The sequence below is a fragment of the Streptomyces sp. NPDC091377 genome, assembly GCF_044757045.1.
In the GTDB taxonomy this organism is placed as follows: domain Bacteria; phylum Actinomycetota; class Actinomycetes; order Streptomycetales; family Streptomycetaceae; genus Streptomyces.
Map to the genome: position 1 here is coordinate 228927 of NZ_JBIVUE010000007.1, position 113915 is coordinate 342841.

The following is a 113915-nucleotide window of genomic DNA, read 5'->3' on the forward strand; positions in this document are numbered from 1 at the left end:
TTCTCGCGGTGGCGCAGACGCTGAGCTTCACGCAGGCGGCGCGGCGGCTCGGGCTGCGTCAGTCCACGGTCAGCCAGCAGGTGCGGCGGCTGGAGGACGCGGCGGGGCGGACGCTGTTCAGCCGGGACACCCACTCCGTGGAGCTGACCGAGGACGGCGAGGCCATGCTGGGCTTCGCGCGCCGGATCCTGGAGGTGCACGACCAGGCGACGGCGTTCTTCACCGGTACCCGGGTGCGCGGGCGGCTGCGGTTCGGCGCGTCGGAGGACTTCGTGCTGACCCGGCTGCCGGAGATCCTGGAGGGGTTCCGGCACGACCATCCCGAGGTCGATCTGGAGCTGACGGTCGAGCTGTCCGGCACGCTGCACGAGACGCTGGCCGCCGGGAAGCTGGATCTGATCCTCGCCAAGCGGCGCCGCGGTGCCACCCAGGGCGAGCTGGTCTGGCACGACCGTCTGGTGTGGATCGGCGCCGAGCGGCTGCGGCTGGACCCGGAGCGGCCGGTCCCGCTGATCGTGTATCCGCCGCCGGGCATCACCCGCGCGCTGGCCCTGGAGGCGCTGGAGCGGCAGGGCCGGGAGTGGCGGATCGCCTGTACGAGCGGGAGCCTCAACGGTCTGATCGCCGCGGCCCGCGCCGGTCTCGGGGTGATGGCCCATTCGCGCGGCTTCGTTCCGCCGGGTCTGGCGCGGGTCCCGGACCGCGCGGGGCTGCCGGAGCTGGGCCCGGTGGACTTCGTCGTCGTCCACGGCCGGCGGCCCACCCCCGCGCAGGGCGCGGCGGACGCCCTGGCGGCGGCGATCCTCGCGGCGGGCGACCGGTTGCACCGCCGCTGAGCACCATGCCTTTGGCCTGGACTTGTACGGGAAGTGAAACTGAGGCCCCGCCCCGGCCCCTTCACCCAAGGTCCGGTCATCTCGTCGTACAGATTCGGTGGAGATTGCGTCCCCGGAACTTACTCCGCCGTCAGGAAGCCCCGCTCCTCGGGTACTTTTCACCGCCTGTGTGGAGCTGCACGGCGACGGGGAGCGGGTTTGCGCGAGTTCACCAACCCTCCGCTCACGTCGGCGCCGCCGGTGGGCGGTCTGGCCGACGTGGTCTTCCAGCGCGCCGGGAAGAAACCCCGGCAGGTGACCCTCGGCCGCAAGGAGCCCGACGGCACCTGGCGCGCGGTGACCGCCGCCGAGTTCCGCGACGAGGTGCTGGCACTCGCCAAGGGACTGCTCTCCCAGGGCGTACGGTTCGGCGACCGGGTCGCCCTGATGTCCCGCACCCGCTACGAGTGGACCCTCTTCGACTACGCCCTGTGGACCATCGGCGCCCAGGTCGTGCCGGTCTATCCCACCTCCTCCGCCGAGCAGTGCTTCTGGATGCTCCACGACGCCGAGGTGAGCGCCGCGGTCGTGGAGCACGAGGACCACGCCATGACCGTCGCCACCGTCATCGACCGGCTGCCGCGGATGCGCCGGCTCTGGCAGCTCGACGCCGGTGCGGTGTCCGAGCTGTACGACGCGGGCGCCGCCCTCGACGACGAGGTGGTGCACCGCCACCGCCGCGCGATCACCCCGGACTCCGTCGCCACCGTCATCTACACCTCGGGCACCACCGGACGGCCCAAGGGCTGTGTCCTCACCCACGGCAACCTGATGTACGAGGCGGACACCGTCACCGCGCACTGGGAGCCCGTCTTCCACTCCCGCCGGGGCGACGAGGCCGCCACCCTGCTGTTCCTGCCGCTCGCGCATGTCTTCGGGCGGATGGTGCAGATCGCCGCCGTCCGCCACGGGGTGCGCTTCGGACACCAGCCCCGGCTGGACGCCACCGCCCTGCTGCCCGACCTCGCCGCGTTCCGGCCGACGTTCATCCTGGCGGTGCCGTACATCTTCGAGAAGGTGTTCCACACGGCCCGCCGCACGGCGGAGCGGGAGGGCAGGGCCGCGCCCTTCGAGAAGGCCGTCGACGTGGCCGTGCGCTACGCCGAGGCCGTGGAGGCCCGCGCCTGGGGCATCGGCCCCGGCCCCTCCGCCGGACTGCGGATGCAGCACCAGTTCTTCGACCGGCTCGTCTACGCGAAAATCCGCGCGGCGATGGGCGGCCGGATCCGCAACGCCATGTCCGGCGGCTCCGCCATGGACCGCACGCTCGGCCTGTTCTTCGCGGGCGCGGGCGTCCAGATCTACGAGGGCTACGGACTGACCGAGTCGAGCGCCGCCGCCACCGCCAACCCGCCCGGCCGCACCCGCTACGGCTCGGTCGGCCGCCCGATCCCCGGCGTCACCGTGCGCATCGCGGACGACGGCGAGATCCGGCTGCGCGGCGCCAACGTCTTCCAGGGCTACCTCAACGACCCCGAGGCCACCGGCGAGACCCTCCACGACGGCTGGCTCGCCACCGGTGACCTCGGCTGTCTGGACGAGGACGGCTATCTGAGCATCACCGGCCGCAAGAAGGAGATCCTGGTGACCTCCGGCGGCAAGAGCGTCTCCCCGGGGCCGCTGGAGGAGCGGGTGCGGGACCATCCGCTGATCAGCCAGTGCGTGGTGGTCGGCAACGACCGCCCCTTCATCGCCGCGCTGGTCACCCTCGACCCCGAGGCCGTCGAGCACTGGCTGCTGATGCGCGGCAGACGACCCCCGCCCCCGGCCGAGCTGGTGCGCGACCCCGATCTGGAGAACGAGGTGCGGCGCGCGGTGGTCGCCGCCAACACCCGCGTCTCGCAGGCCGAGTCGATCCGCACCTTCCGCATCCTCGCCCGGCCCTTCACCGAGGAGCACGGCCTGCTCACCCCGTCCCTCAAGATCAAACGCAGGGCGATCGAGAAGGCGTACGCCAAGGAGGTCCGGGCCCTGTACGAGCCGTGAGCCCACCCCGGCCGTCCCCAGCCCCGTCCCGTCGACCGGATTCCGCCGTCAGGAATGCGGATCGCGCACCGATCGCCGACGATGGACCACGGATGCCTACGGATGTCTCCGGATGTCTCCGGACGCCCAAGGACACCTCCGGATGCCTACGGAGGTGTCCGGATCCACAGATGAACCCACCTGACCCGCACCCCCGTAAGGATCGAGAGCGCGTGAGCACCAAGGTCCCCCCGATCATTCTCAACAACGGTGTCGAGATGCCCCAGCTGGGCTTCGGCGTGTGGCAGGTACCGGACGCGGAGGCGGAGACGGCCGTGGCCACCGCGCTGGAGGCCGGGTACCGCAGCGTCGACACCGCCGCGGTCTACGGCAACGAGGAGGGCACCGGCCGCGCCCTCGCCGCCTCCGGGATCCCCCGCGAGGACCTGTTCGTCACCACCAAGGTCTGGAACAGCGACCACGGCTACGACGCCACCCTCCGGGCCTTCGACACCTCGCTGGAGCGTCTCGGCCTGGAGTACCTGGACCTCTATCTGATCCACTGGCCCGCGCCCGCCCACGACCGCTACATCGACACGTACAAGGCGTTCGAGACGCTGTACGCCGACGGCCGGGTCCGCGCGATCGGTGTCTCCAACTTCCAGCCCGAGCACCTGGAGCGGCTGATCGGCGAGACCTCGGTCATCCCGGCCGTCGACCAGATCGAGCTGCACCCCCACCTCCAGCAGCACGCGGCCCGCGCCTACCACGCGGAGCAGGGCATCGCCACGGAGGCATGGTCACCGCTCGGCTCGGGCAAGGGCCTCCTCCAGGTCCCGGCCCTCGTCGCCATCGGCCAGAAGCACAACCGCTCCCCCGCCCAGATCGTGCTGCGCTGGCACCTCCAGCTCGGCAACATCGTCATCCCCAAGTCGGTCACCCCGTCCCGGATCCGGGAGAACCTCGACGTCTTCGACTTCGGCCTGGACGAGGAGGACCTCGCGGCGATCAGCGCGCTGAACGAGGACCGCCGTACGGGGCCGGACCCGGCGACGTTCTCGGGCTGAGCCCGGCCGGGGCGTCCCGGCCCCGGGGCGGTGCTCATTGCCCCGGGCAGCCCTCGTACGTCGTGGACGGCAGATACGGAAGCCACTCGCTCTCGCTCGACGCGCCACGGGTCCGCTCACACACCAGCTCGGCCGCCCGTTCGGGGGTCAGCTCCCGCACCCGGTCCGCGAACCTGGACGTCTCGACCCGCAGCCGCCCCGAGGCGTCGAACCGCAGACCGATCACGGGCGAGTCGCCCACCGGGAACACGGCGGCGGGCGTCTGCGGCGACGCGGTCTCCCACACCCGTACCGAGCCGTCGTTGGAACCGGCCGCGAGCAGGGCGCCGTCCGGGGAGAAGGCGAGCGAGCGGCGGTGGCGGTTGTGCAGGTCGGAGGTGCTCAGCACCGCGGTGCGCCGCCCCAGCTCCAGGTCCCACAGGGTGATCCGGCCCTGGATGTCGGCGACGGCCAGCAGGCGGCCGTCAGGGCTGAACGCCCCGGCGAAGATCGCCTCCTCGCTGGAGAGGACGAGCGGGGCTCCGCCCGTGAGGTCCACGATCTCGCCGTCCTCCGTCAGCGCCCTGTCCCTGTCGCGGTCGACCGCGACGTAGCCGTCTCCCACGGTCCTGGGGCCCACCTCCTTCGGGGGCCGGTCCAAACCGGTCAGGCCCTGGAGGGAGGTCGTCCGCACGGCGTTGGAGTTCGCGCCCTCGCGATGGCGCAGCACACCGTCGCGCAGGTCGAGACGGAGGTCACCCACGACGGATCCGGTGACCGGAGAGGTGAGCACGGGCTCGCGCGGCCCGTCGTCGGGCGATGCGGAGCCGTCGGTACGCCACAGGGAGAGCGCGCCCGTCTGCCAGGTCGCCGCATACGGTCCGGCGAACACCACATCCAGGGCGCCGCCCTCCGCCGCGAGCCGCGGCCTCTCGCGTCGCTCGGTGAAATCCCAGGTCACCACGCCGGCGTCGGTCGCGGACGCCACGGCACGGCCGTCCGGGGTGATGAGGAGCGATGGGCCCAGGCACAGCGCCTGTTCGGTGGCACGCGGAATTCCCGGGTCCAGCGTCCGTCCCCGCCGGACATCGAGGATCCGTAGCCGTCCCCCGCTCTCCGCGCACCAGGCGAGATACCGGTCGTGGGCGTCGAGCACCGGGACGGGACCGTGATCGTCGCCTCGGTCGTAGCGCAGGACACGCTGCTGGCGTTCGATGTCCCACACTTCCAGCACCGCCCGGCCGTCCGTGTTCCGCAGTCCCCGGCGCAGGGCGAAGAAACGCCCGCTGTCCCCGAACTCGACATCGACATCGAGCCCGGGACCGGTCGGGAAGCGGCGGGTGTGGCCCGTCACGAGATCCGTGATCCGCAGATCGCGATCGCCCGGGGCGCTGTAGGCGACCAGCCGTCCGTCCCGGCTGACGCGGCGGATGTGTTCCGAGAGGCCGGGCAGGGCCATGCTCCGCATCTGGCGGTGTCGGCGTACGTCCCACTGCACGGCCCGGTCCTCCACCACCGAGGTCAGGATCCGGCCGTCGGCGCTGAGCCATTCGGGCGCGTTGTCGGCGAAGGCACCGGGGTCCGGCTGGACGAACACGTCCCGCTCGCTCTGCGCCGCGGCCGAGCGCAACGACTGCCGGGTCTCCGGCAGGTCGGCGAGGTGCCAGCCGGCGAGGGCCAGCCGCATCGCGGTGCCCGGCTCGGTGGCCCGCAGGCTCTCCGAGAGGGCCGCCGCCCGGCGGGCCTCGGCCTCGGCACGCCGCCGTTCGCCGGCCCCGCTCTCCCGCCAGGCCACGAACCCGGCGACGGTCGCGAGGCAGAGCAGTACCGCGAGCCCGGCGATCATCGCGCGCAGCCGCCGGGTGGCGCAGACCGCCGTACGCCGCTCGCGTTCGTCGGCGGCGACGCTGGCCGCGAGAAAAGCCGACTCCGGTGCGCTGAGTTCACCGGGCACGGTCTCGAAGACCTCCCGTGCCTCGCTCAGCCGCACCCCCCGGTACAGCGCGCCCTCGTCGTGGGCCAGTTCGTCCCAGGCGCGGGCCGCCTGGGTGAGCCTGCGGTGCACGCGCAGCCGCTCCCGGTCCTCCTCCAGCCAGCCGCGCAGCCGGGGCCAGGCGCCGATGAGGGCCTCGTGGGCGAGGTCGACGGTGTCCCCGTCCACCGTCAGCAGCCTGGCCCGGACCAGGCGTTCGAGGACCCGGGCGGTGTCGGGGTCGGCGCCGAGTTCGGCGCGGTCCACCGGGCGGCGGGTGTCGGCGGTGCCCTCGCCCGGGGTGACCAGCCGCAGCAGCACCCGTCGTACGGCGGCCCGCTCGGCGGCGTCACCCTGGGTGTGGAGGGTCTCGGCGGTGTGGGCGACGGCCCCGTGGACGCCGCCGATCGCCTCGTACGCGGCGAGGGTGAGGGTCTTGCCGGTGCGGCGGCGCCAGACCTCGCGCAGGGCGTGTGCCATGAGCGGCAGTCCGCCCGGCTCACCGGCGACATCGGCGACGATCCGGGCGGTGAGCGTCCGTTCCACGATGAGCCGGCGGGCGGCGGCCGGGCGGACCACGGCCTCGCGCAGTTGTGGCGCCGACATCGGCCCGATGAGCAGGGTGGAGTCCCGCAGTGCGGCGGCCAGCGGGCCGTGGGCGGCGCAGCGGCCGTAGAAGTCGGCCCGGACGGCGAGGACGACGCGCAGCCGGCTGTCCGGGGCGAGCGCGGTCAGCAGCAGCCCGATGAAACGTTCGCGTTCGTCCGGGTCGGCGCAGAGGGCGAAGGTCTCCTCGAACTGGTCGACCACGACGACGGTGTCCCCGGGCCCGGGGTGCGGGGTGAAGCGGTCGGCGTGGGTGCGGGCGGGGTGGGTTCCGGGGGTCAGGACGCGGAGGGCGGCGGGGCGGCCGGTGCTCTCCCGGCCGGGGTCGCGCAGGTCGGGGTCGCGCAGGTCGGGGTCGCGCAGGTCGGGGTCGCGCAGGTCGGGGTCGCGCAGGTCGGGGTCGCGCAGGGCGGCGACGAGTCCGGCGCGCAGGAGGGAGGACTTGCCGCTGCCGGAGGCGCCGACCACGGCCGAGACCCGGCGGCGGGCGGTGAGAGCGAGGAGTTCGGCGATCGTCGCGTCCCGGCCGTGGAAGTGGTCGCGGTCCCCGGTGTCGAAGCGGGCGAGTCCCGGGTAGGGGCCGTCCCCCTCCCCGAGGGGGTCGAGCGGCTCGGCGGACTCGGCGACGGCCGCGCGCCAGCGGTCGGTCCACTCCCGGACGTCCCCGTCGCAGGCGGTGACGTAGGCCCTGAGGACGGGCAGGGTCGGCAGCCGGTCGCCGGACGCGGCGGCGGACAGGGTCGGCCCCGAGTAGCCGACGCGCCCGGCCATCGCGCGGTAGGTCGGTGCCCCCGCCTCGTCGCGCAGCTTGCGCAGTTCGAACGCGAAGCGCTGCACCGCGCCCGCCGCAGGATCCAGCGGCTTCTCCTTGCGCCCCATCCCCCGTGGCCCCCTTCCGGCGTCCCTCTGTCTCTCTGACGGCGCCGCGCACTCGGCGGTTGCCACTGGCAAGGCGCCCGCGCGCATTGATTGACGCTCCGGAGAGGGGCTGCCCATCAATCGCCCGGCGGCTGGACTCGGCCATCTGCCCTGTTCACAGCCGTCTCCGGAGTGCATCATCGCCACGCTTCAGTCCCCGACCCCTGTCCGCCGCCCACCCGGGCCGCGGGCCCGTGTCCTCGGCGGTCGCGCCCCGCGCGGGCCCCGTCGTGCCGTGCTGATCCCCTGCGTCCTCTCGCTCGCCCTCGGGCTGTGGGGGGTGCGCCGCGAGGGCACGCTATGGCGCGACGAGGTGGTCACCTACGACATGGCCCGGCGTACCCCGGGCCAGTTGTGGGGGACGCTCGCCGACGCCGACGCCGTGCACGGGCTGCACTACCTGCTGATGCAGGGGCTGTTCCGGCTGTTCGGCGACGACGCCGACCGGCTGCTGGTTTTGCGGCTGCCGTCGGTACTGGCCACGGCGGCGGCCTGCGGACTGCTGGCCCTGCTCGGACAGCATCTGGCCGGTCCGCGCGCCGGGCTGGCGGCGGGGGTGGTACTGGCCGTGCTGCCGCCGGTGCAGCGGTACGCGCAGGAGGGCCGGTCCTACGCGCTCGTCCTCGCCCTGGTGGTGTGGGCCACGTATCTGCTGGTCCGGGCGGTGGGGACGGGGAGAGTCCGGTTCTGGGCGGGGTACGGGGCGGTGGTCCTGGGGGCGTGTCTGCTGCATGAGTTCGCGGTGCTGGTCCTGACGGCCCATGTCCTCGTGGTGCCCGCCCACCGCCGCCGGGCCTTTCTGGGGACGGCCCTGCCGGTCTGTGTGCTGCTGGCCCCTCTCGCGCTGCTGAGCGCCACCCAGTCGGCGCAGGTCGCGTGGATCGGCGGTATCGGGCTCACCGATGTGCTGGGGGTCGCCGGGATGACGGGGCTGGGCGTGGGGTGCGCGCTGTGGCTGCGCCGGGCCGGTGGGCCGCTGCCGGGCCGGACGCTGCCCGGCGGGCTGCCCCGGCTGGGTCTGGCCCTGCTGGTCGTACCGGCCGCGCTGCTGCTGGCGGTCTCGCTGGTCAAGCCGCTGTACGTGGACCGGTATGTGCTGTACAGCAACGCGGGCGCGGCCCTGCTGATCGGCGCGGTGCTGGGCCGGGCGCGGCCCCGGGTGCTGCTGGTCGCGGGGGCCGCGGTGCTGGCGCTGCTGCCGTACTCGGTGCATCTGCGCACACCGGACAGCCGGCTGGAGAATGTGACGGCGATCGGCGACACGGTCCGCGCGGCGGGGCAGGACGCCGACGGGGTGCTCTATCTGCCGGGCCGGCGCCGGGTGTGGTCGCTGGCCGACCCCGCCGCCTTCGGCGGTCTGCGGGACCTCGCCCGGTCCGGCACCCCGGCCTCGTCGCGCACCCTGTACGGCACGGAGGTGGACCCCGGCACCCTGCGGGCCCGGATGCTGGCCACGCCCCGGATCCTGCTGCTGAGCGATCCCGCCGGGCAGCCGATGGACCGCGTCGCCCAGGAGGAGATGAAGCGGCGGATCCTGGACTCGGAGTTCGAGGACTGCCGCAGGTGGCGGCTGCGGGCGGTGACGATCACCCTGTACGCGCGGCCGGGTGAGTGCTGAGCCCGGGACGGGCCGCCCCTGGGGGTTTGCTGTTCCGGCAAGGATGTTTGCTCCTCCGGCCGCCGTGTCGCACGCTGTCGGCAACCCGACGAGAGGTTGCCCCGATGGCCCACGCCGACCACGAGCACCACGCCACCCCTTCCACCTCTTCAGCCTCTTCTGCCTCTTCCGGCTCGACCGGCCCTTCTGGCCCTGCTGGTCACTCTGGTCCTGCTGGTCCTGCTGGTCCTTCTAGTCCCTCTGGCCCCCACCACCAGCACGGCGAGCTGGACTGGGCCGAGCTGGGACCCCTGCTGGAGTCCCAGGCCGAGGTGTTCACCCCGCTCAACGAACGGGCGCTGGCCTGGCTCGGCAAGCGGCAGACCGCGCCCGGCCTGGTCGTGGACGCGGGCAGCGGTCCCGGGGTCGTCGCCTGCCAGTTCGCCGAGACCTTCCCCGCCGCCCGCGTCGTCGCCGTCGACAGCACCGAGCCCTTGCTGGAGCGGGCGACGGCCCGGGCCGAACGGCTGGGCGTGGCCGACCGGTTCGCCACCCTCGCCGGAGAGCTTCCCGGCGTGCTCGACGCCCTCGACTACCCCGCCGACCTGCTGTGGGCCAGCCGCAGCCTGCACCACCTCGGCGACCAGCGGGCGGCGCTCGCCGCGTTCGCCGAGCACCTCGCCCCCGGCGGCACCCTCGCGCTGATGGAGGGCGGGCTCCCGACCCGTTTCCTGCCGCGCGACATCGGGTTCGGCCGCCCCGGACTCCAGACCCGGCTCGACGCCCTCCAGGAAGAGGCGTTCATCGAGATGCGGACCGCGCTGCCGGACACAGTCGCCGTGACCGAGGACTGGCCGGCCCTGCTGACCGGTGCCGGACTGAAGCCCACCGGCACGCGCACCTTCCTCCTCGATCTGCCCGCCCCCGTGCCCGGCCCCGTCCGCGCCTATGTCGCCGCCGTCCTGACCCGGCTGCGGGACAGCTGGGCCGACGGGCTCGACACCGACGACCGCGCCACCCTGGACCGGCTGCTCGACCCCGAGGACCAGGGCAGCGTCCACCGCCGCCCCGACGTCTTCCTCCTCGCCGCCCACACGGTCCACTCCGCGACCCGGCCGCTGTGAGACGAGCGCGGGAGCCGGGACCGGGACTCGGGGTTCAGGTGTCCGGGCTCACCGCTCGGCCTTGCGGAACGCCCGCAGGGTGAACCACGGCTCCGGGCGCGGCCGGTCCTGGTCGGGCAGGGCGGCGAGACGATCGGCGTAGGCGTCGGCGCGCGGGTCGCCCGGCGGCAGGGTCGTGAACCAGCCGCGGCGCAGATCGGTCACGGCCCGCCGGGGACTGCGGCCCTGGCCCCGGCCCGGGAACCGGGTGCCGCCCGCCGGGAGCAGGCCCCGCGCGGCGGCGTACGCGGCCACGTCCGCGGCGGCGTCGGGGGCGGCCCGGCGCGGCCGGGAGGCGAGGACGGCGTCGATGTCGCTGCCGACGTTGTGCGCGGCGGCCTTGTCGACGGTGGTGATGTAGGTCCCGCCGGGCCGCAGCACCCGCGCGCACTCGGCGACGGCGGCGGCGACGTCCTCGGGGCGCCCCAGCAGATGCAGCAGCCACACACTGGCGACGGCGTCGAACGCGCCGTCCCGGAAGGGCAGTCGGCGCCCGTCGGCGAGGACGACGGCGCCGGGCAGCCGGGACACGGCGTGCCGGGCCATCTCCTCGGTGAGGTCGGCGCCCGTGACCCGTAGGCCCTGCCGGCCGGTGGCGAGGCGGCGGGTGACGATGCCGGTGCCGCAGGCGACGTCGAGCAGGTCGCGCGCGCCGGGCGGTACGAGGCTCAGGACGGCCTGCGCCGCCGCCGCCGCGCGTGGCTCGCCGCCGCGCAGGGCGTCGTAGCGGGCGGCTTCCCTGCGGTAGTCGAGCACGGCGGGCTCACTCGGCGTGGTGCGCGGGGGCGAGGGCCGCGATCCGTTCGGCCAGCTCGAAGTCCTTCTCGGTGACCGCGCCGCCCGCGCTGTGGGTGTGCACCGACACGGTCACGGTGTCGTAGCCGAGGGCGAGGTCGGAGTGATGGTTCAGCTCCTCCTGGACCTGGGCGACATGGACGACCAGGGCGGTGGCGGCGAGGTGCGAGGCGAGCCGGTAGCTCCGGGTGAGCCGGTCACCGTCCAGGGACCAGCCGGGCAGCGTGCCGAGCCGGTCCTCGATCTCCTCGCGCGACAGCGGTGCGACGGCCATGACGGGCTCCCTCCATGACGACGGACACCCTTTCAGCTTGCCACAGCGACGCCATTCCCTGCCTGGTCGGCGACCCGATGTCGACTACCGTCAGGGGTATGACCACCACGCGCCCCTCGCCGTCCTGCGCCGAACCGGGTGTCGGCCCGTTGCTGCGGGCCTGGCGGGAGCGGCGCAGGGTCAGTCAGCTCGAACTGGCGCTGCGGGCGGACTCCTCGGCGCGGCACATCAGCTTCATCGAGACCGGCCGCTCCCGGCCCAGCGAGGACATGGTGCTGCGGTTGGCGGAGCATCTGGACGTGCCGGTGCGGGAGCGCAACGCGCTGCTGCTGGCGGCCGGTTACGCCCCTCGCTTCCGGGAGACCCCGCTGGACGACCCGGCGCTCGACACCCTGCGCGAGGGCATCGAGCGGCTGATCCAGGGCTATGAGCCGTATCCGGCGATGGTGGTGGACGCGCTGTACAACGTGGTCGCGGCCAACCGGGGCGTCGCCGTGCTCCTGGACGGGATCGCGGAGCATCTCCTCACGCCGCCGATCAACGCCATGCGGCTGACCCTGCACCCGGAGGGCCTCGCCCCGCGGATCCGCAATCTGCCGCAGTGGCGGGCGCATCTGCTGGAGCAGATGGACCGGCAGATCGCGCTGCACCGCTCGGCGCCGCTGCGCGGGCTGTACGAGGAGGTCGCGGCGTATCCGGTGCCCCAGGAGGCGCCGGGGGCCGAGCCCGCGGAGCCGGTGCCGTACTTCGCGCTGCCGATGCGGCTGGAGCACGAGGGGCGGACGCTGTCGTTCATCTCCTCGATCTCCACGTTCAACACACCGATGGACGTGACGGTGGCCGAGCTGGCCATCGAGACCCTGCTCCCGGCCGACCCGGCCACGGTCAAGCACCTTCAGGCGCTGGTGTCCTGACGGGCCCGCAGCGCCGCCCACTGGACGGCCGCGAAGCCGCCCACGGTCAGCGCCTGGAGCACCGCCCACACCGCTCCGGCGGTGCTCGGCGACAGCCACAGCACCAGGGCGACGAGGCTGAGCGCGGTCCAGGCGAGGTTGATCTCCACGACGGCCCGTACCCCGAGGGTGGCCGGACGGGCCCGGCTCGCGAGCAGTCCGACGCCCGCCCCGTAGGCCGTCAGGATCGCGCCGAGGGTGACCAGCAGCCCGGCGTCCACCCCGAGGAAGCGGCCGAGGGGCCCGGAGGCGGCGAGGTAGGCGATGCCGTTGGCCCCGGTGACCAGAGCGTCGAGGGCGAGGAAGCGGCGCAGCATGGTCTGCGGCTCCGGGGTGCGGGCGAGCGCGGCGAGTGTGGTGGCGGACATGGCGGGTCACCCTTCGTCGGGGTCGGGGCCGCTCCAGGCGGCGGCGCCCGGGGCCCGGGGCGGAGTGCGCCGCCCCGGAACCCGGTACGACCACGATGGCGTGCGGGGGCCGGGGGGTCGATTACGCCGGAGGTAATGCGGAGGGGGCGGGCACGGGCCGGGGACGGGGCGGGCGGCGCGGCTCAACGGGGCACCCGCCCACCGCCCTTGACGCGCACAACGTGGCGAGCATCTCTCGCCGGACCGGTGTCACCGCCTCCGGAACATGACACACTGCACGGGTTCTTTCGGCGCGTAGGGGAGGCGTGGCGTGAGCGAGCGGCGGCCCGCGCCGACCGTCGGACAGGTGGTGCTCGGAAAGCGGCTCCAGGAGCTGCGCGAGGCGGCCGGTCTGCGGCGCGAGGAGGCGGCCCGGGTGCTGCGGGTGGCGCCCGCGACCGTGCGGCGGATGGAGATGGCCGAGGTCTCGCTGAAGATCCCGTATGTCCAGGTGCTGCTGGAGACGTACGGGGTGGCGGCGGACGAGACCGCCGCGTTCGTGGCGCTGGCCGAGGCGGCGAACGAACCGGGCTGGTGGCAGCGGTTCCACGATGTGCTGCCGGACTGGTTCAGTCTCTACGTCAGCCTGGAGGGCGCGGCCCGGATGATCCGCTCCTACGAGCCGCATTTCGTGCCGGGGCTGCTCCAGACCGAGGACTACGCCCGTGCCGTGCTGGACGCGGGCACCATAGGGCAGGACGGGCCCGAGACGGTCGAGCGGCATGTGGTGCTGCGGATGACCCGGCAGAAGCTGCTGGAGGAGCCGAATCCCCCGCTGCTGTGGGTGATCATGGACGAGACGGTGCTGCGGCGGCCGGTGTCCGAGCACCCCGGGGTGATGCGGGGCCAGCTCGACCGGCTGCTCGATCTGGCGGACCGGGAGCGGATCACCCTCCAGGTCGCCGAGTTCGCGGCGGGCCCGCACCCGGCGACGTACGCCCCGTTCTCACTGTTCCGTTTCGCCGAGCCGGAGCTTCCCGACATGGTGTTCACGGAGTATCTGACCGGTGCGCTGTATCTGGACTCGCGTGCGGAGGTCTCGCTGCATCTGGAGGTGCTGGACCATCTGACGGCCCATGCGGCGTCGGCCCAGCGCACCAAGGAGATCCTGCGGGAGTACCGCGACCTGCTCTGACCCGCGCGGACCGCCATGGCGGCAAGCCCCCGCGGACCGCCGCCGGCCACGCGGACGCTCAGGCGCCCCCGCCCCTCCCGTCGCCTCCGCCCTTCTCGTCCCCTCCGCCCTTCTCGTCCCTCTCGTCCTTCTCGTCATCGACGATCTCCGCGTCCACGACACCCTCCTCGTCGTCCTGCGGCGGGGGCGCGGACGCGGTCCCGGACCCGTCCTCCCCCTGCGCGTACATCGCCTGCCCCATCTGCTGGCTGACCGCCGCGAGCCGCTCGACCGCGGTACGGAGTTCACCGGTGTCCGCCTCCCGCTCCAGCAGGCCCTTCACCGCGTCCGCGGCCTCCCGGACCTCCGTCTTGGTCGCGGCGGGGACGCGCTCCTCGTTGTCCCGGAGGAAGTTCTCCGTCTGGTAGACGAGTTGCTCGGCCTGGTTGCGGGTCTCGGCCGCCTCGCGCCGCTTGCGGTCCTCCTCCGCGTACTGCTCGGCGTCGCGCATCATCCGGTCGATGTCGTCCTTGGGCAGCGCGGACCCGCCGGTCACGGTCATCTTCTGCTCGCGTCCGGTCGCGAGGTCCTTCGCGGAGACATGCATGATCCCGTTGGCGTCGATGTCGAAGGCCACCTCGACCTGCGGCACCCCGCGCGGCGCGGGCGGCAGCCCGGTGAGGTCGAAGACCCCGAGCTTCTTGTTGTAGGCGGCGATCTCCCGTTCGCCCTGGTAGACCTGGATGCCGACGGAGGGCTGGTTGTCGGCGGCGGTGGTGAAGATCTCCGAGCGCCGGGTGGGGATCGTGGTGTTGCGTTCGATCAGCTTGGTCATGATGCCGCCCTTGGTCTCGATGCCCAGGGACAGCGGGGTGACGTCGAGCAGCAGCACGTCCTTGACGTCGCCGCGGATGACCCCCGCCTGGAGGGCGGCGCCGACCGCGACGACCTCGTCCGGGTTGACACCCTTGTGGGGGTCCTTGCCCGTCAGTTCCTTGACGAGTTCGGTGACGGCGGGCATCCGGGTCGAGCCGCCGACGAGGATGACGTGGTCGACGGCGGCGAGCTTGATCCCGGCGTCCTTGACCGCCTGGTGGAAGGGCGTCTTGCAGCGGTCGAGGAGGTCGGCGGTCAGCTCCTGGAACTGGGCGCGGGTGAGCTTCTCGTCCAGGTGGAGGGGGCCTTCGGCGGACGCGGTGACGTACGGCAGGTTGATCGTGGTCTCGGTGGAGCTGGACAGCTCGATCTTGGCCTTCTCGGCGCCCTCGCGGAGCCGCTGGAGGGCCATCTTGTCGTTGCCGAGGTCGACGCCGTACTGCCCCTTGAACCGTTTGACCAGGTACTCCACGATCCGCTGGTCCCAGTCGTCGCCGCCGAGGTGGGTGTCGCCGTTGGTCGCCTTGACCTCGATGACACCGTCGCCGATCTCCAGCAGGGAGACGTCGAAGGTGCCGCCGCCGAGGTCGAAGACCAGCACGGTCTGCTCCTCGCCCCGGTCCAGTCCGTAGGCGAGGGCGGCGGCGGTCGGCTCGTTGATGATCCGCAGCACCTTGAGCCCGGCGATCTCCCCGGCCTCCTTGGTGGCCTGGCGCTGGGCGTCGTCGAAGTAGGCGGGGACGGTGATCACGGCGTCCGTGACGTCCTCCCCGAGGTAGGACTCGGCGTCCCGCTTCAGCTTCTGGAGCACCCGGGCGGAGAGTTCCTGCGCCCGGTAGCGGGTGCCGTCGATCGAGCCTTCCGCGGGGAAGTGCCAGGCCGGGTCGCCCATGTACCGCTTGACGGAGCGGGCGGTGCGGTCGACGTTGGTCACCGCCTGGCGTTTGGCGACCTCGCCGACCAGTACCTCGCCGTTCTTGGCGAAGGCCACCACCGACGGGGTGGTTCTGGCTCCCTCCGCGTTCGCGACGACGGTGGGCTCACCGCCTTCCAGGACGGCGACCACCGAGTTCGTGGTCCCGAGGTCGATGCCGACCGCGCGTGTCATGGCTGTCCCCTTCCACCTGGGCCGTCTACCACTCCAGCACAAAACTTGAGTGGGTCGTTGTCAATGCGGCATGCGCCTTAGAGGTACCCCGAAAACGGCTCCGGGAACAGCACCGCCGCACCCCGGCGGGCGGGATGCGGCGGTGGCTGTTCCCCTGGGCGGGGACGCTCTCGGTTCAGGCGAGCTTGGCCGAGAGGGTGATGGTCGTCCCGGCGAGGGCCTGGCTGACCGGGCAGTTGGCCTTGGCGTTCTCGGCGGCGGCGACGAACGTGTCGTTGTCGACGCCGGGGACGGTGCCCTCGACGGTCAGATGGATCCCGGTGATGCCCTCACCCGGCTGGAAGGTGACGTCCGCCGAGGTCAGCAGCTTGGTGGGCGGGGTGCCCGCCCCGGCCAGGCCGTGCGACAGGGCCATGGAGAAGCAGCTGGAGTGGGCGGCGGCGATCAGCTCCTCGGGGCTGGTCTTGCCGTTCGCCGCCTCGGCCCGCGACGGCCAGGACACCGGCTGCTCGCCGATGCCGGAGGAGTCGAAGGTGACGACGCCGCTGCCCTGGAGCAGGTTGCCTTCCCAGACGGTGTGTGCGGAGCGCGTGGTGGCCACGGATATGTCTTCCTTTCACATACGACTGCTCGTACTCACGCCCTATCCGATCACATTCCGGCTCACCGCACGCGGAACACCGGACCACGGGCGGTGAACGGCAGTCTGGCACCCTGCGGAACGAGGTAGGCGTGCTCGCGGCGCACCCGCAGGACGTCGCACCAGCCGTCCGTGATGACCAGCAGCGGCGCGGTCCTCGGGAAGTCGTCCGCGCGGTGCAGCAGATCGATCCCGGGCTGGAGGACCGTACCGCCCCGGCCGTGGACGCGGACCCGGCCGGCGATCTCGGTGACCGGGAGGTAGCCGGCGTCGTGCGGGGCCGCGTCGCAGAAGACGACCCGGGCGGCGGGGACGTCCCGGGCCTCGGCGTAGGAGGCGATGGCGCCGAGGGCCTTGCCGAGCAGGGTGCGGTCCATGGAGCCGGAGGTGTCGAGGACGACGCCGAAGGTGCAGCGGGCGATCTCCTCGGGCGGGAAGTACCGGCCCGCGCGGGGGATGTCCGGAGTGGAGGACTGGCGGCGGGAGGGGCGGGCGTAGGACCGGACCGGTTCCGGGCGGGGCACGAACGCGTCGAACCAGCGGGCGAGGCGGGCGTCCCAGGGCAGCGGGGGGTGGCTGAGGGCGCGGATGTCCTCGATCAGACCGCCGGGCAGGTGGCCGCGTTCCTGGCGTTCGTGGAGCAGCAGGCCGTTTGCGAGGCCGCGGCGGTAGAACGCGTCGAGGTCGCAGTGGTCGCGGGGGCTGCCCAGGGGGCCGCCGAGGATGTCGCCCGCGCCCTTGCCGCGCGGGGTGGACAGCCGACGGGCGCGCCGCGGGTCCCCGGCGATACGGTCGTAGACCTCCTCGGTGGACAGACCGGCCAGCGCCGGGTCGTGGAGGAGGCCCTCGGGCATGGTGCCGACGTCCATCTCGCGCAGCCAGCCGTTGATGACGTGGTCGGCGGCGATGTTGAAGAGGTAGGGGTCGCGGGTGCCGCAGCGGTCGCCGTGGCGCAGGGCGGCGTGCAGCATCTCGTGGGCCAGGATGAACCGCCACTCCTCGTCCTCGAAGCGCTGGAGCGGGTTGACGTAGATCTCGCCCGCCTCGGCGTTGACGGCGGCGACGGAGATGCCGTGGGCGCGGGCGAGTTCGGCGTCGGCGACCAGGGTGATGCCGGCCGCGATGCCGCCGAGCAGCGGGTAGGAGGAGATGAACCAGCTCAGCGCCTTCTCCCAGGGCCTGCGGGGCGCGAGGTCGCCGTCCAGGGTGGTGCGTCGGCCGCCCGCGAGGTCAAGGGCGGCGGACATGCTGCGGGTGAGGGCGGTGGCGAAGGCGAGCCGCCAGTCCGGGGGCTGTCCGCCCCAGCCGCGCCAGGGGGCGAAGTGCTGGTCGGGGGCGCCGTCGGCGGTGCCGCAGCGTTCGTAGGCGGTGGGCAGTCCGTCGCGGCGCCAGCGGGCGGCGAGGTGCTCCTCGTCGCCGTCGGGGTAGCCGGTGGGCAGGTGCTCGGGGGTGCGGCCGATGGTGAAGGTGAGCAGGAAGCGGTTGACGACCACGCAGCGGGCGGCGACGTCGTACCGGTCGGGCTGTCGGCGTTCGCCCTTGGCGGCCGGGAGGTGTCCGAAGCCGAGATGGATGACGGCGTGGGCGATGGCCCAGGCCCAGTCCCGTCCGTCGGCGAGCCGGTCCGGGTGGGAGTGGAGCACGCCGTCGGAGTCGACGCGGATCAGCCCGTCCCGGGGCGCCAGTGCGCACTCCTCGTGGCGGCAGGTGTCGAAGTCGACCGCTTTCAGCGCCGGGTTCGCCATGACCAGGCGCAGGCCCTCGGCGTACCCCTCGGCGGCGAGGTCGCGCTTCTTCTTCGCCTTGCCGCCCCGGTCCCGGCTCACCGGCGGGCCTCCACGAGGCGCGGCATGTCCCGCGCGGCCTCGATCAGGAACCAGGCGGGCAGGACCGGGTTGCCGTCGGTGTCGGAGGCGATGACGCCCTGGGCGATCTCTACGGAGATCTCGGCGAGCTGCACCAGCAGCGACTTGGCGCGGTAGGCGGCCTGGCGGCCGTTGGCCGACAGGTGGTCCTTGTCGGCGGGCAGTTCCTTGACCAGCCGGCCGCGGAACGACTCGGCGAGGTAGTACAGCAGGTCGCGGTCCTCCACGCGGTGCGGCCAGCGGGCGTCACCCTTGAGGATCGCCTCGATGCCGAAGCGGCTGCGCACGATCTTGACGTAGCCGCAGAAGGCGGTGGCGTGGGCGGGGGTGAGCATGCCGTGCGCGAGGACCTTGAGGGTCTCCTCGTCCAGGTCGGCGCCGAAGGAGTGGAGCGCGTCGGAGAGCATGTGCCAGGAGCGGGGGGTGGAGAACGGCTCCTCGGTCTTGGGCGGCTTGGACCACAGGTGGTCGGGCCGGTCGGTGACGTGGTCCAGGACCCAGGGGTGGATGCCGTGCTCCCCGGCCCACACCAGCCAGTCCTTGGGGGACGCCTCCAGGTGGACATGGGCGAGCCGGTTGACCAGGGCGGAGGCGATGGGCCGGGCGAGTGCGTTGTCGGTGGCGCGGTTCCCGGCGCCGATGACGATGGAGCCCTCGGGGAGGTCGTAGTCGCCGATGCGGCGGTCCAGGATCAGCGAGTAGAACGCCTTCTGCACATCGGGCGACGCCGCGTTCAGCTCATCCAGGAAGAGGCAGTACGGCTCGTCGCGGGCGATCGTCTCGGGCGGGCAGAACACCGAGCGCCCGTCGCGGATCTGCGGCACCCCGATGAGGTCCTCCGGCGCGAGCTGGGTGCCGAGCAGGCTCACACACTCCAGGCCCAGGGACTCGGCGAACTTCCGCACCAGGGAGGACTTCCCGATCCCGGGCGCCCCCCACAGGAAGACCGGCCGTACGGTCGCCAGACCGAGGAGCAGTTCGGGTATCCGGGCGGGGGTGACGGTGACGACCGACTGCAAGAAGGGGCTCCTGGGGAGGGCTGGGAGAACGGGCACCCGACGGCACGACGACCGCGGCCCGCCGGACCAGTGTGAGCGCGCGGAGCGACGGACGCAGCCGAATTACCGGGCTACGGGGCGGGGTCGGGGGCGGGGCGGGGGCGCGCGTCCGGGTGACCGGGCGGCCCGGAGCGGGCGGTCGGCGCGGACAGGCGGGCGGCGCGGGCAGCAGGCGCGTCGAGCGGTCAGACGGTTTCGTCGCGGGGGGTGGGGTCCGCGAAGGCGGCGGGGGTGTCGGCGTGCGGGGCGGGGCTGCCGGTGGGCGCGTCCGTGGGGGCGGACCGGGCCGGCGGGTCGGTCGGGGAGAGGTGTGCTCGGGTGCGGTCGGGGTCGGTGAGCGGGACCTGGGGGCCGTCGCACTCGCGGAGCCAGCGCCGCAGCACCCGGTGGATGTGCTCGGCGCCGACCAGGTCCGTGCCGTCGGGGGCCGGAGCGGACAGGGCGAGCGGGGAGAGCAGGAAGGGGCGGCCCTGGCAGCCGCCGAGCCCGCCGTGCGAGCCGATCTGCTCCTCGAAGGCGAGCACCTCGCCGTCGGCCGGGTCGTGGAAGGAGTTGACCATGATGTCGGCGGTGTGCGGGAAGGTGTGGGTACGGCGTACGGCGTCGGCGGCGCCGGGCCCGAAGGGGGCGAGCGGTCCCGGGTCCGTGTCGTCGAGGGCGTCGAGCGGGATCTCCGCGCCGTACGCGCCCAGCACCACTCCCCCGTGCTGCTCGCTGCGCACCAGCAGGAAGCCGACGCCGGGATGGTTGGCGAGGGTCGGCAGCAGCGCGGGGTGGCGGGCGTCGATCTCCTCCTTGGTCATCCGGTGCGGGACGTCGGGGAAGGAGATCAGGCCGAGGTTGCCGGAGGCGAGGACGATCGGTTCGGAGCGGCGCGAGGGCCGGTGCTGCTCGCCGCCCTCCTCGACCGGGCGGCGCAGCGCGGCCCGGACGGCGGCGCGGGCCTCGGCGCCGCTGCGGGTGCTGCGGGCCCGGCGGGGCACGGGCAGTCCGCAGCCGGCCCGGACCAGGTCGCCGAGGGTGAGGCCGTAGCGGGCGCGGAAGGTCTCGCCGGGGCTCTGGCCGTGGTCGGACAGGATCACCAGCCGGTAGGGGCGCGGGGCGTGCTCGGCGCACTTCTCGATCAGCGCGAGGGAGCGGTCGAGCCGGGCGAGCACCTTCTCGGCGTCCCCGCTGTGCGGTCCCGAGTGGTGGGCCACCTCGTCGTAGGCGACGAGGTCGGCGTAGACGGCGGTGCGTCCGGCGAGCAGGTCGCCCATGACGGCGGCGACCACGACGTCCCGCTCGACCACGGTCGCGAAGGCCCGCACCAGCGGGTAGAGGCCGCCGCGGGAGACCCGGGGGCGGTCCTTGCGCAGCCGGGCCCGCAGGGACTGGCCGCTCTCGCGGCACACCTCGGCGAAGAAGGACAGGGCGGTGCGCACGGCGTTGGCGGGGTCGGAGAAGTAGGCGAAGTAGCCCGCGCGGGAGCGGTTCTCGCGGCTGCGCCGCTTGGTGGCGATGGACAGCACGAGGGCCTGTTCGTCGGCGACGCCGCTGAAGAGATTGCCGCGGCTGGCGCCGTCCCGGGTAAGCAGTCCGCCGTCCCCGGTGCGTTCGACGGCCCGGCGCTGGAGGGCGGCGGCGCTGGTGGGGCGGTTGCAGACGACGACCTCGCGCTGGTCCTTCTCGTACCAGCGGAAGGCGGGCACGTCGAAGGTGCTGCCGTGCAGGATGCCGAGCTGGCTGGCGCCGGTCTGGCTGGACCAGTCGGTGCGCCAGGGGGTGAGCCGGTGAGTGGGTTCGCTCTGGTTGTCGACGCCGAGCCAGCGGGTGACGGTGGGCATCAGGCCCTTGCGGACGGCGGCGAGCAGCACGTCGTGGCCGACGCCGTCGAGCTGGAGGAAGACGGTTCCGTGGGTGACCGGGCCGGGCGGCAGGGATCTGCGGCGGCGGTCGGCGAGCCGGTAGAGGCGCCGGCGGTAGGCGTCGTCGTCGCGCACGGCGAGCGCGCCGCCGGTCGCGGAGGCGACGGCGGACATCACGGCGGCCACGACGACGGCGGTCTCGGGTCCGGCGTCGCCGCGTTCGGCGGGGTTGAGGCGGAGCGCGACCAGGAGCAGGGCGCCGTTGAGGAAGAACACCAGGAGTCCGAGGACGAGCGCGGGCACCAGCAGCATGAAGCGGACCATCAGCGGCCATACCAGCGCGGACAGCAGACCGAAGCCGCCGGCGCCGAGGGCGGCGGTGACGGCGATACGGGTGGCGCTGTCGCCGTCGGCGGACTGGAGCTGGAAGTCGGGCAGGATGCCCGCGAGGATCAGCATGGTGAGCGTGGACACGGCCCAGACCGTGACGCTCCGTCCTGTCTGACTGACGGCCTTCCGCCAACGTCCGCCACGCACTCCCCGCACCTCACGTCCCGGCCCGCAACGGACACGGGCTGCTCCCCACCCTGTCATACGACCCGTCCGGGACGGCGGGCTCAGCGGGCCCGCGCCTGTTCCGGGCCGGTCCGAGGCCGCGCCCTGCTTCCGGGCCGATCCGGGCCCGCGCCCTGCTTCCGGGCCGGTCCGGGGCCGCGCCCTGTTGCGGGCCGGTGAGGGGGTCAGCGGCCGTCGTACCCGGCCGTCGGCATCGACAGCCTGCGGTGCACCCGGGCCTTCATCTGCGCGTCGTACGACGGCTCCGCGCGCCCCACGGTCTCCACCCGCACCCCGCGTCGCGCGCACTCCTCGGTGAACTCCTCCACGGAGGCCAGCGCGCTCTCCAGGACCCGGCGGCTCGGGGCCACGAACACGTCCCGGCCGGGCTTGACGTCGTCCCACAGGATGCAGTGGTCGGGGCGGAGCCCGGAGACGAGGAGCTGGCGGGTGACGACATAGCCGTGCTCGGCGGCCCAGCGGGCGCACATCGCGTGCTGGCTGCGCGCGTCCACGAGGAACGGATCGGCGTCCAGCTCCTCCAGCGGCGTCAGACTGGCGATCGCCGTGACCCGTGTGCCGGAGGCATCGCGCTGCTCTCCCATGGCGTCCCCCTCACCTCCGGGTTTCGCCGCCGACCCTACCGCTGCGCGTAGGCTTCGGGGGAGTCGCGCGAAGGGGGCAAAGGGGTGCCGGTGGAGATCACCTGGTGGGGTCATGCCACCTGCACGGTCGTGGATTCGGACGTGCGCGTCCTGACCGACCCCCTGTTCGCGCGCCGGCTCGCGCATCTGCGCCGTCGCCGGGGTGCGGTGCCCCCGGAGTCCGCCCGGCGCGTGGAGGTCGCGCTGGTGTCGCATCTGCACGCCGACCACCTCCATGTGCCCTCGCTGGCGCTGCTCGCGCCGGACACCCGGGTGCTGGTCCCCCGGGGCGCCCCGCGGGCCGTGCCGGGGCTGCGGCGGCTGTCGCACCTGCGGCTGGTCGAGGTGGTGCCCGGTGACGAGACCCGGGTGGGCGACCTCGTCGTACGGGCCGTTCCCGCACGCCACGACGGGCGGCGGCTGCCGGTCGGACCGCATCGGGCCCCCGCGCTCGGCTACGTCGTGGAGGGCGAGGCGCGTACGTACTTCGCCGGTGACACCGGGCTGTTCGACACGATGGCCGAGGACGTCGGTCCGGTGGACGTGGCGCTGCTGCCGGTGGGCGGCTGGGGCCCGTATCTCGGTGAGGGGCATCTGGACGCCGGGCGCGCGGCCGAGGCACTCGCCCGGCTCGCGCCGCGCAGCGCGGTGCCGGTGCACTACGGCACGTACTGGCCGATCGGGATGGACGCCGTGCGCCCCCATGAGTTCCATGCGCCGGGCGACGAGTTCGTCCGGCTGGCGGCGGCGTACGCGCCCGGCGTGACGGTGCACCGGCTGGGTCACGGCGAACGGGTGCGCCCGGAGGTCGCGCGGTGAACTGGCTGGCGGCGGCCTCCACGACGGTGCCGCCGGACAGCACCCAGCAGGCGATCGGCTATCCGACGCTGTTCGTGCTGGTGCTGCTCGGGGCGCTGGTGCCGGTGGTGCCGACGGGCGCGCTGGTGAGTTCGGCCGCGGTGGTGGCCTTCCACCAGACGGCGCCGTTCTCGCTGGCGCTGGTCTTCGTCACCGCCTCGCTGGCCGCGTTCCTGGGGGACATCACGCTGTACTGGCTGGGGCGGCGCGGGATGAAGTCCCGCAACGGCTCCCGCTGGCTGGCGGCGATACGGGCGCGGGCGCCGGAGGAGCGGCTGTCCCAGGCGCAGGAGAAGCTCGCCGAGCACGGGGTGGCGGTGCTGGTGCTGTCGCGGCTGGTGCCGGCGGGGCGGCTGCCGGTGATGCTGGCCTGTCTGATGGCCGAGTGGCCGATGCGGCGGTTCGCCCGGGGCAACTTTCCGGCCTGTCTCGCGTGGGCGGTGACGTACCAGTTGATCGGGATTCTGGGGGGTTCGCTGTTCAGCGAGCCGTGGGAGGGGGTGGTGGCGGCGGTGGTGCTGACCGTGGTCATCAGTACGGCGCCCTCGCTGTGGCGCCGGGCCCGGGGGGCGTGACGTCCCGCCGCCGCGGCGACCGGGTCACTCCAGCACGCGTGATGCCCCGACCGGCAGGTCCCACAGGTGGGGCCGCTCCAGACCGGCCTTCTCCCAGGCGGCCCGGACCCGGGTCAGGGGCTCCAGGACCGGTTCCGCGGAGAGGATGAACGTCCCCCAGTGCATGGGGGCCATCCGGCGGGCGCCCACGTCCTGCGCCGCCCGCACGGCCTCCTCGGGGTCGCAGTGGACGTCGCTGAGCCACCAGCGGGGGTCGTAGGCGCCGATGGGGAGCAGGGCGAGGTCGATACCGGGGTAGCGGCGGCCGATCCGGTTGAACCAGTGGCCGTAGCCGGTGTCGCCCGCGAAGTAGACGCGCCGCCCGTCCGGGCCGGTGAGGACCCAGCCGCCCCACAGGGTGCGGCAGGTGTCGGTGAGGGAGCGCTTGGACCAGTGGTGGGCGGGGACGAAGTCGAAGCGGACCCCGCGCAGTTCGGCCGCCTCCCACCAGTCCAGTTCGGTGACGGTGGTGAAGCGGCGGCGGTGGAACCAGGGGGCGAGTCCGGCCGGGACGAACATCGGGGTGTCGCGCGGGAGGCGGCGCAGGGTGGGGTCGTCCAGGTGGTCGTAGTGGTTGTGGCTGATGACGACCGCGTCCACCCTCGGCAGCGCGTTCCAGGCGACGCCGGCCGGGGTGATGCGCGGCGGGGTGCCGAGGATGCGCCGGGACCAGACGGGGTCGGTGAGCACGGTGAGGCCGCCGACGCGCAGCACCCAGCTGGCGTGGCCGACCCAGGTGACGGCGAGGGTGCGGGTGTCGTCGGCGCGGGGCAGCGGGCCGGGGGCGAACGGCAGGGCGGGGATCTGGGCGAGCCCTTCGCGCCCGGGGCGTACGGCGCCTTCGCGGGCGAAGCGGGCCAGGGCCCGGATGCCGGGCAGCGGGGCGGTCAGCCGGTCGTGGAAGGCGCGCGGCCACACCCGCCGCTCGGCCAGCGGGCGGGGTTCGGCGAGCGGGGGGTACGGGACCGGGGACCGGGCCGAGGCCGGGGCGCGGTCATCGGTCCGCGGCCCGCCCCCGGAGCCCTGGCCGCCGCTCCCGGAACCCTGGCCGCCCCCGGGACCCTGGCCGCCGCTCCCGGGACCCTGGCCGCCGCTCCCGGAACCCTGGCCGCTCCCGGAATCCTGGCCGCCGCCGGTGGCGGGAGCAGGCCCGGACCGGGTCGACTCGGACTGCTGGGTCATCGGGAGGACTCCCCTCGCTGGGCGTCGTCGCGGAGTTCGCCGAAGACCGACCGCAGGGTGGTCAACGACTGTCGTACGTACGGCAGTTCCAACGGCGCGGACGCGGAGAGGCATTCCGCGCGCTCGGCGTCGGTGCCGCCGAGCAGGGACCCGGTGGCCAGCCGTACGCGCAGGGCGCCCAGGTCGTCGCCGAAGCGGTGGCCGCCGGGCGCGGGCAGGGCGAGACGTTCGGTGAGGAAGTCCTCCAGGTCCTGTGCGTCGCCGACGCCGCGCGCGGCGAGGGCGAGGCGCAGCGGCTCCAGGTCGACGTAGAGGTGGCGGCCCGCGCGCGGTGGGTGGGACAGCGCTCCGCCGGCCACCACGGCGTCGTGCGCGGCCCGCGCCAACAGCGTGTGCAGGCGTACGGCGGCGGCGACGCGCTCGGTGACCGGCTCGGGCTCGGTGAGCGCGTAGCCCGCGGCGCTGGCGACGGGGGCGGCCACGGTGGCGCCGAGCGCGGTGAGGACGTCGAGGACGCGCGCGTGGAGGTCGGCGCCGGCGGCTCCGGCCGGGAAGCGGGCGACGGCGGCGGGCCAGGCGGGTGGCAGCAGGGCGCCGGCGAGGTCGGTGACGACGGTGACCCGGTCGGGCAGCATCTCGGCCGGGCTGAGCGGCACGGTGTCGTGCGGTGGCTGCCGGGTGTCGCGCCAGGTCTCGTCGCTGACCAGGTGCAGCCCCTCTTCCGCGGCGGCCTCCACGACCCGGTGCAGCACCTCGGGCGGGGCGACGGTCGCGGTGGGGTCGTCGGCCACCGACAGCACCAGCAGCCGGGGGTCGCCGCCCTCGTCGCGGACCCGGCGCACGGTCTCCAGCAGCGCGTACGGGTCCGGCACGCCCCCGCACTCGGCCGGGGTGGCGACATGGAAGACGGGCCGCCCCAGCAGCCGGGCGTCCGGCGCCCACCAGGCGGCGCAGGGCCGGGGCACCAGGATGTCGCCGCCGAGCGCGGCGGTCAGCGCGAGGAGCAGGCTGCCCGCGCCGGGAGCGGCGGCGACCTGTTCGCGCGCGGTGTGCAGTCCGCGCCGCTCCCAGTAGCCGCGGGCGGCCTCCAGGAGGGCGGGGCCGCCGCCGACCGGCTCGCTCGCGGTCTGGCCCGCGGCTGCCGCGAGGACGGCGGCCAGTTCGGGGAGGAGCGGCAGTCCGTCGTCCGGCAGGTGCGGCCCGTAGCGGACGGGGCCGTGGCTCTCCGGGTCCGTCCGCCGCATACGTGCCTCCGTGCGGTGCCGTGTGTGTCGTGGGCCGGCCGCTGGTGCCGGTGGGGTGGTCCGGGTCTCTGCGCCTGTGCGTACCCAGCCGGTGGGCCGGTCAGCCCTCCAAGCGGGCGGTCCTGCGGCGCAGCCGGTACAGGGCCCCGCCGCAGGCGCCCGCGATCAGCAGCGCGCCGGCGGCGAGGGCGGGCACCGAGTCGGTGAAGGTGCCGCCGCTGCCCGCGTGCACGCCGTGGTCGGGCTTCGGCGGAGTGCAGGGGGTGCTGTCGTGGCCGCTGTGCGAGTCGCGCGGGGTCGGACAGGGCCGCGGCGGGGTGGGCCGGTGGGTGGCGGTGCCGCCGCCCTCCCGCTTGACGGTGAGGGTGGCACTCCACACCTTGCCCTTCCCGCCCCGCGCCCCGGGGCAGGTCCCGTCCACGCTCCAGGCGGAGTCCTTGCCCACCCCCACGGCCACCCCGACCGCCCCACCAACGCCTCCGGCAGACCCTTCAGCCCCACCCGAACCCTGGGCAAGCCCCCCGGCGCCCGTCAGAGACCCGACCGAACCGTCGACAAGCCCCCCGGCGCCGCTCAGCGACCCGGCCGGGTCGCGCCCGAGGCTCCCGGGGCCGTTCCGGGGCGATGTGAAAGCGGCCCGGGCCGGCACGGCGGCGCCCTCTTCGGCCCCTGCCGGGCCTGTCCGAGAGGGGGCGGCGTTCCCTCCCGGCCCTTGCGCACCCGTCCGATACGGCGCGGAGTCATCTCCACGCCCGCCGGAACCCGTCCCGGCCCCCGGCAGCGCACGTCCCGTCGTCCCCACCGGGCCGACCCGGGACCACGCGGACTCCCCCGCAAGCCCGGCCGACCCCGTCCGGGACCACGGAGAACCACCACCGCTCCCCTCCGATCCCGCCCGGGGCCACCCGGAGTCCCCTCCGAGCCCTTCCGTACCTGTCCGGGGCCACCCGGAGCCGCCCCCGGTCCCCTCCGAGCCCGTCCCGGGCCACCCGGAATTTCCTCCGCTCCCCTCCGATCCCGTCCGGGACCACCCGGAGTCTCCCCCGCTCCCCTCCGTATCCGCCCGGGGCCACGTGGAGTCCCCGCTGAGCCCCTCCGAGCCCGTTCGGGGCGGTCCGGGGTCCTCGGCCGGTCCCTCCGGGCGGATGTCCGACCAGGCCGAGCCCGGGTCGATGGGTTGCTTGTCCCGGTCGAGGCCGCCCGTACCGGGCTCCGACCAGCCGGGCTCCGACCAGCCCGGGTCGCGGCCGACGCCGTCCGGGACGCCTTCGAGGTCGGCGGCGGGGGCGATCCGCGCGGTGCCGCGGTAGACGGGCCGGGAGCGCCCGTCGTCGCCGCCGGACACCAGTCGCAGGGCGACCGTGCCCCGGTCGAAGGCGCGGGACGTGGCGTTCGTGGTGCGTGGCGCGGTCGTGCCGACGGCGTCGCACACGACGGAGATCGTGACGGAGCCGCCCGGTTTCACCCGCGCCGGACTGACCTCGGCGGCCGGTTCCGCGAGGGCCCCCGGCGCGGCTGCGAACAGGGCGGCGCCGCTGAGGGCGGACACGGACAGCAGACGGCGGCTGCGGCGCATGGGCGAACTCCTCGGACCGACGACGTCAGCGGCGGGACACGTACTCGCGCCCCCACCCGCCATCAGATCCCGCCCCCGCCGCCACCGCGCGCGGCCCGCACCCATTGGCGCGACACGGGAGCCCACCCGGGTGAATCCGGGTTTGGGATACGGACGAGGCCGCGCGTCGCGCCTCTCAGGGGCGCGGGGAACTGCGCGAGAAGCGACCACGACCCGCGCGGCCCCACCCACCACGAGCGACCCCACCACGAGCGACCCCACCACGAGCGACCCCACCACGAGCCACCACCACCCGCGCGGCCCACCCACCACGAGCCGGCACGACCCGTGCGACCCCACCGCGAGCCAGCACTACGAGACAGCCCGGTCCCGTGCCCCGTCCCGGGTCCGACCCGCCGAGACGGACCGCCGGGGGTTGCGCCGCAGGTACTCCCCCTCCAGCTGGGCCATCCGCTCGTTGTGCGCCCGCAGCGCGTCGTTCGACCCGTACAGCAGGGTGTCGTGACGGGTGCGATGGATGGTCTCCAGCTCCTTCATGAGCTGCTGGTCGTCCAGCCGACCCGGGTCTACTCCGCTCATCGTGGTGCCCCGATCGTCGTGTCCGTCCGTGGTGCCTCCACTGTACGAACATTCCCCCGGGGCCGCCGCCGGGAAGGGCCGTCCTACCTGGCCCGTTGCACCCGCCGCTCGTCCCACACCGGCCCCGCGGTCTCCCGCACCCGGCCGTCGGTGCCGAACACCAGGAACCGGTCGAAGGACCGTGCGAACCAGCGGTCGTGCGTCACGGCGAGCACCGTGCCGTCGAACGCCTCCAGGCCCTCCTGGAGCGCCTCGGCGGACTCCAGGTCGAGGTTGTCGGTCGGCTCGTCCAGCAGCAGCGCGGTGACGCCCTGCAACTCCAGCAGCAGGATCTGGAACCGGGCCTGCTGGCCGCCGGAGAGCCGGTCGAAGCTCTGCTCGGCCTGCTGGGTCAGCTCGTAGCGGCGCAGCCGGGACATGGCGGCGCCCCGGTCCTGCGCGTGCTCCTTCCACAGGATGTCGAGCAGGGTGCGCCCCTCCAGTTCGGGGTGGGCGTGGGTCTGCGCGAAGTGCCCGGGCAGCACGCGCGCGCCGAGTTTCCACCGCCCGGTGTGGGCCACCTCCTCCCCGGCGAGCAGCCGCAGGAAGTGGGACTTGCCGGAGCCGTTGGAGCCGAGGACGGCGACCCGTTCGCCGTAGAAGACCTCCAGGTCGAACGGTTTCATCAGGCCGGTCAGCTCCAGGCCCTCGCAGGTGACCGCGCGGACCCCGGTCCGGCCGCCCTTGAGCCGCATCCGGATGTCCTGCTCGCGCGGCGGCTCCGGCGGCGGCCCGGCCTCCTCGAACTTGCGCAGCCGGGTCTGCGCGGCCCGGTAGCGGGAGGCCATGGCATCGCTGTTGGTGGCGGCCTGGCGCAGGCTCAGGACGAGCTTCTTGAGCTGGGCGTGCTTCTCGTCCCACCGCAGGCGCAGTTCCTCGAAGCGGGCGAAGCGCTCACGGCGGGCCTCGTGGAAGGTGGCGAAGCCGCCGCCGTGCACCCAGGCGTCCGCGCCGGCCGGTCCGGGCTCCACGGAGACGATCTTGTCGGCGGCGCGGGCGAGGAGTTCCCGGTCGTGGGAGACGAACAGGACCGTCTTGGCGGTCTCCTTGAGCCGCTCCTCCAGCCAGCGTTTGCCGGGCACGTCGAGGTAGTTGTCGGGCTCGTCCAGGAGGAGCACCTCGTCGGTGCCGCGCAGCAGCGCCTCCAGCACCAGCCGCTTCTGCTCACCGCCGGAGAGCGTGCGCACCTGCCGCCACTGGGCCTTCTCGTACGGCACTCCGAGCGCGGCCGTGGTGCACATGTCCCACAGGGTCTCCGCCTCGTACCCGCGTGCCTCGGCCCAGTCGGAGAGGGCCTGCGCGTACTTCAGCTGGGCGGCCTCGTCGTCCACGGTCATGAGGGCGTGCTCGGCGGTGTCGACGGCCCGGGCGGCGGCCCGGATCCGCGGCGGCGCCACCGACACCAGCAGGTCGCGTACGGTCGTCTCGTCCCGTACGGAGCCCACGAACTGGCGCATCACGCCGAGCCCGCCGCTCACGGTGACGGTGCCGCCGTGGGGTTTCAGCTCGCCGGAGATCAGCCGCAGCAGGGTGGTCTTGCCGGCGCCGTTGGGGCCGACGAGGGCGACCGCGGCGCCCTCGCCCACTCTGAACGAGACATCGCCCAGCAGCGCCCTCCCGTCGGGGAGGTAGTACTCAAGGTGCGCGGCTTCCAGATGTCCCATGGAAACGCATTCTGAGTCGCCGGAGTGGCCATCGGCAAACCGTTATCCACCCCCGCCACCGCTGGTGTCCACCCCCGCCACCACCGGTGTCCGACCCCGACGCCACCCGTCTCGGCCCTCCGCCGGGCCCCTACCGCTCCCCGACCGCCCGGCCCGTGGGTCCGCCCTCCCCGGACGGGCCCGGCGCGGCACCCTCCCAGGCCAGTGCCTTGAAGCCGTCGGCCGGGGTGCCCTCCAGGATCACGACGCCGGTGTTCTGGAGTCCGTGGGTGAGGGCGAAGGCCGGGTCCAGGTTGTGGGCGCGGACGACCGTCCACAGCCGGATCGCGGCGCCGTGGCTGACCATCGCGACGGCCCCGGCGCCCGCGGCGGCGGCCTCGGCGACCACGGCGTCGTAGCGGGCGAGGGCCTCGTCGCCGGTCTCCCCGCCGGGCATCCGCAGCCCCGTGTCACCGTTCATCCACGCGAACACGGTCCGCATGTAGCGCTCGCCGTCCGGGGAGTCACCGGGCAGCAGTTCCAGGTCGCCCGCGGCCAGCTCCCGGATCCCGTCCCGGACCTGGACGTCCAGACCGCGCGCGGCGGCCAGCGGGGCGGCGGTGTGCTGGGTGCGGGTGAGGGTGGAGGCGTACAGGGCCTCGACGGGTTCCGCCGCGAGCGCCCCGGGCAGGGCCGCCGCCTGCCGCCGTCCGAGGTCGGTCAGCTCCGCGCCGGGCACGGCCGTGTCGAGCAACTGCTCGACGTTCGCGGTGGTCTGGCCGTGCCGGACGAGGATCAGACGCATGGGCGGCATTCCTTCTGTGACCTTCCCTCGGGCTGTGACGTCACCTCGGAATCGGGTCAACACCGTGTGACACCAGCCACTGGTGGCATGAAGAGTGACGCGAAACGGCCACTTCAGGGTAACCGTGACCTCATGAACCCTGATGTCGATCTCACCGCACTCCGTCCGGGGAGCCACGCGCTGCGCCACCGGCTGCTCGCGCTGGACTCCCGGCTCTTCGAGTTCGCCGCCGAGCGGAACTGGCCGTACGCCGAGCGGGTGCTGCCCCGGCTGAGCCGGCTGGCGAACCACGGTGTGCTGTGGGGAGCCACGGCCGCCGTGATAGCGGTGAGCCGTACGCCGCGGGGCCGCAGGGCCGCCGCGCGCGGTATGGCCTCGCTGGCGCTGGCCTCCGCCACGATCAACACGCTCGGCAAGCGCAGTGTGCGCCGCCCGCGCCCGTCGCTGGGCCCGGTCCCGGCGGTCCGGCGGCTCAAGCGGCAGCCGCTGACCACGTCGTTCCCGTCCGGTCACGCGGCGTCCGCGGCGGCGTTCTGCGCCGGGGCGGCCATCGAGTCCCCGGGGTGGGGGGCGGCGGTGGCGCCGCTGGCGTTCTCGGTGGCGATGTCCCGGGTGTACACGGGCGTGCACTTCCCGAGCGACGTCCTGACCGGCGCGGCCCTGGGCGTGGGCGCCGCCATGGCCGTACGGGCCCTGGTGCCGCCGCACGGTCATGCCGTGCCGTCGGCCCATCCGCGCGCGGCGGCGCCGGACCTGCCCGAAGGGGAGGGGCTGACGATGGTGGTGAACCGCGGCTCGGGCTCGGCGGACCGGGCGCGTCTGCTGGGCGACGTCCTGCCGCGGGCGCGGATCGTGGAGTGCGCGCCGGAGGAGGTGGCGGCCGAGCTGGAGAAGGCGGCGGTCGGGGCACGGGTGCTGGGGGTGTGCGGCGGTGACGGCACGGTGAACACCGCCGCGGGGGTGGCGCTGCGGCGCGGGCTGCCGCTCGCCGTACTGCCCGGTGGCACCCTCAACCACTTCGCGCTGGACCTGGGCGTGGAGGACGCCCGCGCGCTGGGGCGGGCGGTCGCGGGCGGCGAGGCGGTACGGGTGGACGTCGGCCGGTTCACCGGCGGCGGGACGGACGGGATCTTCCTCAACACCTGCAGCCTGGGGGTCTACCCGGAGCTGGTGCGGGAGCGGGACCGCTGGTCGCCGCGGATCGGCGGCTGGCCCGCCGGGGTGATCGCGGCGGTACGGGTGCTGCGGGCGGACGGGCATCCGCTGCTGGCGGGGTACGGCGGCCGGGTGCGGCCGATGTGGCTGCTGTTCGCGGGGAACGGCACGTACCACCGGCTGGGTCTGGTGCCGGGCCGCCGGAAGGATCTGTCCGACGGGCGGCTGGACGTACGGGTGGTGCACGGCGGGAGGCGTCCCGCGCTGCGGCTGCTGGCCGCCGCGATCGCCGGTCCCCTCACCCGCTCCCCTGCGCACGCCGCCGTCCAGGTCGGCAGGCTCCGGCTCACCGATGTGCCGAGCGGCACGCTGCTCGCCTACGACGGTGAGGTCACCGAGGTCGAGGGCGAGGTGACGCTGGAGAAGCAGCGCGGGGCGCTGGTGGTGTACCGGCCGCACGATCCCCCGCCCCTGGTCGGCTGACACCCGCCCGCGCCCCTGCCGCACCACCCCCTGCCGCACCCCTGCCGCGACCCGACCCGACCCGACTCCGGCCCGACCCGACTCCGACCCGACCGACCCGGCCCAGCCCGCCATCAGACGTACGGCGGCACCCGCGCCCGACCCACCGCCCGTCCACATGTCGAAACGGGGGGTCTCACTATGCGACATGCGGCGTAGCGTTCGGCGGCAGCGCAGGCGCCGCGGGTGCCGCAGGCGGTCATGGGGGCCGGGAGCGGTGCGGTGATGAGGGGAAGGGGCACAGCCATGCCGGAGGCCCGGGAGACGGCCGTCTACACCCATGGGCACCACGAGTCGGTGCTGCGGTCGCACACCTGGCGGACCGCCGCCAACTCGGCGGCCTATCTGCTCGGTTCGCTGGAGCCGCACATGAGGGTCCTGGACATCGGCTGCGGCCCCGGAACCATCACGGCCGACCTCGCCGCGCTGGTCCCCGACGGCCGGGTGACCGGGCTCGACAACGCGCCCGGCATCCTGGACCGGGCGCGGGCCACGGCCGCCGAACGGGGGCTGACGAACACCGACTTCGCGGTCGGTGACGTCCATGCCCTGGACCACCCCGACGGCACCTTCGACGTGGTCCACGCCCACCAGGTGCTCCAGCATGTGGGCGACCCGGTGCGGGCCCTGCGGGAGATGGCCCGGGTCACCAGGCCGGGCGGGATCGTCGCCGTACGGGACTCGGACTACGCGGCGATGACCTGGTATCCCGCCGTTCCCGGTCTGGACGACTGGCTGGACCTGTACCGCCGGGTGGCCCGCGCCAACGGCGGGGAGCCGGACGCCGGGCGGCGGCTGAAGTCCTGGGCGCTCGCGGCCGGGCTGAGCGACCTCACGGCCACCTCCGCCACCTGGACCTTCGCCACGCCCGAGGAACGCGCCTGGTGGAGCGGGCTGTGGGCGGACCGCACGATGGCCTCTTCGTACGCGGAGCGCGCGACCGGCGGCGGCCATGCGACCGAGGCCGACCTGCGGGCGGTGGCGGGGGCGTGGCGTGCCTGGGGCGCGCGGGAGGACGGCTGGTTCAGCGTCCTGCACGGGGAGATTCTGTGCCGGAAGGGTGCGTGAAAATCGCGATCGCGGTTACCCGACGTCCAGGAGGTTGTCACTTATGGTTCCCATCCTGCTCGTCCTGCTTCTCGCGTTGCTCCTGTTCGGTGTGGGGTTCGCCGCCAAGATCCTGTGGTGGCTCGCCTTGGCGGTGCTCGTCATCTGGCTGATGGGCTTCCTGGTCCGCGGCACGACGGCGGCCGGAGGCCGACACCGGTGGTACCGCTGGTAGCCCGGGCATCGCGGACAGCCGACAGCTGACGTGCCGCCGGCGGCCCCATGGTCGCCGGCGGCACGCGGAACACCCGGAAGAGCCGGGGGTCCGGAGGGCTCAGCCGTCCTCGGCGGCGAAGGAATAGGCCGCCGAGGGACCGCTGAGTTCCACCAGGATCCCCGGCTCCTCGCTTCTCACCCGGTCCACGATCTCCACGAACTCCTCGGCGTGCGCGCGGGGCACCAGATAAGCCGCGTTGAGCACATTGCGGCTGCCGGTGCCGCCGGGTTCGCGGGGGCGCAGCGGGTAGGCGTGGGAGGCGTCGGCCCGTTCAGCGAGCGCCTTGTGGAGCCGCGCGGAGATCTCCCCGGCCTCGGCCGCGCCAGCCCCCGCCCCGGCCCCCGCCTCTTCCGCCGCCGCTTCCCCCGCCCCGGCCCCCGCCTCTTCCGCCGTCCCTTCCGCGGCCTCTTGCCGGAAGACCCGCACGCCCCACTCCACGCGGCCCTCCAGCCGGTCGAGGGAGCGCCGCAACTCGTCCTCGCGCAGTTCCATCATCAGCCGCACCGCGCTGTCGTCCCGGAACACGGTGGCGGGCCGCAGCGGCAGCGGGGTGGTGACGGTGGTGAGCGCGTCGACCACGCCCTGGTGCAGCCGGGCCACCCCCGCGAGCCATTCGGTGTCCGTCTCCGCGGCCCGGAGCCGGTCCTCCGAGAACTCGGCCTCCGGCACATGGCCGACCACCGCCACCAGGTCGTGGTGGCGCAGCAGCCGGGGCGGGGCGCCCGCGACGCCGGTCAGCTGGGACTGAAGGGCCGCGCCGAAGGGTCGGCAGACGGCGTACACATAGCGCACAGTGGTCATTGGGCCTCCTGGTGGGGGCCTACCCGGTTCCGCCCGGCCGCATCCGGAAGTCGTACTTCCGCGTAACCCGGCGCTCGCTGCGCACGCGTCAGCCGGTTCCCTCCCCGAAGGCGTTCACCACGATGTCCGTCAGGAGCGCGCCCGCCGTGCCGTCCGGGTCCAGGTCGGGGTCGTAGATGGTGACATTGAGTCCGACGCAGGCGGGGGAGGCGAGCAGGGGGCGCAGGAGGGCGACGAGTTCCTCGGGGAGCAGGCCGTCGGGGTCGGGGCTGTCGACGGCCGGCATCACGGCCGGGTCGAGGACGTCGGCGTCCAGGTGGAGCCAGAAGCCGTCCAGCTCGGGGATCTCGAAGGTCTGCGCGGTGGCGCGGGCGAGCGCGTCGGCGCCCCATTCGCGCAGGTCACCGACGGTGACCACGGGCATCTTCAGGGCGGTCAGCTCGGCGCGGTCGTCCTCGAACGCGTCCCGCATCCCGAAGAACCGCACATCCTCGTCGCGCAGATACGGCCCGAGCCCCTCCAGATCGGTGAGGTCCGCCTGGCCGCGCCCGGTCGCGAGGGCGACCTCCTCGCCGCCGGCCGCGCCGACCGGGTCGGAGCCGCCCGGGTGGCGGAAGTCGGCGGAGGCGTCCACGGCGACCAGCCCGTAGCGGCCCAGGCGGCGCAGGGCGAGCGAGGCCCCGAGCTGGATGGAGCAGTCACCGCCAAGCACCAGGGGGAAGTTCCCGGCCCGCAGATGGTGCTCGATCCGGTCGGCGAGCCTCGGGGTGTACGCGGCGAGCGCGGCGGCGTTGAACACCCCGTCGCCCTCCCGCCAGTCCCCCCGGTCGTAGCGGGGCGGCACCACCACACCGCCCTCCAGGGCGCTCAGCCGTTGCACGATCCGCTGTTCGCGCAGGGCACCGGCGAGCTTGTAGCAGCCGGGCACGGTGCCGGGGGCGGGCGGGCGCAGGCCCAGGTTGGAGGGGGCGTCGATGACCACGATATTCCGCATGCGCACCATCCTCGGCGACATACAGTCGGCGGATCAACGGATAGGCCGAGCGGCCCGGAGAGCGGGGCGGGGCGGGTCCGGCCGGGCGGGAACGGGACGCGGCACATGACGACGGAGCGGCACACCTACCGGGTGATCGTCCGGGGCACCTGGGACGGCCTGACCGAGCAGGCGCGCGCCCGGCGGGTGGACCGCGCGGAGGGCGCGCTGCGCGCTCTCGGTCTCGGCTTCACCGGGCTGCGCTCGACCGTGACGGACCTGGACACCATGAACATCAACCGGAAGGGCGCATCTCGACGGTGAGCGCCCAGCGTTCGTGATCGCGCCACGCCCCGTCGATGAAGAGCATCCGCGGCGAGTAGCCCTCGCGGCGGAAGCCGCAGCCGCGGGCCAGCGCGATGGACGGGGTGTTGTCCGGCTGCACGTTGATCTCCAGCCGGTGCAGCCGCATCGGTCCGAAGGCGTGGTCGACCACGAGGCCGAGGCCCTCGCGCATCAGACCGCGTCCGGCCGCGTGGGCGAACGCCCCGTAGCCGAGGGCGCCGCACTGGAAGGCGCCCTCCACGATGTTGTTGACGGTCACGAACCCGGCGATGCCGCCGCCGTCGCGCTCGCACACCAGGAACCCGGCCTTGGTCGGGTCGCGGATCAGCAGTCCCGCGTAGGCGGCGTACCCGGCGGCGGTGTCCGGCGGGAAGAGCCAGGGCCGGTGCAGTTCCCTGCTCTCCCGGGCCCGCGCGGTGAACTCGGCGCCGTCGTCGAGGGTGAAGGGGCGCAGGCCCACGCGGGGCCCCTCGGCGAGCAGGCTGGACGGGTCGTACGGCATCCGTCCAGCCTACGTCCGTGCGGCGCGCGGGCCTGTGCCGGTCCTCAGCGCAGCGCGGGCCGCTCCAGGGTGAGTGTCCCGGCGTCGGCGTCCAGTTCGGCGGCGACTCCGAAGGGGATCGTCAGCGCCCCGTCCCCGTGCCCGAAGCCGAACTCCTCCACGACCGGCACCCCGAGGCCGCCGAGCCGGTCGGCGAGCAGGGCGCGGACCCCGTCGTAGGGGCCGCACTCCGCCCAGGAGCCGAGCAGCACCCCCCGCACCCCCTCCAGCCACCCGGCGCGCAGCAACTGGGTGAGATAGCGGTCCAGGCGGTACGTCTCCTCCCCCACGTCCTCCAGGCAGAGCAGCCCTCCGGCGGCGGACGGCCGGGCGTGCGGGGTGCCCAGGTCGGTGGCGAGGAGGGCGAGGCAGCCGCCGAGCAGCACCCCGCGGGCCCGGCCGGGCACCAGCGCGCCGCCCCCGGCGGAGGCGATCGTGGTGACCGTCTCCGGTGCGAACAGGGTGGCCCGCAGATGCTCCTGCGCCCGCGCGTTCTTGAGGAAGTCCTGGCCCGCCGCCATGGGGCCGTGCAGGGTGACCAGGCCGAGCCGGGTGGCGAACGCCTCGTGCAGCGCGGTGATGTCGCTGAAGCCGACGAAGACCTTCGGCCCGGCGGCCCGCAGGGCGTCCCAGTCGAGCAGGTCGACCATGCGCTGGACGCCGTAGCCGCCCCGCGCGCACAGCACGGCGGCCACGTCCGGGTCGCACCAGGCCCGCTGGAGGTCGGCGGCGCGGTCCGCGTCCGTACCGGCGAGATAGTCGAACTCGGGGTGCCGGTCCAGCACATGGGGTGCCACGACCGGGTCGAGGTCCCAGCCGCGCAGCAGGTCGAGACCGGACTGGAGCCGTTCCTCGGGGACCGGCCCGCTGGGGGCGACGACGGCGACCCGCGCGTCGGGCGCGAGCCGGTCGGGGCGGCGCAGTTCCGTACGGGTCACTCGGTCAGCTCCAGTGGGGTCAGGTCCGGCGGGTTCAGCCCGAACACCTGGGCGTAGAGGGAGAGTTCCGCCTCCAGGGCACGGATCATGGTGTCGGCGCGGCGGAAGCCGTGTCCCTCGCCCTCGAAGGCGAGGTAGGCGTGCGGCACCCCGCGCCCGGCCATGCGGGCGAGGAACCGTTCGCACTGCGCGGGCGGGCAGATCACGTCGTCCAGGCCCTGGAGCAGCAGGAAGGGCGCGGTGATCCGTTCGGCGTGCGCGGCGGGCGAGCGCTCGGCGTAGCGGCCGGGCACCTCGGCGAAGGGGCCGACCAGGCTCTCCAGGTACTGCGACTCGAAGTCGTGGGTGCCGTCCGTGCTCCAGTCGGTGAGGTCGAGCACCGGGTAGATGATGGTGCCGCAGGCGTAGACGTCGGTGGTGGCGAGGGAGGCGGCGGTGGTCCAGCCGCCCGCGCTGCCGCCGCGCACGGCGAGCCGCGCCCGGTCGGCGGTGCCCTCGTCGGCGAGGGCGAGTGCGACGGCCGCGCAGTCCTCGACGTCCACGACACCCCATTGTTCGCGCAGCCGGTCGCGGTACTCCCGTCCGTAGCCGGTGGAGCCGCCGTAGTTGACCTCGGCGACACCGATGCCGCGTGAGGTGAAGTAGGCGATCTCCAGGTCCAGGACGAGCGGGCTGCGGCCGGTCGGCCCGCCGTGCGCCCAGATGATGTAGGGCGGGAGTTCCCCGGCGGGCGCGGTGTGGGCGGGGTGGTGCGGCGGGTGGAGGTGGGCGTGGATGTCGCGTCCGCCGGGGCCGGTGAAGACCCGTTCCTCGGGGCGCGGATGGTACGCCGGGTCGATCGCGTCCCGGTGCGGGGCGCCGATCACCCGGGCGTGGCCGGTCCGAGCGTCCAGTTCGACCACCTCGTACGCGCTGTGCGCACTGGCGCCGACCGCCACGACCCGCTCGCCGTGCGCGGCGATCGTGGGCGCGAACTCGGTCCAGGGTCCGGCGGCGTCGGCGACCTCGCCGGTGGTGGGGTCGAGGACGCCGAGCGCGGTGGCGCCGCGGCCGTGGACGACGGCGATCAGCCCGCTGTCCAGCGGCGCGAACCAGCGCAGCCCGACCTTCCACAGGGGGCCGCCGAACTCCTCCTCGCGCGGGCACAGCGGGATGCCGTCGCGGTACAGGTTCCACCAGCCGTCACGGTCGCCGGTGTACAGCAGCGCTCCGTCGGCGGCGAACTCGGCCTGCGCGATCGACTCGTCCGGACCGCCCGCGACCACCCGCGCCCCGGTGAGGGTGCCGTCGTCCCCGACGTCGGCGAGCAGCAGGTCGGTGCCGTCCCACGGCATCCGGGGGTGGTCCCAGCCGAGCCACACCGCGCGCCGCCCGTCGGGCGAGAGCCGGGGCCCGGTGACGAACCGGTGCCGCTCGGGCGCCAGTTCCCGGACGGCCGTACGGTCCTCGGCGGCCGAGCCGTCCAGGGGTACGGCGGCCAGGACCCGTCGGACGTCGGCGGGGCCCTCGCCGGTGAACTCCTCCAGCACGCACCAGACCTCGCCGCGTTCCACGAGGACCGTCGGGTCGGCCCAGCGCAGTCCGCCGCCCACCGCCGAGAGCGGGGTTAGCGGCCGGGGTTCGGCGCCGGGTTCGTAGCGGTAGAGCCGCTGGTCGGCGAAGTGGGTGAACACCACGAGCGGGGTGCCGTCGGTCACGGCGCCGGCCCAGGGCTGTCCGCCGTACTCGATGACCCGGCTGCGGACGTTCCAGGGCGCGGGCAGCACGGATTCCTCGGTGCCGTCGGCGTGCCGCCGGACCAGGGTGCGCCGGCCGCCCTCGGTGGGCCGGGGCTCGGTCCACCATGCCTCGTCGCCGACGAAGCCGACGTACTCGGGGTGCCCGTCGTGCGCGGCGGCGAGCGCCGCGTCGACCGGGGAGGGCCAGGAGCCGTAGGGAAGGGGGGTGCTGGGGGTGCTCATGTCGTCGTACGCTTCCTCTCCCCTGGTCTACGCGGTCCGCAGGAACCGGTCGAGCACCTGGACGCCGAAGTGCAGCGCCTCGACGGGCACCCGCTCGTCCACACCGTGGAAGAGGGCCTGGTAGTCGAAGCCCTCGGGCAGCTTCAGCGGGGCGAAGCCGTAGCCGGTGATGCCGAGCCGGGAGAACTGCTTGGCGTCGGTGCCGCCGGACATGCAGTACGGCACCACGTGCCCCTCGGGCGCGAACTCCTCCACGGCCGCCCGCATCCGGGCGAACGTGGGTGCGTCCACCGGCGCCTGGAGCGCGACCTCGTGATGGCTGAACTCCCAGTCCACGTCGGGGCCGGTCAGCGCGTCGAGGGTGGTGCGGAACTCGTCCTCGCCGCCCGGCACATAGCGCCCGTCCACGTAGGCGACGGCCTCGCCCGGGATGACGTTCAGCTTGTAGCCGGCCTCCAGCATGGTCGGGTTGGCGCTGTTGCGGACGGTGGCCTCGACCAGCTTGGCGGCCGGGCCGAGCTTGGTGAGCAACGCGTCGATGTCGGTGAGGTCGGGTTCGACGCCGTAGAGCGCGGCGAGTTCGGTGAGCGCGGCGGCCACGGTCGGGGTGAGCCGCAGCGGCCATTCGTGGGTGCCGATCCGCGCGATCGCGGCCGACAGCCGGGTCACCGCGTTCTCCCGGTTGACCTTGGAGCCGTGCCCGGCCCGCCCCCGCGCGGTCAGCTTCAGCCAGCCCGTGCCGCGCTCCCCCGCGGCGATGGGATAGATCTGCCGTCCCGAGCCGTCGTGGAAGGTGAACGCGCCCGACTCGCTGACGCCCTCGGTGCAGCCCTCGAACAGGGCGGCGTGCCGGTCGGCCAGGAAACCGGCGCCGTCCTCGGCGCTGGCCTCCTCGTCGGCGGTGAACGCGATCACCACGTCCCGGCGGGGGCGGACGCCCTCACGCGCCCAGGAGCGGACGGCGGCGAGGATCATCGCGTCCATGTTCTTCATGTCGACGGCGCCCCGGCCCCACACGACGCCGTCCCGGATCTCCCCGGAGAAGGGGTGCACACTCCAGTCGGCGGCCTCGGCGGGCACGACGTCCAGATGACCGTGGACGAGCAGGGCGTCGGCGGACGGGTCGGTGCCCTCGAAGCGGGCGACGACGTTGGTGCGGCCCGGGGTGCGCTCCAGCAGCACCGGTTCGAGACCGGCCTCGGCGAGCCGCTCGGCCGCGTACTCGGCGGCGGGCCGCTCCTGGCAGTCGCCGCCGCCCCGGTTGGTGGTGTCGATGCGGATGAGGTCCGAGGTGAACCGGACGACCTCGTCCAGTGCCTGCCGGTCAGCCATACTGCTCCTCCACTGCGGCCGAGACGAGGGTGGTCACGGCCTTGAACGTACGGATCGCCGCGTACATCGTCTCCTCGGTGTACGCCACCTTCCGCTCCCCGGTCTGGGCGACACCGGGGACGACGGTCGCGGCCAGCGCCAGATGCTCGGCGTCGAACTCCAGGGCCATGGTGTGCGGTCCGGCGCTCACCGGCTCGTACCGCACGGCCAGCGCGGCGGCCTGCTGGGCGGCGGCGCGGATGTCGGCGGCGGTCCGGGCGGGGGTGCGGCACACGGCCGCGTACCGCGACACATAGTCCTTCACGGCGACCTTGGGCGCCTCGGGCGCGTACCCGAGCGCGTCCTCGCAGGCCACGTCGTCGCCGGTCACCAGGATCACCGGCACACCGTACTCGGCGACCACATGCGCGTTGAGCAGGCCCTCGCTGGCGCGTACGTCGTTCAGCCACACGCCGGTGATGGAGTTGGCGAGGTAGGTGTGGGCGAGGACGCCCCGGTCGCCCGCGGCGGCGTGGTAGCCGAGGAAGGCGATGCCGTCCACATCGTCGTGCTGCACGCCCTCGACCATGGACAGCGCCTTGTGGCGGCCGGTGAGCATTTCGGCCCGCTCGTCCAGCCGCTCCAGGAGCAGATTGCGCATGGTCCAGTGCGCCTCGTTGATCAGCACCTCGTCGGCACCGCCGTCGAAGAAGCCGAGCACGGCGGCGTTGACGTCGGAGGTGAACATCGACCGGCACCGCTCCCACTGCGGCGTCCCGGGCAGCACGTCGGCCGGCCAGGTGACGCCGGTGGCGCCCTCCATGTCGGCACTGATGAGGATCTTCATGACGCGTCACGTTACGCGGTGCTTCGCGACCGGACCAGCAGGGGGTGACCGAAGATTTTCCGTCGGGACGGCTGATCGACACGAGATTCGCCGGTGGCGGCCGACAGAACGCCGATCTTGTCGACGTGAGGCGCGGTACGTCGGTCGCTCCCTCCGGATCGGGCGGTCGCGGCTCGGACCTTCTCGCGCGTCGGCCGGTCCCCGCGGGGATCTTCTCGGTCGTTCTCCGATCCCCTCCGGGACACGGGCGACCTGCGACGACTCCCGCGCACCCGGGGCCCAGCCGGCCGACCCGGTCCGACCCGCCCGGCCGACCTGCTGTTTCGAAGGACGCCTCCCGGTAAGGGAGTTGTCCGGTTCGCTCTCTTGCCGTGCTTGGAGCGGGGCGGGCGTGGCACCCGGCACCGCGTTCGGCTCATTCGGCTCATTCGGCTCACCGGGAAGCCATCGCCGTACTGCCGTACTGCCGTGCCGCCTGCCGTACCTCTGTACCGCCTGCCGTACCGCTGTACCGCTGTTCCGCTGTACCGCTGTACCGGCGCAATGCCGCACCGGCCACGGGCCACCGGCCACCGGCCACCGGCCACCGGCCACCGGCCACCGAGAGGAGTCCTCATGACCGCGACCGACAACGCCCGGGTCGCCGCGATCACCACCGGGCTGGACCGCCTCAAGCGGTCCCTGCGCGTCGGCGGACGGACAACCGCTCCCTACGACCACCCGGAACCGCGATGGGAGACCCGGTTCGTCCAGAACCTGAGCGGCCGGCGCCCCACCACCACGCGGCTGGCCGACTTCGGCTACCGGGACCACGAACTGCCGGGCCGTCCCGGTCTTCCCGACGACCTCGCCATGGCCGGCCCGGTACGTCTGCTGAACGACGACGGAGCGCGGGCGCTCAGGGACATCTGCCGTGCCCTGAAGCCCCGCGCCGTCCGCGACGACCACGGCGTCCCCCACCGGCTGCGCGACGTCGAGTCCCTGTCGCCGTTCGTGCACGCCATGGTGCGCGACGCCGTGTTCCTGGACACCGTCTCCCGCCTGGTCGGCGTACCCCTGGTCCCGCACCCCCTGCGCGACGCGGGCGTCCAGACCTACTACTACGGACCGCCCGCGCCGTCCGAGGCGCGCACCGGCGCCGCATGGCACCTCGACGGCATGAACTACGTCTTCACCATGACCCTGTCCGATCGCGCCGACCACGACGGCGGCGCCCACCTGTACTTCAAGGGCCACCCGGACGACTTCGACGCCCACCGCGAGGACATCACCCGGCGCGGCCCCGCCCACCCACGGGTCCACAAGGCACCGTTCCTGCACGTCGGTGACACCATGTTCACCAGAGGCAGCCGGGTCTATCACGCCGTCACCCCGGTCACCCGCGGGGAACGCGTCACCCTCGCCGTCTCCCTCTTCTGCCCGCTGCTCGGCGGTCAGGACGAGAACCGCTTCTGGCACAGCGCCCCCGACGACGGGCTGCTGCGCACCCTGCGCAACTGGAACCGGCTGCGCCGGGCCGTCCATCGGCCCGCGCACTACTGCCGACGCGAGGAGATCCCCATCGTGCCGCTGTCCGGCGTCTTTCCCCGACAGGAAGGCTGAGGCACGTGGGCTGACGGCACGTGGGCTGACGGCACCGTCCCGGTCGGCGCTGGGTCTCGCTCGCCGCACGGGCGCCGCCGTTCCACTCCGGCCGGATTCACCGGCGGGAGACAACCGGTGACGACCCGTCGCCATCTCCCCGGGTGCACGGGCGCCCCGGAGTGACTGGGGGCGCCGAGGCAGGTGACGACGAGGAGACAACCATCGTGAGAACGGCCTCACGCGCGCTGACCGCAGCTTTGGCGGTCGTCGCGCTGGCGGCGGGCGGACCGGGGCCGGCGCATGCCCAGCCGACCGCCGAGTCCATACCCGGCACGCCCTCCACGCCCCGCACGCTCACCGGCGTCTCCGGCATCTCCGGGGTCGCCGGGGTCGCCGGGGTCGGCGGGGAGCGGCTGCCGGAGGGGTGGCGCGTCGAGGGCGGCGATCTGGTGTGGAGTTCGCCGAAGCCGGTGGGCATGGGCGGTTCCCGGGTCGAGTTCCGTTCCGGTGACCGGGTCCTGGGCGCCGCGGTGCCCTCGCCGGACCACCGCACGTTCCGGCTGGGCCTCGCCGGGGTGCGGGTCGGGCCGGTGGCGGAGTTGCACGTGGTCGCCGGGGTGCGGCGGCTGGACGCCGCCGGGGCGGACCGGGCCCCCGGTCAGCGGCGCGCGCCGGCCGCGGTGGCGCCCGAGGACCCCTTCCCGCCGAATCCGGTGGACCCGGGTGTCGCGGGGAAGTACCGCACCACGAGCGGTGAGTACGCCCTGAAGTCGGTGCGACTGCCGGGTTACGCCGAGCCCGTCGAGATGCGGGCCACCGTGGTCGGGCCGACGGACGCGCCGGGCCGGCGACCGCTGGCGCTCTTCCTCCACGGCCGCAGCGCCACCTGCTACGAGCCCGGTCAGGACAGCGCGGGCATGTACTGGCCGTGCAAGCCGGGGCAGAAGGAGATCCCGAGCTACCGCGGCTTCCTGCACGACCAGCAGCGCCTGGCGTCCCAGGGGTATGTGACGGTCTCCATCTCCGCGAACGGCATCAACGCGCAGGACGGCAGCACCGCCGACATGGGGGCGCAGGCCCGTTCGTCGCTGGTGCGGCAGCATCTCGCCCGCTGGGCGCGATGGGGGAAGAACCCGGCGAAGGCCCCCGGGGCGGTCCGCGCGTCGGACCCGGCCGACCTGTCGAAGGTGCTCCTGACCGGGCACTCCCGAGGGGGCGAGGGCGTCAACCGGGCGGCTCTGGACAGCGTTTCCCCGCCGCCGCCCGCCGAGGACGGCTATCGCGGGCCGGTGGACTGGCGGATCCGGGGCACCGTCCTGATCGGCCCCACGCTGTTCGGGCAGAACCCCGCCGACGGGGTGCCCTCCATGACCATCCTGCCGGGCTGCGACGGGGATGTGAGCGACCTCCAGGGCCAGATGTACCTCGACGCGACCCGTGGCGTCGGCCGGAGCCGCGCCCTGCACAGCGCCGTCTACATGGTCGGCGCCAACCACAACTACTTCAACACGCAGTGGACGCCCGGCCAGGCCGAGGCCCCCGCCGCGGACGACGTCTGGGACGACGAGGACCCGGTCTGCTCGACGCGGGCCGGTACCCGGCTGACCGCGAAGCAGCAGCAGGCGGCGGGCACCACCTACATCGCTGCCGCCGCACGGCTGTTCCTCGCGGGCGACGACCGGGTCCGCCCGCTCCTCGACGGCTCCGGCCGGAGCGCTCCGTCCGCGGGGCCCGCCCGGGTGCACACGCACGCGGTGGGCGGTCACCGCACCCCGGCGATCTCGCCCGACCGCCCGCTCTCGGTGACCAACGCGCGGGTGTGCGCGCAGATCACGGCGGACGACGCCCGGTCCTGCATGGCGCAGTCCGGGTCCGGCCGGTCGCCGCACTTCGTGTCCTGGGGTGGGGTCGCTGAGGAGCCCGGCCGCAACGCGGTGGCCGCCCGGTGGACCAGTCCCGGCGCCCCCGTCCGGCTCCAGCCGGGGCGCGCCTTCTCGCTGGCGGGCTCCGACGCCCTGGCGCTGCGGGTGATCGTGCCGCCGAACACGAAGGGCACCCGGCTCGACGTGGCTCTGACGGACGCGTCCGGCACGAGGGCGAGGCTCGGTCGGGTCACCGTCGACGGCCTGCCCGGTTCCGACGCGACGGCCGCGCACTGGGCCCGTGAGGTGCGTGTCCCGCTGAAGGCCGCCGTCGCCGCCGGCCTGGATCTCCAGCAGGTCCGGTCCCTGGAACTCACCCCGCTCAGTGACTCCGGCGAGTTCTGGCTGATGGACGCCTCGGGCTGGCGCCCCGGCACGGCGGCGGTGCGGGCCGGGACGCTCCCGCGCATCGACCTCGGCCGGCAGACGGTCGTGGAGGGCGACTCCGGGACCCGTACCTACCAGGTGCCCGTACGGGTCACCGGCAAGGGCAGCGGCGTGATCAAGCTCGCCGTCATGGACCCGAAGACCTACGAGTCCACGGTGCGCGAGGTCAGGGTCGGAGCGGGCAGTGCGGTGAACGTCTCGATCACGGTCGAGGGCGACAACCGCTACAACGCCGACCTCCACCACGAGGTCTCCGCGAAGGCCGTCACCGGGACGGCGATCGGCGGGGCCTCCGGCGGCCTGCTCGTCCAGAACGACGACCCCATGCCCACGGTCACCGTGACACCGGTCGCCGACGCGGTCACCGAGGGCCGGGGGCTCACCTGGAAGGTGGCTCTCTCCGAGCCCGCCGACGTCCCGATCGAGACTCGGTTCTCCCTCCTGCCGGTGCGGGAGGGTCCGGAACTCTCCACGAAGGACGTCGATCAGGACTGGCTCTCCCAGCAACTCGGCGAGACCGCCGACCCGGAACGCCCCCTGTCCACCGGCGACCCCTCGCTCTGGGTGTCCGTCCCCGAGGGCGAGACCAGCACCGAAGTGACCGTACCCACCATCACCGACACCCTGACCGAGCCGGAGGAGTCCCTGAGGATGCAGGTGCACATCCTCAAGGAGTACGAGTGGCTGGAGGGCCCCCTGCTGACGGGCCGGGTCACGGACACACCCTGACAGCGGGCCGTCGCGGTGACGCGGTGACGCGGTGACGCGGTGAAAGGAAGCCGGCAGGCACAGCCCCGCACTCGACGCGGCTGTGCGCCGGCGACCACCGCGACCGCGCGGACTAGGTTGGGCGGCATGCGTACCAGCACCGCCCTCCTGGGTCTCGCCATCATCGGTCTCCTGTCCACGGGCTGTGCCGGGACAGGATCGGACGGCGACGACGACGCCCGTTCCGCGGACTCCGCGCCCCCGAAGCACGGGACACGGCTCCCCGTCCCCGTCACCTCGGCCGAACCCGGGCTCCTGACGGTGGAGTCACTGCGCGACGCCCTGCCGCCCGAACCGGCCGCCGACGCCCCGTTCACCGAGGTGGCGCAGTGGTCGATGCGCCGGAGCACGGTGGCCATGGCCGGGATCCCGGGGAGGACCAGCGCCGAGTGCGAGGGCGGCACGGTGAGCGAGAAACCGGGCGTGACCACACGGTGCACGGTCACCTATGAGGGCGTGAAGGTCCCCTGGGCCGTCCGTTTCGACGAGCCGGCCGGCGATCTGAAGCCGTACGACATCACGAACGCGGGGCAGGCCGTTCTGACGGCGAAGTCCGTGTACGGGAACTTCTGGCAGACCTACCACCGGACGAGCAAGCACCTGCGCTGCGACCGGATACCCACCCGCGAACTCGTCGCGTACGACAAGGACACCGGCTACGAGTGCCAGTACGCCTCCTCCACGAAAGGCGAGGCCCGCTGGATCGACGTACCGGTGAAAGTCGGCGAACACGGAGTCACCTTCGACAACGACCGCCCCCCGAAACCCTCCTGAGACGACCACGCCCACCGAACCGACGGACGCCCCCCGTCACCGCCCGGTCGGCCCCCACTCGTCGAGCGTGATCGTCACCTGATGGTTGTGCTCGGTGTGCCGGAGAACCTCGCCCCTGACTCGGGCACCCATCCGCGGCAGTTCGGCACCGTGGGGCATTGCCGTGATCTCGGCGAGTCCGACAGCGTCCGGGACACCGTCGATGCGCAGGAAGACACCAAAGGGCTGTCGTCCGATGACTTCGCCGATCACCGGCGTTCCCGCCGGGAGCGCCTCAAGCGTCGCCGACCAGGCGATCCGGGCTCTTCGACCGAGCTCGATGCCGTCGTCGGGCCACTGGTTCTCACTCATCCCCGCGATGTCCCCTTCAACTCCTCAAGGTCACCACGCACCACGCGAGCAGTCACCCGGCGGCAACCAGTCGACGCTGAAGCTCGTCCTCGGAGACGTCTTCCAAGTGGGTCAGGAACACCCACATGTGACCCGAAGGATCCTTGAGGACGACGGTGCGGTCGCCGTGAAACATATCGGTCGGCGGCTGGAGAATCGCGCCCCGCGTGGCCGCGGGAGACAGGGCCATCCCCCCCGGTTGCCGACGGGGTCGGCGCTCCGCAGGGCCGCGGAGGACGACACCGCAAGGGTCACAGCTGTCCGGGAGGCGCGTAGCGGTAGAAGAAGGGGCCGAGTTGGCCGGCGAGGGCCCGGGTCAGGCCGGAGCTGTCCTCCAGCAGCCGCGCCCCCGGGGTGAGATCCCCGATGAAGAGCGGGTCGTAGCCCGCGTCACGGATGAGCCGCTCGGTGATGTCCTTCGCGCCGGGCTCGGCGGCGTAGAGGTTGCTCGGGGGCACCCGCTGCTCGCCGATCCGGTCGTAGGCGGCGGCGAAGACCGTGGAGAAGGACTTCGCGGTGGGGCCGCCGATGATCGACCTGACCTGGTGGGCGAGGGACGGGAAGGCGTCGTCGCGGGCGGTGTACAGATTGGTCGCGTCGATGGTCACCTGTCCGTCGAGCCCGCTGACCTTCGACAGCGCCTCGGCGATGGTGTGGCCGGGCACGGCGACCACGACGACCTCCGCGCCCGAGGCGTCGCCGCCGTCGCGGCCCAGACCGGTCACCTGGTGGCCGGCCTTCGCCCACAGACGGGCCAGCCCCCCGCCGACGTTCCCTCGCCCGATCACGGTGATGTTCATACGAACCCCTCGACTCGACGTGTCGCCGGCACACCCGCCAACCCATGGTTGACGCGTCAATAAAGCTAGTGCAAGGATGTTGTTGCGTCAACAAACCCGGAGCGGTCGTCCGGCACCCCGGGGTCCGCCCAGGAAAGGACAGCGACCGCCATGGCTCTCTGGAGTGCGGAGATCGATCGCCTGCGTCCGCTCATACGTGCCGAGGGGCGGGCGATGACGGAGGCCATGTCCCCCGCGTTCTCCGCCGTGTTCCCCCACGGCACGGCCGGGTCCTACGACGCCGAGGCCCTGGCCGATCTGCGCCGCCAACTGTCCGCCCCGGGGCAGCAGCAGGCCGTCGACCGCCACGTCGAGGGACCGCGCGGCCCGATCAGGCTGCGGACCTTCGTACCGGCCCGCCCCGCCCGCGCCGTCCTGCTGAACATCCACGGCGGCGGCTTCATCATGGGCGCCCCCGAGATGAACGACGGCCTCAACGCCTTCCTCTCCCAGACCCTGGACCTCGTGGTCGTCTCGGTCGACTACCGCCTCGCGCCCGAGCACCGCTATCCGGCGGCCCACGACGACTGCGAGACGGCCGCGGCCTGGCTGATCGACCACGCCGGCACGGAGTTCGGCACCACGCGGCTCCTGATCAACGGCGAGTCGGCGGGAGCCAACCTCGCGGCGGCCACCCTGCTGCGGCTGCGACGCCGGGGCCACGGGGGCCGATTCAGCGCCGCGGCCCTGGAGTTCGGCGTCTACGACCTCTCGGGCACGCCCAGCGCCCAGGAGGAGACGGACCACGACGTACTGACCGCGACGGTACTGCGCGGCATGATGGACCTGGCCCACCCGGACCTGTCGCCCGCCCAGCGTCGCGACCCGGACCTGTCACCCCTCCACGCCGACCTCACAGGACTGCCCCCGGTCCTGTTCGGCGTGGGCACCGCCGACCACCTCGTGGACGACACCCTGTTCCTGGAACGACGCTGGGACCTGGCCAACCGCAACACGACGCTCCTGGTCTACCCCGACGCCCCGCACGGCGGCACCGGCCTGCCGTCCGTACTGCCCCACTGGCAGCCCGCACTGCTCGACTTCCTCGACACCCACCTCTCCGGCGAGCAGCAGCCGGACACCCAGGAAGCGGGGGGCGGGAGAACGGACACCAGGGGAGCGCGTCCCTGACGGACGCCCCGGGCGCCACACTCAAGCGCGGCCCCCGGCGTTCCCCTCCACCGTGGCCACGATCCGGCCCAGGAACTCCCCGAGCGTCTTGATCTCGTCCGCGTCCAGCGGGTCGAAGAACAACTGCCGGACGATCTCCACATGGCCGGGTGCGGCTGCCTCGATGGTCTCCCTGCCTTTCGCGGTCAGGCGGACCATCGAGCCACGGGCGTCGTCCTCACACGCTTCCCGGACGACCAGGCCGCGCTTTTCCATACGGCTGATCTGGTGGGAGAGCCGGCTCCGCTCCCAGTCGACCTCCACCCCGAGATCACGGGCCCGCAGCACGCCGTCCGCGGACTCCGACAGCGGGGCGAGCAAGGCGTAATCGGCGGCCGAGATACCGGAATCCTGCTGCAACTGCTGATCCTGGGCGCGCCGGAGGTCGCGGCAGAGCCGGCGGTACGTCGCCCAGATCTCGGCCTCGCGCGGGGTCAGCCATCGCGTTTCGGACATGCGCGGATCCTATCAGCTTGTTGACGCATCATCTAAATGAGGGCTCCCCGGATTTACACAGGCTGCACGGGTTGCACAGGTTGCACGGATTACACGGGTGGCACGGGTGGCACGGGTCACCCGGCGGCATGACGTCTTGGCTACGTATCGGTTGCCGATGTCACGGCCCGGGTCCGGCTGGAAAAGTCGCCGGCGGCGGTCGCAGTCAAGGCCGTCGCCGCTACGACCATGGAGACGACATGGCAGCCAAGGGCATCACCTACACCGGACTCGACGCGCTTCTTGAGCCCTCGAAGTCGGTGCTGCTGCTGATCGACCACCAGGGCGCCCAGTTCGCCGGTATGCGCAGCATGGACGCCACCCTGGTGGTCAACAACGTCACGGCTCTGGCCAAGGGCGCCAAGGTCTTCGACGTACCCACCATCCTCACCACGGTGGTCGAGGAGCGCGGCGGTCACCTCATCAGCCAGCTCCAGGACGTCTTCCCCGAGCAGGCCCCGATAGACCGCACCACCATCAACACCTGGGAGGACCAGCGGGTGGTGGACGCGGTCGCGGCGACCGGCCGCAAGGATCTGGTCATGGCCGGTCTGTGGACCGACATCTGCCTGGCCTGGCCCGCGATCCACGCCCTCGCCGACGGCTACCGGGTCTTCGCCGTCACGGACGCCTCGGGCGCCACCTCCAACGAGGCCCACGAACGCGGCATCGAGCGCATGATCCAGGCCGGTGTCATCCCGACCTGTGCCAGCACCGTCATCGCCGAGTGGCAGCGGGACTGGGCGCGCGAGGAGACCGTACCTGGTGTGACCGAGATCCTCCTCCAGCACGGCGGCGTCTTCGGCACCAGCCTGGCCTGGGAACTCCAGCTCCTGGGCCAGCACAAGGACTGAGCGGGAGCGAGCGCCGGGGAGCGAGGACGGACGGGCACGTCGATCCGTACCTGCTCGGCCACGGCGCCGATAGCGATGCAGCCCCAGCCGACGACCCGACCGTGACCGCACGGGACCAGCCCCCCGGCAGCGAGCCGGGTGACACCCTCCGCGCAGAGCGCGGGAGTCGCGCGCATCCGTGTTGACGGCCGGTAGACGCTCCGTCCACGCGGCGTAGGCCCCGCCGGGGAACCATCCCCGGTGGGAGCCCGGTGGACGACCTGCCGGCCGCTCCGGAGGCGACCACCGTCGAGCTGGGGGATGCATGCGGGAAGCCGCGTCGGCACATGGGGCCGGTCCGGCCCCTTCGGCACATCACGGAGAGGACACCGGGGGCGGGCTGTACGGCAGAGGCCCTCAGCTCGCGGCGCTCAAGGATCTGGTACGGGACAGTCTCCGGGGCCACGGCGGGGCCATCGTCCTGGACGGGGAGCCCGGCGTCGGCAAGAGCGCCCTGCTGGAGCAGGTCCGCGCCACGTCGCCCGGCGTGCGCGTCGTGCGGGTGGCGGGCGACCGTGCCGAACGGCATCTCCCCTACGCGGCCTTGCAGCGGGTGTTCGCCGCCCTGCGCGGCCCGGCGCCCCGGCTGCCGCCGCGAGAACGGGAGACCGTGGCGGCCGTGATGGCCGTTCCGGACGAGGGCTCGGGCGCCGCCCGGCCGGACGTCCTGGAGATCGGTCTGGCGCTGCTCCGGCTGCTGTCCGCGGCAGCCGCCGAACAACCGCTGCTGTGCCTCCACGACGACGCCCATCTGCTGGACCAGCCGTCGCGGGAGGCCCTGGCCATCGCCGCGCGCCGATGCGGCGACCAGCGGGTGGCCTGTCTCTTCGCCCTCCCGTCGCCGCCGCGGCTGCCGCTGCCGCTGCCGGAGGGCGACGGCTGCCCCGAGTTGGCCTCGCTCCCCCGGATGCGGCTGTCCGGACTGCCGGACCCGGACGCGCTCGCGTTGCTGCGCGCCCACCTGCCCGCCCCGCTCGATCCGGCCGTCTGCGCGCGGGTCGTCGCCGACGCCCAGGGCAATCCGCGGGCGCTGCTGGCCGTACCGCACGCGCTCTCCCCGACGGAGATGGCGACCGTACGGCCCCCGCTGCGGGAGCCGGACGACCGGTTGCCGCCGGCCGGGATGCGCGACGCGCTCGGCGACCTGTCCGGCCCGGCGCACCAGGTGCTGCTGGTGGCCGCGGCGGAACCGCTGGGGGACCCCGTGGCCGTACTGCGGGCCGCGCAGGCGCTCGGGCTCCGCGGGGCCGAGGTGACCGAGGCGGAGTCCTCCGGTCTGATCGTGTTCGGGGCGGCCGTACGGTTCGCCCATCCCCTGCTGCGGACGTACGTCTACGCAAGCGCCTCCGTCGCACGGCGCCGACTGGTCCATGGCGCCCTGGCGGAATCCTGTGACAGCGTCCGCGTGCCCGGACAGCACGCCTGGCATCTCGGTCAGGCCGCGCCCTCGTTCGACGAGCCGGTGGCGGCGCGGTTGCAGACGGCGGCCGAACAGCGGCTGGCCCGCCACGAGTCGAGGACGGCCGCGCCGCTGCTGGAACTGGCGGCCCTGCTGACGGCCGATCGCGGGCGGCGGGCGGCACGGCTCCTGGCCGCCGCCTCGGCCTGGCGGCGCGCGGGCGGGCCGCGGCACGCGCTGGATCTGCTCGGCCATCTCCGACTCACCGCGCTGCCGCGCACGGAGCGGACCGAGGCGATGTCCCTGCACGCCCGGACGCGGTACGAGGCCCACCGGGACGGTCCGGCCGCACGGGCCCTGCACCAGGCGGCGGAACACGCGCGCGTCCATGACGTACGGCGGGAGGGCGTCGCCCTGTTGGAGGCGCTGTCGGCCGACGTCCTGGCAGGTCGGCGAGGCACGGCGGAGACCCGGCGAGCGGCTGCCGAGCGGGCGCACGAGTTCTCCCCGAGGGACTCAAGAGATGCGGGGGAGGCAAAGGATGCAAGGGATGCAAGGGGCACGAAGGAAGCGACGGACACCGGCGACACGAGGGACCCGGCACCAGCCGCCAGGACGACCAGGGCCGTGACAGCCGCTCACTCCCACGAGATGCTTCTGTCCGCCGTCGCCGTCCACACCCTGCGGGGCTACGGTCCTGCCGTGCGGCCGATGCGCCGGGCGGTGGACACCTGGCTGACCGCCCCGGCGCACCCCGACCCCGACCCCGACCTCGGTCTCGACGGTGTCGGCGGCTGGCTGGTCTGCGAGGCCGCCGTCGCCGTCTGGGACGGTGCCGCCTGGCGGGCGTTGGCCGACCGGCGGACCGAGGCGGCGCGGCGGCGGTCCGAGGTGACGGCGCTCCCCTGGGGCCTGACGCATCAGGCGCTGGCGGACGTCCATCACGGCGATCTGGCGCGGGCGGGCGTCCGCGTCGCCGAGGCGTACCGGATCAGCGAGGCCGTCGGTGCCGTACCGCTGGACTACGCCGCGCTGGCGCTGGCGGCCTGGAGCGGACGCCGGGACACCGTCGAGGCGTTGGCCACGGCCGCCGCCGCGAACGCCACGGCACGCGGGGAGGGGCGACTGCTGACGGCGGCCGAGTGCGCGCGGGCCGTGCTGGACAACGCGCACGGGCGGTACGGCCGGGCGTTCGGGAGCTGCGTCGAGGCGGTGGCGCTGGACGAGTTGGCGTACCGGAACTGGCTGCTGCCCGAACTGGTCGAGGCCGCGGTGCGCACCGGGAACCGGCCGGAGGCGCGGGCCGCCGCCGCCCGGCTGGAGGAGTGTGCGCGGCTGACCGGGAGCGACTGGGCGCGGGGGCTGCATCTGCGGGCCCGGGCCCTGCTGTCGGACGGCGAGGAGGCCGACGGGTTCTTCCGTGAGTCCGCGTACGCCCTGACGGCGGCCGGGGCGCTCCTCCAGGCGGGCCGGAGCCATCTGCTGTGGGGCGAGTGGCTGCGCAGACAGGCACGCATGTCGGCCGCCCGGTCCCCCCTGCGCACGGCGTACGGCGTCTTCCACCGCGCCGGGGCCCGGGCCTTCCGGGAGCGCTGTGCGGGCGAGTTGGCGGCGGCCGGCGCGCGGGCACCGCGTCCGGAGGGCGGTGAGCCGGCCGTGCTGACGGCTCAGGAGCAGCGGATAGCGCGGCATGTGGCCCGGGGCGACACGTCCAAGGAGGTCGCCGACGCGCTGTACCTGTCCCGGCGGACCGTGGACACCCATCTGCGGAGCATCTTCCGCAAGTTGGGGATCTCCTCGCGCCGGGAACTGCGTCATCACGCCCTCGCGGCCGGTCCCGGGAGGCGTACGCGGGAGGAGTTCTTCGTGTCGCTGCGGGAGAGCCCGTAGGCCGGGCCGGCGGTCCGGACGGCGGTCCTCGGCCATCATTTCGTTGATGTGACAACATAAGACGGGTTACGACCCGGCTGCCGGTTCCCTCACGGCGGCGGTCAGCGAGGTGACGGGAACAGCGAGGTGTGGCGATGACGGCAACGGCACGGCCGGAACTCACGTTCTTCCTTCTGGGGCAGATACGGGCCGAGAGACAGGGCAGGGAGATCGTGCTCGGCTCACCGCAGCAGCGGGCGGTGCTGGCCGCGCTGGCGGTCAACCGCCGCCGGTCGGTGACGATGAGCGATCTCGTGGACGCCCTGTGGGAACGCCCGCCCGCGTCCCCCACCGCGGTCATGCGCACCTACATCTGGCGGCTGCGGCAGGCCCTGGAGCCCGGCCACGACCGGTCCCGGTGCTGGCAGGTGCTGCGCTCGGCCAACGGCGGTTATCTGCTCGACGTGGACGACGACCGGGTGGACTGGCCGGTGTTCCAGCGGCGGGTGGCGCAGGCCCGGGCGCTGCGGGCCGGCGGGGACCCCGCGGCGGCCGTCCCCGTCTTCGACAGCGCGCTGGCGATGTGGCGCGACGAGCCGCTCGTGGGCGTCCCGGGCCCGCTGGCGGATCGTGAGCGGGACGTCATGCGGGCGCATCACCTGGACGCCCTCGAAGCCCGCCTCCACGCGCTGACCGAGGCGGGACGCTTCGCCGAGGCCGCCGCGGAGGCCGCCGTCCTGGCCGACGAACACCCCTTGCGCGAGGACCTCCACGAGATCCTCATGCGCTCCCTGCACCGCACGGGCCGCCGCGCCGACGCCGTCGCCGCCTACCACAAGGTGCACCGGCTGCTCGGCGAGGAGCTGGGCGTCGGCCCGGGTCCGGCACTGCGCTCCCTGCACACCCGCATCCTCCAGGGCGCGACCGGCGACGGCTCCACGCCCCCGGCTCCCGACCCCCTCGAAGCCGGTACCGCGGGCGGCGGCTTACGGTGGCGAGGTCCCGTGCCCCGTCAGATCCCCCGCGCGATCGCCGACTTCACCGGCCGCACGACGGAGACGGAACAGATCCGCCGCACCCTCCTCGGCCACCACGGGGAAGCCATGCCCATCGTGCTCGTCACCGGCACCGGCGGCACCGGCAAGACCGCCCTGGTGATGCACAGCGTGCATCCCTTGCTGGCCTCCTATCCCGACGGCCAGTTGTACGCCGATCTCCAGGACGCCGACGGCACACCCGCCGACCCGGCCGCCGTCCTGTCCGCCTTCCTGCGCGCCCTGGGCGAGCCGGACCGCTGCATCCCGTACGACCGCACCGAACGCGCCGCGCTCTTCCGTACCGTCCTCGCCCAGCGACGCACCCTGATCGTCCTCGACAACGCGGTGAGCATCGAGCAGATCACCCCGCTGCTGCCGGGCTCCCCCACCTGCGCGACGGTCGTCACCAGCCGCAACAGCCTGGCGACTCTGCCGGTCAGCCTCCGGATCGTGCTGGACGTCCTGCCGCCGCAGGAGGCGCTGCACCTGTTCACCCGACTCGTCGGCAGCGGCCGGGTCGGCGCGGAACCCGAGTCCGCCAGACAGGTCGTCGCCGCCTGCGGCGGACTCCCGCTCGCCCTGCGCATCCTCGCCGCCCGCCTCACCAGCCGCCCCCGATGGACCATCGCCGACCTCTCCCGCCGACTCACCGACGACCGGCTACGCCTGACCGACACCCGAGAGGGCTCCGCGACCGTCCCGTAGCACTTCGCCGCCCGGGGAGTCGTGCTGGTCGCCGGACGCAGGACGTGGTACTTGCTGCCGGGCCGTGCGCGTTCGCCCGGGCTGCGCCTGCCGGTCAGGCGGGCGTCCGCTTCACGACTCCATCGCTCCCTCGGTCTTGAAGAACGGCGCACCTTCAAGGATCGGGGCTTCCAGCTCTCCGTGAAGCGCCGCCCACAGGAAATCTGTGAACGTCATGGGAAGAAATACCCAGGTTCCCAGGTCCAGGACCACGGACCACTCCCCGCCGGGGTGGTCCGGCGGCGCCAGGAAGACATGGTTGCCCGAGATGGACCGGGCTACGGGAACGAGGCCCCCGCGTGTGGGATGCACCGGCTGTGGAGCCAACTCGGGGTCGACGAGGGATAGCTGCTCATATTCGTAGGCAGCCTGCCGCCAAAGAAACTCAAGCCGCAGCCCGTTCTCATCATCAACGGCCCTGGGGTGAAACAGATACAGCTGATCATTCAGGCTACCGGGCCCGTAGGCTGAAACGAACTCCTTGTAGTCGGCCGGAAGCGAGAGACCGGCCCTGCTCTCAACGGGCCCCCAGTCCGACCGGACATCCCCACCGAGCGCTGGAGGGCCGATGACATCATGGAACCGAGAGATCTCCACCAGATGACCTTTCCGAACACGAGTAGCCGCAGGTGGGCGACGATCGGGGGGTGCGAAGCGCAGGGCACCAGCCGATCAGCGCGTCGCCGTCATCGATCATCCAACCCGATCCCGGGCACGACGAGGAATTCCGTCAGGACGGCTGGTCGGTCGGGGTGGCTTCTGTCGTGGAGACCAGGACGCCGATCTTGTCGATGCGGTGTTCGGGGTTGCCCAGTTCGTCGCGCCAGAAGTTGCCGGCCGCGTCGTCCTCCGGGGTGGCGCAGGTGGAGAGGGTGATCATCGCCTCGGTCGGGTTCTCGCCGGGCTTGCCGGGTACGGGTGCCCGTTGTTCCGCGAGGGAGGCGGCGGACCGGAACGAGGTCTCGCGGGTCTCCGTGATCCGGTACGTGTACGTCACTCCGCCCAGCTCGACGGTGACCGTGTCGCCCTTGGTGAGGTCGGGGAGGTCCCGCATCGGGCCGCCCGCGCTGAGCCGGTGGGCGGTGACGAGGTAGTTGCCGACCTCGCCGGGGCCCACGCCGCCGTTCTCGCCGTGGGGGCTGGCGCCGAGCCCTCCGTTCTGGATCCTCGTGCCCTCCCGGTCGTCCGTCGTGCCCTCGTAGGGGACTGTCTCCAGGTCGTGCAGGCCGATGTCGGGGATGGTCAGCGCGGCCGGGTCCACCCGGGGGTCCGCGTCCGGGGTGGGGGGCGGCGTCGACACCGGACCCGTGGCGGACCGCGGGGTGGAGGGGGCGGGGCTGCTCGGGCCGCCCTTGCTGTCCGCGCTGCTCGCCGGGGGCTGGGACAGGGTGGTGGACGCACTCGGTGTGGCGGAGTCGGTACACCCCGCGACGAGTAACACGGCGCCCGTGGCGAGCGCGGAGATGACACTGCGCCTGAGGGTCATACGTTCGAGCATAAGCGCGGAACGGGCGCCTCGGGCGGTTCAGCCGGTTCCTGTGCGCACCCTGTCGATGCCGGGCGCCCGGCGGTTCACGCGTGGCGTCCGACGATCAGCCACTTCGACGGCAGTTCGATACGCGCCCCGTCGGGCCCGTACTCCGTCGTGGTCAGCGGCAGTTCACCGTCGGCCAGCACGGTCAGCCCGGCCACCCCCAGATAGACGGGGAGCGCCGCGTCGGCGACCTCGCCCGGCGCGATCCCGTGCCGGAAGACGGGGGCGAGTTTGGCGGGCGGACCGGTGGGCCGCCGGGCCAGGGCCTGGAGGATCGGCCCGGCGGCCTCGGCCAGTTCGACCAGGATGGCCCGGCCCCGCTCCCCCAGCAGGGTCGCGATCCCGTCGACCAGCGGCTGCCGGTCCTCCGGCTCGCACTGGTGCAGGACACCGCGCATGTACACGTTGGCGTCGCCCAGTTCGATGTGCAGCGCGTCGGACTCGGCCGGATCCACGGCGTCCAGCACCCGGTAGGTGGCCTGCCCTGCGGGATCCGCGGCGCGGGCGTGCTCCAGCGCCGCCTCGGAGAGGTCGACGCCCAGGACCCGGGGGAAACGCTGGGCCAGGAACCGGGTCTGGGTGCCGTTGCCGCAGCCGAGGTCGATCAGGGGCAGCCCCGGGTCCACCATGCGCGGCTCGAACCGGGCCAGGTGCATCCCCGAGGTCAGCACCGGCTCGGCGTCCCAGAACACGGCCCCCGGCCCGTCCGGCGCCTCCCGCCAGAAGCCCTCCCATGCCTCCCGGTACCGCATCGTCACGCTCATGCCCGACTCCCCCCGTCGTCTACGGTCCACCGCGCGCCGAAATGCACTTCAAGTGGTGCGTATCGCGTCCTTCAACAGCGCGGCAGCGTGAGTTCGCACCACACCGTCTTGCCTGCCCCGGTCCGGCTGGCGCCCCACTCCCGGGCCAGGGTGCTCACCACCTTCAGCCCGCGCCCCTCCTCGTCCGTCGGCCGGGCGTTCAGCAGGGTCGGCAGCTCGTGATCGTCGTCGTCCACCTCGCACAGCAGGGTCTCGCCCCGCACGAGCCGCAGCTCGACCGGCCCGCGGTGGGAATGCCGTACGGCGTTGGTGACCAGCTCGCTGACCATCAGTTCGGCGGCGTCGGCCGTCCTCGGCGACAGGCCCCATGTGTGAAGCTGCTCGCGGACCACCGCGCGGGCCCGGCGGACCTCGGCCGGGTCGCGTGGCAGGCGCCATACGGCGACGTCGTCGGGCGCGATGCCGTTGAGGCGGGCCATCAGCAGGGCCACGTCGTCCTTGCGGCCCTCGCGGGTGTTGAGGGCGCGGATGATGGTGTCGCAGGCGTCGTCCATGGCGGCGGCCGGGTGCGCGGCGGACTCGCACAGCGTGGCCAGGCGGACCCCGATGTCCTCGCCGCGCATCTCCACCAGCCCGTCGGTGCACATCACCAGCCGGTCGCCGGGCCCCACCCGCACCCGGACGGACTCGAAGGGCACCCCGCCGACCCCGATGGGGGCGCCGGTCGGCAGGTCGAGCAGTTCGCTGCGCCCGTCCTCGGCGCGGACCAGCACGGGCGGGATGTGTCCGGCGTTGGCGAGGTGGAGTTCGCCGGCGATGGGGTCGTAGATCGCGTACAGACAGGTCGCGAGGTAGGTGTCACCGAGCCGCTGGGCGAGGTCGTCCAGGGTGCGCAGCAGTCGGGCGGGCGGCAGATCGAGGGCGGCCATGGTCTGTACGGCGGTACGCAACTGGCCCATCATGGCGGCCGAGTTGAGGCCGTGGCCCATGACGTCGCCGACGACGAACGCGGTGCGGGCGCCGGGCAGTTTCACGGCGTCGAACCAGTCGCCGCCGATCCGGCCGAGCAGGGTGCCGGGCAGATAGCGGGTGGCGATGTCGCAGCCCGCCATGCGCGGCGGGATGTGCGGCAGCATGCTGTCCTGGAGGGTCTCGGCGACGGCCTCCTGGAAGGTGTACATGCGGGCGTTGTCCAGCACCAGGCCGGCCCGGGCGGCGAGTTCGGCGCCGGTCACCCGGTCCATGTCGTTGAACTCGACGCGCTCGGGGTGGCGCAGCAGGATCATGAAGCCGAGCACGACGTCCCGTGCCTTGAGCGGTACGACCAGCATCGAGCGGTTGCTGATGAGCGGCCGGATGTCCCGCTTCTCGAACTGCGAGGCGATGGCGTGGCCCATCCGCTCGCTGATCCGGGGCACCAGCACCGGCTCACCGGTGGTCATGCACTGGAAGAACGGGGTGTGCGCGGGAAAGGGCATGGCCTCGCCGACGGAGACGACATCGTCCCAGCGGCCGGGTTCGTCGGTGTGCTCGACGGCGACCCGGTGCCACAGGGTGGTGGTGTCGGGAACCCCGTCGGGGAAGCCCTCACCGGCGACGACCTGTTCGCGCAGATAGGTTCCGGCGACATCGGTGAAGCGGGGCACCACGGCGCGGCTGACCTCGACGATGGTCCGGGACAGATCGAGCGAGGTGCCGATCCTCCCGCTGACCTCGTTGAGGAATTCGAGCCGCTCGCGTACGGCGGCGTACTCCAGGTCTTCTCCGTCGTCACCGTGGTCGGCGCCGCCCGTCCCGTCGGCCGGGCCGCGGGGTACGGGCACCCCTCGGGCCCGGGCCCGTTCGGTGCGCTCGCGCCGGGCCCGGCGTTCCTCGCGCCGGGGCACGCCCCAGTCGGGGGTGACCGGCACCACGTCGTGCCGGCTGAACTCCAGCACGGGATAGCCCAGTTCGAGGATCTGGGCGACGATCCGGGCGCTCTCGCCGACGCTCATGCTGGGGAGGATCTCGGGCAGCCCGCGGGCGAGCCGGTCGGCGGCGGGGAAGTCGGTGTGCCGGGCGAAGGCGGGGGCGACGCGCTCCGGTCGGCGGAGGTCGTCAGGTGTCTCACCGGAGGTTCGGTCGGGGGTTCCGCCGGCGCCGTCGCGGTGCGGCCCGGCCGCGTCGGCGGCGAGGACCAGCAGCCGCCCGCTGCCGGGTCCCACCAGCGGGTAGGCCCACCACAGCACATCGATCCGGCCGCGCTCGGGCACGGTGAGCCGGGCCCGCCCGGCGGTGGGGTAGGACAGCTCCCCGTCGGGGGAGGTGTCGAGGGAGGTCTCAAGGGAAGTGTCGAGCGAGGCGTCGAGCGCGGGGCCGGGGGTGTCGGAGCCGGGGCCGTCGGGGCTGTCGGGGCCGTCGAGGCCGGGGCGATCGGTGAGCCCGGTGGACGCGGTGTGGTCGGCGGTGGGGTCGGGCGGGTCGGGCAGGGCGCCGTGGACGGGGAGCAGGTCACCGGCCGGGCTGCCGATCGCGGTCGCCTTGGGGGTGCCGAAGATCCGTCGGGCCCCGCTGCTCCAATGGGAGACCAGTCCGTCGCGGTCGACCACGACCACGGCGAGCGGGATACGTCCGGCGGTGGGCCGCCCGGTCACCGTGCCCTGCCCGGACGAGCGGCGGCCGGGTGCCTCCCGGTCCGTGCCATCCGTCCCACGGTTCATGGTCCGGCCTCTCTCCCCCGCGCCTCCGCAAGATCTGTTTCCGCCACCACGGTACGGCGGCGTCCGGTCACGGGGGGTGGCAATACGGGAATTGGTGGCACGGGCGCGCTCCGGCGCACCCCCGCCCCCACGGCCCGGGGACCGTCGGCCTTCGCGATCGCCGGTCCCCTCAGCCGATGACCGCCGGTCGGCCCGTCAGTCCTCAGCCGATAACCGCCGGTCGGCCCGTCAGTCCTCGTGCCCAAGTTGCAGGTCCCGTTCGGTGCGGCCTCCGCCGGCGACCTGGAGCACGGTGGCGACCGGTGGGTATCCGGCGGCGATGACGGTGTACTCGCCGGAGGAGAGGTCGATGAAGCGGAAGGTGCCGTCGGGGCCGGTGGTGAGGGTGTCCACCACGTTCCCGGCGGCGTCGAGCAGGGTGACCCGGGCGTCCTCGACGGGGCGTCCGCCACCGGCGCGGACCGTGCCGCGCAGGACCGCGCCACCGGCGAGTTCGATGTCCTGCCGGGTCTCGCGGGCGGCCTGGACGGTGACGGGGAGCGCGGCCGGGCGGAACGCGGGGGCGCTGGCGGCGAGGGTGTACTCACCGGCGACCAGTTCGCTGATGACGTAGCCGCCCTCGCGTCCGCTGCGGGTGCTGGAGACGACCTCGCCGTGGACGTTGGTGAGGGTGACGGTGGCGTCGCGCACGGGGCTGCCGTCGGCGGTGAGGACGGCTCCGGCGAGCCGTCCGGCGCCGCCGAGGACGACATCGAGTTCGACCGGTCGTTCGGCGACGCTGACGGAGACGGCCTGCGGCTGGTGGCCACCGGCCGCGGCGATCAGGACGTAGGACCCGGTGCCGGGGGTGGCGAGCGCGTAGCGGCCGTCCTCGCCGCTGGCGCCGCGGCCGACCTGCTGTCCGGCGACGTCGATGAGGGTGAGTGCGGCGCGGGGCACGACGGTGCCGTCGGGGTGCTGGACCGTCCCGCAGACGGGGATGCCGGCGGAGTGGGGGGCACGGGCGCCGGGGACGGTGACGGTCACCTCGGTGATCTGCGGCTCGGCCGTGAGGGCGGAGTGGGGCGCGCTGTGGGACACCAGGGGTTTCTCCTTGAGGAAGAAGGTGATCAGCAGGCCCAGGACGAGGACCGGCACGAGATAGAGGAAGATCCGCGGCATGGCGTCGGCGTACGCCTCGATGTAGGCGTCGCGCAGGTCGGGCGGGAGGGCGTGCACGGCCTGCGGGGTGATCGACTCGGCGTCGGGCAGGTCCGCGCCGGCGTCGGCCGGGAGCCGGTCGGCGAGGGCGTCGGTGAGCCGGTTGGCGAAGAGCGTGCCGAAGATCGCGGCGCCGACGCTGCCGCCGATCTGCCGGAAGTAGTTGTTGGCGCTGGTGGCGGTGCCGAGGTCGGCGGGGCGTACGGAGTTCTGCACGGCGAGGATGAGGACCGGCATCACCAGGCCGATGCCGGTGCCGAGGACGAACATCCAGAGGCTGTACTGCCAGCGGGCGGTGTCGGTCTCCAGCCGGGACAGCAGCCACATGCCGACGACGGAGAGGGCGCCGCCGAGGATCGGGTGGGCCTTGTAGCGGCCGGAGTGGCTGATGAGCTGTCCGGAGACGATGGAGGCGGCGACGACGCCGCCCATCATCGGCAGCATCAGCAGCCCGGACTCCGTGGCGGAGGCCCCGTCGACCATCTGGAGGAAGGTCGGCAGATAGCTGGCGGCGCCGAACAGGGCGACGCCGACGACCAGTCCGACGACGGCGGTGATGTTGAAGACGGAGTCCCGGAACAGCCGCAGCGGCATGAGGGGTTCGGGGGCGACGTGCTCGGCGGCCAGGAAGAGCACGGTGGAGACCACGGCACCGGCGGCGAGGCCGAGGATGACCCGCGAGCCCCAGGCGTACTCGGTGCCGCCCCAACTGGTCAGCAGGACCAGACAGGTGGAGGCGGTGGCGAGCAGCAGGGTGCCGAGGATGTCGAAGCGGGGTTTCGCGGTCGGCTTGGGCAGTTTGAGGACGACGGCGACGACGGCCATGGTGACCAGGCCGAAGGGGATGTTGATGTAGAAGCACCAGCGCCAGGAGAGATGGTCGGTGAAGTAGCCGCCGAGCAGCGGTCCGGCCACCGACGCCAGTCCGAACGCGGCGCCGATCAGGCCCATGAACCGGCCGCGTTCCCGTGGCGGCACGATGTCGGCGATGATCGCCTGGACGCCGATCATCAGTCCGCCGGCGCCGACGCCCTGGACCGCCCGGAAGGCGATGAGTTGGTCCATGGTCTGCGCGCGGCCCGCGAGCGCGGAGCCGATGACAAAGACGACGATGGCGAACTGGAAGACGCCTTTGCGGCCGAGGAGGTCGCCGAGCTTGCCGTAGACCGGGAGTCCGACGGTGGAGGTGAGCAGATAGGCGGTGATCGCCCAGGACATCTTGTCCAGACCGTGCAGTTCCCCGACGATCTTCGGGAGCGCGGTGGCGACGATCATCTGTTCCAGGGCGGCGAGGAGCAGCGCCAGCATCAGCCCGAAGAACACCAGCCGCACCCGGCGGGGGCTGAGACCGCCGGGGGGTGCCTCGGAGACCGGGGCGGGTGGCGCCGGGGGCGCCGCGTCCGGTCCCTCCCGAACCGGGCCGTCCTGCACCAGAGTGACCCCGCCCACGTCACGCTCCCCTCGTCGCGCCTGCCGCTGTTTCCCACTGATTCCGCGTGGAGGGAAAACTGACAGCAAGCGCCACGAGTTACGGCGTACGGTGACTTCCGGGGTGGATCCACTCGAACCGGTGAGTCTCAACTGCCGCCCGGCGGTGGGTCCTTGACCCTACGGAGGTTCTGTGGACCCACGGGGCCGCGCGAGCCTCCGTCGGGCCGGTCGCCCGGTCGCCCGGTCTCCCCGTCGACCCCGAGGGCCCTGCGGGTCCCGAAAGCCCCGTGACTCCCGAAGGCCCTGCGGGTCCCGAAGGCCCCGTGGGGCTACTTCTCGACCTCGGTGGCGAGCCGGGCGAGGATCGCGTCGTAGATCCGGGCCAGGCCCTTGGGCGCGAAGGTCCGCTCGAAGAAGCCGCCGATGCCGCCCGCGCCGGTCCAGGTGCTGGTCACCACGACCCGGGACCTGCCCTCGCCGGCCGGGGTGACCCGCCAGACGGTGACCATGGAGGAGTTGCGGTCCTTCTCGACGAGTTCGCCGTCGCTGGGCTCGGTGACCTCCAGCAGGCAGTCACGCACCCGCTTGCTGGTGGCCTGGAGCCGCCAGTGGACGAGGGTGCCCTCGCCGTCGCCGCCCTCGCGCACCTCGTACTCGCTGAACTGCTCGGGCAGCAGCTTCGCGCGGGTGTCGCTGTAGTCGGCGAGGGCGTCGAACACGTCCTCCGGGCCCGCCGCGACGACCCGCTCCGTAGTGGCCTCGACCTGCGCCATCCGCTTCCTCCAGGCATGGGGTTCTCGGGGTACTTCAAGGGCTGCGGCCCACCCAACCACCCCGGCCGCCGGGCACCCAAATCGGGGCCGGTCACCGTCACGCAAGTGATCGTCCAGGTGACACGCCGCGCACGGGCGTGGCGTTCGCACGATCATGGGAACAGATGTTCTATTCTATGGTCAGTGCTATCGAGGAGGCGTCATGCGCTGGGAGAACCTCACCGTGGAAGCGGACGGCGGCCACGGCCGAGCGGCCGACGCCGCGCTGTTCGGCGCGGACGCGGTGACCGTCCGCACCTTCGACATGCCGGAGTTCCGCGGTATCACCTTCCACGAGGTGCGGGCCCGCTCTATCCTCAACCGGGTGCCGGGGGCCTCCCGGATGCCGTTCGAATGGACCATCAACCCCTACCGGGGCTGCACCCATGCGTGCGTGTACTGCTTCGCCCGCAAGTCGCACAGCTATCTGGACCTGGACTCGGGGCTGGACTTCGACTCGCAGATCGTCGTCAAGGTGAACGCGCCCGAGCTGCTGCGCCGCCAGCTCGGCTCGCGCCGCTGGCAGGGCGACCATGTCGCGATGGGCACCAACGTGGACTGCTACCAGCGCGCGGAGGGCCGTTACCGGCTGATGCCGGGCATCCTGGCCGCGCTGCGCGACCACGCCAACCCGTACTCGATCCTCACCAAGGGCACCCTGATCCTGCGCGATCTGGAGCTGATCGCGCAGGCCGCCGAGGTGACGGACGTCGGCATCTCCGTCTCGGTCGGCTTCACGGACCCCGAGCTGTGGCGCACGGTCGAGCCGGGCACCCCTTCCCCGGAACGGCGGCTGGACGTCGTACGGACCTTCACCGGGCGCGGGATCGGGTGCGGGGTGCTGATGGCTCCGGTGCTGCCGTTCCTGAGCGACCACCCGGATCGGCTGCGGGCCACGGTCCGGGCGATAGCCGCCTCCGGCGCCACCTCCGTCACCCCGCTGGTGCTGCATCTGCGGCCCGGCGCGCGCGAGTGGTACCTGGCGTGGCTCGCCCGCCACCACCCGCATCTGGTCCGCCGCTACGAGCGGCTGTACGCGGACGGCGCCTACGCCCCGAAGTGGTACCAGCGCCGGATCACCCGTCAGGTCCACGACCTGGCCCAGGAGTACGGCATCGGCCCCGCGCGCGCCGGGATGCCCCGGCGGATCCGGGAGCCGGAACCGGCCCCCGCCGAACCGGCGGAGCCGACCCAGCTCACCCTCATCTGAACCATCTGGCCCATCTGACCCATCTGACCCATCTCCCATCTGACACGTCCGACTCATCCGAGGACGGGCGCGGTGGACCGGGCGCTGCGGACGGGCGCTGCGGGCATCCGGGGGCATCGCCCGACACAATCGGGTCATGCCGGGAGGAAAACACGGTCCCGCAGGCGGGTTCTCCGGGACGATGTGCGGCGCGGGACCGTGCCACCGGCGGTCCGTCACCGCCGTCCCGGGAGGACCCATGAGCAGACGCGCAGCCGCGTGGTGCGGCGCCGTCGTCGTCGCGGCCGGTTCGCTGGCGGCCCTTCCCGCGCGGGCCGCGGACACCGCCTCGCTCACCTGGAAGAAGTGCGCCACGACCGCCTACCCGACGCTGGAGTGCGCGTCGCTGGAGGTGCCGCTGGACCACGCCGCCCCGGACGGCCGGCGGATCACCCTCGCTCTCTCCCGGGTGCGGCACACCGCGCGGACGTACCAGGGCCCGCTCCTGGTCAACCCCGGCGGCCCCGGCGGCAGTGGGCTCACGCTGGCCGGATTCGTCGCCTCCGCGCTGCCGGAGGAGGTCGCGGCCCAGTACGACATCATCGGCTTCGACCCGCGCGGTGTGGGCCGCAGCCGCCCCGCGCTCGACTGCTCGCCGGGCCACTTCGACCCGGTCCGCCCCGACTCGGTGCCGAGCACCCCGGCGATCGAGTACGCCGGTCTCGACCGGGTGAAGTCCTTCGCCGACGCGTGCGGCAAGAAGTACGCGGCCGAACTGCCCCACATCGACACGATCAGCGCCGCCCGGGACCTGGACCGCATCCGCGAGGCGCTGGGCGCCGACCGGATCAACTACTTCGGCTACTCCTACGGCACCTACCTCGGCGCCGTCTACGCCAAGCTCCACCCCGAGCGGGTACGCCGGGCCGTCCTCGACTCGATCGTGGATCCGACGGGCGTCTGGTACGACGACAACCTCGCCCAGGACCACGCCTTCGACGACCGGCACCGGGCGTTCATGGCCTGGGTGGCCCGCCATGACGCGACCTACCGGCTCGGCACCGACCCGGCGCGGGTCGAGGCGGCCTGGTACGCGATGCGGGCGGCGCTCGCCGAGCGGCCCGCCCGGGACAAGGTCGGCCCCGCCGAGCTGGAGGACACCTTCCTGCCAGGCACCTACTACAACGGCTACTGGCCCTACCTGGCCGAGGTGTTCGCCGCGTACGCCGACGGCGGTGACGTCGGCCCGCTGGTCGAGGCGTACGAGAAGTTCGCGGCCGTCGACTCCGCCGGTGACAACGGCTACAGCGTCTACTCGGCCGTGCAGTGCCGGGACGCGGGCTGGCCGCGCGACTGGGACCGGTGGCGGGCCGACAACTGGGCGGCCTATGCGAAGTCCCGGTTCACGACCTGGAACAACGCCTGGTACAATGCGCCGTGCGCGTTCTGGCCGACCGAGTCGCTGGAGCCGGTGAACATCGGCAACGGCGACCTGCCGCCGGTGCTGCTCTTCCAGGCCACCGGTGACGCGGCCACCCCGTATCAGGGCGCCGCCGCCGTCCACCGGCTGCTGCGCGGCTCCAGCCTGGTGGTGGAGGAGGGCGGCGGCAACCACGGCGTCTCCCTGAGCGGGAACTCCTGCCTGGACCGGCATCTGGTGGCCTATCTCACCGACGGGACCGTGCCGCGCGGTCAGGGCGGGGCGGACGCCGTGTGCGCGGCGTCGCCCGAGCCGGAGCCGGAGGAGACGAAGGCCGTGAAGGGGTCGCCGGAGGGGACGGAGTTGCACGGGCTGCTGGGGTTCCGGGGCTGAGCCCTGACGGGGCGTCGGCGAGGCCCTGGGGGTCCTGACGGCTCCCCGCACGGGGTCTGGCCGCGGCGTGGTCGGAGCCTTGACCCATCATGGACGTATGAGTGAGCTGACGAGGATTCCCGCCCCCGAGGGTGTCGCCCCGGCCGCGCAGTACGCGCATGTGGTCATGGGCACCGGCCGGTTCGTGGCCGTGGCCGGGCAGATCGCGCTGGACGAGCACGGCGAGGTGGTGGGCGAGGGTGACCCCGCCGCCCAGGCCCGCCAGGTCTTCGAGAATCTGCGCCGCTGTCTGGTCGCCGCGGGCACGACCTTCGACGACGTCGTCAAACTCACCTACTTCGTCACGGACATGGCCCATATGCCCGCGATCCGCGCCGCCCGCGTCGCGCACATTCCCGACGACCGGCTCCCGGCGGCCTCGGCGGTGCGGGGGGCCGGGCTGGTGCGGCCGGAGTTCCTGATGGAGATCGAGGCGTTCGCGGTGGTGGGCGAGGCATGACGGCGGCGGTGACCGTACGGGGGATGACGCTCGGCGACTGCGACCGGGTCGCCGAGATCCGCACCGGCGGCTGGCGTTCCGCCTACCGGGGTCTGATGCCGCAGCCCTATCTGGACGCGCTCAGCGCCGGCGAGGACGCCGAGCGGCAGCGCGCCCGCTTCGGTCAGGGCGGCGGCCGGGTGGTCGACCTGGTCGCCGAGCGGGACGGCGAGGTGCTCGGCTGGGCCTGCCACGGCCCGTACCGCGAGGGCGACGCGCTCACGGAGGACGCCGAGTTGTACGCGATCTACGTGGACCCCGGGCACTACGGCGAGGGTGTCGGGCGGACCCTGCTGAGCGAGTCGCTGCGCCGGTGCGCCGCGGTCGGACATCCCCGGATGCTGCTGTGGGTGGTGGAGGGCAACGCCTCCGCCCGCCGGTTCTACGAGAAGGCGGGCTTCTCGGCCGACGGGGCGCGGGAACCGTACGTGGTGGCGGGGGTGGCCGTACCGGAGGTGCGGTACGCCCGCCCCCTGCCCGCAGGCTGACACGCCGGGGCCGCCCCGGAGCCCCGGGCACCCCGGGCACGGGGTCCCGCCCGGCTGACCCGCCAGCACCCCCAGAACCCCGTCACCTCTGGCGCGGGATCCGGGCCAGCGCGCTCACCGCTGCCTCCGCCAGGGCGGGATGGGCGAGGGCCCGTTGGAGCACGGGGCGGGCCCGCGGGTCGCCCAGGGTTCCCAGGCCCTCCACGCAGGCGAGGGCGACCCTGCGGTACGGGTCGTGCGGGCGCAGCCGGCGCTCCAGGGTGGTGACCAGCGCGGGCACCGACTCGGGGGCGTCCAACTCGGTGAGCAGCCGCACCGGGTGCAGGGCGTAGGCGACCCGCAGTTCATTGGTGGCGAGGGCCGCCGCCGCGCGGGCGGTGCGCGGGTCGCCGAGCCGGGCGAGGGCGTGGGAGGCGGAGGCGCCGCGCAGCGGGTCGCGGTGGTTGAGGAACAGCACGAGCGACTCGAAGGCCCGCCGGTCCCCGGCCAGTCCGAGCCGGTAGGCGGCCAGTTCCCTGGCCCACAGCGGTTCGCCGGGGGCGGTGAGGACCACCGCCAGTTCGTCCTGGTCGCCGCTGGCGGCCAGCCGTTCGTACGTCTCCGTGCGCCCGGCCTCCTGGGCGAGCCGCTCCAGGACGGCCTCCCTCCGCAGCCGCTCCATGACCGACCGCCCCGGCTCCTGCGAGTGCCCCGTCCGCTCCATGAGCCCGTCTCCCCCCGGTCGTTCGGGAACCCCTGTGACTGCCACTGCCCGCTGGCATACCCGGTGAGCGCGCCCGGCCACCCCGGGGGCCCGCCCTCGTAGGGGTGGACGGTGTCCGTACCGATCCGTTCTGGACAACCGATGGAAGGCGGCGTCGGACACGGGGAGGAACGTATCGGCGGAAGGGACTGGCGCGCTCGTTACCCACCGGTTAATCTCAGACGAGCGGGGCACCCCCGCTTCTCCACTCTCGGCGGCCTGGTGACGCAGCCGCCGCGAGGTTCCGACGACCCGGCCACGGGACAGGGCCGGTCGGCCTCACCGTTCCCCGGACCTGTGCGCGTCCGGCGGTGACGGCACCGGGCGTGTGCGCTCGCAGCCCGGCATCACCCGCACCTGTGCAAGCACCCGCACCTCTCGCACGGACCGCATGGAACGCACGGACCGCACGCACCCGCGGCCCGTGCGCGCACAGCCGCACCCCGCACACCTCACCCTCCGCCCCGGTGCGCCGCCCTCGGCGCGCCGGGTGCGTTCCTCGTCGTCACCCTCATCCCTGGAGAGTCCGCGATGGCCACTCCCCTGTCCCCTCAGCCGTCCCCCGAGACCCCTCACATCCCCTCCCCCTCGCCCTCCCTCTCTTCCGCTCCGGCCCCGCTGGCCACCGTGGCCGTCGTCGGTCTCGGCACGATGGGCACCGGGATCGCCGAGGTCCTGATCCGCGCCGGACGGACCGTCATCGGCGTCGACGTCAGCGAGGCCCAGGCCGCCCGGTGCGTCGCCGCGCTGGAGTCCGCCACCGCCCGTGCCGTGCGGCGGGGCCGGATCGCCGAGCCGGAGCGCGCCGAGGCGCTCGCCCGGCTGCGGACCGGCACCGATCTGCGGGCGGCGGCCGACGCGGACCTGGTGATCGAGGTGGCGCCGGAGTCGTACGAGATCAAGCAGCGGATCTTCCGTGAGCTGGACGCGATCGTGCGCCCGGACACCATCCTCGCGACCGGGACCAACGCGCTGTCGGTGACCCGGCTGGCCGCCGACTCGGCGCGGCCGGAGCGGGTGCTGGGGGTGCACTTCTTCAACCCGGCGCCCGCGATGAAGCTGGTCGAGGTGGTCTCCTCGGTGCTCACCGCCCCGGCCGCGGTCGACGCGGTCACCTGTCTCGCGCTGGATCTGGGCAAGGAGCCCGTGGCGGTCGGCGACCGGCCGGGGTTCGTCGCGGACGGGCTGCTGTTCGGCTATCTCAACCAGGCCGCCGCGATGTACGAGGCGAAGTACGCCTCCCGTGAGGACATCGACGCGGCGATGAAGCTGGGCTGCGGGCTGCCGATGGGTCCGCTGGCCCTGCTGGACCTGATCGGGATCGACACCGCGCGGACCGTCCTGGACGCGATGTACACCGAGTCCCGCGACCGGCTGCACGCCCCGGCGCCGATCCTCAAGCAGCTCAGCGAGGCCGGGCTGACCGGCCGTAAGGCGGGCCGTGGCTTCTACACCTACGAGGCGCCGGGCGGCGCGACCGTCGTGCCGGACGCGCAGACCCCGGCCACCGGCGGCGCGTGGGCGGTGGGCCGGGACGTGCGGGCGGTCGGGGTGGCCGGTTCCGGGACCATGGCGTCCGGGATCGCCGAGGTGTTCGCGAAGGCGGGCTACGACGTCGTCCTGGCCGCCCGCAGCGCCGAGAAGGCGGAGGCGGCACGCGCCCGGATCGGCACGTCCCTGGCCCGCTCGGTCGACAAGGGCCGGATGACCGCCGAGACGGCGGCGAAGACCCTGGACCGGATCACCCCGGCCGGGTCCTACGACGCCTTCGTGGACGTGGATCTGGCGGTGGAGGCGGTCGCCGAGGACCTGGACGTCAAGCGGCGGCTCTTCGCCACCCTGGACAAGGTCTGCAAGCCGGGCGCGGTGCTGGCCACCACCACCTCCTCGCTCCCGGTCGTCGCCTGCGCCCGCGCCACCTCCCGTCCCCAGGACGTGATCGGCATGCACTTCTTCAATCCGGCGCCGGCGATGAAGCTGGTCGAGGTGGTCCGTACGGTCCTGACCTCCGACGAGGTCCACGCGACCGTGCGGGAGGTGTGCGGGACGCTCCGCAAGCACCCCGTCGACTGCGGCGACCGGGCCGGTTTCATCGTCAACGCCCTGCTGTTCCCGTATCTCAACAACGCGATCAAGATGGTGCAGGACCACTACGCCACCCTGGACGACATCGACGCGGCGATGAGGCTGGGCGGCGGCTATCCGATGGGGCCGTTCGAGCTGCTGGACGTGGTGGGTCTCGATGTGTCGCTGGCCATCGAGAAGGTGCTGCACCGTGAGTTCCGCGAGCCGGGGCTGGCGCCGGCGCCGCTGCTGGAGCATCTGGTGGCGGCGGGCTGCCTCGGCCGCAAGACGGGCCGCGGCTTTCGCGAATACGCCCGGCGCTGACCGGTCCGGTCATGCCCGGTGCCGACCGGCTCGGCGACTGGTTCGGGGCGGGCGCCGAGTGGGGCGGGCTGCTCGACCCGGCGTCGGCGCCCCCGCCCTGCGGGGGCGGGGGAAACCCCGGGCACGCGCATCAAGCTGCGCACATGCAGTACGTTCGGGTCATGTCCCAGCCCGCCAGGTCCTCACGTACAACCGCCCCGCCCGACGCACCGGAGAGTGCCGCGGGCAGCCGTGCCGCGACGCAGCGGCTGAAAATGCGCCGGGAACTGGCGGCGGCGGCCATGGAACTGTTCGCGACCAAGGGGTACGAGGCGACCACCGTCGACGAGATCGCGGCACAGGCCGGGGTCGCGCGCCGTACCTTCTTCCGCCACTTCCGCTCCAAGGAAGAGGCCATCTTCCCGGACCACGACGACACCCTGATCCGCGCGGAGGCGGTGCTGAACGCGGCCCCGGCGCACGAGCATCCGCTGGACACGGTGTGCCGTGGCATCAAGGAGGTCATGCGGATGTACGCGGCGCGGCCGGAGATCTCGGTCGCCCGCTACAAACTGACCCGCGAGGTACCCACCCTGCGGGAGGCGGAGATCGCGTCGGTGGCCCGCTACGAGCGGCTGTTCACCCGCTATCTGCTCGGTCACTTCGACGAGCACGCGCACGACGACGACGCCAACGACGATCCGCTGCTGGCGGAGGTCGCCGCGTCCGCCGTGGTCACCGCGCACAACCATGTGCTGCGGCGCTGGCTCAGGGCCGGTGCGCAGGGTGATGTGGAGGCCCAGCTCGACCATGCCTTCGCCATCGTCCGCAAGACGTTCGGCACGGGCATCATGGCGGGCCGTACGACCCCCGCGAAGCCGCCGGCGGCGTCCGCCTCGGCCCAAGGGGAGGTCCTGGTGACGGTCGCCCGCACGGACGCCCCGCTGGACGAGGTGATGCGGACGATCGAGGAGGCGCTGAAGGAGCGTTCCTAGCGGGGCCGCCGAGGTGACGAGGAGGGCCGCGATCTTCGGATCGCGGCCCTCCTCGCGTTGCCGGCCCTCTTCGCGTTGCCGGGCCCCCTCCCGTTGCCGCGCCCCCTTGCGTTCCTCGCGTTGCCGGGCCCCTTCCCCCCCCGAGGACTGATCGATCATCGCTCATCTGTTGGGTAAAGATTTCACCTGAGCACACTTTCTGACACTCAGTGCCTTGTCACCTGACACGCGGTGTCATACGTTGAGGGTGTCCGGCCCGTCCCGACGAGCACACCCGGCTCGTCCCGCCGGACGCCTGCGTCACAGGCAACCTCCCGCGCCACCCCGCGCACCGCACACGCGCACCGCACACGCGCACAGCGCACCGCACACGCGCACCGCGCTCATCCGCAGCACCGACGTCACCCTCAGCGCCCTTCCCTCAAGGGCGTCCACCGCCGGAGGCAACACCGTGACCGTGAAGGACATCCTGGAAGCGATCCAGTCGGCCGACGCCACACCGGCCGATTTCGCCGCCCTCCCGCTGCCCGAGTCGTACCGCGCCATCACCGTGCACAAGGACGAGACGGAGCTGTTCGCGGGTCTGGAGACCCGGGACAAGGACCCCCGCAAGTCACTGCACCTGGACGATGTTCCGCTGCCCGAACTCGGTCCGGGCGAGGCCCTGGTGGCCGTGATGGCCTCCTCCGTCAACTACAACTCGGTGTGGACCTCGATCTTCGAGCCGCTCTCCACCTTCGGCTTCCTGGAGCGCTACGGCCGGCTCAGCGAGCTGACCGCCCGCCACGACCTGCCGTACCACGTCATCGGCTCCGACCTCGCGGGAGTGGTGCTGCGCACCGGCCCCGGGGTCAACGCCTGGAAGCCCGGTGACGAGGTCGTCGCGCACTGCCTCTCCGTGGAACTGGAGTCGAGCGACGGCCACAACGACACCATGCTCGACCCCGAGCAGCGCATCTGGGGCTTCGAGACCAACTTCGGCGGCCTCGCCGAGATCGCGCTGGTCAAGTCCAACCAGCTGATGCCCAAGCCGGACCATCTGTCCTGGGAGGAGGCCGCCGCGCCCGGACTGGTCAACTCCACCGCCTACCGCCAGTTGGTCTCCCGCAACGGCGCCGGCATGAAGCAGGGCGACAACGTCCTGATCTGGGGCGCGAGCGGCGGACTCGGCTCGTACGCCACCCAGTTCGCGCTCGCCGGCGGCGCCACCCCCATCTGTGTCGTCTCCAGCGAGCAGAAGGCGGACATCTGCCGGGCGATGGGCGCCGAGGCCGTCATCGACCGCACCGCCGAGGGCTACCGGTTCTGGAAGGACGAGCACCACCAGGATCCCCGGGAGTGGAAGCGCTTCGGCAAGCGGATCCGGGAGCTGACCGGCGGCGAGGACGTCGACATCGTCTTCGAGCACCCGGGCCGCGAGACCTTCGGCGCCTCCGTGTACGTGACCCGCAAGGGCGGCACCATCGTCACCTGCGCCTCCACCTCCGGCTTCCAGCACGAGTACGACAACCGCTATCTGTGGATGTCGCTGAAGCGGATCGTCGGTTCGCACTTCGCCAACTACCGCGAGGCGTGGGAGGCCAACCGGCTGGTCGCCAAGGGCAAGATCCATCCCACCCTCTCCAAGGTGTACGCCCTGGAGGAGACCGGCCAGGCCGCCTACGACGTCCACCGCAATCGGCACCAGGGCAAAGTGGGTGTGCTGTGCCTGGCGCCCGGCGAGGGGCTCGGGGTGCGCGACGAGGAGAAGCGCGCCCGGCACATCGATGCCATCAACCGCTTCCGGAACGTCTGAGGGGCGGGGTATGACCGAGCGTCAGCCCTCCGGGGAACGCAGGGAGAAGGACCGGCCGTGGCTGATGCGCACCTACGCCGGCCACTCCACGGCCGAGGCGTCCAACGCGCTGTACCGGCGCAACCTCGCCAAGGGGCAGACGGGGCTGTCGGTCGCCTTCGACCTGCCGACCCAGACCGGCTACGACTCCGACCACATCCTCGCCCGCGGCGAGGTCGGCCGGGTCGGGGTGCCGGTCGCGCACCTCGGTGACATGCGCCGGCTGTTCCAGGACATCCCCCTGGAGCAGATGAACACCTCCATGACCATCAACGCCACCGCGATGTGGCTGCTGGCCCTGTACCAGGTCGTCGCGGAGGAGCAGGGCGCGGACATCACCCGGCTCCAGGGCACCACCCAGAACGACATCGTCAAGGAGTACCTGTCGCGCGGGACGCATGTCTTCCCGCCGGGTCCGTCGCTGCGGCTGACGACGGACATGATCTGCTACACGGTCAACAACATCCCCAAGTGGAACCCCATCAACATCTGCAGCTACCACCTCCAGGAGGCGGGCGCGACCCCGGTCCAGGAGATCGCGTACGCGATGTCGACGGCGATCGCGGTGCTGGACGCCGTGTTCGCCTCGGGGCAGATCCCCGAGGACCGCAAGGGCGATGTGGTGGCCCGGATCTCCTTCTTCGTGAACGCGGGCGTCCGCTTCATCGAGGAGATGTGCAAGATGCGCGCCTTCTCGCGGATCTGGGACCAGGTGACCCGTGAGCGGTACGGCATCGAGAACGCCAGGCAGCGCCGCTTCCGCTACGGCGTCCAGGTCAACTCCCTGGGCCTGACGGAGGCGCAGCCGGAGAACAACGTCCAGCGGATCGTGCTGGAGATGCTCGCCGTCACCCTCTCCAAGGACGCCCGCGCGCGGGCCGTGCAGCTTCCGGCCTGGAACGAGGCGCTGGGACTGCCCCGGCCCTGGGACCAGCAGTGGAGCCTGCGGATCCAGCAGGTGCTGGCGCACGAGAGCGATCTGCTGGAGTACGACGACATCTTCGCGGGCTCGCACGTCGTGGAGGCGAAGGTCGCCGCGCTGGTCGAGGAGTCGCTCGCGGAGATGGCGCGGATCGAGGAGATGGGCGGGGCGATGGCCGCCGTCGAGTCGGGCTACCTGAAGTCCCGGCTCGTCTCCTCGCACGCCGAACGCCGGGCCCGGATCGAGTCCGGGCAGGAGAAGATCATCGGCGTCAACATCTTCGAGACGACCGAGCCCAACCCGCTCACCGCCGACCTCGGCACCGCCATCCAGACCGTGGACCCGGCCGTGGAGGCCCGGGTGGTGACCGCGCTCCAGGAGTGGCGGGACACCCGCTATCAGCCGCCGTTCAACCACCCGCGCCCGTGCAAGGCGCTGGCGCGGCTCAAGGAGGCCGCGCGGGGCACCGGCAACCTGATGGAGGCCACCCTGGAGTGCGCCCGTGCGGGGGCGACGACCGGCGAGTGGGCCGGGGCGCTGCGTGAGGTGTTCGGCGAGTTCCGCGCCCCCACGGGGGTCTCGTCGGCGCCGGTGGCGGTCCCCGCCGAGGAGGGCGGCGCGCTGGCCGGGGTGCGCCGCAAGGTGGATCTGACGGCCAAGGAGATGAACGTCGGCAAGCTGCGCTTCCTGGTCGGCAAGCCGGGCCTGGACGGGCACTCCAACGGGGCCGAGCAGATCGCGGTGCGGGCGCGGGACGCCGGTTTCGAGGTGGTGTACCAGGGCATCCGGCTCACCCCCGAGCAGATCGTGGACGCCGCGCTCGCCGAGGACGTGCACGCCGTGGGCCTGTCCATCCTGTCCGGCTCGCACACCCGGCTCGTGCCCGATGTGCTGGAGCGGCTGCGGGCGGCGGGCGCGGGCGACATCCCGGTGATCGCCGGCGGGATCATCCCGAGCGGGGACGCCGAGCAGCTCAGGGCCGCCGGAGTGGCCGCGGTCTTCACCCCGAAGGACTTCGACATCACCGGGATCATCGGTCGTATCGTCGACGAGATCCGCACAGCGAACCAGCTCGACCCCTTGGAGGTCCCCGTATGACCACGCCCGCCCCGCAGGTCGACCGCCTTCGCCCGCGGCGCTCCTGCCTCGCCGTGCCGGGCAGCAACCCGCGCTTCCTGGAGAAGGCGCAGGGCCTCCCGGCCGACCAGGTCTTCCTGGACCTGGAGGACGCGTGCGCCCCGCTGGCCAAGCCCGAGGCGCGGCACACCATCGTCAAGTTCCTCAACGAGGGCGACTGGACGGGCAAGACGCGTGTGGTGCGTGTCAACGACTGGACGACGGAGTGGACGTACCGCGATGTCGTGACCGTGGTGGAGGGCGCGGGTCCGAACCTGGACTGCATCATGCTGCCGAAGGTGCAGGACGCGCAGCAGATCGTGGCCCTGGACCTGCTGCTCACCCAGATCGAGAAGACGATGGGCTTCGAGGTCGGCCGGATCGGTATCGAGGCGCAGATCGAGAACGCGCGGGGCCTGAACAACGTCGACGCGATCGCCGAGGCCAGTCAGCGCGTCGAGACCATCATCTTCGGGCCGGCCGACTTCATGGCGTCGATCAACATGAAGACGCTGGTGGTGGGTGAGCAGCCGCCCGGCTACCCGGCGGACGCCTACCACTACATCCTGATGAAGATCCTGATGGCGGCCCGCGCCAACGACCTCCAGGCGATCGACGGCCCCTACCTCCAGATCCGCAATGTCGACGGCTACCGGGAGGTGGCCCGGCGGGCCGCCGCGCTCGGCTTCGACGGCAAGTGGGTGCTGCACCCGGGCCAGGTCGAGGCATCGAACGAGATCTTCTCGCCGTCGCAGGAGGACTACGACCATGCCGAGCTGATCCTGGACGCGTACGAGTACTACACGTCCGAGGCGGGCGGGAAGAAGGGCTCGGCGATGCTCGGCGACGAGATGATCGACGAGGCGAGCCGCAAGATGGCGCTGGTCGTCGCGGGCAAGGGCCGGGCGGCGGGGTTGTCCCGCACGTCGGCGTTCGAGACCCCGGAGGCGTGAGCGCGATGCAGTTCGGACGCACCTACGAGGAGTTCGAGGTCGGCGCGGTCTACAAGCACTGGCCGGGCAAGACGGTCACCGAGTACGACGACCATCTGTTCTGTCTGCTGACCATGAACCACCACCCGCTCCACCTGGACGGCAACTACGCGGAGCGGACCACCGACTTCGGCAGGAACGTCGTCGTCGGCAACTACGTCTACTCGCTGCTGCTCGGCATGAGCGTGCCCGACGTCTCCGGGAAGGCGATCGCCAACCTGGAGATCGAGTCGCTGCGGCATGTGGCGCCGACCTTCCACGGCGACACGCTCTACGGCGAGACGACGGTGCTCGACAAGCGGCCGTCGAAGTCGAAGGACGACCGCGGAATTGTGCAGGTGGAGACCAAGGGCTACAAGCAGGACGGCACCTTGGTGTGTGTCTTCCGGCGCAAGGTGATGGTCCCGACCGAGTCGTACATCGAGGAGCGCGGGGGCGAGCAGCCCGGCCGCCCGGAGCTGAAGCAGGAGAAGTAGGCATGGCACGTCTCGCGCAGACCGCCGGACTCACCGATGTCCAGCAGGAGATCGTCTCCACCGTCCGTGACTTCGTCGACAAGGAGATCATCCCGGTCGCCACCGGCCTGGAGCACCGGGACGAGTACCCGCAGCAGATCGTGGACGGCCTGCGGGACCTGGGCCTGTTCGGTCTGATGATCCCGGAGGAGTACGGCGGTCTGGGCGAGTCCCTGCTGACGTACGCGCTGTGCGTGGAGGAGATCGCGCGCGGCTGGATGTCGGTGTCCGGCATCATCAACACCCACTTCATCGTGGCGTACCTGCTCAAGCAGCACGGCACCCGGGAGCAGCGGGAGCACTTCCTGCCCCGGATGGCGGCGGGTGACATCCGGGGGGCGTTCTCGATGTCGGAGCCGGCCCTGGGCTCGGACGTGGCGGCGATCTCCTCGAAGGCGGTGCGCGACGGCGACGAGTACGTCCTGACCGGGCAGAAGATGTGGCTGACCAACGGCGGTACGTCCTCGCTCGTGGCCGTTCTGGTGAAGAGTGACGAAGGACACTCCGCTTCGGAGACGGCCGCCGCGCCGCACCGGTCGATGACGGCCTTCCTGGTGGAGAAGGAGCCGGGCTTCGGTGAGGTGCGGCCCGGTCTCACCATCCCCGGCAAGATCGAGAAGATGGGCTACAAGGGGGTCGACACCACCGAGATGATCATGGATGGCCTGCGGCTTCCGGCCGATCGGGTGCTCGGCGGGGTCACCGGACGCGGTTTCTACCAGATGATGGACGGCGTGGAGGTCGGCCGGGTCAATGTGGCGGCGCGTGGCTGCGGGGTCGCCCAGCGTGCCTTCGAGCTGGGGGTGGCGTACGCCCAGCAGCGGCACACGTTCGGCCGTCCGATCGCCCAGCACCAGGCCATCCAGTTCAAGCTGGCCGAGATGGCCACCAAGGTGGAGGCCGCCCATGCGATGATGGTGAACGCGGCACGCAAAAAGGATTCCGGCGAACGAAACGACCTGGAAGCGGGAATGGCGAAGTACCTCGCCTCCGAGTACTGCAAAGAGGTCGTCGAGGACGCCTTCCGGATCCACGGCGGATACGGCTTCTCCAAGGAGTACGAGATCGAGCGCCTCTACCGCGAGGCCCCGATGTTGCTCATCGGTGAGGGTACCGCCGAGATCCAGAAAATGATCATCGGGCGCAGGTTGCTCGAAGAGTATCGATTCCAGGGCTGAATGCCGGAGACGGGGTGTTTTGTTCGAGAAGAAGATCACACCCCGTAGGCGGCCTTCGGTCTCCGACTCGGCTTCCTGGCTTACCCAGTTGTGGCCATGAACCGCTACGATCGCCGGAAAGCCGCCGTCCCCCGTCAAGTGCGGCATCATTCGCTACGAAGGTCATCCATGCCCCACAGCCAAACCTCTGCACCCCGAGACAGCCTGGCCGGCGTACGCCTCGCGCGCGGAGCATCGCCGTGGCTCCTCCCGACGCTCGCCACGGCGGCCGTCAGCCTGGTGCGTGCCCGCCGCTCGGGTGTCGCCAAGGCCGTAGCCGTCCCCGCCACCGCGCTCGCGGCGGGGATGCTGTGGTTCTTCCGCGACCCCGAGCGTGAGATCACCACCGGCCGGGTCATCTCCCCCGCCGACGGTGTGGTGCAGAGCATCATGCCGTGGAAGGACGGCCGCACCCGCGTCGCGATCTTCATGAGCCCGCTGAACGTCCATGTGAACCGCGCCCCGCTCGCCGGCACGGTCGCCTCGGTCGAGCATGTCCCCGGTGGATTCGTTCCCGCCTTCAACAAGGAGAGCGAGAACAACGAGCGGGTGGTCTGGCACTTCGACACCGAACTCGGCGACATCGAGATGATCCAGATCGCCGGCGCGGTCGCCCGGCGTATCGTTCCCTACGTGCCGCAGGGCACCAAGGTCGAGCAGGGCGACCGGATCGGGCTGATCCGCTTCGGCTCACGCGTGGACCTCTATCTGCCGGAGGGCGTGGAGGTCGCGGTCGAGGTCGGTCAGAAGACCGTGGCTGGGGTGACTCGCATTGACCGTGATTGACCCGGAGACACAGGCGGGCTGGGTGCCCGAGGCCGAGGAGGCCGACGAAGAGGAGGAGATGCCGCTCTCGCTGCGCCTCTCGATAGCGGACACCCTCACCCTCGGCAACGCCACGTGCGGCTTCATGGCGGTGTACTTCACCACCACGGGCATTCTGATCCCGCACCTCACCGGCAGCCAGGAGACCGGGATGGCCCGCCACAGCGCGGCCACGGCGGTCATCCTGATGCTGTGCGCGGCGGTCTTCGACCTGTTCGACGGCCTGGTCGCCCGCAAGCTGCGCTCCTCCCCCATGGGCGCCGAGCTGGACAACCTCTCCGACCTGATCAGCTTCGGACTGGCCCCGGCGTACTTCGTCCTGGTCTACGGCATGGTCGCCGACGACGCGCACCAGCGGGTGGCGGCGGTCGGCGCGATCGTCGTCCTGCTCGCGGTGGTGCTCAGACTCGCGCGGTTCTCGTGCGTGACGCCGCGGAACGGCATGTTCCAGGGCATGCCGAGCCCCTTCGGGGCGCTCACGGTGGTCTCCATCGTGCTCCTTGAGCTGCCCTTCGTGGCGACCCTGCTGGCGATCATCGGCACGGCCTGGCTGATGGTGAGCCGGGTGGAGTACCCCAAGCCGCGGGGGCGCCTCGCGGTGGCGATGCTCTCCTGGATCGTGCTGAGCATGGGCCTGCTCGCCGCCTGGGCCTTCGAAGCCCCGAGCGGTCAGCTGCTCCTGCAGACCGGCTGCGCGCTCCAGCTCGTCATGGGCGCGGTGATCCCCCTGTTCGCCACGGCCCGCCGGGTGAACAACTTCCGCGGCAACCGGCGCGAGGCCCGGGCGGCCCAGCTGCCGTAGCGGAGCCCGTACGGGATCGACGACAAGGCCGAAGGGCCCCGGACCGACCAGGTCCGGGGCCCTTCACCAGGTCCGCTTCGGCCCGCGGCTCAGCTCACGTAGTCCCGCCCGATCCGCTCGGCGACCCGCTCCAGGAGCGGGCCCGCCTCGGCGATGCAGCGCGCGAGGTCCGGCTCCTCCTCGGTGAGCGGATAGGCGCGGCGGATGCCCGCACGGCCGAGGGCCTCCGGCGGGAGGGCCAGCCGGCCGCACACGGCGACGACATCCTTGCCCGCCGCACGGGCCGCGGTGGCGACACCCGCCGGGGCCTTGCCGTGCAGGGTCTGCTCGTCCAGGGAGCCCTCGCCGGTGATCACCAGGTCCGCGCGGGCGACGGCAGGGGCGAAGCCGAGGACGTCGAGCATGACCTCGATACCGGGACGGAAGCGGGCGCCGACGATCAGCGCGCCGTACCCGACACCGCCCGCGGCCCCCGCCCCGGGCCGGGCGGCGAATTCGGCGGCCCGCGGGCCGACGGCCCCCTCCAGCACCTTCGCGTAGTGCGCGAGGGCCGCGTCCAGCACCGCCACGTCCTCGGGCGAGGCGCCCTTCTGCGGGCCGTACACCGCCGCGGCGCCCTTCGGCCCGGTCAGCGGGTTGTCCACATCGCTGGCCAGGACGAACTCCACGTCCGCGAGACGGGCGTCCAGACCGGACAGGTCGGCCGAGGCGAGCGCGGCGAGACCGCCGCCGCCCGGCGGCACCTCGTGGCCGTCGGCGTCCGTGAAGCGGGCGCCGAGCGCCGCCAGCATGCCCGCGCCGCCGTCCGTGGTGGCACTGCCGCCGACCCCGAAGACCAGGGTGCGGGCCCCGGCGTCGAGCGCGGCACGCAGCAGTTCGCCGGAGCCGTGCGTGGTCGCGGCGAGCGGGGCGAGGACGCCCTCGGGCAGCCGGCCCAGGCCACTCGCCTCCGCCATCTCGACCACGGCCGTGCCCTCGCGCAGCGCGTAGGCGGCGGTCACCGGGGTGCCGAGCGGTCCGGCGACCCGCACCTCACGGCGTTCGAACCCGGCGGCGACGGCCGCGGCCACCGTCCCGTCACCGCCGTCGGCGACCGGCAGCGCCTCGACGCTCACCTCCGGCACGGCCCGGCGCAGTCCGGCCGCGACCCGCTCGGCGACCTCGACCGCCGTCAGCGAGCCCTTGAACTTGTCGGCGGCGACGAGCACCGTCCGTGCCCGCCGTTCCCCGCGGGTCCCCCGCTCACCAGCTGCGTCTGCCACGTCGTATCCCCTTGCTCTCGGGCCTTGCGCACGTCAAGGCAGTCGCGCCGCTGCGACCTTAACCGCAGTGCGCCCCCGCCGTCTGCCCCGACCGACCCCTGGAACCCCGCCCGCACCGGCCGGAAGGGCCTGCACCGGACGCCCGAAAGGGGTAGACCGGTGCTATGACGCCAGTGAGCACGGAGCCGGAGCGGCTCTCCGATCGCGTCCTGGGGGGCTGGCTGGGCCGGATCGCGGGCAACATGCTCGGCAAACCGGTCGAGCAGGGCGATCTGTGGACGCGCGAGCGTATCGACCGCTATCTGCGGCAGGCGGCTGCCCTGCCCCTCACCGACTATCTGCCCGAGCCGGTCGCCGCCCCGGGCGACCGCTTCGAGCTGCGCCCCGAATGGCGTCAGTGCGTCCGCGGCCGGATCCACGGGAGCTGCCGCGACGACGATGTGGACTACGCCGTCCTCGGCCTGGACCTGCTGGAGCGGCACGGCTTCGGCTTCAGCACCGAGCAGGTCGGCGAGCTGTGGCTGCTGCGGCTGCCGTACCGGCAGACGTTCACCGCCGAGCGCGCCGCCTACCGCAATCTGGCCAACGGCCTCAAGCCGCCGCTGACCGCGACCTACGACAACCCGTACCAGGAGTGGATCGGCGCCCTGATCCGCGCCGACATCTACGGCTGGACCTGCCCGGGTGCCCCGCGCCGGGCCGCCGCCCTGGCCCGCCGGGACGCGGTCCTGTCGCACACCGGCAACGGGGTGTACGGGGCGATGTGGGCGGCGGCGCTGATCGCGGCGGCGTTCACCGCGCCGACCGTGCGGCACGCGGTCGACCAGGCCCTGGCGGTGATCCCGGCGAGCAGCCGGCTGGCACGGACGGTACGCCGGGTCGTCTCGCTCCACGACACCCGGCTGACCTGGGAGGAGACCCTGCACACGGTGGACGGGGAGACCGCGGGGCTGGGCTGGATCCACACCGTGCCGAACGCGGCCGTGCTGACCGCGGGGCTGCTCTACGGCGACGGCGACTTCACCCGGACCCTGGCGCTGACCGTGCGCGGCGGTCTGGACACGGACTCCAACGGCGCGACGGCCGGTTCGGTGGCCGGGGTGCGCACCGGCGCGGCCGGCATTCCCGATCAGTGGAAGGAGCCGCTGGAGGACACCGTACGCAGCGCGGTGTTCGGCTTCGACAGGGTGCGGATCAGCGAACTGGCCCGGCGGACCGTACGGTTGGCGCGGGACGAGGAGGACGGGGCGCGGCCCCCGGGATGGCTACCCTTGCCAGGGTGACCACCTCTGAATTCGCCACGTACATCGCGGGGCTGCCCCGCGTCCTCGCCGGTGCCGCCACGCTGTTCCGGGACAGCGAGGGCCGGGTGCTGCTCGTCGAGCCCAATTACCGGGAGGGCTGGACCCTGCCGGGCGGCACCGTCGAGTCGGACGACGGGGAGACGCCCCGGCAGGGCGCGCGCCGGGAGACCGCGGAGGAGATCGGGCTCGACCGTGAGCTGGGCCCGCTGCTCGCCGTCGACTGGGTGCACAAGGCGGGCTGGCCGCCGCTGGTGGCGTACCTCTACGACGGCGGTGTGCTGGCCGACGAGGACTTCGCGGCGATCCGGTTGCAGGAGGAGGAGCTGCTGAGCTGGCGGCTCGTCGCCCCCGGGGACCTCGCCGCCTACCTGCCGGGGACCTCGGGCCCGCGCGTCCTGGCCGCGCTGGACGTCCTGGCGAGCGGCGCGGGGACGGCGGAGCTGGAGAACGGGCAGCGGGTGGCGTGAACCGGACGGGGCCGGTGGCCGCAGGGGCTCGCGTGCGGCAGCCGCAGGGGCTCGCGTGCGGCAGCCGCAGGGGCCGCGTGCCATGGCCGCCAGGGGCTCGCGTGCGGTGGCCGTACCCGCTGTCGCGGATATCTGTTCGCCTGGCCTCGGGCGCCCGGCCTACCCTCGGGACCATGACCAAGCCGCTTGTCGCCCTGCTCAGCGGGGCCGGTATCAGCACGGACTCGGGGATCCCGGACTACCGCGGGCCGGGTGGGCTGTGGCGCCGGGATCCCGAGGCCGAGAAGCTCGTGACGTACGAGTACTACATGGCCGATCCGGAGATCCGGCGGCGCTCCTGGCGGATGCGGCGCGAGAACGGCGCGCTGAAGGCCGAGCCGAACGCGGCGCACCGGGCGGTCGCCGAGCTGGAGCGGTCCGGGGTGCCGGTGCGGGTCATCACGCAGAACGTCGACGGGCTGCACCAGCTCGCCGGGATGCCGGCCCGCAAGGTGCTGGAGCTGCACGGCAGCGCGCGCAGTGTGGTGTGCACGGAGTGCCGGGCGCGCGGGCCGATGGAGGACGCGCTGGCGCGGGTCGAGGCCGGTGAGGAGGATCCGCCGTGTCTGGAGTGCGGGGGCGTCCTGAAGTCGGCGACGGTGATGTTCGGCGAGCGGCTCGACCCGGTCGTCCTCGGTGACGCGGTCGCCGTGACCAAGGCGTGCCATCTGTTCCTCGCGGTCGGCAGCAGCCTCCAGGTGCAGCCGGCGGCCGGGCTCGTCGGGGTCGCCGCCGATCACGGGGCCCGGCTCGTCATCGTCAACGCCGAGCCGACCCCCTACGACGACCGCGCCGACGAGGTCGTACGCGAACCGATCGGGACGGCGCTGCCCCGGCTGCTGGGCGCCCTGGCCGCCGCCTAGGGGATCGGCGGGCCGTCTCAGAAGAGGGCGGTGCCGCGTTCGAAGTCCAGCAGGCGGCGCTTGCGGTCCAGGCCGCCGCCGTAGCCGGTGAGGCTGCCGCCGGAGCCGATGACCCGGTGGCAGGGGACGATGATGCTGACCGGGTTCTTGCCGTTGGCGAGTCCGACCGCGCGGGACGCCTTGGGGTTGCCGAGCGCGTCGGCGAGTTCGCCGTAGGAGCGGGTCTCGCCGAAGGGGATGCGGCGGAGCTGGTCCCACACGGTGCGCTGGAAGGGGGTGCCGCCGAGTCGCACGGGGACGTCGAAGTCCGTGAGGTCGCCGGTGAAGTACGCCTCCAGCTGCTCCACCGCCTCGGCGAACACGGGGAGCGGGTCCACGCGGGGGCCGAAGCTCTCCTCGGCCGGGCGGTGGCGGTGTCCGGGCATGTAGAGGCCGCACAGGACGCCGTCGTCGGCGACCAGGGTGAGCGGGTCGTAGGGGCTGTCGATGACGGTGTGCTGTCGCATGGGGTGTTCCTCGGGTGTTCTCGGTCGCAGGGGTCAGACGGGCAGGAAGTTGATGGGGTGGTCGTCGGTCGCCCAGAGGTACTGGACCGCGTACGCCCGCCAGGGCCGCCAGGCCGTCGCGCGGGCGGTGAGGGCGGCCGGGGTGGACGGCAGGCCCAGTTCCCCGGCGGCACGGCGGATGCCGAGGTCGGTGGGGAGGAAAGCGTCCGGGTCGCCGAGGGCGCGCAGGGCGATGACATCGGCGGTCCAGGGGCCGAAGCCGGGCAGATCGAGCAGCCGCCGCCGGGTCTCGGGCCAGTCGCTCTCGACGCCCAGGTGCAGGGTGCCGTCGGCGAGCTGGGAGACCAGGGTGGTGAGGGTGGTCCGGCGGGTGCGGGGCATGGCCAGGGACGCGGGGTCCACGGTGACGAGCCGTTCGGGCGTCGGGAAGAGATGGGTCAGTCCGCCCTCGGGGTCCTCGACGGGGTCGCCGTGGGCGGTGACCAGCCGGGCGGCGTGGGTGCGGGCGGCGGCGGTGGAGACCTGCTGGCCGAGGACGGCCCGCACGGCGAACTCGGCCTCGTCGGCGGTGCGGGGCACCCGGCGGCCCGGGGCCTTGTCGACCAGCGGCGCGAGCACCGGATCGGCGCGCAGCGCGTCGTCCACGGCGACCGGGTCGGCGTCCAGGTCGAGCATCCGGCGGCAGCGGGCGATGGCGACGGGCAGGTCCCGCAGATCGGTGAGGGTGAGCCGGCAGGCGACATGGTCGGGGCGGGGGGTGAGCGCGACGATGCCGTGGCCGTACGGCAGCCGCAGCGTGCGCCGGTAGGCGCCGTCGCGCCACTCCTCGACACCGGGTACGGCGGTGGCGGCGAGGTGGCCGAAGAGGTTGTCGGGGTGGAGCGGGGCGCGGAACGGCAGGCGCAGGGTGAGCGCCCCGGTGACGGCCTGCGGGTGCTGGCCCTTGGGGCGGCGGGCGCGCAGGGCGCTCGGGGTGAGGGCGTAGACCTCGCGGACGGTGTCGTTGAAGGTGCGGATCGAGGCGAACCCTGCGGCGAAGGCCAGCTCGGCCATCGGCAGGGTGGTGGTCTCGATGAGGAGCCGGGCGGTCTCGGCGCGCTGGGCGCGGGCGAGGGCGAGCGGTCCGGCGCCGAGTTCGGCGAGGAGCTGGCGCTCGATCTGGCGGGTGCTGTAGCCGAGCCGGGCGGCGAGTCCGGTGACGCCCTCGCGGTCCACGACGCCGTCGGCGATCAGCCGCATGGCGCGCGCGACCGCGTCGGCCCGCTGGTTCCACTCCGGGGAGCCGGGGCTGGTGTCGGGGCGGCAGCGCTTGCAGGCCCGGAAGCCGGCCTGCTGGCAGGCGGCGGCGCTCGGCAGGAAGACCATGTTCTCGGCCTTCGGCGGCACCACCGGGCAGCTGGGCCGGCAGTAGATCCCGGTGGTCAGGACCGCCGTGAAGAACCAGCCGTCGAACCGGGCGTCCTTGGAGCGGACGGCGCGGACACAGCGTTCGGTGTCGGTGTGCATCCCGTTCTGCATGGGTCAAGCATCGGCGACCGGGGCCGCTCGGGCTGGCGGGAATCCGACCTCTACCTCGGCTGTGCTGCGCCGGTCCGGATCACTGTACGGGTCTCACAGGGGTGCGGGGCGACCGCCGTGGGCGGCGTGCCTGCGGCGGCTCGCCGCCTCCTGTCCGGAGGCCAGCGCCCAGATGATGAACACGTCGATGGCCATCATGACGACGGACCAGACGGGCGCGTAGGGCAGGAAGAGGAACTGGGCGACCAGGCTGAGCGAGGCCAGGGCGATGCCCGCGACACGGCCCCAGGCCGCGCCCGTCAGGACGCCCCAGCCGGTGATCGCGAACAGCGCGCCGAGGACCACATGGATCCAGCCCCAGCCGGTCAGGTTGATCTCGTAGATGTAGGTGCCGACGCTCGCGTACACATGGTCGTCGGAGATCGCGGCGACGCCCTGGAGGATGGCGAGGACACCGCCGACAAGCATCAGCACTCCGGCGAAGGTGATGCCGCCGGTGACCCAGCCGCCGCCCCCCGCGTCGGTGCGCTGCGGCGGGGGCGCGGTCCAGGCGTCGCCGGTCTCGCTGTCGGGCCGTCGGGGGCGGCCCTGCGGCTCGTCACCCGGGTGCGGTGCGTTCTGGCTCATGGGCTCAGCAGAACCCGGGAGCGGGCCGCGCGGCGAGCGCTGGGGGCCGTACGGGTGAACTCGCCGGGGTGTCGGGCCCGGGGTCTCAGGCAGCCCGGGGTGTCGGGCCCGGGGCGTCAGGCAGCCCGGGGCGTCAGGGCCCGGGGCGTCAGGGCCCGGAGTGCGTACGTCGTACCCCTGGACGGTGGTCCGGTTCACATGTTGATCATGTGGCCGGCCAGTCCGTGCACCGCCTCCTTGACCGCCTCGCCGAGCGTCGGGTGGGCGTGGACGTTGCGGGCGACCTCGTGGACGGTGAGGTCCCACTGCTGGGCCAGGGTCAGCTCCGGCAGCAGTTCGGTGACGTCGGGGCCGATGAGATGGCCGCCGATCAGTTCGCCGTGGGTGGCGTCGGAGATCAGCTTCACGAAGCCGGCGGTGTCGCCGAGGCCGTGCGCCTTGCCGTTGGCGGTGAAGGGGAATGTGGCCACCTTGACGTCGTGGCCCAGCTCACGGGCCTGGTCCTCGGTGTAGCCGAAGCTGGCGATCTGCGGCTGGCAGTAGGTGGCGCGGGGGATCATCACATGGTTCAGCTCCATGGTCTCCGCGTCCGCGAGGGTCTCGGCGGCGATCACACCCATGGACTCGGCGGCGTGCGCGAGCATCAGCTTGGCGGTGACATCGCCGATGGCGTAGAGGTGCGGCACGGAGGTGCGGCAGCGGCCGTCGACGTCGATCGCGCCGCGCTCGGTGAGCCGTACGCCCGTCCTCTCCAGGCCGTAGCCCTCGACGTTGGGCTGGAAGCCGATGGCCTGGAGCACCTTGTCGGCCTCCAGCACCTGCGGGGAGCCGTCCTTCGCGGTGACCGTGACGGCGACCCGCGCCCCGGACTCGTCGATGCCGTCGACCCGGGTGGAGGTGAGCACGTCGATGCCCAGCCTGCGGTACTGCCGGGCGAGTTCGGTGGAGACGTCGGCGTCCTCCAGCGGGGCGATCCGGTCCAGGAACTCGACGATCGTGACCTTCACGCCGTAGTTGTGCAGGATGTACGCGAACTCCACGCCGATGGCGCCGGCGCCCGCGATGATCACGGACTGGGGCAGTTCCTCGGCGAGGATCTGCTCCTCGAAGGTGACCACGCGCGAGGTGCGGCGGGTGCCGGGCAGCAGTTTGGGGCTGGCGCCGGTGGCGATGACGCAGTTCTCGAAGGAGAGGGTGCGGGTGGTGCCCTCGTAGTCGGTGACCTGGAGGGTGTGCGCGTCGAGGAAGGTGCCCCGGCCGTCGAACTCCGTGATCTTGTTCTTCTTCATCAGGTAGTGGACGCCCTTGACCCGGCCGTCCGCGACCTTGCGGCTGCGCCGGTACGCCTCGCCGTAGTCGAAGGTGACGGTGCCGTCGACCTTGATGCCGAAGGTCTTCTGCTCACGGGTGACGATATGGGCCAGCTCCGCGTTGCGCAGCAGGGCCTTGGTCGGGATGCAGCCGACGTTCAGACAGACGCCGCCCCAGTACTTCTCCTCCACCACGGCGACGCGTTTGCCCAGCTGGGCGGCGCGGACCGCGGCGACGTACCCGCCGGGCCCCGCGCCGAGTACCACGACGTCGAAGCGCTCGTCCTGCTCGTCCATGCGGGGGCCTCTCCCTGGATCCGTGACGTACGGGCGGCGCGGCCGGCCGGGGTGGGACCGGCGGTGCGCGGGGGCGGGTGGGCCCCCGGGGAATTGTTTCTCCCCGGAAAGCTCCCCGCCACCGTGATCGACGCACTATGACGCGCCTCGCCTTCCGTACCGCGCGCCTCGCGGGCGCCGCCTACCGGGTCCCGGTGGGCCGCCGGGTGAGGGCCTGCGCGTCCGCCACGTCCCGCAGGGGCCGCAGCCGGTAGGTGTAGCGGTACTCCCGGTCGGCGTGCAGCTTGAACTCGTCGTGGGTGTGCGCGCCCCAGCTGTCGTCGCCGCCGACGCCCATCTGGCGGTGGTTGACGCGGAGGACCACCTCTTCGCGCGGGGTGAGCTGGTAGTCGTGGCGGGCCCCGCACGACAGGTCCTCCGGCGTGTGGTGGGAGGCGTTGATCTCCAGCAGGGGTTCCCCGCTGACCAGCAGTCCGGTGCCGTCGGGGCCGGTGAGCGCGGCCCAGCGGACCTCGGTCCTGTTGCCGTTCTCCTGCGGGCGCACATACGGGGTGCCCTGCCCGGTGACCGTGCCGGAGTGGCGGCCGACGTCGGTGCCGTCGTGGCGGTCCCAGTGGTTCTCCTCGGGGCCGCGCCCGTAGTAGTGCAGCCGCTCCAGCCGGGCGGGCAGGAACAGCAGGGTGCCGACCTCGGGTATGTAGGGCAGCCCGCCGGAGCCCGGGCGCAGGCTGTTGTCCACCTTGATCTCGCCGTTGCCGAAGACGGTGTAGGTGGTGCCGTACGTCGACTCCGGCGCCGTCGGCAGGGTGCCGCGCACGGCGATCTCCACGGCCCGGTCGCGCAGGGCGCGCACGGTCACCCCGGTCACTGTGCGCCGGGTTCCGGCGTCGCGCCAGACCTGGTTGCGGACGTGCTGGCCGTTGCCCTTGTCGTTGTCGGTGGGCGCCCGCCAGAAGTTGGGCGCGGGGCCGGAGGCGACGAGGGCGCGGCCCCGGGCCTCGTAGGCGGTGATCAGGCCGCTGCCCTTGTCGACGGTGACGGTGAAGTCCGCGCCGGTGACGGTGACCGTCCGCTGTCCGTCCTCGTGGCGCAGGCGCGGCACGGTGTCGAGCGGCACGGGGGTGACCTCGGGGCTCCCCGCGTCGAGCCGTAGCTGCTCCCGGGCCACTTCGAAGCCGGGCGCGGCCCAGGGGGTGCGCTCCTTGGTGGTGAAGGACAGCTCCAGGAAGTACTCGGCGCCGGGCGGCGGGTCGGCGGGCAGCCGTACGGGGACGGTGACCCGCCGCTCGCTCAGGGGCGGTACGTCGAGCTGGGCGCGGGTCAGCCGGCCCCCGCCGATGGTCTCGCCGTCCCTCACCAGGGCCCACCGGCCGTCGTAGTCACGGAGGTTGGTGAAGAGGTGCTCGTTGATGAGGGTGACCGTGCCCGCCGGGCCGTCGGCGGGGGTGGCCCGGATCGCCTGGTAGGTCCGTTTGACCTGGGCGGCCTTGCCGGTGTGGCCGCGGTCGGCGAGGACGATGCCGTCGGCGGAGAAGCTGCCGTCGTTGGGGTTGTCGCCCCAGTCCCCGCCGAAGGCGGCGAAGGATGTCCCGCGCGGGCGTTTCTCGGTGTGCCCGGCGTCGGCGGCGTCGAACCAGAACCGGACGCCCTCGTCGCCGGGTCCGCGCCGGGTGGAGGCGAGTTCGGCGGCGGTGAGCGCGCGGGCGTGGACGCGGGCGCGGCGGATCGTACCGCTGAACTCCCGGGTCCAGTTGTCCACGTCGGTGGCGAGGGAGAGCGGGGCGGTGCTGCGGTCCGGCCGCCGGTCGGTGCCGCGGGTGGCCCGTACCGTGCCGTCCACGTGCAGGGTGAGGGTGCCGGCGTCCGCGTCGAAGACACCCGCGATGTGGTGCTCCCGGCCGGTCCAGTCGTCGGGCACCTCCCAGCCCGCGGTGATCCACTGGCCGCCGCCGTGGATGAAGAACTCCAGGGTCCGCTCGGTCTGCTTGAGCGCGTACTGGGTGTCGCCCTTGGCGAGGATCGGCTGGTGGTAGCCGGTGTGGTGGGGGGTCACCCAGGCTTCCAGGGTGAGGGAACCGGTGAGGTCGAGGGAGTCGTCGCGGGCGAAGACGGTACCGCCTGACACCCCTTTCGCCCGGTCGAAGGAGCCGCCGGGGGCGAGGATCTCCCCGGTCAGCGCGCGGGGGCCGCGTTCGGTGAGCAGCTGCCGGGACGGGGTGGGCCAGTCGAGGGCCTGGTCGGCGAAGTCCCAGATCCAGCCGCCCTGGAGGACGTCGTGGCGGCGGACGACGTCCCAGTACTTGGCGAGGTTCCCGGTCGAGTTCCCCATCGAGTGGGCGTACTCGATCATCACGTAGGGCCGCCGGTCGCCGCTGTCCCGGGCGCGGGCCTCGACCCGGGCCGGGCTCTCGTACATCTTGGAGCGGATGTCGCTGATCGCGGGCCGGTCGTCGCCCTCGTACTGGATGACCCGGGTGGGGTCGTAGGAGCGGATCCAGTCGTGCATGGCGACGAAGGTGGAGCCGCCGCCCGCCTCGTTGCCGAGCGACCAGATGACGACCGAGGGGTGGTTCTTGTCGCGGTGCACCATGTTCTGCGCGCGGGCCACACAGGCGGCCCTCCAGTCGGGATGGTCGCCGGGGTACTCGTCGCGGATGCCGTGGGTCTCGACGTCGGCCTCGTCCACGAGATAGATCCCGTACTCGTCCGCCAGCTCCAGCCACAGCGGGTTGTTCGGGTAGTGGGAGGTGCGGATGCTGTTGATGCCCAGCCGTTTGGCGGTGGTGATGTCTTGGACCATGTCGGCGCGGGTCAGGGCAGTGCCGCGCACCGGGTGCATCTCATGGCGGTTGGTGCCCCTGAAGGAGACCGGCTGCCCGTTGATCCGCATGAGCCCGTCCTTCAGGGCGAACTCCCGCAGCCCCACGCGGTGCGACAGGGTCTCGGTCACCGTGCCGGACGGATCGCGCAGCCGGAGCACGGCGGTGTAGAGGTACGGCTCCTCGGCGGACCACAGCCGGGGCCGGGGCACGGGTCTCGCCGCCTCTACGGTCGTCTCCGCGCCGTCGGTGACATCGGCCCGCTGCCGCAGCGGCCGGGGCCAGACGGCGTGACCGTCGGCGTCGTACAGCTGGGTCTCGACGGAGTACGCCCCGGCGCCGTCGCCGCCGTGGTCGCGCACGCTCGCGGTGACCGACAGCGCGGCGGAGGTGTGGCCGTCGCCGAGCGGGGTGGTGAGCCTGAAGTCGCGCAGCCGCACGGGCGGGGTGGAGTAGAGGTAGACCGAGCGGAAGATCCCGCTCAGCCGGATCATGTCCTGGTCCTCCAGCCAGTCGCCGTCGGAGTACTTGTAGACCTCCACCGCGATCCGGTTGGTGCCCGGCCGCAGCCGGTCGGTGATGTCGTACTCGGCGGGGGTGTAGGAGTCCTCGTGGTAGCCGGCGAGTTCGCCGTTGATCCAGACGTAGTGGGCGGACTTGACGCCCTCGAAGTGCAGGAACGTACGCCGCCCCGACCAGCCGCGCGGCACGGTGAAGGTACGGCGATACTGGCCGACGGGGTTGTGCCGGGTCGGCGCGGCCGGGGGCCGGGCGTTCTCGCCGCGGCCGTTGGCGCCCCACCAGGGGTAGGTGATGTTGACGTAGATCGGCACGTCGTGGCCGTGGGTCTGCCAGGTGGCGGGCACGGGGAGGGTGTCCCAGTCCCGGTCGTCCAAGTCGGGGCGGTGGAAGTCGGGGTCGCGGTCCTCGGGCCGCTCCGCGTAGGCGAACTTCCAGGTCCCGTCGAGACTGAGCCGGTACGGCGAGCGGGTGCGGTCGCCCGCCAGGGCCTGGCGAATGTCGGCGTACGGCATGAGCGTGGTGTGCGGGGGCTCGGTGCCGAGGCGGAAGACATCCATCCGGCCGTTCCACTCGGGTGGCGCGGCGGCGTCGGGGGCGGCGCCCGGGGACGCGGCGGCGGGGGCTCCGGAGAGGGCGAGGGCCCCGAGGAGGGCGGCACCGCCTTCCAGGAGCCGCCGGCGGCTGACGGTGGGGCGGGAGTGGGGGGCGTGGGGGGCGGAGTGGGGGTGCGGGTGCGGGTGCGGCATGACCGTGTCCTTTCGGGACGAACAGATGCGCTGCACGAACTGAGGGCGGGTCAACTCACGGCGCTGCGGGCTCCTGTGGGGGGAGGCGCGCAGGCCGGCGGAAAAGGGCGGCTGCGAGCGCTCACCCTAGAACTCGCACACAACCGAAGCAATTGCCGCGTCGGAATTTGTTGAATCCTGAGAGATGGACGGGACTACGGGGATGGGGGCCTGGGGTGCGCTCAGCTCGGGTCCGGGGCGGGCTCAGCTCAGGTATCCGGGCGGGATCAGTCCGTCTGCTGTGCGAACGCGGCGTACGCGGTGTCGTCGAAGAGCACGAAGCGGACCTCCGTCACCGCCGTGTCCGTCGTCCGGACCGTCTCGACCGCGATCCGGGCTCCGTCGTCCATCGGCCAGCCGTAGACGCCGGTGGAGATCGCGGGGAACGCGACCGTACGGGCGCCGAGTTCGTCGGCGATCCGCAGCGACTCGCGGTAGCAGGAGGCCAGCAGGGCGGAGCGGTCCTCGGTGGTGCTGTGGACCGGGCCGACGGTGTGGATCACCCAGCGGGCGTCCAGCTCACCGGCGGTGGTGGCGACGGCCTGACCGGTGGGCAGGCCCTTGCCGTAGTGCCCGGCGCGCAGCGCGCGGCACGCTTCGAGGATCGCGGGGCCGCCGCGCCGGTGGATGGCGCCGTCCACGCCTCCGCCGCCGAGCAGTGAGGAGTTCGCCGCGTTGACGATCGCGTCGACCGACTGACGGGTGAGGTCGCCCTGGACGAGCGTGAGGGTGGTCATGTCGGCCTCGGTGCCTGGGAGTTCGGGTGGGGGGTGGGTGCCGGTGCCGGTCAGGTCTGCCGCAGTCTCCGCCAGACCGCTTTGGCCGCGTTGTGGCCGGACATGCCGTGGACCCCGGGGCCCGGTGGGGTCGCGGAGGAGCAGAGGAAGACCGCCGGGTGCGGGGTGCGGTACGGGGAGAGGGTGAGCCGGGGGCGCAGCAGGGTCTGGAGGCCGGAGACCGCGCCGGAGGCGATGTCCCCGCCGACGTAGTTGGCGTTGCGGGCGGCGAGTTGGGGCGGTCCGGCCGTGGCGCGGGCCAGGATCCGGTCCCGGAAACCGGGGGCGAAGCGCTCCAACTGGCGCTCGATGGCGTCGGTGAGGTCGCCGGTGTAGCCGTTGGGCACATGGCCGTAGGCCCAGAAGACCTGCTTGCCCGCCGGGGCGCGGGTCGGGTCCACCACACCGGGCTGCACGGTGATCAGGAACGGCCGCTCGGGTGCCCGGTCCTCCCGGGAGGCCGCCCGCAGCGCGGTGGCGATCTCGGCGCTGTCGCTGCCGATCTGCACGGTGCCTGCGGTGCGGGCCTCCGGCGCGGTCCAGGGCACCGGGCCGTCGAGGGCGTAGTCGACCTTGAAGACTCCGGGGCCGTAGCGGTAGCCCGCGTAGTACGAGCCGAAGCCGGCGATCCGGGCCAGGGCGGTGGGTGAGGTGTCGAAGATGTACGCGCGCGCGGGCGGCAGGTCGTCCAGGCGCTTGACCTCGAAGTCGGTGTGGACGGCGCCGCCGAGTTCCGTGAGGTAGGAGGTGAGGGCGTCGGAGATCGACTGGGAGCCGCCCTGGGCGAGGGGCCAGCCGCGCGCGTGGGCGGCGAGGGCGAAGACCAGGCCGATCCCGCCGGTGGCGAAGCCGTCGAGCGGGGCGATGACATGGGCGACCAGGCCCGCGAACAGTGTTCTGGCCCGCTCGTCGTGGAAGCGGCGGGTGAGCCAGGTGGACGGGGGCAGGCCGACGAGTCCGAAGCGGGCGAGGGTGACCGGGTCGCGGGGCAGTGAGGTCAGGGGCAGTGACATGAAGTCGTGGGCCAGCGTGTCCCACCTGGCGAGGAAGGGCTGGACCAGTCTGCGGTACGCCCCCGCGTCCCGCGGGCCGAAGGACGCGGCGGTCTCGGCGACCGAGCGGGACAGCACGGCGGCGGTGCCGTCGGGCAGCGGGTGGGCCATGGGCAGCGCGGGCTGGAGCCAGGTCAGTCCGTGGCGCTCCAGGGGCATGGCACGGAACGCCGGGGAGTTGATCCCCAGGGGGTGGGCGGCCGAACACGGATCGTGGCGGAAGCCGGGGAGGGTCAGTTCCTCGGTGCGGGCGCCGCCGCCCACCGTGCTGCGGGCCTCGAAGACGGCCACGGAGAAGCCGCGTCTGGCCAGCTCCACGGCAGCCGTCAGTCCGTTCGGCCCCGCACCCACCACGACCGCATCGAGCATCGACGGCACCTTCGGACTCCTTCGTCAGCCGATGGCCACTCCCGATCAGGATAGGCCGCCCCACCGACACCCCGGGCGGGGGCCACGGCACGGCTTCGCCGGAAGGCGGGTTCACGGGGGTCCGCCGGGGGGCCGCCGGGGGGCCGCCGCAGGCTGCCGCCGTGCCGAGGGGGGCGGTGTGGCTCAGGCGCCGTCCGTCAGCAGCGCCGCCACGCGGCGGGCCGTCGCCTCGTCCCGGGCCGCCGTGAAGGGCAGGACGTTGCCGCCGGTGATCCGGAAGGGGTCGCCGTCGCGGGTGAGGTGGGCGCCGCCCGCCTCGGTGACGAGCAGCAGGCCCGCGGCGTGGTCCCAGGCCGCCTCCCAGGAGAAGGCGACGGCGTCCGATGCGCCCCGGGCGACGGCCAGGTACTCCAGGCCCGCCGAGCCGCAGGGGCGCGGGGCCACGCCCGGCACGCGCAGGCCGAGCAGGGCCCGCTTCTGCTCGTCGGTTGTGTAGTCCGGGTGGGAGGTGGCCACCCGCAGGTCCTGGCCGGCCTCCGGCGCTCCGGCCAGCAGCCGTACGCCGTCGAGGTGGGCGCCCCGGCCGCGGACCGCCGTGGCGAGTTGGTCGAGGGCGGGGGCGTAGGTCCAGGAGGCGAGCAGTTCCCCGCCGCGCGCGAGCGCGACCAGCGTGCAGAAGCCGTCCTCCCCGTTGACGAACTGGCGGGTCCCGTCGACGGGGTCCACGATCCACACCGGCGCGTCGCCGCGGATGGCCGCGTAGGTCGCCGGGTCGGCGTGCACCGCCTCCTCGCCGACGACGACCGAGCCGGGCAGCAGGTCGCCGAGGGCCTGGGTGAGGAACAGCTCGGCGTTGCGGTCGGCGTCCGTCACCAGGTCGTGCGGTCCGCTCTTCTGGTCGACCTCGTGGTCCGCGAGCCGCCGGAAGCGGGGCAGGATCTCCGCCGCCGCGGCCTTGAGGATCGCGTCCTCCACGTCAGCGCCGTGCCGTGCGAGAAACTCGTCGATGGTTTCCATGTCTTCGTTCATGCCCTCCATGAGAACACGGGGCGCTGACATTCCCCGCCGGGGCCGTGTACTCCCAGTGGAATCGGCATGAACGCACGAAGACGCACCTCAGGGCAGGCATCAGCGCACGTGATGCCGCTGGGGCCGGTGGCGGGTCAGCGCCCGACGGCGTATCCCTGCATCCCCCTCGGGTTGGCCGCCGCCGACAGGATCCCGGTGCGCGGGTCCCGGGCGACCGCGCACAGCCGCCCCTCCGACCAGGGCTCGCCCACCGTGACGTCGTGCCCCCGGTCGCGCAGCGCGGCGACGATCTCCGCGGGCATCCGGGACTCGACGGTGACCGAGCCGGGGCGGGTGCCGCGCGGGTAGAAGGAGCTGGGGAAGCTCTCGTTGTGCCAGTTCGGGGCGTCGATGGCGCCCTGGAGGTCGAGTCCGCCGCGCACGGTGTGGCGCAGGGCGACGGCCAGGAAGAAGTGCAGTTGCCACTGGTCCTGCTGGTCGCCGCCCGGGGTGCCGAAGGCCAGCACGGGGACGCCGTCGCGCAGGGCGAGGGACGGGGTGAGGGTGGTACGGGGGCGGCGGCCGGGGGTGAGGGAGTTGGGCAGGCCCTCCTCCAGCCAGGTCATCTGGAGCCGGGTGCCGAGCGGGAAGCCCAGTTCGGGCACGACGGGGTTGGACTGGAGCCAGCCCCCGCTGGGGGTGGCGGAGATCATGTTGCCCCAGCGGTCGACGACGTCCAGATGGCAGGTGTCGCCACGGGTGAGCCCGTCGGCGCCGACCCTCGGCTCACCCGGTGCGGTCCGCGCCGCCGGCCGGGCCACCGTGGGCTCGCCCGCGCCCATCGAGCTGCCGCCGGGTTCCCCGTTCGCCCCGGCCCCGATCTGCCGACACAGCCGTGCCGTACGTCCGCCCGGGCTGCCGGGTCGCAGCGCGAGGGACGCCCGCTCCCCCACCAGCTCACGCCGCTGGTCGTTGTACTCCCGCGACAGCAGCTCCGCCACCGGCACCTCGGCCGCGTCGCCGTACCATGCCTCGCGGTCGGCCATGGCGAGCTTGCAGCCCTCGACGAGCAGATGCACGTACTCGGCGGAGCCGTAGGGGGGCAACTCCTGCGGAAGCAGCGCGAGTTGCTGGAGGAACGCGGGGCCCTGGCTCCAGGGTCCTGCCTTGCACAGGGTCCAGCCGTTCCAGTCGTGGGTGACGGGGGCCTCGTAGTGCGCGGACCACCCGGCGAGATCCTCGGCGGTGAGGGTGCCGGTGTGGTGCTCGCCGCTGGTGTCCAGGGTGGGGCGCCGCGACTGCCGTACCAGCGCCTCGGCGATGAAGCCGGACCGCCACACCTCCCGGGCGGCCTCGATCCGGCTCTCGCGGTCGCCCGCTCCGGCGGTCTCGGCGAGCAGGCGCCGCCAGGTCGCCGCGAGCGCGGGATTGCGGAAGGGCTCACCGGGGCGGGGGGCCTGTCCGCCGGGCAGGTAGACGTCGGCCGAGGTCGTCCACTCGGTCTCGAACAGCTCGCGCACCGACTCCACCGTCGCGCCGACGTTCTCCACCGGCGGGTGCCCGTGCTCGGCGTAGCCGATGGCGTACTTCAGCACCTCGGCGGGGGACTTGGTGCCGTGGTCGCGCAGGAGCAGCATCCAGGCGTCGAAGGCCCCGGGCACGGCGGCGGCGAGCGGTCCGGTGCCGGGGACGAGTGCGAGGCCGAGCGCCCGGTAGTGCCCGACACTCGCCCCGGCCGGGGCCACGCCCTGACCGCACAGCACCCGTACGTCGCCGCCCGCCGGGGCGAGCAGGATCGGCACCTCGCCCGCCGGACCGTTGAGATGCGGCTCGACCACGTGCAGGACGAACGCCCCCGCCACCGCGGCGTCGTAGGCATTGCCCCCGTCCTCCAGTACGGCCATCGCGGCCTGCGAGGCCAGCCAGTGAGTGGAGGACACCATGCCGAAGGTGCCCTGGAGGGTGGGTCGGGTGGTGAACATCGGGGCTCTCACCTCGTTCTTTCCGAAGGTCGGCCTGGATGATAGGCGCTCATGATCGGCGCCGGGGAGAATCCGGGGAGTTTGTGTCGGCGGTCTCCTTCCACGGCTCCGCGACAAGGTGGTCGCTCACCGCCCCTGCCTTCACCGACCGGGACCGATGCCGGCTCGGCTGGTTAGGGTCGCAGGCATGACGACTCCTCTTGCCGGCAGTGCCTTCGACTCGCTCCGCCTCGACGCCGTGCCCGACCGGGAGGCGTTGCGCCGGGTGTACGAACTCCCCGGCGGCGCGGCCGTGCGCAAGCAGATGACCGAACTCACCGAGCACACCCGGCGGTTGATCGGCTGCTCCTCACTGGTCCTGATCGCCAGCTCGGACGGCGAGGGCAACTGCGACGTCTCGCCGCGCGGCGGCCCCGCCGGGTTCGTCGCCGTCCTGGACGCACGGACGGTGGCGATTCCGGACGCGACCGGCAACAAGCGGCTGGACACCCTCCAGAACGTCATCGCCACCGGACGGGCCGGGCTGCTGTTCGTCATCCCCGGACGGACCACCACCCTGCGGGTGAACGGCCGGGCAGTCGTCTCCACCCGCCCGGAACTGCTGTCGCAGCTCACCGCCGTGGGCAAGCCGCCGGCCAGCGCGCTGGTGCTGGGGATCGAGGAGGTGTACCCGCACTGCCCCAAGTCGCTGCTGCGCAGCGGGGCCTGGAAGCCGGAGCAGTGGCTGCCGGCGGACGTCCAGCCGACCTCGGCCGAGGTGACACTGGCCCAACTGCGGATGCCGGAGCTGACGATCGCGGACATCGAGCAGGCGGAGGCGGACTCGCTGAAGTACCGGTACGAGTGACGGGCGGGCTCCCCCTGGACCGCCCTCGGGCAGAGGGCAGTCCTGTGAGGGAGGGCGGGTGCCGTGGTGAGCACCGGGCCCTCGGGACTGCTCTTGTCCGGGGAGGGTTCGCGTGGGACGCTTCCGGGACGAACCGGACCTCGGTGGGTCCGGTCACCGTCTCGCAGGGGGAACCATGACGATCCGCCGTACCCGTACCCGCGCCGGTCTCGCCGTCGTCGCGGCGCTCGCCGCCGCTCTGGTCGCCGTGGGCACCGCCGCCCCGGCGCACGCCGCGGCCGGGGACAAGAAGGTCGAGGTCATCAAGGGGGCCTCGTAGACGGGCGGCGGGGTCAGGCTTCGCGGGCCGTCACCAGGCCCGACTCGTAGGCGAAGACGACCAGTTGGGCCCGGTCCCGCGCGCCCAGCTTGGTCATCGCCCGGCTGACATGGGTCTTGGCGGTGAACGGGCTGATCACCATGTGCGCGGCGATCTCCTCGTTGCTGAGGCCGTGGGCCGCCAGCGCGGTGACCTCGCGTTCACGGCGGGTGAGGCGGTCCAGGCCAGGGGCGGTGGCGCGGTCGGGTGGGCGGGCGACGAACTCGCCGATGAGGGTGCGGGTGACGGACGGCGAGAGCAGGGCCTCACCCCGGGCCACCACCTCGATCGCCTGGAGCAGGTCGGCCGGTTCGGTGTCCTTGAGGAGAAAGCCGCCCGCCCCCGCGCGCAGGGCGTCGAAGACGTACTCGTCCAGGCCGTAGTTGGTGAGGATGATCACGCGTACGGCGGCCAGCGCCGGGTCGGCCGCGATCCGGCGGGTCGCCTCGATCCCCGTCATCACCGGCATCTGCACATCGACCAGGGCGATGTCGGGCACGGTCGCCCTGACCAGTTCGAGGCCCTGCTCGCCGTCGGCGGCCTCGCCCACCACCTCGATACCGTCCTCCGCCTCCAGCAGGGCCCGGAAGCCCGCGCGCATGAGTGCCTGGTCGTCCACCAGCGCCACCCGGACGGCCCGTCCCTCCCCCGCCGCGCCCCTCATCCGGTCCTCTCCAGGTCCCTCTTCCCCTCGCGCCCGCTTCCCCGCAGCCCTGACGCGGCCAGCGGCAGTCGGGCCCGTACGGAGAAGCCGCCCTCCGCGCGCGGCGCCGTGCGCAGGGTGCCGCCGAGGGCCGTCACCCGCTCGCGCATTCCGGTCAGTCCGGTGCCGGGGCTCGGGGGACGGGCCGGGTCGGCCGTGCCGTCGTCGTCCACGCGGACGGTCAACTCGGTGTCGCCGTAGTCGAGCCGCACCCGCACCTGGGCCGGGCCCGCGTGCCGGGCGGCGTTGGTCAGGCCCTCCTGGACGATCCGGTACGCGGCGCGCTCGACGGTCGGGGGCAGGGCGCGCTCGATGCCGGTGACGGCGAGGTCGACGGCGAGTCCGGCGGCGCGGGCCCGCTCGACCAGCAGGGCCGGGGTGCCGACGGGTTCATCGGTGCGCAGCACCTGGAGTGTGGCGCGCAGTTCGCGCATGGCCTCGCCGCTGGCCTCCTGGATGGCGAGCAGCGCGGGCGGCACCTCCTCGCCGCGCTTGCGGGCGAGATGGGCGGCGACGCCGGCCTGGAGTTTGACGATGGAGATGCTGTGGGTGAGCGAGTCGTGCAACTCGCGGGCGATCCGCAGGCGTTCCTCGCCCGCGCGGCGCAGCGCGGCCTCCTCGCGGGTGCGTTCGGCCTCCAGGGCCCGTTGCTCGGTCTGCCGCAGGTACGCCTGCCAGTTGCGGTCGGCCAGGCCGGTGACGACCGCGCACAGGAACCAGCCCGCGAGCAGTCCGGCCCGTTCGGTGCTCTCCTGGCCGCCGGGCCCGGTGAGCGCGTACCCGGCGAGGAACACCGCGCCCGCGCCCGCGCCGAGGGCCCGGTGTCCGGCCCGTGCGGCGGTGTGCACGGCGGCCAGCACGGGCAGCGCGGCGAGCGGTCCCGGGTGGGCGTGCAGCACATAGGCCGTGCCCGCGGCCGTCGCCACGACCAGCACCGCGCGGGGAGCCTGGCGGTAGCAGGCGAGGGCGGCGCTCGCCACCACGATCAGCGGATAGTCCAGCGGGGGGGTGTCCGGGTCCAGGGCGGCCGTGACCAGCACCAGGGCGCCGACGACGGCCGCGAGGGCCCCGTCGGCGAGCCGTCCGCGAAGGGCCTCCCGCTCACTCATGTCCGCACCCTAGACGCCCCCGCGCGGATCGGCGTCAGCCCTGTGGACAACTCCCGCACTACTCCCGGCGCAGTAGTCCGGCGTCGGCGCGGCCCGTCCGGAGCAGCGCGGATCGGCTCCGTCCGTACGACGACCGGGGGCGGCCCCGGCGGCCACGGTTGCCGCATGTCCACACCCTTCCGTTTCACCGAACCCCTGCCCGCCAAGTCGGCGACCGGCCGTGTCGCCGAGGTGTACGGGCAACTCGCCCAGGACTTCGGACTGGACGAGCCGTCGACCTTCGTGGTCCTGACCTCCGCTCCCGCGATCCTCGCCCCGGCCTGGGCGCTGCTGCGCGAGTCGCTGATCGCCGGGCCCGGCAGCCGCACCGGCAAGGAACTCGTCGCGCTCGGTGTGTCGCTGGCCAACAAGTGCCCGTTCTGCGTGACGGCGCACACCGTGCTGCTGCACGCCACCGGCGACCACGCCCTCGCCGAGCGGGTGGCCCGCGGGGAGACGCCCGAGGACCCCGCGCAGGCGCGCCTCCTGGAGTGGGGCGGGCGCAGCCGTACACCGGGCGCGCCGCCGGAGCCGTATCCCTTCGCGCGGGCGGAGGCGCCCGCCTATCTGGGGACCGCGCTGTCCTTCCACTTCATCAACCGGATCGCGTCGGCGCTGCTGGTCGAGCGGATCCTGCCGTACGGGGCGGAGCGGATCCGGGCGGTGCGCAGTCTGGTGGGGCGCTCGCTGGCCCCGGCGGTGCGCCGGCGGGCCACGCCCGGTGCGTCGCTCGCGCTGCTGGACGGCGGCGCTTGCGGGCCGGCGCCCGGGTGGGCGGCCGACAGCCCGGTGGGTCCGGCCTACGCGGCGCTGCGCGAGGCCGCGCTGATGGGCGCGGGGCTGCTCGACGCCGACGACCAGGATCTCGTACGGCGGACCGTGCGGGCCTGGGACGGGGCGCATCCCTCGCTGACGCGGCAGGCGTTCCCGGGGCGTGCGGAGCGGCCCGGTGCGCGGCTGGCGCTGCTGGCGGCGCTGGCGCCGTACCGGATCACCGAGGAGGACGTGGTGGCGTGGCGGCGGCCGGAGCACAGCGACCACTGTCTGGTGCATCTCGTGGCGTACGGGGCGTTCCTGGCCGTGGACCGGATCGAGTCGTCGTGGGCGCGTTCGCCCGCGGGGACGTGACCCGCGGGCGGGTCGCCGAGCGCCGCGCGCGCCCCCGGGAGACATAACCGGGCACACGGGGCGCGGACTTCGGGGTTGTGTCACCGGCCGGGTACGCAGCGCGTTCGCACTTTCCCCCCACGGGGAGTCGTGTGACACTGGCGTCCCGTCCGCTGTGCGGGCCCTCCTCCGCACCGTCCCCCACGAGAAGTGTGCGCCCGTGCGTTCTCTCCCCCTGCCGCTCGCTCTCACCGCGCGTCTGGCCCCGGTGGCCGTGCTCGCCTGTGCGGGCTGGGTGATGTCGTCCGGAACCGACCAGGAACCGGTCGCCAAGGACAAGACGCCCGAGAAGAGCGGTACCCAGTCCGAGTCGGCCCCGTCCGCGACGCCGGAGCCCAAGACGTACGCCGGGGCTCCGGCGCCCTGTGACAGCGTCGCCGAGAAGACGGTGACCTCGCTGGTGCCGGGGGTGAAGGCGGCGGGCAAGGAGATCCCGTCGACGGACACCGCGTCGCGTCGCACCTGTTCGTGGAACGCGCTGAAGGGCTACGACTACCGGTGGCTCGACGTGGCGTACGAGGTGATGGACTCGGACGCGGCGGCGGAGAAGTTCTACCAGCGGCGGATCGAGGAGAAGGACGGGGGCGGCGCGGTCCCCGGTCTGGGGGACGCCGCGTACTCGGTGGTCAATCTCACCAGCGAGGACGACCAGAAGACCCGGGAGGGCACGGTGGTGGTCCTCGCGGACAACGCGCTGGTGGTGATCACGTACAACGGCAGCGACTTCGAGACGAAGGAGGCGCCGAGTACGGATGTCATCAACAAGGGCGCCATCAAGGCCGCGAAGGAGGCGGTGGCCGCCCTGGAGAAGTCGGGCTCGTAGGGCCCGGTTCCCGAGGGCGGCCGGGTGGCCGGGGCGTCATTCGGTGCGGCGACGGCCGCCCATCAGCACCACGTAGAGGATCAGCGAGGTGGCGAGGCCCACCGCCCAGCCGTAGTCCGCGAGGGGCTGGAGGAACGGGATGAGCCCGTCCTGGGGGAACGGTCCGGAGGACACGCCGTCGGCGTTCGTGGTCGAGTACGACCCGCCGACGGCGAGCGTCCCGCCGACCGCGAAGGCCACCAGCGCCCGCCAGTTCCACCCGGCGTGGTACCAGTAGCGTCCGCCCGGGGTGTACAGGTCCGCGAGGTGCAGCACCGTACGGCGGATGATCCAGTAGTCCGCGATGAGGATGCCGGCGACCGTGCCGAGCAGTCCGCCGACCACGCCGAGCCAGGTGAAGATGTAGAACTCGGGCGTCGAGATCAGCTTCCACGGGAAGATCAGGATGCCCACGACGCCCGTGATCAGCGCGCCGGTGCGGAAGTTGATGAGGCGGGGGGCGAGGTTGGCCAGGTCGTAGGCGGGTGACACCACGTTCGCGGCGATGTTCACGGAGACGGTCGCGACCAGCACGGTGATCAGCGCGAAGATCAGCCCGAAGACATGGTCGGCGCGGGCGGCGAGTTCCACCGGGTCCCAGATCGCCTGGCCGTAGACCACCTCGGAGCCGGCGGTGACCAGCACGGCGAGGATCGCGAACAGGGTCATGGTGGTGGGCAGGCCGAGGGATTGTCCCCAGGTCTGGGCGCGCTGGCTGGCGCCGAAGCGGGTGAAGTCGGGGATGTTGAGGGAGAGCGTCGCCCAGAAGCCGATCATGCCCATGAGGGAGGGGAAGAAGACCGGCCAGAAGTCGGCGCCCCAGCCGAGCCGGGACTCCTGGGAGAGCAACTGGCCGAACCCGTCGGCCTGGACGGCGATCCAGATGAGCAGCACGAACGCGCCGACGATGACGAAGGGCGCGGCCCAGTTCTCGAAGTGGCGCAGGAAGTCCATGCCGCGGTAGATGATGGCGATCTGGAGTGCCCAGAACAGCAGGAAGCACAGCCACAGCGGCCAGGGGTGGCCGGCGATCTGCCCGGCGTTCTCCCAGTGCCCTCCGGTGATCTTGGAGCCGAGGGCGAAGATCCCGCTGCCGCCGATCCAGGTCTGGATGCCGAACCATCCGCAGGCGACGGCGGCCCGGATCATCGCCGGTACGTTGGCGCCGCGCAGCCCGAAGGAGGCGCGGGCGAGCACCGGGAAGGGGATGCCGTACTTGGGTCCGGCGTGCCCGGTGGCCAGCATCGGCAGCAGCACGATGACATTGGCCAGGGCGATGGTGAACACGGCCTGTTTCCAGTCCATGCCGAGCGCGACCAGCCCGGAGGCGAGGGTCCAGCTGGGGATGCAGTGCGCCATGGATATCCACAGCGCGGCGAAGTTGTAGGTGGTCCACTTGCGTTCGGAGACCGGTACGGGGCGCAGGTCCTCGTTGGCGAAGCGGCTGTCGGTGGGATAGGCGCCGGGGACGAGTTCTGTCCGGCCGGCGGCGTCGGTGGTCTGGCTGGCGGCGGTGTGGCGGGCGGGCGACCCCGTCGGGACGGTTTCGGTCATGGGCAGGCCAATCGAGGAGAGCGGGTTGGGGAAAGGCCGTGCGGGGGCCTCGGCCCCTCTCCGGGGACGGCCGGAGAGGGAGACAAGGGGTGGGGGGTCGGTACCGCGGGTGCGGGTGGGGTCAGGCGTTGACCGCGGGGATGACGCGTGCGCCGTAGGCGTCGATCACCGCTTCCTGGGCGTCGTGCATGTCATAGAGGGCGAACTGGTCGACGCCCAGCTCACGCAGGGCGTGCAGCTTCTCCACATGCCGCTCGACCGGGCCGATGAGGCAGAAGCGGTCCACGATCTCGTCGGGCACGAAGTCGGTGTCCGGGTTGTCGGCGCGGCCGTGGTGGGAGTAGTCGTAGCCCTCGCGTGCCTTGATGTAGTCGGTGAGTTCCTCCGGTACGGAGACGGAGTGGGTGCCGTACTTGGAGACCAGGTCGGCGACGTGGTTGCCGACCATGCCGCCGAACCAGCGGCACTGCTGGCGGGCGTGGGCGAGCGCCTCGGGCGAGTCGTCCTCGGTGACGTAGGCGGGCGCGGCGACACAGACCTTCACCTCGGACGGGTCGCGTCCGGCGGCGACGGCGGCGTCCTTGACCGCCTTGACCATGTATTCGGTGAGGTAGAGGTCGGCGAGCTGGAGGATGAAGCCGTCGGCCTCCTCACCGGTCATCTTCAACGCCTTGGGGCCGTACGCCGCCATCCAGACGGGGACTTCCGCGCCCGGTGTGATCCAGGGGAAGCGGACGGTCGTGCCGCCGCCGAGGTCGGCCTCGTCGCCGCGGCCGAGGGCGCGGATCACCTTCATGGCGTCGCTGATGCGGGCGAGGGTGTTGGGGGTGCGTCCGGCGACGCGCATCGCGGAGTCGCCGCGGCCGATGCCGCACACGGTGCGGTTGCCGAACATGTCGTTGAGGGTGGCGAAGGTGGAGGCGGTCACCTCCCAGGTGCGGGTGCCGGGGTTGGTGACCATCGGGCCGACGGTCAGGTGCGAGGTGTGCGCGAGGATCTGGCTGTAGATGACGAACGGTTCCTGCCAGAGCACGGCGGAGTCGAAGGTCCAGCCGTAGGTGAAGCCGTTCTGTTCCGCCCGCTTCATCAGGTCGATCACCCGAGAGGCCGGCGGGTCGGTCTGCAGGACGAGTCCGAAGTCCATGGGCGCCCCTCCTAGTTGAGGTACTGACAGGTGGAGCGGGGGGTGTAGACGCCGTGTCCGGCACGGCCGGTGTACTCCCGCTCGGTGATGACGGGGACGCCCCGCGAGAACACGGTCTCGACGCGGCCGGTGAGCCGTCTGCCCTCGTAGGCCGAGTAGTCGACGTTCATGTGGTGGGTCTCGGCGGAGACGACCTGCTCGGCGTGCGGGTCGTAGATGACGACGTCGGCGTCGGCGCCCGGGGCGATGGTGCCCTTCTTCGGGTAGAGGCCGAACATCCGGGCCGGGGTGGCGCAGGCGATCTCGATCCAGCGGCGGCGGGAGAGATGGCCGTCCACGACGGCCTGGTGCAGCAGGTCCATCCGGTTCTCCACCCCGGGCAGCCCGTTGGGGATCTTGGAGAAGTCGCCGCGGCCGAGTTCCTTCTGGCCGGTGAAGCAGAACGGGCAGTGGTCGGTGGAGACCACCTGGAGGTCGTTGGTGCGCAGGCCGCGCCAGAGCGCCGCCTGGTGCTCCTTGGGGCGCAGCGGGGTGCTGCACACGTACTTGGCGCCCTCGAAGTCGGGCTCGGCGAGGTTGTCGGTGGACAGGAAGAGGTACTGGGGGCAGGTCTCGCCGAAGACGTTGAGCCCTTCGTCGCGGGCGCGGGTCAGTTCGGCGACCGCCTCCGCCGCCGAGACGTGCACGACGTAGAGGGGGGCGCCGGCGACCTGGGCGAGCCGGATGGCGCGGTGGGTGGCCTCGGCTTCGAGCAGTGCCTTGCGGACCTCGCCGTGGTAGCGGGGGTCGGTCTGGCCGCGGGCGAGGGCCTGCTCGACGAGGACGTCGATCGCGATGCCGTTCTCGGCGTGCATCATGATCAGGCCGCCGTTGTCGGCGGAGCGCTGCATGGCGCGCAGGATCTGGCCGTCGTCGCTGTAGAACACGCCGGGGTAGGCCATGAACTGCTTGAAGGAGGTGACTCCTTCCTGCACCAGGAGGTCCATCTCCTTGAGCGTCTCCTCGTGGACATCGGAGACGATCATGTGGAAGCCGTAGTCGATCGCGCAGTTGCCCTCGGCCTTCTGGTGCCAGGCGTCGAGGCCCTCGCGCAGGCTCCGGCCGACGCTCTGCACGGCGAAGTCCACGATCGTGGTGGTGCCTCCCCAGGCGGCGGCGCGGGTGCCGGTCTCGAAGGTGTCGGAGGCGAAGGTGCCGCCGAAGGGGAGTTCCATGTGGGTGTGGGCGTCCACGCCGCCCGGGATGACGTACTTGCCGGTGGCGTCCACGACGGTGTCCGCCGTCCAGGAGTGGGCCGCGGTGGTGCCGGAGGCCGCCAGGGCGGCGATTCTGCCGTCCTCGATGAGGAGGTCGGCGTGGAGTTCGTCTGCGGCGGTGATGACCAGGCCGCCTCTGATGACGGTACGGGTGCTCATGGTCCCTCTTCTGACTGGCTGGTGCCGTCCTCGCAAGGGCAGCGGCGTTGTCGGGCGGGGCGTCCTACGGGGCCGTCAGGGGGCCGTAGGTGTGCGGCTCGCGGTCGCGGTAGAACTGCCAGCGGTCGCGGACCTCCCGCAGCTTGGCCATGTCCAGGTCGCGGACGACCAGTTCGGGCTCCTTGTCGCTGGCGACCTCGCCGACGAACTGGGCCTCCGGGTCGACGAAGTAACTCGTGCCGTAGAAGTCGTTGTCGCCCAGGTCCTCCACTCCGACGCGGTTGATCGCGCCGATGAAGTACTCGTTGGCGACGGCCGCGGCCGGCTGCTCCAGTTGCCAGAGGTAGGCGGACAGGCCGCGCGAGGTGGCCGAGGGGTTGAAGACGATCTCGGCGCCCGCGAGGCCGAGCGCGCGCCAGCCCTCCGGGAAGTGGCGGTCGTAGCAGATGTAGACGCCGATCTTTCCGACGGCGGTGTCGAAGACGGGCCAGCCGCCGTTGCCGGGCCGGAAGTAGAACTTCTCCCAGAAGCCCTTGACCTGCGGGATGTGGGTCTTGCGGTACTTGCCGAGGTAGGAGCCGTCGGCGTCGATCACGGCGGCGGTGTTGTACAGCACGCCGGGCTGCTCCTCCTCGTACATCGGCAGGACGAGGACGATGCCCAGTTCGCGGGCGAGCGCCTGGAAGCGCTGGACGATCGGCCCCTCGGGGATCTGCTCGGCGTACTCGTAGAACGCCGGATCCTGGACCTGGCAGAAGTACGGTCCGTAGAACAACTCCTGGAAGCAGAGGACTTGGGCGCCCTGGGCGGCGGCGTCGCGGGCCGCCTGCTCGTGCGCCTGGATCATCGATTCCTTGTCGCCGGTCCACGCCGTCTGGAAGACGGCGGCACGGATCACGCGGCTCATCGGGACCTCCGGTAGCTCGGTGTCCGGTGAGCGTAGGAAGGCCGGGAGCCGTCGTTGAGGTGCACCGTGTCACGGATGCGGGGGTCCGGCGTGTCACCGTGTCACTCCTGCCCTGACGCATGTTTCACCGCCGTTTTCCCAGGTCGTCGCAGGTTTCATCCTTGTTGCGCGTCATGTGCGAGCAGCGCGATGTGTACGGAGGCCGCCTGTTCGAAGTCGTCCAGGTCGACCCCGAGCCGGGTCTGTATCGCCTCCAGCCGGCGGTAGAGCGCGGGCCGGGAGACATGGTGGAGCTGGGCGGTACGGGACTTGTTGCGGCCGGTGGCGAGATAGGTGCGCAGCACGGCGAGGAGGCCCTCGTCGGCCGCGCTGAGCAGTCCGTCCAGTTCGCGTTCGGCGAAGGACTGGACGTACGGGTCGTCGCGCAGCAGCCGGATCAGTCCGCGCAGGTGGACGTCCTTGAGGCGGACCACGTCGGGCAGGTCGAGGGCCGCCGCGGAGTCGGCCACCGCGTCGGCCACGTGCTGGGCCTCGCGCAGTCCGGTGGGGAGTTCGTCCCAGCCGGTACGGGCGTCCGCCGCGGCCACGATCGCCGGTCCCGCCGCCCGCAGCCGGGCCGCGAAGTGGGCGGTGAGCGCGAGCGCGTCCTGGTCGCGGGGGAGGCTGAGCAGGACGGCGGTGGCGCCGTCGGCGAGGTCGGCGACGAGCCCGGGCAGACCGAGGAGGCGCAGGACCCGGTCCAGTTGGTCGGGGGTGCGGTCGCGGACCACCAGGGGGACGAAGGTGCGCCGGTTGACCGGGAGTCCGGCGGCGCGGGCCCGCGGCAGCAGCTGCCGGGCCGGTACGACGCCACTGACCAGGTCGGTGAGCAGGCTGTGCGCGGACTGCTCCTCCCAGCTCCCGGACGGGCCGCCGAGCATCCGGTGCAGGACGAGGGCCTCGGCGGCGCGGTCGGCGAGGAGCCGTCCGGTGGCGGTGTCGCCGCGGTGCCCGCACAGCACGATCTGGCCCCAGCGCTCACCGCGTCCGCCGAGTTCGGCGCGGATCCAGCCGGCGCCCTCGCCGCGGCCCGCCTGGCGGGCGATGCGTTCCCAGTCGCGCAGGACGTCGTCCACGGCGGGCCGTTCCCCGGCGGTGGCGAGGACCCGGTGGGCGAGGTTGGCGACGACGACCGGGCACTGGCTGTGCCGGGCGACCTCGTCCAGCAGGCGTTGCAGCGGGGCGCCCGCGGTGATCAGGGCGGTGAGTTCGGTGCGGACGGACTCGGAGAGGCTGACGGCGGCGAACTTGCGCCGGACCAGCCGGGACTGGACCTCCTCGGTGAGCTGGGCGAAGGGGAAGGGGCGGTGCAGGACGACCATGGGCAGCCCGCAGCGTTCGGCGACCCTTCGCATGGTGTCGGGCGGTGCGGGGAAGGCGCGGCCGAGGCCGAGCACGACGGCCGCCGCCTCCGCGCGGTGCAGCGAGCGGACGTACTCGGCCTGCTTCTCCTCGTCCCCGGCGAGGAGGACACCGGTGGTGAGGACCATCTCGCCGCCGCTCAGCATGACCCCGACGTCGGCGGCCTCGGCGACATGCACCCAGCGCACCGGCCGGTCCAGCCGGCGCGCCCCGGCCACCACCTCGGGCTCCCCGGCGAGGACCCGCTCCAGCAGCAGGATCTGCCGGACCGACAGCACCGGCTCCAGGATCTCCGCGGGGTCCGGGACCGGCCAGGCCGGGGCGGACTCGTGCGGCCCCCGGTGCGGTGGCCGGGGGCGCCGGGGCCCGTACGGGCCGGTGGGCCGGCCGTCGGCGGTCATGTCATGTTCCTCGCTCCGCCGTCACCCGAGGCTCCGCAGAGCGTCTTCGAGGACGGCGGCCCCCTCCTCGGCCTCCGCGACGGTCAGCGACAGGGGCGGTGCGATCCGCAGCGCGCTGGTGTCGTGGCCGCCGCCCTTGCCGATGAGGAGTCCGCCGGCCCGGGCCGCCTCCAGCACGGTGGACGCGGCCTCGGGGTCGGCCTGGTCGGTGCCGGGCCGGGTCAGTTCGATGCCGATCATCAGTCCGCGTCCGCGTACCTCCCGTACGGCGGGGACCTGGGCGGCGACGGCCCGCAGCCGTTCGATGAGCAGGCCGCCGACCCGTCGGGCGTTGCCCTGGAGGTCGTGCTCCAGCAGGTAGGTGAGGTTGGCGAGGCCGGCCGCCATGGTGATCTGGGTGCCGCCGAAGGTGGAGATGCTGTTGCTGTCGAGGCAGTTCATGATCTCGGCGCGGGCGATGACGCCGCCGATGGAGGAGCCGTTGCCGATGCCCTTGGCGAAGGTGACGAGGTCGGGCGGGCCGCTGCGGGCGTGGGCCTGCCAGCCCCAGAAGTGCTCGCCGGTGCGGCCCCACCCGGTCTGCACCTCGTCGGCGATCCACAGGATCCCGCGTTCGGCGAGCACCTCGCGGAAGGCGGCGTACAGCCCGTCGGGCGGGGAGGTGAAGCCGCCGACGCCCTGGATCGGCTCGGCGATCAGCGCGGCGGGCGGGCGGGTGTGGCCGAGCAGGTCCTTGAGGTCGGCGACGCAGGCGGCGATGAACGCGTCGTCGTCGAGAGCCGCGTAGGGGCCGCGGGTGCGGACGCCGCCGTGGACGTAGAGCGTCTGGAGCGGGGACAGGGAGGTGGGTGACCAGCCCCGGTTGCCGGTGATGCCGACGGCGCTGAAGGAGCGGCCGTGGTAGCTGTTGCGCATCGCCAGGATCGTGTTGCTGCGCCGGTAGGCGGTGGCGAGCAGGAGCGCGGTGTCGTTGGCCTCGGTGCCGGAGGTGGTGAAGAAGACGCGGGCGTCGGGGATGCCGCTGAGGTGGGCGACGCGCTCGGCGAGTTCGACCATCGGCCGGTTGAGGTAGAGCGTGGAGGAGTGCAGGATCCGGCCCGCCTGGTCGCTCACGGCCTTGGTGATCTCGGGCAGCGCGTGGGCGGTCATGGTGGTGAGGATGCCGCCGAAGAAGTCGAGGTAGCGGTTGCCCTCGGCGTCCCAGACGTGACGGCCCTCGCCGTGGGTGATCTCCAGCGGGTCCTCGTAGTAGAGGGCGAGCCAGTCGGGCAGCACGGAGCGGTGACGGGCGAGGAGGTCCTTGGTCACGGCTGTACCAGTCCTTCGTAGGCGTCGGGGCGGCGGTCGCGGTAGAAGGCCCACTGCTGCCGCACCTGGTCGATCAGTCCGAAGTCGAGGTCGCGCACGAGCAGTTCCTCCTTCGTGTCGCTGGCGGCCTCTCCCACGAACTGCCCGCGCGGGTCCACGAAATAGCTGGTTCCGTAGAAGTCGTTGTCGCCGTACTCCTCCCGCCCCACCCGGTTGATGGCGGCGACGAAGTACTCGTTGGCGACGGCCGCCGCCGGCTGCTCCAGCCGCCACAGGTGGGCGGAGAGGCCGCGTGAGGTGGCGGAGGGGTTGTACACGAGTTGGGCGCCGCCCAGGCCGAGTTGCCGCCAGCCCTCCGGGAAGTGGCGGTCGTAGCAGATGGAGACGCCGACCTTGCCGACGGCGGTCTCGAAGACCGGCCAGCCCAGGTTGCCGGGCCTGAAGTAGTACTTCTCCCAGAAGCCCTTGACCTGCGGGATGTGATGCTTGCGGTATTTGCCGAGGTAGGTGCCGTCGGCGTCGATCACGGCCGCGGTGTTGTAGTAGAACCCGGACTGCTCGACCTCGAAGACGGGGACGACGACGACCATGCCGGTCTCCCGGGCGAGTTCCCGGGTACGGCGCACGGTCGGGCCGTCGGGCACGGGTTCGGCCCAGCGGTAGTGCTCGGGCTCCTGCACCTGGCAGAAGTAGGGGGCGTTGAAGACTTCCTGGAACCCGATGACCTGGGCCCCCTGCCGGGCGGCCTCGCGGGCGTGTTCCTCGTGTTTGGCCAGCATGGACTCGGTGTCGCCGGTCCAGGTGGCCTGGACCAGAGCGGCGCGGACGACGTTCGCCATGAGCTGCTCCTTCGACGGGACGTCAGCCTCTACGCCCGTAGAAGCGGACGTAGAGGCACGAACGTATGCCCCCGTGCGGGCCTTGCCAAGACCATTGCCGTCACGCCGGGGTGTCGCCCCTCGTTTCGCACTCCGCTGGACGAGCACGGGGCGGCCGGGGTCCGGGGCCGACGGCTCACCCTCCGAAGCCGGCCACGCGCAGGGCGTGCACAAGGTCCCAGTACCGCTCCTCCGAGACGGCCCGGGCGGCGGCCAGCAGCAGCGGCACCAGATGCTCCGGGTCGGCCCGGGCGCAGCGGGCGGCGTCCTCAGGGGTGCGGACCCGAACGTACGCGTCGAGCAGCACGGTCACCTCACGCCGCCGTCCCCGCCCGTCCAGGGCCGCCACCGCCCGCCCTATCTCGGCGGGCGGCCGGGCCACGCCCTCGCGCAGCATCCGCCGCCCGTCCTCGCCGCGTCCGGCCGCGACCAGCGTGTCCGCCGCCGCCACCAGCCGGTCGACGGGCAGCGAGGCCGCCTCCCACAGCAGGGTCGCCCAGTCCGCCCCCAGCCCGGCCCGCTCCAGCTCACCGGCGACCACCGGGAACCGCTCGGCGGGCCAGTGCACGACCTCCACGAGCAGCGCGTGCGCCTCCCCGGTCCGCCCTTCCCGCCGCAGCGCCACGAGCCGCCGCACGGTGTCGACGATGTCACGGGCGGTGGCCGCGTCCAGGGCCGGGACGGGCGCGACCGCGTCCCCTTCGGTCTCCGCGACCCCGGCGAAACGCGCTCCGCGCGGGGTGGCGGGGGCGGCGTCCTGAGGGGTCGGGGGGCTGGGCGGGGAGGTGTCCGGTACGACGAGGGGGGCGGCGTCGGTGTCCCCGTCGGGCATCCCGGCGAATCGGGCACTGCCACGGCGGCGTTTCCGGGCGGGGGGCGGGGAGGGCGTGGCGCCCGGCCGGGCGGGTTCGGGGGTGGGGTGAGGGGGTGGGGCGGGGTCGTGAGTGCTGCGGGGTGGGGTCTTGGGTTCCGGGTCGAGGTGCTCGAAGTGCTCGAAGCGGTCGAAGGGGTCGGGGGGGCCGAGGGGGGCGGGGGAGCCGAGGGGGGCGGGGGAGCCGAGGGGGTCGGGGGAGCCGAGGGCGCCGAGGGGGTCGGGGGGGTTCACTCGGTCGACTCGGTCTACATGGTCGAATCGGCCGAAGCGATTCACGTGGTCGACTCGGTCAACAGGGGCAGCGCGATCGACCCGGTCGACACGGGCAGCGTGGTCGACTCGGTCAACAGGGGCAGCGCGTTCGGCTTGGTCGGCGCGGGCAGCGTGGTCGACTCGGTCAACACGATGGACGAGGTCAATCCGGTCGACACGAGCAAGGTGGTCGACCTGGTCGACACGGACAGCGTGGTCGACCCGGTCAACAGGACCAGCCTGGCCCGCCCGGTCGACAGGACCAGCCTGGCCCGCCCGGTCAACACGAGCAGCACGGTCCACCCGGTCAACACGGGCAACGTGATCGACCCGGTCAACAGGCTGATCAGGATCGACTCGGTCAACACGGTCGACCCCGGACACGGCGCCTCCCACCATCCCCTCCCAGCCGTCCCCCCGTGGCGGGGGAACCCCGCCTGCGCGCGGGCCCGCCGGCGCCTCCGCCAGGTGCTGGATACGGCGGCGGAGTTCGGCGCAGCGGGCGGTGGCGCGGGCGTGGTCGTCGCGGGCCCAGGCGAGGTCGAGACGGAGGGTGTCGGCGTCGGCGCGGCTCGCGGCGGCCTTCAG

At 73.1% G+C, this 113915-nt stretch carries 94 protein-coding genes (1 of these 94 only partly in view); 40 read left to right on the top strand and 54 right to left on the bottom strand.

All coding sequences use genetic code 11. The features are described from left to right. From ACIQNG_RS17930 to ACIQNG_RS17940, 3 genes are all read left to right on the top strand, one after another. On the top strand, positions 1-836 hold the 3' portion of the coding sequence (locus tag ACIQNG_RS17930; protein ID WP_401485974.1) for a LysR substrate-binding domain-containing protein. It extends 28 nt beyond the left edge of the window; the window shows 836 of its 864 coding nt (coding positions 29-864); the start codon falls outside the window, past its left edge; its stop codon occupies positions 834-836. Between the two features lie 198 nt (positions 837-1034). Continuing rightward, positions 1035-2861: an AMP-dependent synthetase/ligase gene (locus tag ACIQNG_RS17935; protein ID WP_401485976.1), complete on the top strand. Its 1827-nt coding sequence runs from the start codon at positions 1035-1037 to the stop codon at positions 2859-2861. A 212-nt stretch (positions 2862-3073) separates the two neighbouring features. After that, positions 3074-3907, top strand: coding sequence for an aldo/keto reductase (locus ACIQNG_RS17940; RefSeq protein ID WP_401424765.1), 834 nt, complete (start codon positions 3074-3076; stop codon positions 3905-3907). Positions 3908-3941: 34 nt separating this feature from the next. On the opposite strand, the gene ACIQNG_RS17945 is transcribed toward ACIQNG_RS17940, so the two are convergent. Then, positions 3942-7343: a hypothetical protein gene (locus ACIQNG_RS17945; protein ID WP_401485978.1), complete on the bottom strand. Its 3402-nt coding sequence runs from the start codon at positions 7341-7343 to the stop codon at positions 3942-3944. Positions 7344-7617: 274 nt separating this feature from the next. Here ACIQNG_RS17945 and ACIQNG_RS17950 point away from each other — a divergent pair, with 274 nt between their 5' ends. Both ACIQNG_RS17950 and ACIQNG_RS17955 read left to right on the top strand, forming a co-directional pair. Next, the gene (locus ACIQNG_RS17950; protein ID WP_401485980.1) at positions 7618-9000 is read left to right on the top strand and encodes a glycosyltransferase family 39 protein; all 1383 of its coding nucleotides are present in this window, start codon (positions 7618-7620) and stop codon (positions 8998-9000) included. Between the two features lie 104 nt (positions 9001-9104). Next, positions 9105-10103, top strand: a complete 999-nt coding sequence (locus tag ACIQNG_RS17955; protein WP_401485982.1) for a class I SAM-dependent methyltransferase — start codon at positions 9105-9107, stop codon at positions 10101-10103. 48 nt (positions 10104-10151) lie between these two features. Here ACIQNG_RS17955 and ACIQNG_RS17960 read toward each other — a convergent pair whose 3' ends face one another. Together ACIQNG_RS17960 and ACIQNG_RS17965 are read right to left on the bottom strand one after the other, a co-directional pair. Further along, positions 10152-10898 (bottom strand): class I SAM-dependent methyltransferase, encoded by a 747-nt coding sequence (locus tag ACIQNG_RS17960; protein WP_401485983.1) that lies wholly within the window; start codon positions 10896-10898, stop codon positions 10152-10154. A gap of 7 nt (positions 10899-10905) precedes the next feature. Continuing rightward, complete coding sequence (locus ACIQNG_RS17965; protein WP_401485985.1) at positions 10906-11211, bottom strand: 4a-hydroxytetrahydrobiopterin dehydratase; 306 nt, start codon at positions 11209-11211, stop codon at positions 10906-10908. A 98-nt stretch (positions 11212-11309) separates the two neighbouring features. Here ACIQNG_RS17965 and ACIQNG_RS17970 point away from each other — a divergent pair, with 98 nt between their 5' ends. Beyond that, positions 11310-12125 (top strand): helix-turn-helix domain-containing protein, encoded by an 816-nt coding sequence (locus ACIQNG_RS17970; RefSeq protein WP_401485987.1) that lies wholly within the window; start codon positions 11310-11312, stop codon positions 12123-12125. On the opposite strand, the gene ACIQNG_RS17975 is transcribed toward ACIQNG_RS17970, so the two are convergent. After that, complete coding sequence (locus tag ACIQNG_RS17975; protein ID WP_401485989.1) at positions 12107-12532, bottom strand: hypothetical protein; 426 nt, start codon at positions 12530-12532, stop codon at positions 12107-12109. The genes ACIQNG_RS17970 and ACIQNG_RS17975 overlap by 19 nt on opposite strands. 310 nt (positions 12533-12842) lie before the next feature. Between ACIQNG_RS17975 and ACIQNG_RS17980 the strand changes: the two genes are divergently transcribed. Continuing rightward, complete coding sequence (locus ACIQNG_RS17980) at positions 12843-13706, top strand: helix-turn-helix domain-containing protein (protein WP_401485991.1); 864 nt, start codon at positions 12843-12845, stop codon at positions 13704-13706. A 58-nt stretch (positions 13707-13764) separates the two neighbouring features. Here the strand turns inward: ACIQNG_RS17980 and dnaK are convergent, their stop codons facing one another. From dnaK to ACIQNG_RS18010, 6 genes are all read right to left on the bottom strand, one after another. Continuing rightward, positions 13765-15669, bottom strand: coding sequence for a molecular chaperone DnaK (gene dnaK / locus ACIQNG_RS17985; RefSeq protein ID WP_401485993.1), 1905 nt, complete (start codon positions 15667-15669; stop codon positions 13765-13767). A gap of 175 nt (positions 15670-15844) precedes the next feature. Continuing rightward, complete coding sequence (locus ACIQNG_RS17990) at positions 15845-16270, bottom strand: OsmC family protein (RefSeq protein WP_401424776.1); 426 nt, start codon at positions 16268-16270, stop codon at positions 15845-15847. 62 nt (positions 16271-16332) lie between these two features. Then, positions 16333-18135: a hypothetical protein gene (locus tag ACIQNG_RS17995; protein ID WP_401485995.1), complete on the bottom strand. Its 1803-nt coding sequence runs from the start codon at positions 18133-18135 to the stop codon at positions 16333-16335. After that, complete coding sequence (locus ACIQNG_RS18000) at positions 18132-19193, bottom strand: ATP-binding protein (protein WP_401485997.1); 1062 nt, start codon at positions 19191-19193, stop codon at positions 18132-18134. The genes ACIQNG_RS17995 and ACIQNG_RS18000 overlap by 4 nt, the downstream gene beginning before the upstream one ends. A gap of 224 nt (positions 19194-19417) precedes the next feature. Further along, entirely contained in the window at positions 19418-21673 is a 2256-nt protein-coding gene (locus ACIQNG_RS18005) for a phage holin family protein (protein ID WP_401485999.1), read from the bottom strand. 146 nt (positions 21674-21819) lie between these two features. After that, positions 21820-22239: a hypothetical protein gene (locus ACIQNG_RS18010; protein ID WP_401486001.1), complete on the bottom strand. Its 420-nt coding sequence runs from the start codon at positions 22237-22239 to the stop codon at positions 21820-21822. A gap of 84 nt (positions 22240-22323) precedes the next feature. On the opposite strand from ACIQNG_RS18010, the gene ACIQNG_RS18015 reads away from it, so the two are divergent. Both ACIQNG_RS18015 and ACIQNG_RS18020 read left to right on the top strand, forming a co-directional pair. Next, a complete protein-coding gene (locus tag ACIQNG_RS18015) occupies positions 22324-23097 on the top strand; it encodes an MBL fold metallo-hydrolase (RefSeq protein WP_401486003.1) in 774 nt (257 codons plus the stop codon). Then, complete coding sequence (locus ACIQNG_RS18020) at positions 23094-23711, top strand: DedA family protein (RefSeq protein ID WP_401424780.1); 618 nt, start codon at positions 23094-23096, stop codon at positions 23709-23711. The genes ACIQNG_RS18015 and ACIQNG_RS18020 overlap by 4 nt, the downstream gene beginning before the upstream one ends. A gap of 24 nt (positions 23712-23735) precedes the next feature. Here ACIQNG_RS18020 and ACIQNG_RS18025 read toward each other — a convergent pair whose 3' ends face one another. The 6 genes from ACIQNG_RS18025 to ACIQNG_RS18050 all read right to left on the bottom strand — a co-directional run bounded on the left by ACIQNG_RS18025 (position 23736) and on the right by ACIQNG_RS18050 (position 30818). Then, positions 23736-24932: an MBL fold metallo-hydrolase gene (locus tag ACIQNG_RS18025; protein ID WP_401486006.1), complete on the bottom strand. Its 1197-nt coding sequence runs from the start codon at positions 24930-24932 to the stop codon at positions 23736-23738. Beyond that, the gene (locus ACIQNG_RS18030; protein WP_401486009.1) at positions 24929-26176 is read right to left on the bottom strand and encodes an aminotransferase class I/II-fold pyridoxal phosphate-dependent enzyme; all 1248 of its coding nucleotides are present in this window, start codon (positions 26174-26176) and stop codon (positions 24929-24931) included. The genes ACIQNG_RS18025 and ACIQNG_RS18030 overlap by 4 nt, the downstream gene beginning before the upstream one ends. A gap of 100 nt (positions 26177-26276) precedes the next feature. Then, a complete protein-coding gene (locus tag ACIQNG_RS18035; protein ID WP_401486011.1) occupies positions 26277-26621 on the bottom strand; it encodes a hypothetical protein in 345 nt (114 codons plus the stop codon). A gap of 1482 nt (positions 26622-28103) precedes the next feature. Further along, complete coding sequence (locus tag ACIQNG_RS18040) at positions 28104-28331, bottom strand: DUF6158 family protein (RefSeq protein WP_401424787.1); 228 nt, start codon at positions 28329-28331, stop codon at positions 28104-28106. A gap of 83 nt (positions 28332-28414) precedes the next feature. Continuing rightward, positions 28415-30034 carry an ABC-F family ATP-binding cassette domain-containing protein gene (locus ACIQNG_RS18045; RefSeq protein ID WP_401486013.1) on the bottom strand — a complete coding sequence of 540 codons (1620 nt, stop codon included), beginning with the start codon at positions 30032-30034 and terminating at the stop codon, positions 28415-28417. A gap of 130 nt (positions 30035-30164) precedes the next feature. Beyond that, complete coding sequence (locus tag ACIQNG_RS18050) at positions 30165-30818, bottom strand: histidine phosphatase family protein (RefSeq protein WP_401486015.1); 654 nt, start codon at positions 30816-30818, stop codon at positions 30165-30167. A 132-nt stretch (positions 30819-30950) separates the two neighbouring features. Between ACIQNG_RS18050 and ACIQNG_RS18055 the strand changes: the two genes are divergently transcribed. The 3 genes from ACIQNG_RS18055 (at position 30951) to ACIQNG_RS18065 (ending at position 33777) form a co-directional block, all read left to right on the top strand. Beyond that, positions 30951-32456 carry a bifunctional phosphatase PAP2/diacylglycerol kinase family protein gene (locus ACIQNG_RS18055; protein ID WP_401486018.1) on the top strand — a complete coding sequence of 502 codons (1506 nt, stop codon included), beginning with the start codon at positions 30951-30953 and terminating at the stop codon, positions 32454-32456. Positions 32457-32741: 285 nt separating this feature from the next. Further along, a complete protein-coding gene (locus ACIQNG_RS18060) occupies positions 32742-33563 on the top strand; it encodes a class I SAM-dependent methyltransferase (protein ID WP_401486020.1) in 822 nt (273 codons plus the stop codon). A gap of 43 nt (positions 33564-33606) precedes the next feature. Next, a complete protein-coding gene (locus ACIQNG_RS18065; RefSeq protein WP_401424794.1) occupies positions 33607-33777 on the top strand; it encodes a hydrophobic protein in 171 nt (56 codons plus the stop codon). 99 nt (positions 33778-33876) lie between these two features. On the opposite strand, the gene ACIQNG_RS18070 is transcribed toward ACIQNG_RS18065, so the two are convergent. Then, on the bottom strand, positions 33877-34620 hold the full coding sequence (locus ACIQNG_RS18070; RefSeq protein ID WP_401486023.1) for a GvpL/GvpF family gas vesicle protein: 744 nt from the start codon (positions 34618-34620) through the stop codon (positions 33877-33879). An 88-nt stretch (positions 34621-34708) separates the two neighbouring features. Next, positions 34709-35614, bottom strand: a complete 906-nt coding sequence (locus ACIQNG_RS18075) for an arginase family protein (protein ID WP_401486025.1) — start codon at positions 35612-35614, stop codon at positions 34709-34711. 105 nt (positions 35615-35719) lie between these two features. Between ACIQNG_RS18075 and ACIQNG_RS18080 the strand changes: the two genes are divergently transcribed. Then, entirely contained in the window at positions 35720-35917 is a 198-nt protein-coding gene (locus ACIQNG_RS18080) for a DUF6204 family protein (RefSeq protein WP_401486027.1), read from the top strand. Here ACIQNG_RS18080 and ACIQNG_RS18085 read toward each other — a convergent pair. From ACIQNG_RS18085 to ACIQNG_RS18105, 5 genes are read right to left on the bottom strand one after another with little or no spacing between them, the layout of a single operon-like run. Beyond that, positions 35889-36440, bottom strand: coding sequence for a GNAT family N-acetyltransferase (locus tag ACIQNG_RS18085; protein ID WP_401486029.1), 552 nt, complete (start codon positions 36438-36440; stop codon positions 35889-35891). The two genes, ACIQNG_RS18080 and ACIQNG_RS18085, sit on opposite strands and share 29 nt — an antisense overlap. A gap of 44 nt (positions 36441-36484) precedes the next feature. Beyond that, positions 36485-37417, bottom strand: a complete 933-nt coding sequence (locus tag ACIQNG_RS18090; protein WP_401486031.1) for an LD-carboxypeptidase — start codon at positions 37415-37417, stop codon at positions 36485-36487. Continuing rightward, positions 37414-39378 carry a prolyl oligopeptidase family serine peptidase gene (locus tag ACIQNG_RS18095; protein WP_401486034.1) on the bottom strand — a complete coding sequence of 655 codons (1965 nt, stop codon included), beginning with the start codon at positions 39376-39378 and terminating at the stop codon, positions 37414-37416. The genes ACIQNG_RS18090 and ACIQNG_RS18095 overlap by 4 nt, the downstream gene beginning before the upstream one ends. A 27-nt stretch (positions 39379-39405) precedes the next feature. Continuing rightward, positions 39406-40710, bottom strand: a complete 1305-nt coding sequence (locus tag ACIQNG_RS18100; protein ID WP_401486037.1) for a M20/M25/M40 family metallo-hydrolase — start codon at positions 40708-40710, stop codon at positions 39406-39408. Next, positions 40703-41536 (bottom strand): M55 family metallopeptidase, encoded by an 834-nt coding sequence (locus ACIQNG_RS18105; protein ID WP_401424805.1) that lies wholly within the window; start codon positions 41534-41536, stop codon positions 40703-40705. The genes ACIQNG_RS18100 and ACIQNG_RS18105 overlap by 8 nt, the downstream gene beginning before the upstream one ends. A gap of 615 nt (positions 41537-42151) precedes the next feature. On the opposite strand from ACIQNG_RS18105, the gene ACIQNG_RS18110 reads away from it, so the two are divergent. The 3 genes from ACIQNG_RS18110 (at position 42152) to ACIQNG_RS18120 (ending at position 46971) form a co-directional block, all read left to right on the top strand. Then, entirely contained in the window at positions 42152-43138 is a 987-nt protein-coding gene (locus ACIQNG_RS18110; protein WP_401486039.1) for a hypothetical protein, read from the top strand. Positions 43139-43341: 203 nt separating this feature from the next. Next, the gene (locus ACIQNG_RS18115; protein WP_401486318.1) at positions 43342-46158 is read left to right on the top strand and encodes a hypothetical protein; all 2817 of its coding nucleotides are present in this window, start codon (positions 43342-43344) and stop codon (positions 46156-46158) included. A gap of 126 nt (positions 46159-46284) precedes the next feature. Further along, complete coding sequence (locus ACIQNG_RS18120; protein WP_401486041.1) at positions 46285-46971, top strand: hypothetical protein; 687 nt, start codon at positions 46285-46287, stop codon at positions 46969-46971. Positions 46972-47007: 36 nt separating this feature from the next. Here ACIQNG_RS18120 and ACIQNG_RS18125 read toward each other — a convergent pair whose 3' ends face one another. Both ACIQNG_RS18125 and ACIQNG_RS18130 read right to left on the bottom strand, forming a co-directional pair. Then, complete coding sequence (locus ACIQNG_RS18125) at positions 47008-47322, bottom strand: hypothetical protein (RefSeq protein WP_401486043.1); 315 nt, start codon at positions 47320-47322, stop codon at positions 47008-47010. A 290-nt stretch (positions 47323-47612) separates the two neighbouring features. Next, the gene (locus tag ACIQNG_RS18130) at positions 47613-48161 is read right to left on the bottom strand and encodes an NADPH-dependent F420 reductase (protein ID WP_401424810.1); all 549 of its coding nucleotides are present in this window, start codon (positions 48159-48161) and stop codon (positions 47613-47615) included. 150 nt (positions 48162-48311) lie between these two features. Here ACIQNG_RS18130 and ACIQNG_RS18135 point away from each other — a divergent pair, with 150 nt between their 5' ends. After that, positions 48312-49331 (top strand): alpha/beta hydrolase fold domain-containing protein, encoded by a 1020-nt coding sequence (locus ACIQNG_RS18135; protein ID WP_401486045.1) that lies wholly within the window; start codon positions 48312-48314, stop codon positions 49329-49331. A 21-nt stretch (positions 49332-49352) separates the two neighbouring features. Here ACIQNG_RS18135 and ACIQNG_RS18140 read toward each other — a convergent pair whose 3' ends face one another. Next, positions 49353-49826, bottom strand: coding sequence for a MarR family winged helix-turn-helix transcriptional regulator (locus tag ACIQNG_RS18140; protein ID WP_401486047.1), 474 nt, complete (start codon positions 49824-49826; stop codon positions 49353-49355). 239 nt (positions 49827-50065) lie between these two features. Here ACIQNG_RS18140 and ACIQNG_RS18145 point away from each other — a divergent pair, with 239 nt between their 5' ends. The 3 genes from ACIQNG_RS18145 (at position 50066) to ACIQNG_RS18155 (ending at position 55768) form a co-directional block, all read left to right on the top strand. Continuing rightward, the gene (locus tag ACIQNG_RS18145) at positions 50066-50719 is read left to right on the top strand and encodes a hydrolase (RefSeq protein WP_401486049.1); all 654 of its coding nucleotides are present in this window, start codon (positions 50066-50068) and stop codon (positions 50717-50719) included. A 304-nt stretch (positions 50720-51023) separates the two neighbouring features. Next, positions 51024-54047, top strand: a complete 3024-nt coding sequence (locus ACIQNG_RS18150; RefSeq protein WP_401486051.1) for an AAA family ATPase — start codon at positions 51024-51026, stop codon at positions 54045-54047. 134 nt (positions 54048-54181) lie between these two features. Continuing rightward, positions 54182-55768, top strand: a complete 1587-nt coding sequence (locus ACIQNG_RS18155; protein WP_401486054.1) for a BTAD domain-containing putative transcriptional regulator — start codon at positions 54182-54184, stop codon at positions 55766-55768. A 111-nt stretch (positions 55769-55879) separates the two neighbouring features. Here ACIQNG_RS18155 and ACIQNG_RS18160 read toward each other — a convergent pair whose 3' ends face one another. The 6 genes from ACIQNG_RS18160 to ACIQNG_RS18185 all read right to left on the bottom strand — a co-directional run bounded on the left by ACIQNG_RS18160 (position 55880) and on the right by ACIQNG_RS18185 (position 64208). Then, positions 55880-56404, bottom strand: a complete 525-nt coding sequence (locus ACIQNG_RS18160; RefSeq protein ID WP_401424818.1) for an SMI1/KNR4 family protein — start codon at positions 56402-56404, stop codon at positions 55880-55882. A 133-nt stretch (positions 56405-56537) separates the two neighbouring features. Continuing rightward, positions 56538-57293, bottom strand: a complete 756-nt coding sequence (locus tag ACIQNG_RS18165; RefSeq protein ID WP_401486056.1) for a class E sortase — start codon at positions 57291-57293, stop codon at positions 56538-56540. 86 nt (positions 57294-57379) lie between these two features. Further along, positions 57380-58105 carry a class I SAM-dependent methyltransferase gene (locus ACIQNG_RS18170; RefSeq protein ID WP_401486058.1) on the bottom strand — a complete coding sequence of 242 codons (726 nt, stop codon included), beginning with the start codon at positions 58103-58105 and terminating at the stop codon, positions 57380-57382. Positions 58106-58176: 71 nt separating this feature from the next. After that, entirely contained in the window at positions 58177-60804 is a 2628-nt protein-coding gene (locus ACIQNG_RS18175) for a SpoIIE family protein phosphatase (RefSeq protein WP_401486060.1), read from the bottom strand. Positions 60805-61032: 228 nt separating this feature from the next. After that, entirely contained in the window at positions 61033-63453 is a 2421-nt protein-coding gene (locus ACIQNG_RS18180) for an MFS transporter (protein WP_401486063.1), read from the bottom strand. A gap of 311 nt (positions 63454-63764) precedes the next feature. Further along, the gene (locus ACIQNG_RS18185; RefSeq protein WP_401424826.1) at positions 63765-64208 is read right to left on the bottom strand and encodes an SRPBCC family protein; all 444 of its coding nucleotides are present in this window, start codon (positions 64206-64208) and stop codon (positions 63765-63767) included. 202 nt (positions 64209-64410) lie between these two features. Here ACIQNG_RS18185 and ACIQNG_RS18190 point away from each other — a divergent pair, with 202 nt between their 5' ends. From ACIQNG_RS18190 to ACIQNG_RS18205, 4 genes are all read left to right on the top strand, one after another. Continuing rightward, positions 64411-65457 carry an Rv2578c family radical SAM protein gene (locus ACIQNG_RS18190; RefSeq protein ID WP_401486065.1) on the top strand — a complete coding sequence of 349 codons (1047 nt, stop codon included), beginning with the start codon at positions 64411-64413 and terminating at the stop codon, positions 65455-65457. A gap of 238 nt (positions 65458-65695) precedes the next feature. Further along, positions 65696-67249 carry an alpha/beta hydrolase gene (locus tag ACIQNG_RS18195; protein ID WP_401486067.1) on the top strand — a complete coding sequence of 518 codons (1554 nt, stop codon included), beginning with the start codon at positions 65696-65698 and terminating at the stop codon, positions 67247-67249. A 97-nt stretch (positions 67250-67346) separates the two neighbouring features. After that, positions 67347-67748: a RidA family protein gene (locus ACIQNG_RS18200; protein WP_401486069.1), complete on the top strand. Its 402-nt coding sequence runs from the start codon at positions 67347-67349 to the stop codon at positions 67746-67748. After that, positions 67745-68275, top strand: a complete 531-nt coding sequence (locus ACIQNG_RS18205) for a GNAT family N-acetyltransferase (protein ID WP_401424831.1) — start codon at positions 67745-67747, stop codon at positions 68273-68275. Before ACIQNG_RS18200 ends, ACIQNG_RS18205 begins: the two co-directional genes overlap by 4 nt. 82 nt (positions 68276-68357) lie before the next feature. On the opposite strand, the gene ACIQNG_RS18210 is transcribed toward ACIQNG_RS18205, so the two are convergent. After that, positions 68358-68936: an adenylosuccinate lyase gene (locus ACIQNG_RS18210; protein ID WP_401486320.1), complete on the bottom strand. Its 579-nt coding sequence runs from the start codon at positions 68934-68936 to the stop codon at positions 68358-68360. 612 nt (positions 68937-69548) lie between these two features. On the opposite strand from ACIQNG_RS18210, the gene ACIQNG_RS18215 reads away from it, so the two are divergent. From ACIQNG_RS18215 to pssA, 9 genes are all read left to right on the top strand, one after another. Continuing rightward, positions 69549-71405 carry a 3-hydroxyacyl-CoA dehydrogenase family protein gene (locus ACIQNG_RS18215; RefSeq protein ID WP_401486072.1) on the top strand — a complete coding sequence of 619 codons (1857 nt, stop codon included), beginning with the start codon at positions 69549-69551 and terminating at the stop codon, positions 71403-71405. A gap of 161 nt (positions 71406-71566) precedes the next feature. Then, a complete protein-coding gene (locus ACIQNG_RS18220) occupies positions 71567-72379 on the top strand; it encodes a TetR family transcriptional regulator (protein ID WP_401486074.1) in 813 nt (270 codons plus the stop codon). 451 nt (positions 72380-72830) lie between these two features. Beyond that, positions 72831-74174, top strand: coding sequence for a crotonyl-CoA carboxylase/reductase (gene ccrA, locus ACIQNG_RS18225; protein ID WP_401424835.1), 1344 nt, complete (start codon positions 72831-72833; stop codon positions 74172-74174). Positions 74175-74184: 10 nt separating this feature from the next. After that, positions 74185-76233: a protein meaA gene (locus ACIQNG_RS18230; RefSeq protein WP_401486076.1), complete on the top strand. Its 2049-nt coding sequence runs from the start codon at positions 74185-74187 to the stop codon at positions 76231-76233. Beyond that, on the top strand, positions 76230-77204 hold the full coding sequence (locus tag ACIQNG_RS18235) for an HpcH/HpaI aldolase/citrate lyase family protein (protein WP_401424838.1): 975 nt from the start codon (positions 76230-76232) through the stop codon (positions 77202-77204). The genes ACIQNG_RS18230 and ACIQNG_RS18235 overlap by 4 nt, the downstream gene beginning before the upstream one ends. Positions 77205-77209: 5 nt before the next feature. Next, positions 77210-77719: a MaoC family dehydratase gene (locus ACIQNG_RS18240; protein WP_401486321.1), complete on the top strand. Its 510-nt coding sequence runs from the start codon at positions 77210-77212 to the stop codon at positions 77717-77719. Between the two features lie 2 nt (positions 77720-77721). Then, entirely contained in the window at positions 77722-78936 is a 1215-nt protein-coding gene (locus ACIQNG_RS18245) for an acyl-CoA dehydrogenase family protein (protein ID WP_401424839.1), read from the top strand. Between the two features lie 168 nt (positions 78937-79104). Beyond that, a complete protein-coding gene (locus ACIQNG_RS18250) occupies positions 79105-79761 on the top strand; it encodes a phosphatidylserine decarboxylase (RefSeq protein WP_401424841.1) in 657 nt (218 codons plus the stop codon). Next, positions 79748-80602, top strand: a complete 855-nt coding sequence (gene pssA, locus ACIQNG_RS18255) for a CDP-diacylglycerol--serine O-phosphatidyltransferase (RefSeq protein ID WP_401424842.1) — start codon at positions 79748-79750, stop codon at positions 80600-80602. Before ACIQNG_RS18250 ends, pssA begins: the two co-directional genes overlap by 14 nt. An 89-nt stretch (positions 80603-80691) precedes the next feature. Here the strand turns inward: pssA and ACIQNG_RS18260 are convergent, their stop codons facing one another. Further along, a complete protein-coding gene (locus ACIQNG_RS18260; protein WP_401425194.1) occupies positions 80692-81810 on the bottom strand; it encodes a glycerate kinase in 1119 nt (372 codons plus the stop codon). A gap of 218 nt (positions 81811-82028) precedes the next feature. Between ACIQNG_RS18260 and ACIQNG_RS18265 the strand changes: the two genes are divergently transcribed. The 3 genes from ACIQNG_RS18265 (at position 82029) to ACIQNG_RS18275 (ending at position 84537) form a co-directional block, all read left to right on the top strand. After that, positions 82029-83147 carry an ADP-ribosylglycohydrolase family protein gene (locus tag ACIQNG_RS18265; RefSeq protein WP_401486080.1) on the top strand — a complete coding sequence of 373 codons (1119 nt, stop codon included), beginning with the start codon at positions 82029-82031 and terminating at the stop codon, positions 83145-83147. After that, entirely contained in the window at positions 83144-83635 is a 492-nt protein-coding gene (locus ACIQNG_RS18270; protein WP_401486082.1) for an NUDIX domain-containing protein, read from the top strand. The genes ACIQNG_RS18265 and ACIQNG_RS18270 overlap by 4 nt, the downstream gene beginning before the upstream one ends. A 173-nt stretch (positions 83636-83808) precedes the next feature. Next, the gene (locus tag ACIQNG_RS18275; RefSeq protein WP_401486085.1) at positions 83809-84537 is read left to right on the top strand and encodes an SIR2 family NAD-dependent protein deacylase; all 729 of its coding nucleotides are present in this window, start codon (positions 83809-83811) and stop codon (positions 84535-84537) included. A 17-nt stretch (positions 84538-84554) separates the two neighbouring features. Here ACIQNG_RS18275 and ACIQNG_RS18280 read toward each other — a convergent pair whose 3' ends face one another. From ACIQNG_RS18280 to ACIQNG_RS18320, 9 genes are all read right to left on the bottom strand, one after another. After that, positions 84555-85043, bottom strand: coding sequence for a methylated-DNA--[protein]-cysteine S-methyltransferase (locus tag ACIQNG_RS18280; protein ID WP_401424849.1), 489 nt, complete (start codon positions 85041-85043; stop codon positions 84555-84557). Positions 85044-85076: 33 nt separating this feature from the next. Further along, positions 85077-86561, bottom strand: a complete 1485-nt coding sequence (locus ACIQNG_RS18285) for an AlkA N-terminal domain-containing protein (protein WP_401424850.1) — start codon at positions 86559-86561, stop codon at positions 85077-85079. Between the two features lie 93 nt (positions 86562-86654). Further along, positions 86655-87188: a hypothetical protein gene (locus ACIQNG_RS18290; protein ID WP_401424851.1), complete on the bottom strand. Its 534-nt coding sequence runs from the start codon at positions 87186-87188 to the stop codon at positions 86655-86657. A 194-nt stretch (positions 87189-87382) separates the two neighbouring features. Next, positions 87383-88795 carry a dihydrolipoyl dehydrogenase gene (gene lpdA, locus ACIQNG_RS18295; RefSeq protein ID WP_401486087.1) on the bottom strand — a complete coding sequence of 471 codons (1413 nt, stop codon included), beginning with the start codon at positions 88793-88795 and terminating at the stop codon, positions 87383-87385. Positions 88796-88976: 181 nt separating this feature from the next. Then, positions 88977-92882: a glycoside hydrolase family 2 TIM barrel-domain containing protein gene (locus ACIQNG_RS18300; protein ID WP_401486090.1), complete on the bottom strand. Its 3906-nt coding sequence runs from the start codon at positions 92880-92882 to the stop codon at positions 88977-88979. Between the two features lie 266 nt (positions 92883-93148). Next, positions 93149-93658 carry an O-acetyl-ADP-ribose deacetylase gene (locus tag ACIQNG_RS18305; RefSeq protein ID WP_401486092.1) on the bottom strand — a complete coding sequence of 170 codons (510 nt, stop codon included), beginning with the start codon at positions 93656-93658 and terminating at the stop codon, positions 93149-93151. A gap of 50 nt (positions 93659-93708) precedes the next feature. Then, positions 93709-95118: a phytoene desaturase family protein gene (locus tag ACIQNG_RS18310; protein WP_401424858.1), complete on the bottom strand. Its 1410-nt coding sequence runs from the start codon at positions 95116-95118 to the stop codon at positions 93709-93711. A 183-nt stretch (positions 95119-95301) separates the two neighbouring features. Further along, positions 95302-96147 carry an inositol monophosphatase family protein gene (locus ACIQNG_RS18315; protein WP_401486094.1) on the bottom strand — a complete coding sequence of 282 codons (846 nt, stop codon included), beginning with the start codon at positions 96145-96147 and terminating at the stop codon, positions 95302-95304. 134 nt (positions 96148-96281) lie between these two features. Beyond that, entirely contained in the window at positions 96282-98108 is a 1827-nt protein-coding gene (locus ACIQNG_RS18320; protein WP_401486096.1) for a gamma-glutamyltransferase family protein, read from the bottom strand. Between the two features lie 187 nt (positions 98109-98295). Between ACIQNG_RS18320 and ACIQNG_RS18325 the strand changes: the two genes are divergently transcribed. Next, positions 98296-98955, top strand: a complete 660-nt coding sequence (locus ACIQNG_RS18325) for an MSMEG_1061 family FMN-dependent PPOX-type flavoprotein (protein WP_401486098.1) — start codon at positions 98296-98298, stop codon at positions 98953-98955. Between the two features lie 175 nt (positions 98956-99130). Further along, positions 99131-99274, top strand: a complete 144-nt coding sequence (locus tag ACIQNG_RS18330; RefSeq protein ID WP_401486100.1) for a hypothetical protein — start codon at positions 99131-99133, stop codon at positions 99272-99274. A gap of 13 nt (positions 99275-99287) precedes the next feature. On the opposite strand, the gene ACIQNG_RS18335 is transcribed toward ACIQNG_RS18330, so the two are convergent. Beyond that, a complete protein-coding gene (locus ACIQNG_RS18335) occupies positions 99288-99977 on the bottom strand; it encodes a response regulator (protein WP_401424864.1) in 690 nt (229 codons plus the stop codon). Further along, positions 99974-101125, bottom strand: coding sequence for a sensor histidine kinase (locus ACIQNG_RS18340; protein WP_401486102.1), 1152 nt, complete (start codon positions 101123-101125; stop codon positions 99974-99976). The genes ACIQNG_RS18335 and ACIQNG_RS18340 overlap by 4 nt, the downstream gene beginning before the upstream one ends. Positions 101126-101290: 165 nt before the next feature. Between ACIQNG_RS18340 and ACIQNG_RS18345 the strand changes: the two genes are divergently transcribed. Beyond that, on the top strand, positions 101291-102292 hold the full coding sequence (locus tag ACIQNG_RS18345; RefSeq protein WP_401486104.1) for a carboxymuconolactone decarboxylase family protein: 1002 nt from the start codon (positions 101291-101293) through the stop codon (positions 102290-102292). A 199-nt stretch (positions 102293-102491) separates the two neighbouring features. Further along, positions 102492-103154, top strand: a complete 663-nt coding sequence (locus tag ACIQNG_RS18350) for a hypothetical protein (RefSeq protein WP_401486106.1) — start codon at positions 102492-102494, stop codon at positions 103152-103154. A 36-nt stretch (positions 103155-103190) separates the two neighbouring features. Here the strand turns inward: ACIQNG_RS18350 and ACIQNG_RS18355 are convergent, their stop codons facing one another. From ACIQNG_RS18355 to ACIQNG_RS18395, 9 genes are all read right to left on the bottom strand, one after another. Next, positions 103191-104747, bottom strand: coding sequence for an NCS1 family nucleobase:cation symporter-1 (locus ACIQNG_RS18355; protein ID WP_401486108.1), 1557 nt, complete (start codon positions 104745-104747; stop codon positions 103191-103193). 121 nt (positions 104748-104868) lie between these two features. Further along, positions 104869-105891: a TIGR03842 family LLM class F420-dependent oxidoreductase gene (locus ACIQNG_RS18360; RefSeq protein WP_401486110.1), complete on the bottom strand. Its 1023-nt coding sequence runs from the start codon at positions 105889-105891 to the stop codon at positions 104869-104871. A gap of 11 nt (positions 105892-105902) precedes the next feature. Continuing rightward, entirely contained in the window at positions 105903-107306 is a 1404-nt protein-coding gene (gene hydA / locus ACIQNG_RS18365; RefSeq protein ID WP_401424872.1) for a dihydropyrimidinase, read from the bottom strand. A 64-nt stretch (positions 107307-107370) separates the two neighbouring features. Next, on the bottom strand, positions 107371-108213 hold the full coding sequence (locus tag ACIQNG_RS18370; protein ID WP_401424873.1) for a nitrilase-related carbon-nitrogen hydrolase: 843 nt from the start codon (positions 108211-108213) through the stop codon (positions 107371-107373). Between the two features lie 155 nt (positions 108214-108368). After that, positions 108369-110015, bottom strand: a complete 1647-nt coding sequence (locus ACIQNG_RS18375) for a PucR family transcriptional regulator (protein WP_401486112.1) — start codon at positions 110013-110015, stop codon at positions 108369-108371. 21 nt (positions 110016-110036) lie between these two features. Further along, positions 110037-111323: an aspartate aminotransferase family protein gene (locus ACIQNG_RS18380; protein WP_401486114.1), complete on the bottom strand. Its 1287-nt coding sequence runs from the start codon at positions 111321-111323 to the stop codon at positions 110037-110039. Further along, positions 111320-112162: a nitrilase-related carbon-nitrogen hydrolase gene (locus ACIQNG_RS18385; RefSeq protein ID WP_401424876.1), complete on the bottom strand. Its 843-nt coding sequence runs from the start codon at positions 112160-112162 to the stop codon at positions 111320-111322. Before ACIQNG_RS18385 ends, ACIQNG_RS18380 begins: the two co-directional genes overlap by 4 nt. Before the next feature lie 175 nt (positions 112163-112337). Next, positions 112338-113306 (bottom strand): hypothetical protein, encoded by a 969-nt coding sequence (locus tag ACIQNG_RS18390; RefSeq protein WP_401486116.1) that lies wholly within the window; start codon positions 113304-113306, stop codon positions 112338-112340. A gap of 41 nt (positions 113307-113347) precedes the next feature. Then, a complete protein-coding gene (locus ACIQNG_RS18395; RefSeq protein ID WP_401486118.1) occupies positions 113348-113692 on the bottom strand; it encodes a hypothetical protein in 345 nt (114 codons plus the stop codon). Between the last annotated feature and the right edge of the window lie 223 nt (positions 113693-113915).

Bases quoted from the DNA above. Each gene is read 5' to 3' on its own strand.
- ACIQNG_RS18320 (WP_401486096.1), bottom strand. From the start codon at position 98,108: ATGTTCACCACCCGACCCACCCTCCAGGGCACCTTCGGCATGGTGTCC.
- ACIQNG_RS18150 (WP_401486051.1), top strand. From the start codon at position 51,024: ATGCGGGAAGCCGCGTCGGCACATGGGGCCGGTCCGGCCCCTTCGGCA.
- ACIQNG_RS18190 (WP_401486065.1), top strand. From the start codon at position 64,411: ATGCGCTGGGAGAACCTCACCGTGGAAGCGGACGGCGGCCACGGCCGA.
- ACIQNG_RS18135 (WP_401486045.1), top strand. From the start codon at position 48,312: ATGGCTCTCTGGAGTGCGGAGATCGATCGCCTGCGTCCGCTCATACGT.
- ACIQNG_RS18325 (WP_401486098.1), top strand. From the start codon at position 98,296: ATGACGACTCCTCTTGCCGGCAGTGCCTTCGACTCGCTCCGCCTCGAC.
- ACIQNG_RS18145 (WP_401486049.1), top strand. From the start codon at position 50,066: ATGGCAGCCAAGGGCATCACCTACACCGGACTCGACGCGCTTCTTGAG.
- ACIQNG_RS18070 (WP_401486023.1), bottom strand. From the start codon at position 34,620: ATGACCACTGTGCGCTATGTGTACGCCGTCTGCCGACCCTTCGGCGCG.
- ACIQNG_RS17945 (WP_401485978.1), bottom strand. From the start codon at position 7,343: ATGGGGCGCAAGGAGAAGCCGCTGGATCCTGCGGCGGGCGCGGTGCAG.
- ACIQNG_RS18125 (WP_401486043.1), bottom strand. From the start codon at position 47,322: ATGAGTGAGAACCAGTGGCCCGACGACGGCATCGAGCTCGGTCGAAGA.
- ACIQNG_RS18095 (WP_401486034.1), bottom strand. From the start codon at position 39,378: ATGAGCACCCCCAGCACCCCCCTTCCCTACGGCTCCTGGCCCTCCCCG.
- ACIQNG_RS18240 (WP_401486321.1), top strand. From the start codon at position 77,210: ATGCAGTTCGGACGCACCTACGAGGAGTTCGAGGTCGGCGCGGTCTAC.
- ACIQNG_RS18025 (WP_401486006.1), bottom strand. From the start codon at position 24,932: ATGACCCAGCAGTCCGAGTCGACCCGGTCCGGGCCTGCTCCCGCCACC.
- ACIQNG_RS18330 (WP_401486100.1), top strand. From the start codon at position 99,131: ATGACGATCCGCCGTACCCGTACCCGCGCCGGTCTCGCCGTCGTCGCG.
- ACIQNG_RS18010 (WP_401486001.1), bottom strand. From the start codon at position 22,239: ATGGGAGAGCAGCGCGATGCCTCCGGCACACGGGTCACGGCGATCGCC.
- ACIQNG_RS18285 (WP_401424850.1), bottom strand. From the start codon at position 86,561: ATGCAGAACGGGATGCACACCGACACCGAACGCTGTGTCCGCGCCGTC.
- ACIQNG_RS18080 (WP_401486027.1), top strand. From the start codon at position 35,720: ATGACGACGGAGCGGCACACCTACCGGGTGATCGTCCGGGGCACCTGG.
- ACIQNG_RS18100 (WP_401486037.1), bottom strand. From the start codon at position 40,710: ATGGCTGACCGGCAGGCACTGGACGAGGTCGTCCGGTTCACCTCGGAC.
- ACIQNG_RS18060 (WP_401486020.1), top strand. From the start codon at position 32,742: ATGCCGGAGGCCCGGGAGACGGCCGTCTACACCCATGGGCACCACGAG.
- ACIQNG_RS18305 (WP_401486092.1), bottom strand. From the start codon at position 93,658: ATGACCACCCTCACGCTCGTCCAGGGCGACCTCACCCGTCAGTCGGTC.
- ACIQNG_RS18005 (WP_401485999.1), bottom strand. From the start codon at position 21,673: ATGACAGGGTGGGGAGCAGCCCGTGTCCGTTGCGGGCCGGGACGTGAG.
- ACIQNG_RS18335 (WP_401424864.1), bottom strand. From the start codon at position 99,977: ATGAGGGGCGCGGCGGGGGAGGGACGGGCCGTCCGGGTGGCGCTGGTG.
- ACIQNG_RS18050 (WP_401486015.1), bottom strand. From the start codon at position 30,818: ATGCGTCTGATCCTCGTCCGGCACGGCCAGACCACCGCGAACGTCGAG.
- ACIQNG_RS18250 (WP_401424841.1), top strand. From the start codon at position 79,105: ATGCCCCACAGCCAAACCTCTGCACCCCGAGACAGCCTGGCCGGCGTA.
- ACIQNG_RS18170 (WP_401486058.1), bottom strand. From the start codon at position 58,105: ATGAGCGTGACGATGCGGTACCGGGAGGCATGGGAGGGCTTCTGGCGG.
- ACIQNG_RS18385 (WP_401424876.1), bottom strand. From the start codon at position 112,162: ATGGCGAACGTCGTCCGCGCCGCTCTGGTCCAGGCCACCTGGACCGGC.
- ACIQNG_RS18140 (WP_401486047.1), bottom strand. From the start codon at position 49,826: ATGTCCGAAACGCGATGGCTGACCCCGCGCGAGGCCGAGATCTGGGCG.
- ACIQNG_RS18235 (WP_401424838.1), top strand. From the start codon at position 76,230: ATGACCACGCCCGCCCCGCAGGTCGACCGCCTTCGCCCGCGGCGCTCC.
- ACIQNG_RS18375 (WP_401486112.1), bottom strand. From the start codon at position 110,015: ATGACCGCCGACGGCCGGCCCACCGGCCCGTACGGGCCCCGGCGCCCC.
- ACIQNG_RS18300 (WP_401486090.1), bottom strand. From the start codon at position 92,882: ATGCCGCACCCGCACCCGCACCCCCACTCCGCCCCCCACGCCCCCCAC.
- ACIQNG_RS18045 (WP_401486013.1), bottom strand. From the start codon at position 30,034: ATGGGACATCTGGAAGCCGCGCACCTTGAGTACTACCTCCCCGACGGG.
- ACIQNG_RS18065 (WP_401424794.1), top strand. From the start codon at position 33,607: ATGGTTCCCATCCTGCTCGTCCTGCTTCTCGCGTTGCTCCTGTTCGGT.
- ACIQNG_RS18345 (WP_401486104.1), top strand. From the start codon at position 101,291: ATGTCCACACCCTTCCGTTTCACCGAACCCCTGCCCGCCAAGTCGGCG.
- ACIQNG_RS18205 (WP_401424831.1), top strand. From the start codon at position 67,745: ATGACGGCGGCGGTGACCGTACGGGGGATGACGCTCGGCGACTGCGAC.
- ACIQNG_RS18280 (WP_401424849.1), bottom strand. From the start codon at position 85,043: ATGCGACAGCACACCGTCATCGACAGCCCCTACGACCCGCTCACCCTG.
- ACIQNG_RS18355 (WP_401486108.1), bottom strand. From the start codon at position 104,747: ATGACCGAAACCGTCCCGACGGGGTCGCCCGCCCGCCACACCGCCGCC.
- ACIQNG_RS18085 (WP_401486029.1), bottom strand. From the start codon at position 36,440: ATGCCGTACGACCCGTCCAGCCTGCTCGCCGAGGGGCCCCGCGTGGGC.
- ACIQNG_RS18360 (WP_401486110.1), bottom strand. From the start codon at position 105,891: ATGGACTTCGGACTCGTCCTGCAGACCGACCCGCCGGCCTCTCGGGTG.
- ACIQNG_RS18055 (WP_401486018.1), top strand. From the start codon at position 30,951: ATGAACCCTGATGTCGATCTCACCGCACTCCGTCCGGGGAGCCACGCG.
- ACIQNG_RS18040 (WP_401424787.1), bottom strand. From the start codon at position 28,331: ATGAGCGGAGTAGACCCGGGTCGGCTGGACGACCAGCAGCTCATGAAG.
- ACIQNG_RS18030 (WP_401486009.1), bottom strand. From the start codon at position 26,176: ATGCGGCGGACGGACCCGGAGAGCCACGGCCCCGTCCGCTACGGGCCG.
- ACIQNG_RS18105 (WP_401424805.1), bottom strand. From the start codon at position 41,536: ATGAAGATCCTCATCAGTGCCGACATGGAGGGCGCCACCGGCGTCACC.
- hydA (WP_401424872.1), bottom strand. From the start codon at position 107,306: ATGAGCACCCGTACCGTCATCAGAGGCGGCCTGGTCATCACCGCCGCA.
- ACIQNG_RS18110 (WP_401486039.1), top strand. From the start codon at position 42,152: ATGACCGCGACCGACAACGCCCGGGTCGCCGCGATCACCACCGGGCTG.
- ACIQNG_RS18075 (WP_401486025.1), bottom strand. From the start codon at position 35,614: ATGCGGAATATCGTGGTCATCGACGCCCCCTCCAACCTGGGCCTGCGC.
- ACIQNG_RS18130 (WP_401424810.1), bottom strand. From the start codon at position 48,161: ATGAACATCACCGTGATCGGGCGAGGGAACGTCGGCGGGGGGCTGGCC.
- ACIQNG_RS18165 (WP_401486056.1), bottom strand. From the start codon at position 57,293: ATGACCCTCAGGCGCAGTGTCATCTCCGCGCTCGCCACGGGCGCCGTG.
- ACIQNG_RS18265 (WP_401486080.1), top strand. From the start codon at position 82,029: ATGACGCCAGTGAGCACGGAGCCGGAGCGGCTCTCCGATCGCGTCCTG.
- ACIQNG_RS18290 (WP_401424851.1), bottom strand. From the start codon at position 87,188: ATGAGCCAGAACGCACCGCACCCGGGTGACGAGCCGCAGGGCCGCCCC.
- ACIQNG_RS18195 (WP_401486067.1), top strand. From the start codon at position 65,696: ATGAGCAGACGCGCAGCCGCGTGGTGCGGCGCCGTCGTCGTCGCGGCC.
- ACIQNG_RS18310 (WP_401424858.1), bottom strand. From the start codon at position 95,118: ATGCTCGATGCGGTCGTGGTGGGTGCGGGGCCGAACGGACTGACGGCT.
- ACIQNG_RS18275 (WP_401486085.1), top strand. From the start codon at position 83,809: ATGACCAAGCCGCTTGTCGCCCTGCTCAGCGGGGCCGGTATCAGCACG.
- ACIQNG_RS18155 (WP_401486054.1), top strand. From the start codon at position 54,182: ATGACGGCAACGGCACGGCCGGAACTCACGTTCTTCCTTCTGGGGCAG.
- ACIQNG_RS18185 (WP_401424826.1), bottom strand. From the start codon at position 64,208: ATGGCGCAGGTCGAGGCCACTACGGAGCGGGTCGTCGCGGCGGGCCCG.
- ACIQNG_RS18175 (WP_401486060.1), bottom strand. From the start codon at position 60,804: ATGAACCGTGGGACGGATGGCACGGACCGGGAGGCACCCGGCCGCCGC.
- lpdA (WP_401486087.1), bottom strand. From the start codon at position 88,795: ATGGACGAGCAGGACGAGCGCTTCGACGTCGTGGTACTCGGCGCGGGG.
- ACIQNG_RS18340 (WP_401486102.1), bottom strand. From the start codon at position 101,125: ATGAGTGAGCGGGAGGCCCTTCGCGGACGGCTCGCCGACGGGGCCCTC.
- ACIQNG_RS18230 (WP_401486076.1), top strand. From the start codon at position 74,185: ATGACCGAGCGTCAGCCCTCCGGGGAACGCAGGGAGAAGGACCGGCCG.
- ACIQNG_RS18370 (WP_401424873.1), bottom strand. From the start codon at position 108,213: ATGAGCCGCGTGATCCGTGCCGCCGTCTTCCAGACGGCGTGGACCGGC.
- ACIQNG_RS18220 (WP_401486074.1), top strand. From the start codon at position 71,567: ATGTCCCAGCCCGCCAGGTCCTCACGTACAACCGCCCCGCCCGACGCA.
- ACIQNG_RS18215 (WP_401486072.1), top strand. From the start codon at position 69,549: ATGGCCACTCCCCTGTCCCCTCAGCCGTCCCCCGAGACCCCTCACATC.
- ACIQNG_RS18210 (WP_401486320.1), bottom strand. From the start codon at position 68,936: ATGGAGCGGCTGCGGAGGGAGGCCGTCCTGGAGCGGCTCGCCCAGGAG.
- dnaK (WP_401485993.1), bottom strand. From the start codon at position 15,669: ATGACACGCGCGGTCGGCATCGACCTCGGGACCACGAACTCGGTGGTC.
- ACIQNG_RS17975 (WP_401485989.1), bottom strand. From the start codon at position 12,532: ATGTCCGCCACCACACTCGCCGCGCTCGCCCGCACCCCGGAGCCGCAG.
- ACIQNG_RS18245 (WP_401424839.1), top strand. From the start codon at position 77,722: ATGGCACGTCTCGCGCAGACCGCCGGACTCACCGATGTCCAGCAGGAG.
- ACIQNG_RS18120 (WP_401486041.1), top strand. From the start codon at position 46,285: ATGCGTACCAGCACCGCCCTCCTGGGTCTCGCCATCATCGGTCTCCTG.
- ACIQNG_RS18200 (WP_401486069.1), top strand. From the start codon at position 67,347: ATGAGTGAGCTGACGAGGATTCCCGCCCCCGAGGGTGTCGCCCCGGCC.
- ACIQNG_RS17955 (WP_401485982.1), top strand. From the start codon at position 9,105: ATGGCCCACGCCGACCACGAGCACCACGCCACCCCTTCCACCTCTTCA.
- ACIQNG_RS18315 (WP_401486094.1), bottom strand. From the start codon at position 96,147: ATGAACGAAGACATGGAAACCATCGACGAGTTTCTCGCACGGCACGGC.
- ACIQNG_RS17965 (WP_401485985.1), bottom strand. From the start codon at position 11,211: ATGGCCGTCGCACCGCTGTCGCGCGAGGAGATCGAGGACCGGCTCGGC.
- ACIQNG_RS17970 (WP_401485987.1), top strand. From the start codon at position 11,310: ATGACCACCACGCGCCCCTCGCCGTCCTGCGCCGAACCGGGTGTCGGC.